Genomic DNA, 115,343 nt, shown 5'->3' on the forward strand with positions numbered 1-115,343 from the left:
TGGCCTGGACGCTGCCGACGGCGCTGTTTTTCGCGACGATCCTGCTGCTGCTGATCGGCATGGCTGTGTGGGAGTATGTTTCGCCCGGCGGCCATCCGCGCCTCGGCATCCTGCGCTTCGAAACGACGCGTGGCGACCGGCTGTTCATTTCGCTGCTCGGCGCCGCCTTCATCCATCTCGCCTGGCTGGGTCTGGGAGGCCCAAGCCTGTGGTGGGCTCTTGCTCTTTCCGTGATCTACGCCATCGGCGTCTTCCGTCTGGTCTGACGCGGAAATTCAAACCGTTACCGCCCCGTTGCCCATCCGGTCATGCGGAGCAGTAAGGCAAATCGATACAGATGGCCGGAAATCCGGCTGGCTGACAATGCACTCGCAACCTGTAGGGAGGAATATATGCGACGGCATCTCTTGACGACAACGGCAGTTGCCTTGCTGGCGCTCGCCGGCACGGCGCATGCCGGCATGAACGAAGCCAAGGCATTCCTGGACAAGGAGATCGGCGATCTCTCGACGCTCTCGCGCGCCGACCAGGAAAAGGAAATGCAGTGGTTCATCGATGCGGCCAAGCCTTTCCAGGGCATGGAAATCAAGGTCGTGTCGGAAACCCTGACGACACACCAGTATGAATCGCAGGTTCTGGCCCCGGCCTTCACCGCCATAACAGGCATCAAGGTCACCCACGACGTCATCCAGGAAGGCGACGTCGTCGAAAAGATCCAGACGCAGATGCAGACCGGCCAGAACCTCTATGACGGCTGGGTGAACGATTCCGACCTGATCGGCACGCATTGGCGCTACAAGCAGGTTCGCAACCTGACCGACTGGATGGCTGGCGAGGGCAAGGACGTCACCAATCCGGGCATCGATATCGCCGATTTCATCGGCACCAGCTTTACGACTGCTCCCGACAAGAAGCTTTATCAGCTCCCCGACCAGCAGTTCGCCAACCTCTACTGGTTCCGTTACGACTGGTTCAACGACCCGAAGAACAAGGCCGATTTCAAGGCCAAGTATGGCTATGAGCTCGGCGTACCGGTCAACTGGTCGGCCTATGAGGATATCGCCCAGTTCTTCACCGGTCGCGATGTCGACGGCAAGAAGGTCTTCGGCCATATGGACTATGGCAAGAAGGACCCGTCGCTCGGCTGGCGCTTCACCGACGCCTGGCTCTCCATGGCCGGCAACGGCGACAAGGGCCTGCCGAACGGTCTGCCGGTTGACGAATGGGGCATCAAGGTCGATGCCAATTCCCGTCCTGTCGGCTCCTGCGTTGCCCGCGGCGGCGATACCAACGGACCGGCCGCCGTCTACTCGATCCAGAAATATCTCGATTGGCTGAAGGCATACGCTCCGGCGGAAGCCCAAGGCATGACCTTCTCGGAATCCGGCCCGGTTCCAGCACAGGGCAATATCGCCCAGCAGATCTTCTGGTACACGGCCTTCACCGCCGACATGGTCAAGCCCGGCCTGCCGGTCATGAATTCGGATGGCACGCCGAAGTGGCGCATGGCGCCGTCGCCGCATGGCGTCTACTGGAAGGACGGCATGAAGCTCGGCTATCAGGACGTCGGCTCCTGGACGCTGATGAAGTCGACCCCGGTCGACCGCGCCAAGGCCGCATGGCTCTATGCGCAGTTCGTCACCTCGAAGACGGTGGACGTGAAGAAGAGCCATGTCGGCCTCACCTTTATCCGCGAATCCACCATCCGCGATAAGAGCTTCACCAAGCGCGCGCCGGAGCTCGGCGGCCTGATCGAGTTCTACCGCTCGCCGGCCCGCGTGCAATGGTCACCGACCGGCACGAACGTTCCTGACTATCCGAAGCTCGCACAGCTCTGGTGGCAGGCGATCGGCGATGCCGCTTCCGGCGCCAAGGATGCGCAAGGAGCCATGGATGCACTTTGCGCCGATCAGGAACGTGTCATGCAGCGCCTGGAACGCGCAGGCGTTCAGGGCGACATCGGACCGAAGCTCGCCGAAGAGCACGATCTTGCCTACTGGAACGCCGATGCCGTCAAGAACGGCCATCTCGCTCCGCAGCTGAAGATCGCCAACGAAAAGGAAAAGCCGATCACCGTCAATTATGACGAACTGGTCAAGAGCTGGGCCGACGCGAAGAAATAAGCAACCGCACTTGGAGATGCGGCGGTGCCGGGGTCTGAAAGGATCCCGGCATTTTATCGTTTCAGAGCTCCAGCATGACCTTTGTCAAAAACGCCGCCGCATGGAGGCGCTTGGCACAGGCAGGGACCGCAAATCAAAATCAACTGAACCCGATCCGCCAGCTGTCATATACTTGACACATTCCGTCTACGCGCAAACTATCCTTACCCGGGTCAAGACTTTGATGCCTGTTTAAAATCGTTAATGCGACGAGTTGATTTCCGGAATTTCATAAAGGAGAACGGAGTGGAAAATAGATATCTAGGGCGCCTGACATTCGTGATCGGCCTCGCGTCTGCCTTGCCGGCTTTGGCCGCCGATCTGCCGGCCGCCATGCCCGACGACAATCTCAATGCCGTTCTTTGGGATCAGACGTCGGTGGAGGCGCAGGCCAACGCGCTTGGTGCCTATGCGCTCGGCCGTATCAGGCTCGACGAAGCGCTGGCCGACAAGAACTGGACCGCAGCTCCGGTCGAGCAAACAGGTAATTTCCAGGACTTTCCGCCCGCCATCATCCTCGATGTCGATGATACCGTGCTCAATACGTCGCCTTATCAGGCGCGTAATGTCACGGCGGGTACGAGCTTCAAGCCGGAAACCTGGACGCAGTATGTGAATGCCCAACAGGACAAGCCGATTCCCGGCGCGGTGGAATTCACCCAATATGCAGCATCAAAAGGCGTAAAGGTCTTCTACGTCACCAACCGCACCGCCGATGAGGAAGGTCCGACCGTTGAAGAAATGAAGCGCTTCGGTTTTCCGATGGGCGACAATGTCGACACTTTCCTGAGCGCCAAGGAGCAGCCGGACTGGGGTTCTGCCAAGGGCACGCGCCGCGCCTTCATCGCCAAGAACTATCGCATTCTCCTGATGTTCGGCGACAATTTCGGCGACTTCACTGACGACTACAAGGGTACGGTCGAAGAGCGCCAGAAGGTCTTCGAGGCCAATGCCGCGCATTTCGGCCACGACTGGATAGCCATCGCCAATCCGACCTATGGCTCGTTCGAAAGCGCACCCTATAAGGGGGATTACAAGCTTGCGCCGGAAGAACAGCGCAGGATGAAGCAGGATGCACTGAAGCCCTGGGATGGGAAGTAAACATTGGCAGTGGAGGTTGAGGAGGGTCCGCACCCCCCTCTGTCACTTCGTGACATCTCCCCCACAAGGAGGGAGATTGGTCGCGCGGAATTCTAACCTGCCTCAAGCTAATATCACGCCCGCTGAAATCGAAATGAACTGCTTGGATAAAAGCGGCGGCAAACTCCAAACAATCTCCCCCCCTTGTGGGGGAGATGTCGCGATAGCGACAGAGGGGGGTACAGCCTCTCCCGTTACAGGAAAGCCTCCGATGAGCTTCAATCAACCCTTCCGCTTCAATTTCGCCGCACCTTCTTCCACCAGCCGCTTCGCCGCCTCGGCGACCGTGATCTTACCGAAGGCGAGCTGGTCGGCGACGGGGCGGGCGACGTTCGCGTCGAATTCCTGGGAGCCGAGCGGCGCCGGCACGGGATAGGTGCCGACCTGATCCTTCAACAGCTCGATATAGTGCACCGTCTGCTGCTCCACCGGATTGAGCGTCGGCAGGATGGCGGCGCGTACGGCGGGCGACATCGGCACGCCGCGTTCGACGCCGAGGATCTTGCCAGCATCGACATCATTGACGAAGAAATTGATGAACTTGGCGGCCGCTTCGCCATTCTTGCTGGTGGCACCGACGCTCCAGATCAGCGCCGGACGGTAATAATGGCCGGAGGGACCATCTTTCTTCTCGCGTGGCAGCATGGTGACGGCGAGCTTGCTCTTGACAACAAGCTGATAGCCGACGAGCTGGTTGGAATAAGCCATGCCGATGGCCGATTTGCCGAGCGCCAGGCAATTGCTCTCGATAACGTTCTGGTCGAGCGTCTGGACATCGGCGGAGACCGTACCGCCGCGTTTGCGCAGCTCTTCCCAGTAGCTGTACCATTCCTTGGCATCGTCGACACCGAAGCCGAGCCCGCCCTCTTCCGTAAAGAGGCTCTTGCCGCGCTGGCGCAGCCAGACATCGAGCACATAATTATAGCGTGCGCCATAAGGACCGCCCCAATAGCCGCGCTTGCCGGCAGCCTTGGTCATTTCCACGGCGAGATCGGCATATTCGGCCCATGTCGTCGTCGGACCGGGCGGCGTGAGCCCCGTCTTCTTGAACATGTCCTCGTCATAGAACATTGCGAAGGAATTCAGCCCGAGACCGACACCATAAAGCTTGTTGTCGACCGTGGTCAGCTTCAGCACGTCCTTGCCGAAACTGTCGACATTCAGTGTCGAGGGCACGAATTGGTCGAGCGGCATGCAGGCGCCGCGCTTGGAATAGTCGGAGATCGTGCTTGGCTCGAGCTGGAAGACATCGGCGATGTTCTGGCTGGCCATGCCGGTGGCAAGCTTCGCCCAATAGCCGTCGCCGCTGATGCTCTCGCCGATGACGGACAGATCGGGGTTCTTGCTGTGAAACAGTTCGGCAACAGCGACCGTGCGCTTGCCGCGATCGGGCGAACCCCACCACATCGCCCGGAGCTGCGTCGCGTCGGCAAAGACGGGCATTGCGCTTCCCCCAAGGGCAAGGCCAGCTGCGGTTCCGGCAGCTCCGATCATGAAAGAACGACGATTCATGCGCATGAGATTCCTCCTTCTCTTGCGTTGTCATCCGCGGCGATCTCCCCGACGCCTTCAGCGGACAAGTCAACGCGACGATATGCAACTTCATTGCACTGTGCAATAAAAAATCTTTCTATTGCAAATTTGCATAAGTTTGCATAGCGTTTGCGACATGAACGATATTCGCTCCAAACGCATCAGGCAGGCCGACATCGCCACTGCCGCCGGCGTCTCCGTCTCGACGGTGTCGCGGGTCCTCACCAATGAACCCGGCATCAGCGAGACGATCCGCCAGCACATCTTCAAGGTGGCAAGCGATCTCGGCTACCCGCTGAAGACCGCAGCCGAGACGGCGGCCGGCGGCCTTGCATTGATCGCCAGCGACAGCGTCACCGGCGGCTTGAGCGTCTTCTATGAGGGTATTCTGGAGGGCCTGAGGGCGGGCGCTGCCGAGCGCGGCATGCGCTTCGACATCCGTCTCATTCGGGAGGCAAGGACGGAACCGGAACTGGTGAAGGAATATCTGCAGACCGCCGGTGCCGAGGGCCTCTTTCTCGTCGGCATCGACCCCTCGGAAGAGCTCTGCCGGTGGCTCGAGACCAGCGGCACGCCGACCGTGCTCGTCAACGGCACCGACCCGAAGCTGCGCTTCGACGGCGTTTCACCCTCGAATTTCTTCGGCGCCTACAACGCCACCCGGCGCCTCCTCGATGCCGGCCACCGCCGCATCCTGCATCTGACCGGCTCGCATCGCCAGACGATCCGCGAGCGCATCCGCGGCTTCGAGGCGGCGATCGCTTCGGTGGAAGGCGCTGAAGGCCGCATCGTGCCGATGAATTTTCGCGGCAGCTCCAGCCAGGAAGCCCATGACAAAACCGCCGAGATCCTTGCCGCAGGCGAAGGCTATACCGCCGCCTTCTGTATGAACGATTTCATCGCCGTCGGCGTGCTGGACGCCGTCACCGAAGCCGGCCTGCGGGTGCCGGAGGATTTCGCCATTGTGGGCTTCGACGATCTTCCCTGTGCCCTGATGACCAATCCGCGGCTGGCAACCATGCGCGTCGATCGCGCAGCCCTCGGCCGGGAAGCCATCGGCCTAATGATCGCACGCTTCCGCGACCGCGATGCGCCGGCCCGCCACATCTGCCACGGCGTCCCGCCGATCGCCGGCGGCACGCTGCCACCCGAAACCTGAAACTCAATCCCGCCGCGGAAACGATCGAGAAGGCCGAACCGATGATCTATGACCCCGCCAGCGCCAATCCGCTTGCCGGCAACCCGCTGAAGACCCTTACGGACATGCGCCGCGCGCTGACCGACCTGTTCGATCCGTTGCTGCCTTATTTTTCCGAGGGCAATGCCCGCGTCCGCATCGATGGCGCAGGCGCCCATTTCGACCGGGCAGCCGCCGATCTCGAAGGTTTCGCCCGCCCTCTCTGGGGGTTGGCGCCGCTCGGCGCCGGTAGTGGCGACTTCAGCCACTGGGGCCGCTACGCTGAAGGCCTCGCCAATGGCGTCGACCCGAAGCATCCGGAATATTGGGGCACGGTCAACGGCCGCGACCAGCGCATGGTCGAACTGGCCGCCCTCGGCTTCGCGCTGGCGCTCGTGCCGGAGAAGATTTGGGAGCCGCTCGACCAACGTGCTCGTGACAATTTGATCGCCTACCTTAAGCACGCCCGCACCTTCGACTACGCCGACAACAATTGGAAGTTCTTCCGCATCTTCGTCGATATCGCGCTCGACCGGCTCGGCGCCACCTTCGACCGCAGCCTGACGGAAAGCTACCTGAACGAGCTCGACGGTTTCTACATCGGTGACGGCTGGTATCGCGACGGCAATGTCCGCCGTATCGATCATTACATTCCCTTCGCCATGCACTTTTACGGGCTGATCTATTCTAAGCTCGTCAATGACGACCGCTCCGAGCGCTACCGCGAGCGCGCCATCCTGTTCGCGAGGGATTTCCGCCATTGGTTCGCGCCCGATGGTGCTACGATCCCCTTCGGCCGCAGCCTGACCTATCGCTTCGCATGTGCCGGCTTCTGGTCGGCGCTCGCTTTTGCTGATGTCGAGGCGCTGCCTTGGGGCGAAATCAAGGGCCTGTGCCTCCGGCACCTGCGTTGGTGGTCCGACAAGCCGATCGCCCATCGCGACGGCACCCTGCCGATCGGCTTTGCCTATCCCAACCTGCTGATGTCGGAGAATTACAATTCCGCCGGCTCACCCTATTGGGCCTTCAAGGCCTTCCTGCCGCTGGCACTTCCCGAAACGCATCCGTTCTGGACTGCGGAAGAAAAGCCACCAGAGAGTGAGCCGGCTATCATCCCACAAAGACACCCCGGCATGGTCCTGATGCGCGGCAAGAATAATGTCGTTGCACTCTCCTCCGGACAGGAAAACCAGCAGATGCGCTTCGGCGCCGAGAAATACTCGAAATTCGCCTATTCCGCCCGCTACGGCTTTAGCGTCGAAAGCGATGAGCGCATCTTTGCCGGCGGCGCCTTCGACAGCATGCTCGCCTTCAGCGACGATGGCCTGCACTACCGCGTGCGCGAAACCAATGAAGAGGCGAAGCTCGCCGACGATACGCTTTACGCCAAGTGGTCGCCCTATCTGGATGTGACGGTGGAGACCTGGCTTATCCCCGCAACGCCCTGGCACATCCGCCTGCACAGGATCACTACGCCGCGGCCGCTACAGACGGCAGAAGGCGGCTTTGCCAGTGCCCGGCGCGACTTCGAAGCCGACACGCTTTCCTCCGCAACCGGTGCCGCTTATGCCGTCGGCGAAGAGGATTTCAGCGGCATTCTCGACCTCGGCTCGACGATCACACGTGAAGGCATCGCGCAGAAAGCGCCCCCAAACACCAACCTCATCGTTTCCAAAACGCTGGTGCCGCAATTGCGGGGCACGATTCCTGCTGGCGAGACCATTCTCGTCTCAGCCGTACTTGCGGAGAAAGACCCAGCTGCCGTCGATCACGCCTGGAGCAGGCCGCCAGCCAAACCCGATATCGACGCACTGCGCGCCCTCATCAGAGACAAGGGCGTTACGGTCAGCGCCATTGAGGCGCCGGGCCGCCTGCCATGACGCCATCCCTCTCCGGCCGCCCCGCGATATCATTCGCCATGCTACCGTCGCGCACACAGCACGTCCTGCCCGAGGCGCTCATTCAGCGCCTCGATTCTATCGGCCGCGTACTCGATGCCGCACCGATGCAAAGCTTCGACGATTCGCGTGCGGCCAAGCTGCTCGCGGAAACCGAAATTCTGATCACCGGCTGGGGGGCGCCGACGATCGATGGTGCCGCGCTCGCACAGGCGCCGCATCTCAAGCTGGTGGTTCATGCCGCAGGCACGGTGAAAGGACTAGTGGGCGACAGCCTATTCGATCGCGGTATCCTGGTGAGCCACGCGGCACAGGCCAATGCCCTGCCGGTTGCCGAATTCACGCTTGCCGCCATCATCTTCGCCGGCAAGAAGGTCTTCCGCTTTCGCGATTTCTACGTCGCCGACCGCAACCGCAACCGGACGGTACCAATGCAGGCCGACGCCATCGGCAATTACGGCCGCACCATCGGCATCATCGGCGCCTCGCGGATCGGCCGGCGGGTGATCGAACTTCTGGCGCCCTTCAACTACCGCGTCCTGCTCTATGACCCGATGGTCAATGCGGCCGAAGCGACGCGCCTCGGTGTTGAAAAAGCCGAGCTGGATGCACTGATGGCATCGGCCGACATCGTCTCGCTGCATGCACCCTCGCTGCCCGCCACACGCCATATGATTAATGCGCAACGCCTATCGCTGATGAAGAAGGGCGCAACGTTCATCAATACGGCGCGCGGCGCACTGGTCGATGAAGCGGCCCTGATCGCCGTGCTGAAAACTGGCCATATCGACGCGATCATCGACGTCACCGATCCGGAAATTCCAGAAGCCGCCTCGGCGTTTTACGAGCTGCCGAACGTCTTCCTGACGCCGCATATTGCCGGTGCCGTCGGGCTGGAGCGGACCCGCCTCGGTGAGATGGCGGTGGATGAAGCCATCCGCTTTATCGAGGGCAAGCCGCTCCTCTATGAAATCCGCCGCGAGGATATGGCGCTGATGGCATGATGCGGCGCAGCAAATCCATGAAAACACCCTGAAATCGCCCCATTTCGGCACAGGCAAACAACCCGTTTTTAATCATTCCGCGCTAGCAATCTCATGGGCGTCGGTCCGCCAAAAGCTCTGCCTCGAACTTTTGGAAAGGATCATGCGCCGGTAGGTTGTTGCTGCATATCTCGTGCTTTTGAAAGACGCACGGCGCAGCAATGAAGAGGTTCTAGTAATGCGTACCCGCGTTCTTTCCATTCTGGCCGTAATGCTGCTCGGCGTGCTGGCGGGCTGCGCCACCGCACCCCGCCATACCCGCAACATCTGCGCGATCTTCGATCAGCGCGATGGCTGGTTCAACAATTGGCAGCGCGCTGCCGAACGCACGGAACGCAAATACGGCGTGCCGGTGCCGATCCTGATGGCGACGATCTATACCGAATCCGGCTTCCGGCCGCGCGCCCGCCCGCCGCGGCGCTATTTGCTCGGCTTCATTCCCTGGAAACGCCCGACGACGGCTTACGGCTATTCGCAGGCGCTCGACGGTACTTGGGACAAATACAAGCGCGAAACCGGCAATTGGACGGCAAGCCGCACCAATTTCGCCGACGCCATCGACTTCGTCGGCTGGTATCACTACCAGACGCACCTGCAGACCGGCATTGCCCTGAACGATTCCTACGATCTCTATCTCGCCTATTATTCCGGCGCCAAGGGTTATCTGCAGGGAGCGTGGCGCGGCAATGGAACCGCTCTTGCCGGCGCCAAGCGCTTCAACGGCATGACGCGGATCTACGCGCAGCAGCTGCCGAGCTGCAGCTGATCTCGAAACCCGAAAGCTCAATACCGCGGCCCTAAGGCCGCGGCTCCAGCAAATTCAACCCGCCATCTTCGCCCCAGATATCGGCAACCGACACCTGCTGGCCGGTCTGGCTGCTCTGTAGCGCGGCAATGCCACAGAGGACCGACATCGCCCCTGCCCGCGAACCTGCTCGCTGCTTGAGTTCGTCATTCGGGCCGGAGCGCAGCAGCATGTTACGCAGCCGGTCGTCGCCGCCATAGTGCCCGCCGGAGGAGTGCGGCACCCATATGCGCTCGACATCGCCGAAATTCTTCATCACGACGATCTCGTCGGCCGGCGGCGTTGTCCAGTTCTGCTTCTCGTATTGGCGCAGCTCGATGCGGCCCTTGTGTCCGTTGAAGGCGATGTGATGACCTTCGATCGGCATATAGGTATTCAGGGAATAGGAGACGTTGACACCACTGCGATAGCGGATGGAGGCGACCATCGTATCGGGGATGTCAATATCCTCGCGGAAGACGCAGGCGTCGCGCACATACCCATCGACGGATGAGGGGTCTTCATAGAGGCTCTCGAGCAGCGGCGTTGCGCTGATGTCGAGATAATAGTCGCACTCGCCCTTGTAACGACAGGTGCGACAGCGCTCGCCGCGGAACGGGCCTTTGCGGCCGTAATGCTTGAGATCGGCAAAGGCGGCGACCGTTTCCGGATCGGAATCCAGATACCAATTCAGAAGGTCGAAATGATGCGTCGCCTTATGAACGAAAAGGCTGCCGGAATTTTCGACATAAGCATGCCAGCGGCGGAAGTAATCGGCGCCATGGCTGGTGTCGAGATACCAATGGAAGTCGACCGAGGTGACATCGCCGATGATGCCTGAATTGATCAGCTCCTTGATCTTTGCAGCGGTCGGCGCGAAGCGGTAATTGAAGGAAATATCAAGCCGTTTGCCGGTACGCGCCTCGGCATTGAGAATGCGCTTGATCTTGTCGACGGTCGTCGTCATCGGCTTCTCGCTGATGACATCGGCGCCAGCCTCCATCGCCTTGACGATCAGATCGTCATGGGTGGAATCGCGGGTGCAGACGATGACAAGATCCGGCTTTTCCGTCCGCAGCAATTCGTCGAAGTCGGTATAGATGGGCACCGATGCGCCGATATACTCCAGAGCCCGCTTTGCCCGCATGGCATTGAGATCGCAGACCGCCACGAGCTCGACCTCGTTGCTCCAACGCTCGACCAGATCCTTGCCCCACATAGTCGTGCCGCGATGACCCGTCCCGACCAGAACATAGCGTTTCTTCGATGACTGCATCTGCTCCTCCACAATCTGCAAACAGCGATAATGAGGCCTCGGCGGCCTGAATTCATTTCGGCGGCGTGCCCCTCACCCCAACCCTCTCCCCGCTAGCGGGGAGAGGGTTGGGGTGAGGGGCCAAGCGCGACAAGGCGTCGGACGCAAAATCCTATGTCAACGACCTTTCCATCGCCGCCCAATCCGGCTCGACCGACGAGCCAAGGCCGACGGCACCGATGACGGAGCCGATCGCAAGCTGCCCCGCTTCGATCCGCAACCGCGTGCGGCCATTGCTGATGCGGTAGAGATCGGAATGCACGTCGGCGAAAGCGGCCTGCTCCGCCTCCGGCGCGCCGGCCATGCCGTCGACATAATGATGACCGTTGCGCTCGATATGCGTCATGCCGATGAGCGATGCGAGCGCCAGATCCTGCTGCACGGCAAGGCCTCCTTGCGTCGTCAGATCCTCGGCCGACATGAAATAGGGAATGCCGTCCTCGGCACTCCATTTGGCGACGCGCGCGCGGTTCAATAGCGAGCGATAGAAGCCTTTGCAGGATTTCGAGGAGATGCCGGTATAGCCAAGCCCCCTCGCCGTGACGAAGGCATCGATATCGGCATCGGATTCGTCGATCTCCACCGGCTTGAAGGCAGCAAGCGCCTTCACCGGCTTCTCGAAGGCATGGGCGCGGGCGATCGGCTGCTCAACGAATAGGATCGAAGAGGCAAATCTTGCCAGCCTCGGCTCTTCCTTCACCCGGGAAAGCAGATCGGCAACAGCCTCTGCAGAGGCAAATTGCTCGTTGCCGTCGAGCGTCACAGAATAGTTCGGCACCTTGGCATCGATGACGGCAGCGACGCGGCAAAGGCGGTCGATATCCGCGTCGGGAACGCCCGACACCTTCACTTTGAAGAACGTCAGCCCATAGGCGTCGATCGCCTCTTCGAAACTTTCCGGCAGGCCGTCGTTCAGCCGCTCGCTTGCCGGGATATCGGCGCGCACGATCGCATCCACCAGACCGACAGTGTGGCGCGCGGCAAGGCTTGCCGAAGGCTCCAATGTCGAGAGGAAACCGGAGAGATCGAAGCCCGAGAGATCACGTGCTGTGGAGGTATCGATGCCGGGGCGGTTCGCCTTGATCGCTTCCGCGACGGTCAATCCCTCCAGCCGGCAGAGCGCATCGAGAATAGCCCGGTTGGCAAGTGCCAGGCCGAATGATGCGACAAGCCCGTTCAGCTTCTCCGCCGCCGCTTGGGCATGATGTGAGGCCTCGACGGCGGCATGCAGGCCGAAAGCCGTTCCCGCACCAGCACCTCTTAAGGAATTAAGCGCCAGGACCAGCGAACGCCGCAGCTGGTTTTCATTGTCGGCATTGGAAAGATCGGGCGATTTATCGAACCATTTCGGCACCATCAACTCGGCGGCCATACCCTCGGCCGAGCGCCCTTGCACATCCACGATTCGCACGCGCAGAAAGATCTGCCGCGCCTCGCGCAAGGTTGCTGCACCGAAACGGAAAGGAAGCCGCAGCTTGACCGGCCGCTCGAATGTCTCGGCCTCGACAAGCCTGATGGTCAATGGTTCGGTCATGATGCTGGTCGGCTCCTGTGATGGTCAGGCAAGTCTATTTGCATAGGGCACCAATATGCGTGGCCCCTCACCCAGCCCTCTCCCCGCCTGCGGGGAGAAGGAGTTTTCAAGCCCATGACCAGCACGAAACCAGTAACGGCCAGCTGGTTTGCTCTGTCGCCCCCTCTCTCCGCCTCAACGGGGAGAGGGCTGGGGTGAGGGGCTATTCAGTTCATTGCAGAAGCGGTTCTTCAAATCTCCGGCCACGCCGCATTGTAACGACAGGCACACGCTATCTCCTCCATGCCCGATTCCCTCCAGAACCAGGAAAGCAAATGCTTAGTCGCCCAAGCAATGTAACCATATGGTTACAAGATCGCGCGTTACCTCCGGCGTTGTCAATCACCTTTTGAAAATTTCTCGAACCGCCGCACTGCCGAACACTACGCGCGGATCGAAGCGAGCGTGACGGCAACGATATGCTCACCCCACTCATTTAGCGCATCCGGTGCCATCAGCTTCCGCGCGAAAATCGTCGACAAGGTGTGCCGGTTCGACAGATAGAAAAAGCCGAGTGCCGCGATCGTGAGATAGACTGATATGGGATCGACCGCCGGCCGGAAAATGCCAAGCGCCTCCCCACGGCGCAGCACGTCTGCAAGTTCGTCGATCAGATGCGAATGCATGGCCGAGACTTTGTCGGAGCGCTGCAGATAATGCGCATGATGCAGGTTTTCGGTGGCAAGCAGGCTCAGAAACTCAGGATGCGCTAGAAAATGCCGCCAGGTGAACAAGGCCAGCTCCCGCATCCCCTCTTCCGGATGACGATGCGCCAGATCCAGCTGCTTTTCTGCATTACGGATCGTCGCATATGTCGCCTCCAGCACGGCGAGATAGAGCCCCTCCTTGTCGCCGAAATAATGATAGAGCATCCGCTTGTTCGTTTGTGCCCGCGCTGCAATCGCATCCACCCTGGCGCCGCCGAAGCCATGCGCGGCAAATTCCTCCGTCGCCGCGTCCAGGATCGTGGCATGGGTGCGCTGCGGATTGCGAGACGCTTTTCTCGACCGCTTGCCCAAGGTCTTGCCGGCATCCGCTTGCGCTTTATTTTCAGGCTCTTGTCTCGCCCTGACCGCCATGGACGATCTCCTTCCGAACGGTAGCATTAGCGACGGATGCTGCCGGTTCCGGCATGCATCGTTTTGATTGCCGCACGATTGGCGCTTGACAGCGGTCGCGTTTCTATCCAACTTGTAACCAAATAGTTATATCATGCAAAGCAGTTCGTAAATCATCGGTTCACTGGGGAGGAGACCAGGATGACGTTGACGATCGATCGCCGGCAGTTGCTAGCCGGCATGGCAGCCACGCTTGCATTCAGCGGTATGGGACTTTCACGCGCCAATGCGGCAACCGCGATGCGCCTTCTTTGGTGGGGATCGAAGGAGCGTAGCGACCGGACATTTGCGGCGGTAAAGGCCTATCAGGCCAAGAACCCGGATATCACCATCGCCGGCGAATCCTTCGGTTGGGACAGCTATTGGACGCGCTTGGCCACCCAGACCGGCGGCGGCAACGCGCCCGACCTCATCCAGATGGATTATCGTTACATCTTCGAATATGCCCGCCGCGGCGCGCTGCTCGACATGACGCCCTATCTCGGCAAGAGCTTGGCGATCGAGGATTTCGGCCCGGCCAACATCGATTCCGGCAAGGTCGACAACAAGATCTACGGTGTCAGCCTCGGCGTGAACTCCTTCATGGTCGTCGTCAACACGGCCGCCTGGACCGAGGCCGGCGTCGAACCGCCACATGACGCCATGACATGGGAGCAGATCGGCGATGCCTGCGCCAAGGTCACGGCTGCCAAGAAGCGTCGCGGTTTCTACGGCACGGCCGACGCAAGCGGCGGGGAGCCGGCGCTCGAATGCTGGCTGCGCCAGCGCGGCAAGGCGCTGTATACGACGGACGGCAAGCTCGCCTTCGAAGCGAAGGACGCGACCGAATGGTTCGATCTGTGGGGTCACATGCGCAAGATTGGCGCCTGTGTTCCGGCCGACGTGCAGGCGCTCGATCAGCAGACGCTCGAAACCGATATGCTTGTCACCAAAAAAGCAGCGATGAGCTTCGCCCATTCCAACCAGTTCGTTGCCATTCAAGGTCTGAACAAGGAAAAGCTCGATATCGTCTCCTATCCGGCCAATGCCGACAGCAAGCCCGGCCAGTATCTGAAGCCGTCGATGCTGATGTCGGTTTCGGCGACGTCAGCAAACAAGGATGCCGCCGTCGCCTTCGTCAATTATCTGGTCGAAGACCCAGAAGGCACGAAGGCACTCGGAGTCGAGCGCGGCGTTCCGCCTTCAAAAAAGATCCGCGACCTCCTGACGCCGGATCTGGATCCCGTCAGCAAGCAGGTGGTCGACTATATCGGCCGGCTGACGCCGCACGTCGGAGCGCTGCCGCCATCCCCACCGAACGGCGCCGGCGAGAATGCATTCCTGTTGAAGAAGATCGCCGAGGAGGTGGCCTTCGGCAAAACCAGCGCACAGGACGCTGGAACGAAGTTCACCGAACAGGCAGCAGCAAACATTACGCGAGGCTGATACCGTGGGTACAAACAGCAAGAGCGTTGCCGGCGGCTTGGCCGTCGGCGCGCGCGCGCCGTTGCGCGTGGAGACCTCCTACAAGGCGCCGAGCGCATTCGCGCGCAACGCACCCGGCTATCTCTTTCTTCTGCCGTGGTTCATCGGCTTCTTCGGACTAACCCTCGGACCGGCGATCGCCTCGCTCTATCTATCCTTTACCGACTACAATCTGCTGCAGTCTCCCAATCTCGTCGGCATAGACAACTATGTGCGGATCGCGACGGCGGACGACAAATTCCTGTCGTCGATGAAGGTGACGCTGTTTTATGTCGTCTGCTCCGTGCCGCTGAAGCTCGCCTTCGCGCTGCTGGTGGCGCTGCTGCTCAACCGCGGCATCAAGGGCCTGCCGGTCTATCGCGCCATCTTCTATCTGCCGTCACTGCTCGGCTCCAGCGTCGCCATCGCCGTGCTGTGGCGGCAGATCTTCGATGCTGACGGTATCGTCAATACCCTGCTCTGGTACGCCTTCGGCATCAACGGGCCGAGCTGGATCTCCAATCCCGATTACTCGCTCTATACGCTCGTCATTCTCGCCATCTGGCAGTTCGGTTCGCCGATGATCATCTTCCTCGCAGGCCTGCGCCAGATCCCGACCGATCTTTATGAAGCCGCCAGCCTCGACGGCGCCTCCAAGGCACGGATTTTCTTCAAGATCACCCTGCCGCTTCTGACGCCCGTGATCTTCTTCAACGCCGTCGTCCAGACGATTGATGCCTTCAAAGCCTTCACGCCGGCCTACGTCATTTCCTCCGGCACCGGCGGGCCGATCGATTCGACGCTGTTCTACACGCTCTATCTCTACCAGGAAGCCTTCGGCTATTTCCGCATGGGCTATGCCGCCGCACTCGCCTGGATCCTGGTGATCATCATCGCGATCTTCACCGCCTTCTCCTTCCTCTCCGCTCGTTATTGGGTCCACTACGATGACTGACGCGAAGCTCACCCATTTTGCCGAGGACATGAAGCCGCCGCGCGAGCGCCCGTGGTTCCTCTCCGTCCTCATCCATGTCGCTCTCATCGCCGCGTCGATCGTGATGCTCTATCCGCTGCTGTGGATGCTGTCCGGCTCGATCAAGGACCAGAACGAGATCTTCGGCACGGCCTCGCTGATCCCCTCGCAATTCGATTTCAGCTCCTATGCCCGCGGCTGGTTCGGCGGCCAGGTCACCTTCGGCAAATTCGTCTGGAATTCGGCCGTCATCGCCGTGCTTTCGGTCATCGGCAACGTCATTTCCTGCTCGCTGGCGGCTTACGCCTTCGCGCGGCTGAACTTCTGGGGCAAGAATTTCTGGTTCGCGCTGATGCTGGGCACGCTGATGCTGCCCTATCACGTCACGCTGATCCCGCAATATATCCTCTTCCTCAAGCTCGGCTGGGTGAAGACCATGCTGCCGCTCGTCGTACCGAAATTCCTGGCCGTCGATGCCTTCTTCATCTTCCTGATGGTGCAGTTCTTCCGCGGCATTCCACGCGAGCTGGACGAGGCCGCCATGATGGACGGCTGCAGCCCATGGCGCATCTACTGGCGGATCATGCTGCCGCTGTCGCTTCCCGTTCTGGCGACGGCCGCCATCTTCTCCTTCATCTGGACCTGGGATGATTTCTTCGGGCCGCTGATCTACCTCTCGGACATCAACACCTACACGGTACAGCTCGGCCTGCGCTCCTTCGTCGACTCCACCGGAAGTTCCGACTGGAGCAGCCTGTTTGCCATGTCGAGCCTGTCGCTGATCCCGGTCTTCCTGATCTTCCTCTTCTTTCAGAGGCTGCTGATCGACGGCATCGCGACCGCCGGCCTCAAACGCTGATTATGAACCCCGCAGTCCCGAATACCCAAGGTTTGGGACTGCGAACCAACAAAACCACGAAAGGAAATGTCGCATGAGCGCGCTGCGCTTCGCCGCCATCGGCCTTAATCACGATCATATCTACGGCCAGGTCAACGTCATGCTGCGGGCCGGCGCCGAACTCGTCGCCTTCCATGCGGTGGAGAACGATCTCGCCGCCACCTTTGCCGAACGCTTCCCGCAAGCGAAACGCATCGCTGACAAGCGCGAAATCCTGGAGGACCACTCCATCGCGCTGATCGTTAGCGCCGCGATTTCCAGTGAGCGCGCCGATCTCGCTATCGAGGCCATGCGCCACGGCAAGGACGTGATGCTCGACAAGCCCGGCATGGTGACGCTGGATCAGCTCGCTGAAGTGCGAAAAGTGCAGGCCGAGACCAAGCGCATCGTCTCCATCCTCTATTCCGAACATTTCGAGACGGCATCGACGGTCAAGGCCGGCGAATTGGTCAAGGCGGGCGCCATCGGCAAGGTCATCCACACGACCGGCCTCGGCCCCCATCGGCTCCGCAAACCCACCCGGCCGGACTGGTTCTTCGACCGTAAGCGCTATGGCGGCATCATCGCCGACATCGCCTCGCATCAGTGCGAGCAGTTTCTGTTCTTCGCGGACTCGCTGGAAGCCGAGGTGCTGTCGGCGACGGTGTCCAACCGCGCCAATCCGGAAACGCCGGGCCTGCAGGATTATGGCGATTTCCATGTGAGGACGCCTGACGTCACGGGCTATGTCCGCGTCGACTGGTTCACGCCGGATGGTCTGTCGACATGGGGCGACGGCCGCCTCTTCATCGTCGGCACGGAAGGGACAATCGAGCTGCGCAAATATATCGACGTCGCCGGCCGGCCCGGCACCGATCACCTCTTCCTCACCGATCGCAAGGGCATGCAGCATATCGACTGCAGCGGAGTGGAGCTGCCCTATGGCCGCCAGCTTGTAGCCGACATCAGAGACCGTACCGAGACGGCTATGGGCCAGGAACATTGCTTCAAGGCCATGGAGCTGGCGCTGAAGGCGCAGGCGCTTGCCGAGGCTACATCGCTCAAGAACGCTTAGAGGTAACTGCGTCATGTCCGACATCAAGAAAGTCGCGATCATCGGCCTCGGCATCGGCCGCTCCCACATCGTCGAAGGTTATCTGCCGCATCCGGATCGCTTCGAAGTCGCCGTCCTCTGCGATCTCAACGAGGAACGCCTGAACGCCGTCGGCGACGAATTCGGCATCGCGAGACGCCTCAAGGACTTCTCGGAAGTCCTCAACATGCCCGCTATCGACATCATCGACATCTGCACCCCGCCCGGTTCGCATTTCCAGCTCATCATGCAGGCGCTTGCCGCCGGCAAACACGTGGTCTGCGAAAAGCCGCTTGTGGGATCGCTCGCCGATGTCGATGCGGTCATCGCGGCCGAAAAGACCGCCAAGGGCCGGCTGATGCCGATATTCCAGTATCGCTATGGCGACGGCATCCAGAAGGCCAAGCGCATCATCGCTTCGGGTATTGCCGGCAAGCCCTATGTCGCCACGTCGGAGACGCATTGGGTGCGCGGCGCCGATTATTATGCGGTTCCCTGGCGCGGCAAGTGGGATACCGAACTCGGCGGCGTGCTGATGACGCACTCTATCCATCTGCACGACATGCTGACCTATCTGATGGGGCCGATCGCGGGCCTCTTCGGCCGCGTCGCCACCCGCGTCAACGATATTGAGGTGGAGGACTGCGCCAGCGCCAGCCTGTTGATGGAAAACGGCGCGCTCGCCACCATCAGCGCAACGCTCGGCTCGCAGGAGCAGATCAGCCGCCTGCGCCTCGCCTTCGAAAACGTCCTGATCGAAAGCAATCACGAGCCCTACAGCCCCGGCCAGGACCCCTGGAAGATCGTCCCCGCCAATGACGAGATCGGCGCGAAGATCGATGCGCTGCTCGCCGACTGGTCGCCTATTCCCAACCGTTTCAACACGCAGATGAGGCTGTTCCACGACGCGCTAGTGTCCGGCGGACCGCTGCCGGTGACGACGGCCGATGCCCGCCAGGCACTGGAACTGGTCACGGCATTCTATGAATCGTCGGAAACGCGCACCGAAGTCCGCTTCCCCGTCGGGCCGGAAGCCAAGAAATACAAGAGTTGGAGGCCGTCATGAACGTTGCCCCGCGAGCCATCAGGACTAACAAGGAGGGAGCGCCTATGGCGACAAGCGTATCGCTGCAGAAGGTTATCAAGCGCTACGGCGAGCTTCAGGTGGTTCACGGGATCGACCTGGAGATCGAGCCGGGGGAGTTCACCGTTTTCGTCGGGCCCTCCGGCTGCGGCAAGTCCACGCTCCTGCGCATGATCGCCGGCCTCGAGCCGATTTCCGGCGGTGGCCTCTATCTCGACGGCAGCCGCATGAACGATGTCCCCGCCTCCAAGCGCGGCATCGCCATGGTCTTCCAGTCCTATGCGCTCTATCCGCATATGACCGTTTACAAGAATCTCGCCTTCGGCCTGGAAACGGCCGGCATGAAGAAGCAGGACATCCAGCCGCGCGTCGAAAAGGCGGCCGAGATCCTGCAGATCAAGCAGCTGCTGCAGCGCAAGCCGAAGCAGCTTTCCGGCGGCCAGCGCCAGCGCGTCGCGATTGGCCGCGCCATCGTGCGCGAGCCCAACATCTTCCTCTTCGACGAGCCGCTTTCGAACCTCGACGCGGAACTGCGCGTGCAGATGCGCGTCGAGATCGCCCGCCTGCACCAGCGCCTCGGCAACACTATGATTTACGTCACCCACGACCAGACCGAAGCCATGACCATGGCCGACAAGATCGTGGTGCTGAACGGCGGCAAGATCGAGCAGGTCGGCGCGCCGCTCGACCTCTACAACAAGCCGAAGAACAAGTTCGTCGCCGGCTTTATCGGCTCGCCAAAGATGAATTTTCTCGATGCGAAAATCGTCGCCTCCGACGACGGCTCCGCCGTCATCGATCTCGCCGGCCAGACGGTGCGCCTGCCGCGCCGGCTAGGCAGCCTCCAGCCGGGACAGCCGGTAACCCTCGGCGCCCGCCCGGAGCACCTGAATGTCGGCGATCGCGGCCTGGCGCTCGGCAATGCCCGCGTCGATCTCGTCGAACATCTCGGCGGCCAGACGATCCTCTACGTCACGCTACATGGCGGCCAGGCGCTGACGGTCGCGCTGGAAGATCAGCAAGCCATCCGCGCCGGCGAGACGGTTAGCATTCATATCGATCCCGAGCGCTGCCACCTGTTCGGGCCAGATGGGATGACGTTGTAGGAGAGCTGGTGTGAAGAGTTATCTCGCCCCTGGCGGGCGAGATAACTCCTCGTGCCGCCATCAACTACACCTCGACGATCCGCCGGCTGCCGATGGCGCGGATCTGACCGGATGGAATGACATCAGCCGGAACGCCCTCCCGCCGGTACAGGCGAATCCGCCGGCTGCCCGGCGCAAGATGGAACCAGTCGTCCTCGGCCCGATAGGCTTCTAGATCGATCTGCACCGATTGTGCCAGCCGGTCGCTGATCAGCTCCAAATACCAATCCTCACCTTCCTGAAGAACCGATGCAGTGATCTCGGCATCGTGAAAAGCTTTCGTTCTGCCAAGCGGGAAGTAGAAGGCCTCAGCGATCACCGCGCCGGTTACCGAGTTCGTCAGCCGAGCCACTACGACATCATGTGATGGCGGACCGAAACGGAAAGCATAGGTCGTGTCAAAGAAGGCGCCAAACAGATCAGTGCAGGCTATCTTTTGCTTGGCGCGGGCTTCGAGCACCAGATCGCGGCCGCCACCGACGACGATCTGACGCCCGTCACGCAGGCAGGAGACTTCGACGGTGAGGTCAAGCGCTGCATCGCTCTCATTCATGACGTGTACGTCGAGACCGTTCGTACCTTCATCCATCAGAAGCACCTGTACTGGCCGGAAGGCACGGCGCAGCCCATACCAGACCGGCTTCGGCTCTCCGGTCGAATCGATCACGCCCCAGCCGGCGCCGGGAAGCAGATCCTGCAGCGTCCAGACAAGCGCGCCATTGCAGCCGGAACCTCGGCGGCGCCACTCCGCATAGGTCTCCTCGGCCACTTCACCGGTCACCGCCCGCGAGAGGTTGAGATAGAGATCCGGGTCTTCCCGCCGCAATCGGTTGGGCTCGAAACCGTAAAGCTCCTGAAGATAATGATCACGCACATCCTCGAAATCCCAGGATGCGCCGCGATCGCGCGGTACCCGCTCTTTCCATAGCGGACTATGGACTGCCGGAACCGGCAGATGCTGCCCCAGAGTACGGGCTTGCGGCACATGCGCGAAAGCCAGGCTCTCTGCGGCGAAGCGGACGTCGGCGCGGCGCGCATCGGCAAGCGGCCGCATATACGCCCCGACGCCATAATAATGCGTGACGCCGGCATTTGGCGAAAACGGCATCGGCCCGCCCGAGGGCGAGTTGACGACATAGGGCACATCCGGCCGCAACGATTGCACCAGTGGCGGGATGATCTCCTCGACAACAGGGCTTTTCCAGAACTGTTCGGGCAGGCCCATCATGGCTGCCTGCTGATGGATCTCGCTGCCGCCGCAAAGGATGGCCAGCGAAGGCGACAGCCGAGTGCCGCTCAGGAACTGCGAAGCCTCCGCCTCGACATGGGCGTTGAACGCCTTGTCATTCTTCGGATAGTCGAAATTGGCGAACATGAAATCCTGCCAGACCAGCAGGCCAAGTCCGTCGCACAGGCGGAAGAATTCCGGCGTTTCATATGCCATGGTGCCGCCGATACGGATCATGTTCATGCCGGCTTCAGCCGCCAGCCGTAGCCAGGGTTCATAATCGTCGCGGCCATCAGGCAGGCGTACGATATCGGCAGTGGTCCAGACCGCGCCGCGGCAGAAAATCCGCTCGCCATTCACGACAAGAGCGAAATCCTGGCCATCGGCGCCGCGATCGACCGACAGCCGACGGAAACCGGTCTTTCCGAGCGCATGCTCCACGCCATCGACGACGAGCGAGATATCATGGAGCTGCGGCACGCCATGCGTATGCGGCCACCAGGGCACCACATCGGGAATTTTGAGGATTGCGGTATAACGGCCGGCGCTATCCTTTTCGAAGGCCTGCTCCGTCTCTCCGCAGCGCAAAAGCAGCTCCTCAACCGTGCCCTCGATCGAGAGCGAGGCATAGAGCCTACCCTCGCCATTCTCAAGCAGGTCCGGCCGCAAGGAGAGATCACGAATGACAGGCGCGCTCGGCCGCAGCAGCGAGATCGGCCGCCACGGACCGACGGCCTGAACATCCGGACACCAGCCTGGCATATGGCCGAGCAATGTCGTGCGCACCATGCGCAGGCCCTGGGGCGTGATCATCTGCGGCCGCCAGCGGGCGCGTGGCCCGGGCTCGGAAAGCTTCGGCTCCAGCGCACGGAAGCAGAGCGCCAGCTCGTCACCGCCAAGCAGGGTGACGTCAAGGTCATGGGCCTCGAACATGCTTTCGGACACAAGGATTTGCTGGCCGTTGAGGAAGACTTCGCAAAGCGTCGCCAGCCCCTCCAGTCGCAGGACCGCCTCGCCCGCCTCCACATCCACCAGACGGCAGATGTACCAGGCATCGCGATCATGAAGCGGCTGCGGCCTTGTCCGGTCGAAACGCCCGGCCTTTTCCAGCGCCTCCGCCACGGTGCCCGGCACGGGCGCGGGAATGAAACCTGAGGTCAGCGGCACATCGGACGGTAAGAGGCAGGTGCCTGCCTCCGTCAGTACCAGATTCCAACCTTCGCTCAGCCGCATTCCGCCGCCGAGATCCGCCAAGCGCCCGCCCATGACATCTTCGGGGGATTACCCCCGCCCCAATATGTTCAGAAATAACCCAGCCGTATCGCGGATCAAACGGAAGCCCGTCAAAGCTTCCGTTCAAGTTCGCTCATCATGGAATCCCACGCATCGGCGGCGGGATCAAGCGCCGTGCGCAGCGGCTCGAATTTCTTGCGCGTGATGGCGCGGGCAAGCTGGAACTGCACCGATTTTGCCGTCTCGGAAATTTTCCGCGCTTCGCCAGCCGCGTTACCCAAATCAGCCGCGAGCCAATCGAAATGGCTGCCGGCCAGTTCGAAATTGGCGCCGAGCTGACGCAGCGTGTTGAAGGCATATTTATGGAAGAAGCCGAAAGGCCGTTCGGCGATCGCCTCCACCTGCGCCGGGAAGACCTCGGCGAAGGCGCGGATCGGATTGGCCTTGGGGCGACGGCGGAAATGGAAGGACAGAAGCTGCCGCGCCGTCTCGCGGATTCCAGCGTCAGCGGGTACCTTCTCCGGAAATTTCGCAAATTCCGTATAGGGCAGGAAGGGCAGGTCCTCGTCCGTCAGATGCAGCTGGAACAGTCCGTCGAAATCCTCGCCCGACAGCTGGAAGAAGCCGCCATTGTGGAAATAATCGAGCGTGCGGCCTTCCATATCGAGCCGGTTGATCGCGACCGTCGTCTTGCCGTGTTCGCGGCGATAGCCGACGCCTTGCGTGTCCGGCATGAAGAAGGAATCCATCTCCACCAGGCAGAGCCGGCCGCGGCCGATCTGCTCGGCGACATGGTTCTCAACCTTGTCGTAAATCGCAAGCTCGGTGCAGCGCACGCCATAGAGCGCTTCCAGATCCTCGAGCGGCACCTTGAAGAAGGTGAACTGATCGCCCTCGAAATCCTGTGTCACCGTGAAGCCGAGCATGGCTTCGGGCGGCAGCTTCAGGCTCGAAAGCACCTCGATCCAGAGATCGATGTAGCAGTTGGTCTCAGGCCACATGCGCTCACTGTCGTGCAGCGCATGTGGCTTGTAGGCGGCGGGGTCCAGTCCCTGAAACACGGAAGCCATGGGTGCGATCAGCCCCACAGTGCCTTGCGCACGCTCTCGGGCCATTCCTTGGTGTCGAGACCATGGGTGTGGAACAGCGCCAGCGCGATGCGCTCCAGGCCGAAGCCCACGCAGGCCGTGTGCACGACGCGGCCATCGGCAAAGTTCAGGCCCCATTTCGTGCCGAAGGCATCCTGATGGTAGTTGAAGCTCATGCAGGCGGTCGGCTTGGCGGTCGAGGTGATTGGGATCAGCAGCTCGAACTTCAGGTTCTGGTCGCGCTGGTTGTTGGCGAGCATCTTGCCGGCCCGGCCGAAGAACGGGTCGTTGGCGACATCGATGGTGACGTCGAGGCCGACGGCCTTCATCATCTCGACACCGCGATCCATCCAGCTCTGGCGGAAATCCGTCACGTGCTTTTCGCTGCCCATGCAGACATATTCGCGCATGCGGAAGAGCTGCTGGCGGGCCGGGTCCTTGGAAGGCTCATGGCGGAAGCAATAGGATTGCAGATCGTAAAGCGCGCCGTCTTCCGGAATGGCGCCGCGCTTGGCAACCGTCGGATAGAGCGGATAGCAGGCGGCGGGCGTCAGCACGATATCGGTGGCCTGCTGGTCTTTCGTCCAGTCGTCGCCGACTTCCATGCATTTGAGCAGGCTCATGTGATCGAGCTCGTTGCCGCAGAAGCTGTGCACGGTGCCGGCTAGCTGTGGGAAGCTCTTCATATAGCCGCTCGTCTCAAAGAAGGCGCGGTTCATGCCGGGCGGAAAGCGGATTGCTTCGGCGCCATCGGCGCCGCCGAATTTGTCGATCAGGCGCTCGAAAGCGGAAATAACGTCTTCGAACTGGCCGCTGCGCCCGTAGAGGCCATCAACGCCGGTGTCGATCAGCAGGCCGGATTCGAAAAGACGGTCGAGAAACGATGTTTGCATATCCATGACGGTTACCCCAACAGGCTGGTATCTTGTTTGTGGACGAGCAGCATGGTCGACGTATTGCCGAGAATGCGGTCATTCGAAATCATCAATTGCGCCGAGTGCGCGTCGCGCAGGTGGCGGCCGAGGCTGTAGGGCGTACCGTTCTTGTAGCCCATGATGCCGCAGATCAGCATCGCATGATTGATGATCGGCAGGATCATCTCCGAGGATGCGATCTTGACGTTGTTCATCGCCACGGCGAAAGCCATCGACGACAGGCGGTCCGCATCGAGCTTCGCCTCCTCATAGGCCTTCAGCCCGGCAACCACATTGGATTTCACCATCTGCAACATGCTGGAGGCTTCGGCGAGACGCAGCGCACCGGGCGGCGGTGCGCCGGGAGACTTGCGGGCAGCGGCACGAACGAAAGCTTGTGCGCGCGAAACCGCATCGGCGGCAATGCCATACCACACACCGCTCCAGAGCAGGTGCGAGCTTGCCAGCATCGATTGCGCGGCGATCTCGGCAAATGGCTTCGGCAGGATCTGCTTGGCCGGCGCCACGCCCTTGAACAGGAAGCCGTCGGAGCAAGTGCCGCGCATGCCGAGCGTGTTCCACTCGATCGTGCGCTTGATCTCGTATTGATCCCTAAGGAAGCAGGTCAGCACCTGATCGGAAGACGCCGCCTCGGCATGGCTGCGCGAGGTGATCAGAATGGCGTCGGCATGGGCGCCATAGGAGATGACGGTCGCATCTTTTTCGAGATAGCAAGTATCGCCTTCGACCTTGATGGCGCAGATGCTGTTGCGCAGGTTGCCGCCGATCCCGCCCTCGGTTGTCGCCGAGGCGAGCAGCAGCTGTTCCCTGGCGATGCGGCGCATGAAATCGCAGTGCCAGTCGCTGTCGGCGCCGTGCTCGACCAGGCTCGATAGCTTGATCTGGTGCATGGCGAAGACCATGGCGCTTGCAGCGCAAGCCTGACCGAGGATCGAGCAGAGCTCGGCGATTTCGGTCACCGACGCGCCTTCACCGCCAAGATCGGCGGGGATCTGAATGGAGAGCAGCTTCTCGGCGCGCATCGCGTCGACGGCTTCGCGTGGGAACCGGCCTTCGGCATCGACGGCATCGGCGTGCTGGCTGGCGATCGCTGCGACGCGGGCGGCGCGCACCGCCGCTCCTTCGCCCGACCCAACCTCGAGTAAAGCGACCGCCGCAGTCATTATGCGACCTTTCTACTATCGAGGATCATGCCGACAGTTCTTTCGATCGCGGCAATGCTGGCGAAGGACTTGCGGTTCAGCAGGTTGTCGGGAAACTCGATGTCGAAGGCTTCCTCGATGCCGAGCATCAACTGGACGGAAGCGAAAGAAGACAGGCCGGTCGCATAAAGATCGGCATCGTCTTCGATTTGATCAATAGCAACGGGAAGCGCGCCGAACTTGGCCAGCAAATCGCGAATCGTCTTGTTCATAGTCTAGTCCCTTCTGGCAATGGTAAGCATAACCGCAGTTACGCCGTCTTATCCTTCACCAAGAAGTAACAGGCAAAATAGAACATTCCGCTAAGCGACGTGGTAAACACAAACAACTTATACTTGGTAGAGAATTGCTATATTCAACACTTGTCTGATTAAAATTTACCTTCCGTAAGCCATATAAATGATGACTTCCGCAAAAATATTATATTTTTCTAATATTATGCCATGTCGATTTTTGGAAGAGCTAGGCATCAAAAAAGGTTAACGCACCAAAATTCGCCACTACGTTTTATTCGAAAATAACAATCACAATCAGAGCGTCAGTGCAATAAGATCATAAGTACGCACTTTAGCTTTGCGGCGGATAAATATGCTCGCCGCCGCGATAGTCTGAAATCGAGTAGCAACCTTCACCCAGCTCACGGACGGAGCTCTGGCCGATATCGGCCTTGCCATAGCCACCGGGGATATCGAGAATGTAAGTGGGCTGGCAAAGGCCGGAAATGCGGCCGCGCAGGCTTGCTACGATTGCCTGCCCTTCGGCGATACCAAGGCGGAAGTGGCTGGTTCCGGGCGCAAGGTCCGGATGATGCAGGTAATAGGGCTTCACCCGCGTCTCCACGAAAGCCTTCATCAGCGCGGCCAGCACCTCCGGATCGTCGTTGACGCCCTTCAGAAGGACCGACTGGCTGATAAGCACGATTCCGGCATCGACCAGCCGGGCGCAGGCGGCGCGCGCCTCCTCCGTCAGCTCGCGTGGATGGTTGGCATGCAGCGCCACATAGATGGTCTTGCCGCTCGCCTTCAAAGCCGCAATCAGCGCCGCATCGATCCTTGACGGGTCAACGACGGGGATGCGGGTATGGAAGCGGACGATCTTCACATGGTCGATCTCGGCAAGCTGCCCGAGAATCTCTTCCAGCCGGCGCGGCGAGAGAATGAGCGGATCGCCACCGGTCAGGATGACCTCCCAGATCTCCTTATGGTCGCGGATATAGGCAAAGGCACCGTCCAACGCATCCCCATCCAGCGTCCCAAGTCCCTGCGGCCCGACCATCTCGCGGCGGAAACAGAACCGGCAATAGACCGGGCAGACATGCACGGCTTTCAGCAAAACGCGATCCGGATAGCGGTGTACGATGCCTTCGACCGGGCTGTGCGCGTGATCGCCGATCGGATCGGCGCGTTCCTCCGAAGTGACGGTAAGTTCGGCGGCATCCGGCACGAACTGCCGGGCAATAGGATCGGCGGGGTTTGCGGGGTCGATCAGACGCGTAACGGTCGGCGTCAGGGCGACGGCATAGCGTTCCGCCACCGCTTCCAGCGCCGCTGCCTGATCGGCATCGATCAGCCCGGCGCGCTCAAGCTCTCCGATGGTCCGGATCGGGCGCACCACATTCATGCGTCATACTCCGCGACCGGTGCCCACAGCACCTGCTCGATCCGTGAGGCGCCGGTTGCCAGCATCACGAGCCGGTCGAAGCCTAGCGCGATGCCGCTCGCCTCGGGCATGGCGGCAAGCGCCTCCAGAAACTCCTCGTCCAACGGATAGGTCTCGCCATAGACACGCTGCTTTTCCGCCATTTCGATCTCGAAGCGACGACGCTGCTCTTCGGCATTGGTCAATTCGCCGAAAGCATTGGCCAGCTCGACGCCGCAGGCATAGAGCTCGAATCGCTCGGCAACGCGATGATCCCTGGCCGATGGCCGCGCAAGCGCCGCCTCAGAAACGGGATATTCGTCGAGAATGGTGGCGCGTCCGAAGCCCAGATTCGGCTCGATCTTCTCCACCAATACGCGGCTGAAAAGATCCTGCCACAGATCGTCGTCGGCAACGCGAATGCCCGCCTTGCGCACATCCGCCGCCAGGCGCTCGCGATCCGTCGATCCGTCGAGACCGATGGAGGCGAAGAGATCGATACCGGCATATCGTTCGAAGGCGGCCGCGACGCTGATTCGCTCGAGCGGGAGAAATGGATCGATCTCCGCGCCGCGGTAGCTGAGTTTCTTCGCCCCGACCGTCTCGGCCGCCAGCGCCAGCAGCGCGGCACAATCCGCCATCAGGATTTCGTAGCTCTCTCCTGCCCGATACCATTCCAGCATGGTGAATTCTGGATGGTGCAGCGGCCCACGCTCGCGATTGCGATAGACGTGGGCAAAGCAGGCGATACGCTCCTCGCCCGCCGCAAGCAGCTTCTTGCAGGCAAATTCGGGTGATGTGTGCAGATAAAGGGGCGATGCCTTGCCGTCGGTCGTCAGCGCCTCGGTCTCGAAAGCATGCAGATGAGCCTCGTTGCCGGGCGACACCTGCAGCGTCGCCGTATCCACCTCGATGAAGTCGTTACGCGCGAAGAAAGTCCGCAGCGCCGCCTGGATGGCATTGCGGCCGATCAGGAACGGCCGCCGGTCCGCATGGACATTGCGGGTCCACCAGGGGGACGCTTTGCTCGTCTTTGGCTTCATTCCTAGCTTTCTTCAGGGCACCGGCCGCCTTGGGGGTGGCTATTTCCGTTGATTTAGGGTAGTTGCGCCCCCAAGCAAACAAAAGCTGCGTCTCGGAGAGCATTTCGACAGTCCCTCTACGACGCAAAAGGCAGCGTTACAAGGAAGTCTTATGGTCAAGGTCATCGCCTCTTCGGTCCGCAAGGGCAACGTTCTCGACGTCGACGGCAAGCTCTACGTCGTTCTCACCGCACAGAACTTTCATCCGGGCAAGGGTACGCCGGTCACGCAGGTCGACATGCGCCGCATCGTCGACGGCGTGAAGGTGTCCGAGCGCTGGCGCACCACCGAGCAGGTCGAGCGCGCCTTCGTCGAAGACGTGAACTTCCAGTACCTCTATGAAGACGGCGAAGGCTTCCACTTCATGAACCCGGCCACCTACGACCAGGTCGTCGTCGATGCCGAAACCATGGGCGACCAGAAGGCCTACCTCCAGGAAGGCATGACCTGCATTCTGTCGATCCATGAAGGCGTTCCGCTGGCGCTCGAACTGCCGCGCCACGTCACGCTCGAGATCACCGAGACCGAGCCGGTCGTCAAGGGCCAGACGGCATCTTCGTCCTACAAGCCCGCCATGCTCTCGAACGGCGTGCGCACCATGGTTCCGCCGCACATCAACGCCGGCACCCGCGTCGTCATCGCAACGGAAGACAATTCCTACGTCGAGCGCGCCAAGGACTGAGCCTCGGCCACCTGCTTGCATGAAGAACGCCTCGTCCTGGTGACGGGGCGTTTTGCGTTTTGGGAAAATTGAAGCCGGAGGGGCAGCGACTGCGCGAAGACTTACCGTACCGCCCTGGTTGCGGTGGACCTGGTTACGGCGCACTGGCCTTTTTCTCATCCACCTGCGCCGCACCGGTAGTTTCGGAAGGCGTTTGCATATCGGTGCTGTGCTCATGCGGAGCCAGGGACTGCAGATGCAGGACGCGCGGCGACATGGCGTGCATGAAGGCGTCGGAGCGGCCGATATAGATAAGGGTTGCATCTTCCAGCTCAGCCAGCAGAGCAAAGGCCTTCGCCTGAACCTCGGCCTCCAGCCCTTCCAGGGCATCGTCGAAGACAACCCATTTCGGCTTTGCAAGCAGCAGATGCGCAAAACCGACGGCTTTCTGCTCTTCGGTATCGAGCAATCGATCCCAGCGAGCCTGCGTATCGAGACGGCTCTTCAGACGGCCAAGCCCTACCTTGTCGATGACGGCATCGACGGCGGCATCGTCATAGGCGTCCCGATCGTCCGGAAAACAGATTGCCTCCCTGAGGGTGCCGGTCGGCACATAGGGCGTGTGCGGCACGAACAGCATGTCGTCCATCGGCGGCAGGCTGACCGTGCCGGAACCGCTATACCATTGATGCGCCAGCACCTCGAACAGCAGCCTGCGATTCACGCCGTGATCGCCGTTGATCATCACATGCTCGCCGGCATTGATCGTGACCGTACCCTCCGCGATCCGGAAGCCGTTTTCCGTCGCCTCGTCGCTGGTCTTCGTCGAAATCTCCAGATCGGTCCAGACCATCGTGCCCGGCGCCGCCTTTTCGAAGACGAGGGTGTGCGGCATCGGCATTTTATCGTCCATTTCCGTCAGTGCCTTGCGGAAATCGGTCACGCGCATCAGCGTCGCACGCCATTCGGCAATCGGGCCGAAATTGGCGACATACCAGCGCAGCGCGGAATTGACCTGATTGAAGGCGCCGACGGCCACCATCAGCTGACCGAAGGTCAGGCCGCCGGAGAAATAGGCGGGCGCGGCAACGAGGATGGGAATGATCAGCACCAGCCAGCCATAGCCGGCCGAAACCCAGGTGAGATTGGTATTGGCGATGGCAAGCTGACGGATGACAGCAAGCACGGCCGATATGTCGAGATTGATCCGCCGGCGCTCGTTCTCCTCGCCTCCGGCGATGGTGATTGCCGGCATATGCTCATTGGCATGCATGAGCGCGAAGCGCAGCTCGGCTTCCTTCGAATAGCGGTCTGCATTCAATCTCACCAGACGCCGGCCAACAAATTGGCTGAGGAAAGAGGCGGATCCGGCATAGAGGATTGCCGCCCAGACCATGTAGCCGGGAATGGAGAAGCTCATGCCCCGGAGGTGAAAGACCATGCCGCTGGAGAGCTCCCAGAGCACGCCGATGAAGCTCAAAAGCAGGATCGTCGCCTGTACCAGTCCAATGGCAAGCCCCGTCGAGCTTTCGGCAAGATTGCGGGCGTCCTCATGCAACCGCTGGTCGGGATTGACGCCGATCAGGCCGGAGGAGGCAAGACGAAGCGCACGCTTGGCCTGCAGCCATTGATCGACCAGATCGCGCGCCAGCCCCTCACGCATGTAGAGCGCGGTCATCTGGTTGAGCCAGGCCTGAACGACATTGAGGACCAGCAGCGAGCCGGCGATGATGCCGAAGACGCCGAGTTGATGGAAGAAAGCGGAAATATCGCGCCTTGCCAGCGAATCGTAGAAGGGCGCATTCCAGCTGTTGAGCAGCACCTGGACATAAGCCGTGACCAGAATGATCACGAAAAGCGCGATGGTCAGGGAAATGATCTTGATGCGAACAGCCGAATTCCAGAAAGCGGAGAACATCATCCTCAGCCGAAAGAAAAGGCTCAAATCGTATCCGACCTGTTCATTTCCCTGGATATTCGGCTTGGCTTGCTTTTCAACTGCCATCAGCACTTCCCTGCGACGCGTCCCGTCAGTTAATCATGACCCGCCCTCATGTCCACCCTTGCAATAGATCGGTGGGATCACATTCCTATATACACGGTTTCGCGTCTTGAACCGAATAAGGTCAGCAATTAGCTTGCGCTCGAAAGATTGAGAAAGCCTTCCGATGCAATTCCAGGGAACCGCCGACTATATCGCCGACAAGGATCTGATGGTCGCAGTCAATGCCGCCATAAGGTTGGAGCGTCCGCTTCTCGTAAAGGGCGAACCCGGTACGGGCAAGACCGAACTTGCACGCCAGGTGGCGGCCGCGCTCGGTCTCGACCTGATCGAGTGGAATGTCAAATCGACGACGAAGGCCCAGCAGGGTCTCTACGAATATGACGCGGTTTCACGCCTGCGCGACAGCCAACTCGGCGACGTCAGAGTTCATGATGTCAGGAATTATATCCGCCAAGGCAAGCTCTGGCAGGCCTTCACCTCGCCGAAGAAGTGCGTGCTGCTGATCGACGAGATCGACAAGGCGGATATCGAATTTCCGAACGATCTCCTGCAGGAACTCGACCGCATGGAATTCCATGTCTACGAGACCGGGGAGACCATTCGGGCCGCGATCCGCCCGATCGTCATCATCACCTCGAACAACGAGAAGGAACTGCCGGACGCCTTCCTGCGCCGCTGTTTCTTTCACTATATCCGCTTTCCCGACATGGAGACGCTGAAGCGCATCGTCGAGGTGCATTATCCCGGCATCAAGCAGGCGCTCGTTCATGCGGCACTGACGCAATTCTTCGAAATCCGCGACGTGCCTGGCCTGAAGAAGAAGCCTTCGACCTCCGAAGCGCTCGACTGGATTCGCCTGCTTGTTACAGACGATATCGATCCCGAAACGCTACGCGCCGATGCGAAGAACGCGTTGCCGAAGCTGCATGGCGCACTGCTGAAGAACGAGCAGGATGTCCATCTCTTCGAACGGCTGGCCTTCATGGCGCGAGGGCAGGGAAGATAATGCAACCCGATGCCGTCAAGGTCTTAATCTATGCCGTTCGGGATGGGCATCTGCTTGTTTTCGGTGAGCCAGATTTTCCCGCCGTCCAGATCCAGGTTCCTGGCGGCACGGTCGAATCCGGTGAGGACATCGTAGCGGCCGCGGCGCGCGAATTCGAGGAGGAGACCGGTTTTGCGCCACACGAACTCTATTCGCTGGGCGTTCACGACTACCATTTCGAAAAGAACGGCCGCGATTACCATCACCAACGGCACTATTTCCGCTGCCATATCTCCGAACGAGCGCCTGCCACTTGGCTTCACTACGAAATGACGCCTTTCGACGGTGGCGACCCGATCGGCTTCCGCTTCTTCTGGCTACCGATCGAAGCTGCCAGGCATCGCCTGGGTTACGGCATGGAAGCCCTCCTTGAATATCTGTAGGCCACATCGCGCCTCCAAGCTCAACCCCAGACTTTCCCCGACGCTTGCCCCATTGACCCGCGGAGATGTCGGGTTTATGAAATTTCCCTCGTGGTGATTTGGCCGGCCGGCTTGCAGCCACGTTAAATAAGTCGCTAAAGGGCCGCGTGCGGACCGGTAGCGATTCTTATCGCGGCCGGTTTTTTTGTATTTGGCGAGTGAAACGATGCCCATCAAGATTCCCGATACGCTCCCCGCGTTTGAAACCCTCCAGAACGAGGGTGTGCGGGTGATGACCGAAACGGTGGCGTTCCGACAGGATATCCGCCCCCTTCAAATCGGGCTTCTGAACCTCATGCCGAACAAGATCAAGACCGAGATCCAGATGGCGCGCCTGGTCGGCGCATCGCCGCTGCAGGTGGAGTTTTCGCTGGTGCGCGTTGGCGGCCACAAGGCCAAGAACACCTCGCAGGAGCATCTGCTTGCTTTCTACGAGACGTGGGAAGAAGTGAAGCACCGCAAGTTCGACGGCTTCATCATAACCGGCGCACCGATCGAGCTGCTGGAATATGAGGACGTCACCTACTGGAACGAGATGCAGGAGATCTTAGACTGGACGACCACCAACGTCCATTCGACGATGAACGTCTGCTGGGGGGCGATGGCGGCGATCTACCATTTCCACAAGGTGCCGAAATATACGCTTACGGAGAAGGCTTTTGGCGTCTATCGCCACCAGAACCTGAAGCCCTCTTCGGTCTATCTCAACGGCTTCTCCGACGATTTCGCCATTCCGGTGTCCCGCTGGACCGAAGTGCGCCGGGCAGACATCGAAAAAGTGCCCGGCCTGGAAATACTGATGGACTCGAGCGAGATGGGCGTCTGTCTCGTGCACGAACAAGCCTGCAACCGGCTCTACATGTTCAATCACGTGGAGTATGATTCCACGTCGCTGGCGGATGAGTATTTCCGCGATGTGAATGCGGGCGTGCCGATCAAGATGCCGCACAACTACTTCCCGCATAACGACCCGGAAATTCCTCCGCAGAACCGGTGGCGCAGCCATGCGCATCTGTTCTTCGGCAACTGGATCAATGAGATCTACCAGACCACGCCGTATGATCTGGAGGAGATTGGCCAGGAAAGGACGTGAGGCTTGTTCATTCCCTTCTTCCTGAAGCTGAGGCAAGCGAAAGTTCCGGTGACGCTCCGGGAATTCCTGTCGCTGCTTGAGGGAATGGAAGAAGGGATTGCCGATTACGACGTGGAGGCCTTCTACTATTTGGCCCGCGCGACGCTGATTAAGGACGAACGCTTCATCGATCGCTTCGATCAGGTCTTCGCCGATTACTTTCGCGGCGTCGAGGCGATCGGCGGCAATGCCGATGGAGAAGCAATGGAGCGGACCGCCATTCCCGAGGAATGGCTGCGCAAACTTGCCGAGCGGCATCTGACCGAAGACGAAAGACGGCAGATCGGGGCGCTCGGCGGCTTCGACAAGCTGATGGAGACGCTGCGCGAACGGCTGGCCGAGCAGAAGGGCCGGCATCAGGGCGGCTCGAAATGGATCGGCACGGCAGGCACCTCGCCCTTCGGCGCCTACGGCTACAATCCGGAAGGCGTGCGCATCGGCCAGGAAACCTCGCGCCATCGCCGGGCGGTAAAAGTCTGGGATCGGCGCGACTTCAGGAATCTCGACGACGGCGTCGAGCTCGGCACTCGCAACATCAAGGTAGCGCTGAAGCGCCTGCGCCGCTGGGTTCGCGAGGGGGCAGCCGAGGAACTTGATCTTTCCGGCACGATCCGCTCCACCGCGGAGCATGGCTATCTCGATGTCCGGACACGGCCGGAACGCCGCAACGCGGTGAAGCTTCTGATGTTCTTCGATGTCGGCGGCTCGATGGATGACCATATCCGCGTCGTCGAGGAACTCTTCTCCGCCGCGCGATCCGAGTTCCGCCACATGGAGTATTTCTATTTCCACAATTGCCTCTACGAAGGCGTGTGGAAGGACAATCGCCGCCGGCGCGTCGATATCACCGCGACGACGGATCTCATCCGCACCTTCGGTCCAGACTACCGCGTCGTCTTCGTCGGCGACGCATCCATGAGCCCCTATGAGATCACTCAGCCAGGCGGCTCGGTGGAGCACTGGAACAAGGAGGCCGGCGAGACCTGGCTCGCGCGAATGACCGGTCATTTCCGCAAATGCGTCTGGATCAATCCCGTGCCGGAAAGCTATTGGGGCCATACGACCTCGATCTCGATGATCCGCCGGCTGATGAGCGACCGCATGTATCCCCTGACGCTCGGCGGGTTGGAGAAGGCGACAAGGGAATTGTCGCGCTAACATCAGGCTTCCTCCGCGCTTAGCCCTCACCCCGGCCCTCTCCCCGTTTTGACGGGGAGAGGGGCTCTACAAGGATCCTCTAGAACCAGAGGCAACTGTCTGCCTCTGTCGTCCCCTCTCCCCGCAAGCGGGGAGAGGGTTAGGGTGAGGGGCCGTTACAGAAACCGCCCGCTCTGTCATAGGCATTGCATACTTCGGGCGCAGCGTAGCGTCTCGAAAGAAAGCCGGACGGAGCCTTGATCCCCCTCTGCTTACCCCTAAATTTCGCCATCGAACTGGTTGCGGAACGGCGCGAATGGAGGCAGGGTCTGACCTCGCATACTCAAAAGCAATGGATGAGCTGATATGACGGAAAGCACTTTGCAGCGGGAACATTTTGGGACGACGGCCGATGGGGATACCGTTTATCGCGTCAAGATCGTCGGTGGCGGCCTGACGGCTCATATCATGTCATGGGGCGCGGTCATCCAGGACCTTCGCCTTGATGGCCACGAGCCCTCGCTCCTGCTCGGCTTCGACAATTTTGCCGATTATCCCCTCCATTCCTCCTATTTCGGCGCCACGCCCGGCCGCTGCGCCAACCGCATCGGCGCCGGTCGCTTCACGCTTGATGGTAAGCAGTATCAGCTGGAGCTCAATGAAAAGGGCGTCACCCACCTGCACGGCGGCAAGGACAATATCGCCAAGCGCAACTGGACCATCGTCGAGCATAGTACCGACCGCGTCGTCCTGAAGATCGTCGATCCCGATGGCCGCGCCGGCTATCCCGGCAATTGCACGATACAGGCGACCTATTGGGTCCATGGCAACGGCGAATTGTCGGTCACCTACGAATCCACAACCGACCAGCCGACGCTCGCCAATGTCTGCCAGCACGCCTATTTCAATCTCGACGGCCGCGACGATGCCCTCGGCCACGACATCATGATCGCCGCCGATCACTATACGCCAACGGACGACAAACAGGTGCCGACCGGTGAGATCCGCTCCGTCGAAGGCACCGCCTTCGATTTCCGCGAGATGGCGCCGATGAAGCGCTTCGAAGGAAGCGAGCAGGCGCTTTACGACCACAATTTCTGCCTCTCTACCGAGCGTACCGCCAAGCGGTCCGTGGTCCTTGCCCGCAGCGTCAATTCCGGCGTCTCGCTCGAGGTGCGCACCACCGAGCCCGGCGTGCAGTTTTATACCGGTTTCAAGCTGGACGTGCCGGTTCCCGGCCATGACGGCCGCAAGATCGGCCCGTTTGCCGGTTTCTGCCTGGAAACGCAGGTTTGGCCCGACGCCATCAACCACCAAGGCTTCCCCAATGCCGTGCTCCGCCCGGGCGAGGTATTGCGGCAGGAAACGGATTATATCTTCACCAAGAACTGAGTTGGGCATGGCCCGCTCATTTGAAAGTCGGCCGGGCGTCCAAAGCGCCCGGCCGATTCTTTTTTGCGATGCGACCAGATTCACCTTGTGAATTGGTTCTAAATAGGTTCTATATAAACACCATGGATAGAACCAGTTTGATCCTCGAATTGAACAATCGCGGTTTGAGCGACGAGACCGCGAGCGGACCGCTTTACAAGCGCCTGGCGCAGGCGCTGACCGGCCTCATCCAGGAAGGTTTGCTGAAGCCGGGCACGGCGTTGCCGGGCGAGCGAGACCTAGCCGGAGCGTTGGAAATTGGCCGCGTCACGGTGCGTACCGCCTATCGCGATCTCCTCGCCTCGGGCGTCATCGAATCCCGCCACGGCAGCGGCACCTTCGTCTCGCAGCATGTCGAGCGCATCGAGCAACCACTCTGGCGCCTCTCCTCCTTCTCCGCCGACATGCGCTCGCGCGGCCGCGAACCGGCGGCGCGCATCCTGTCACGCACCGTCAGCGCACCGGCGCCGGAGGAATCGTTCCTGCTCGGCCTCAGCCTTGATGAGCCCGTGTTGCGGCTCGACCGACTGCGCCTGGCGGATGGCCAGCCACTCGCTATCGAGCGCGCCGTCGTTCCCATCAAGTTTCTGGGCGAAGATGCCATATCCGAAGGATCGCTCTATGACGCCCTTGCTGCCAAGGGTTTCAAGCCGGTGCGTGCCCAGCAAAGGCTGACCGCTGTGACGCTCGACCCGACCTCCGCCTCGATCCTGACCGTGAAGGCCGGCGCGCCGGCGCTTCTGATCGAACGCGTCTCCCGCCTGGCCGACCAGCGCGTCGTTGAATATACCCGCTCGCATTATCGCGGCGATGCCTATGATTTTGTTGCTGAATTGAGAATTGGAGATGACCTATGAGCGAAACCCAATCCCTGATGCTGACGGAAGCCGGCCAATCGCCCGAGGTGGTTGCGACGCTGCTTGAAAAGGAAAAGCCAGCTTTCGCCGAGATCGCGAAGCTCTTCTCGACCGGTCGTCCATCGCTGATCACGACGGCCGCGCGTGGCTCTTCGGACCATGCCGCCACCTTCTTCAAGTATCTCTTCGAAATCTCCTGCGGCGTCCCCGTCGCTTCTGTCGGCCCGTCGATCGCCTCCGTCTATGGCGCACCACTGCATCTGAAGGGCGGCATCCACTTCACCGTCTCCCAGTCCGGCGGCAGCCCTGACATTATCGCCCTGCAAGCCGCTGCCAAGAAGGGTGGCGCCACCACGATCGCCGTGGTCAACGTCACCGACAGCCCGCTCGCCAAGGAAGCCGACGTCGTGCTCGGCCTCAATGCTGGCAAGGAACAGAGCGTCGCTGCGACAAAATCCTTCATCGCCTCGGTTGCCGCCCTTGCCGGCGTGACGGCAGCGATTTCGCAGGATAAGGCCCTGATCGACGGCCTTGCGAAACTGCCGGAAGCGCTTGCCGCCACCTCGGGCATCGACGGCAAGGCTGCCGAGGATGTGCTTTTCAATGCCTCCTCGCTCTATACCGGCGGGCGCGGCCCCGCCTTCGCTATCGCGCTGGAAGCAGCTCTAAAGGCCAAGGAAACAGCCAGCCTTCATGCCGAAGCCTTCTCGCTGGCCGAACTCATGCACGGCCCGATGCGCCTCGTGCAGCCGGGCTTCCCGATCGTCGCCTTCTCGCCCGACGATGCTGCCTTTGCCAACAATGCTCAGGCGCTCGAACGCCTGCAGAAGCTCGGCGCCACAGCCGTCTCCTTCTCGACCGCACCGCTTGCCGGCATAAACCTGCGCATGCCGACGACGGGCAACGGCCTGCTCGATCCGCTCGTGTCGCTGCTGTGCTACTATCGTCTCATCGAGTCGGTGACGCGTCGCAAGGGTTTCGACCCGGACAAGCCGGCTAATCTCCTCAAGGTAACGGAGACCATGTGATGGACTACAAGGTCTTTACCGGCGCCCGCATCTTCGATGGCGATCGGTTTCACGAGGATAGCGCATTGGTGATCGGTAATGGCCGTATCCATGCCATTACCGGTGCCAATGATGTGCCCGACAATGCCGAAACGATCGCGTTGAACGGCGGTGTGCTTGCTCCCGGCTTCATCGACGCGCAGGTCAATGGTGGCGGCGGCCGCATGTTGAATGACGAGCCCTCGGCCGACTCCATGTTTATGATCGCCGCAGGACACCGCCCCTACGGTACGACATCGCTACTGCCGACGCTGATCACCGATGTCGCGGCCGCGAGCGCGGCGGCGATCGAAGGCGCGATCGAGGCGGTGAAAGCCAATCGCGGCGTCGCCGGACTGCATCTGGAAGGCCCCCATCTGGCGCCGGCCCGCAAGGGCGCGCATCTTGCCGAGCTGATGCGCCCGGTCGAAGACAGCGACGTCCGGACCTTCATCCGCGCCCGTGAGGCGATCGGCACCTTGCTGGTGACGATTGCGGCCGAGCAGGTCACCGAGCGGCAGGTGCAGGCACTCGCCGAAGGCGGCGTCATCGTCAGCATCGGCCATAGCGATTGCACGGCGGAAGCCGCCGATGCGCGTTTCGATGCCGGTGCGCGCGGCGTTACCCATCTTTTCAACGCCATGAGCCAGATGGGCCATCGCGCACCCGGTCTCGTCGGTGCGGCGATCGATCACCCTGCCCCCTGGTGCGGCATCATCGCCGACGGCCATCATGTCGATCCGATAGCACTACGCGTCGCGCTGCGTGCAAAGCGCGGCGAAGGCCGGCTGTTCTTCGTCACGGATGCCATGTCGCTCGTCGGCACCGATCTTCCGAGCTTTACGCTGAACGGCCGCACGGTCTATCGCACCAAGGGCGGCTATTGCTCCAAGCTGACGCTCGATGACGGCACGCTGGCGGGCTCCGATGTCGATATGGCCTCCACCATCCGCTACGGCGTCAATATTCTCGAGCTGCCGCTGGCTGAGGCCCTGCGCATGGCGACGTCCTATCCCGCCCGCTTCCTGCGGCTTACCGACCGCGGCTATCTGACGCCGGGAACCCGCGCCGATCTCGTCCACATCAACGACGCCATCGAAGTCACCGAAACATGGATCTCCGGCCAGCCTTCGGCCTAAAATTTGAAAAGGAGGCTCGGCATGACCGCAGTCACGGACAGCTATTTCACCGCCCTCATCGGTCGGCTGGAAACCTTGCGTGAAACGCTGGCCGAGCCGATGTCGAGGGCTTCGGCCGCCATTTGCGCGGCCGCACGCGCCGATCGCCGCGTCTATGTCTTCGGCACCGGCCACTCGCACATGCTGGCCGAGGAGGTGCATTATCGCGCCGGCGGCCTCGCCTTCACCATTCCCGTGCTCGTGGGCTCTGCCATGCTGCATGAAGGCGCCGTTATCAGCTCGGTCTATGAGCGCACCGAAGGGCTTATCCGCCCGGTCTTCGAACGCTACGGCATGCAGCCGGGCGACGTGCTGGTCATCGCCTCCAATTCGGGCGTCAACGCCGCGCCGATCGAGGCCGCCGATTATGGCCGCGAAATCGGCGCGACGGTCATCGCCATCACATCGCTCGCCTATTCGGCCGCCATCGCCAATGGACGCCGGAGATTGGCCGATATCGCCGATATCGTGCTGGACAACGGCTTGCCGCCGGGCGATGCCATGATCGATCTGCCGGGCACGGAGCTGAAGGTCGGGCCGGCCTCGACAGCCGTCGGTACGACGGTCCTGAACGCCATCTTCGCCGATGTCGCTGCCGAACTCTGCAAGGATGGCAATCCGCCCGTCTACCTCAGCGCCAACATGCCGGGCGCCAAGGAAACCAACCAGCAGCTGGTCAAGAAATACCGGCCTCGCAACCCGCATCTCTAAAGCAATTCTAGGAAAAGTGCGCAGCGGTCTTCCGTCCGGGATTGCGTACAGCCAAAGAGATAGAACGGCTCAGAGATTCCGTGAAAAACTGAAACGCTCTCAGGTCCCACCCGAAAGCTCGCAGCAGCTTCCTGCCTGAAACTCATAAAAACAATGGGATAAGGCGGCTGAGCGTTTCCCGTGAAACGCCCAGCCGCTTGGTCAGGCATCATTGTGCCGCGGCATCGGTGGCCGAAGGCTCCTGCGCGGCTTCCGCCTGCTTGCGCCGCCGGCGCAGGACGACATAGAAAACCGGCGTCAGGAACAGGCCGAACAGCGTCACGCCGAGCATGCCCGAAAAGACGGCCGTACCGAGCGATTGCCGCATTTCCGCGCCGGGGCCTGTGGCAATCATCAGCGGCACGACGCCGAAGATAAAGGCGAAGGCCGTCATCAAGATCGGGCGCAGACGCAGGTGGCTGGCCTCGATGGCCGCCTCGACGGCGCTCTTTCCCTCAGCCTGCGCTTGTCGGGCAAACTCCACGATCAGGATCGCGTTCTTGGCCGCAAGGCCTATCAGCACGATAAGCCCGATCTGCGTGAGGATATTGTTGTCCATCCCCCTCAGATGCACGCCGATCAGCGCCGCCAGAACCGCCAGCGGCACGATGAGAATGATCGCAAGCGGAAGGATCCAGCTTTCATATTGCGCCGACAGCGCCAGGAAGACGAAGATGACCGACAGGGCGAAGATATAGATCGCGGTATTGCCGGTATGCTTTTCCTGATAGGCAAGCTCCGTCCATTCGAAGGTCGTGCCCGAAGGCAGGAGGTTCTTCGCCAGCCCCTCCATGATATCGAGGGCCGAGCCGGTAGAGACGCCCGGCCCCGGATTACCTTGAAGGGGGACCGAGACATACATGTTATAGCGCTGCACCAGCGTCGGCCCGGTCGTATCCCGGATATCGACCAGCGTGCCGAGCGGCACGAGCGCTCCGGTCGCCGAACGCACCTTCAGCGCCAGAATATCCTCACGGTCCATGCGATATTGCTGATCGGCCTGCGCGCGCACCTGATAAACGCGGCCGAAGGCATTGAAGTCGTTGACATAGGACGTGCCGAGATTGATCGACAGCGTCTCGAAGATATTCGGGATCGGCACGTTGAGCGCCCGCGCCTTGTCGCGGTCGATCGCCAGGAAATATTGCGGGCTGTTGGCGGAGAAGGTGGTGAAGACGCCGCTGACGCCCTTATTCTGCGCGGCAACGCCCATCATCTGATAGGCGAGCGGCAGGATGCGGCGCATGTCAGCATTTTCCCGGTCCATGATCTGCATCTTGAAGCCGCCGGAATTGCCGATGCCACGGATCGACGGCGGCGGAATGGCGATGATGAAAGCCTCCTCGATGCCCTGCAGGCTGCCGAAGAGCTGGCCGATGATCTTGGTGGCCGTGTCGCCGCTCTTCAACCGCTCCTCAAATGGCTTGAACGGCGTGAAGATGACACCCGAATTCGAGGCATTGGTGAAGGTCGCACCGTTGAAGCCGGCAAAGGCGACGGCATTGGCGATGCCGGGCGTCTTGTTGATGATATCGGTCGCCTTCTGGATGACGGCATTGGTGCGTGCCAGCGAGGCTCCATCAGGCAGCTGCACGACGACGATGGCATAGCCCTGGTCCATGGTGGGAACGAAGCCCTGCGGCACGATTCGACCCATATACCATGTGCCGGCCAACAGACCGGCAAAGACGAGAAGCGCGCAGGCGAGAGCCGCCCACGTCGTGACGAGGTGGCGGACGATCCAGGAATAGCCGCGGCTCATTCGCTCGAAACCCCGGTTGAACCCGTCACCCAGGGCACGGCCGAAGCGCGCGAAGATATTGTTGGATTTCTCGTGACTGTGCGGACGAAGGACGATCGCGGCGATCGCCGGCGAGAGCGTCAGCGAGTTCAGGCAGGAAATCGCCGTCGCGACCGAGATCGTCACCGCGAACTGCCGGTAGAATTGCCCGGAAATGCCGGGAATGAAGGCGGTCGGCACGAAGACCGCAATCAGCACCAGCGAGATTGCGAGCACGGCCGTACCGACCTCGTTCATCGTCACATGTGACGCCTCTTTCGGCGTCATGCCGAGTGCGAGGTTGCGCTCGACATTCTCCACCACCACGATCGCATCGTCGACGACGATACCGATGGCGAGCACCAGGCCGAACAGTGTCAGCATGTTCAGCGAGAAGCCGAAGGCGAGCAGGAAGGCGAAAGTGCCGATCAGCGAAACGGGGATTGCGATAATCGGAATGATCGCCGTTCGCCAGGATTGCAGGAAAACCAGCACAACGATGGCGACGAGAACCGCCGCTTCGAAGATCGTCTTGTAGACCTCGTGGATCGACTCGGCGATGAACTCCGTCGGGTTGTAGATGATGCGGTATTCCAGCCCCTGCGGAAAATCCTGCGACAAGTCCTCCATGGTCTTCTGGATATCGGCGGCAGCGGCGAGCGCATTGGTGCCGGGCCGGGCAAAGACGCCGAGCGCCACCGCCGGGCTGCCGTTCAGATAGCTGTTGGTGACATAATCCTGAGCGCCGAGCTCGATGCGCGCAACATCCTGCAACTGCACGAGACGACCGTTGCCGGTTGCCTTGACGATGACGTAGCGGAATTGCCGTGCGTCGGAAAAGCGCCCCTGGGTCGTGACGGTGTATTGGAAGGCGTTGGTGCCCGAAACCGGCGGCCCGCCGATCGCGCCGCCCGACACCTGCACGTTCTGATCGCGCAGCGCCTGCACGATATCGCCGGCGGTCATGCCGTAGGCCGCGAGCTTTTCCGGATCGAGCCAGATGCGCAGCGAATATTGCCGCTCGCCGAAGAGCTGCACGTCGCCAACACCGTCCAGACGGACGAGAATGTCGCGGATGCGCGTACGGGCATAGTTGGAAATGTAGAGCTGGTCGTAGCGATTGTTCGGCGAGAGGAGATGCACGACCATCATCAGGTCGGGCGAACTCTTGACCGTCGTAATGCCGATGCGGCGGACGTCGTCGGGCAGGCGCGGCTCGGCGATGGCGACGCGGTTCTGCACCAGCACCTGCGCCTTGTCGAGATCGGTGCCGAGCTTGAAGGTGACCGTCAGCGACATGGAGCCGTCGGCACTGGAATAGGAGGACATGTAGAGCATGTCCTCGACGCCGTTGACCTCCTGCTCGATCGGCGTCGCCACCGTATCGGCGATAGTCTGGGCGTCGGCGCCGGGATAGGAGGTGCGAATGACGATAGTGGGAGGCGCAACCTCGGGATATTGCGCTACCGGCAATTGGAAATAGGCGATGCCGCCGACGATCAGCAGCACGATGGAGAGGACCGATGCGAAAATCGGCCGATCGACGAAGAAGTGGGAAAACCTCATTGGCTGGTCCCCTGTGCATCGGCCTGGGCCGGCGGCTCGTCGTTCGTCGCCTGCTGCGGCAGCTCGATCAGCTGCGGTGTCACCTTGACGCCGGGCCGGATCCGCATCAGCCCGTTGACGACGATCGTCTCGTCGCCGGTCATGCCATCGCGGATGACGCGATAGCCATAGAGCTTCGGCCCGAGGCGCACGGGCTTCGGCGTGATATTGCCGGCGGTATCGGCGACATAGACGACGCGCTGATTCTGATCCGAGCCGATAGCTTCGTCGGGGATCAGGATCGCCTTGTAGCTGTTCGAGCCTTGCACCTGAACGCGTCCGAACAGGCCGGGCTGCAGGATGAAATCAGGGTTCGGGAAGCGGGCGCGGACACGGATCGTGCCCGTTTCGTTGTCGACGCGGTTTTCGGCGAAATCGAGCTTGCCTTTGAACGGCTTCTGGCGGGAATCGGCGATGGTCACGGTCACATCCAGCCCGCCGCCGCCCTGCTGAAGGGCACTGCCGTTCTTACGAGCCTCATCGGCATAGGAGAGCAGCCGGCGCTCGTCGACGTCGAAATAGAAATCAATGGGGTCGAGTGACACGATGGTCGTCAGCACGGTCTGATCGGCCTGCACGAGATTGCCGACGGAAATCAGCCGGCGGTCGATGCGGCCGCTGAGCGGTGCGGTGATCTTGGTGAAATCCATGTCGAGATTGGCGCGATCGACAGCGGCCTGCGCGCCACGCACATTCGCTTCGGCGGAAACGAGATCGCGGCGGCGGTCGTCGAGGGTCGACGCCGACTGGCTGCCCGTTGTCGACAGCGATTGCGCGCGCTTGAATTGTGCATCGGCGAGCGTCAGCGACGACTTCGCGACTTCCAGCGAGGCCGTCGCTTCGTTCAGCGCGGTCACGAATGGCCGCTGGTCGATGACGAAAAGCAGGTCGCCCTGCTTGACCATGGCGCCATCCTTGAAATGCACTTCCTGCAGATAGCCGCCGACCCGCGAGCGCACAGAAACTTCATCGACCGCCTGGAAGCGCCCAATGAACTCGTCGCTGTCGACAACATCTCGGACGATGGGCTTGGCAACCGTGACGGGCGGAGCCGGCGGCGCACCCTGCGCCAGCGCCTGGGCGCCCGAAAAAACGGCAAGAACACAGCTGAACAACACGGCACGCGGCAGCATCGGCATGAAGGCCCCCTCGAAAAACCGCATGCGGCATCAGGCGCCGTCATCACGGTAAGCGCTCACGAAATTTGTCTGCAACTTTCTACGAAGAACCTGTCGCCATCAGGCGCAATCCAATCAGGCCGCTTCGGACTTCCCCAACATGCGCCACGGGCCACGTCGGCCCGGGGGTATCAACCGGCCCGTCGTCCGGCAGCATGCGTTAATGTATAAACGGTTTATCGGATTCGACAACAGGGAATGAACCGGCTGCGACCGAGCGCAACCGATTGTTTTTTCTGCATAGTAAAGACGCGCATAGGATGAGCGGATAGGGCCTTAGCCCTCCAGCTCCTCGCGCAGCATTTCGAGCTCCAGCCATTCTTCTTCCATCCTGGTCAGGCTTTCGCGCAGCTTTTCCATCTCCGCGGCAAGACGGTTGAACGTTGCGGCATCCTTGGAAAAGAGGTTGGGATCGGCCATCTTCTTCTCGCGCGCGGCAATCTCGGCCTCAGCCTTGGCCATTTCCTTCGGCAGGTTTTCGAGCGCGAATTTCTGCTTGTAGGAAAGCTTGCCCTTGCCCTTCGAAGCCTCGGAAGCCGACGCCGAAGCTTCGGCCGATTTCGGCTTTTCGGCCGCCTTTTCAGCCCGCCTGCGTTCCTCGATCGCTCCCTTGCGCTGGGCAAGCATGTCGGAATAGCCGCCGGCATATTCGATCCAGCGACCATCGGGCTCTTCCGGATCGGCGGGCGCTATCGTCGAGGTCACGGTACGGTCGAGGAAGTCACGGTCGTGGCTGACGAGGATGACCGTACCGGCAAAGCCGGACACGATTTCCTGCAGCAGGTCGAGCGTCTCGATATCGAGATCGTTCGTCGGTTCGTCGAGGATCAGGAGATTGGTGGGCCGCGACAGGATGCGCGCCAGCATCAGCCGGGCGCGCTCGCCGCCGGAGAGGTTCTTGATCGGCGTGCGCGCCTGTTCGGGCTGGAAGAGGAATTCCTTCATATAGCCGGTCACATGCCGCTGCTCGCCATTGACGAGCAGGTTCTCGCCGCGGCCATCGGTCAGATAGTTGGCGAGCGTATCTTCCGGGTTCAGCTCCTCGCGCTTCTGGTCGAGCGTCGCGATCTCCAGATTGGTGCCGAGCTTCACCGTGCCGCTATCAGGCTCCAGCTGACCCGTCAGCATCTTCAGAAGCGTCGTCTTGCCCGCGCCGTTCGGGCCGACGAGACCGATGCAATCGCCGCGATGCACACGGATCGAAAAGGGCGCGACGATGACCCGCTCATTATAAGACTTGGTGATCTTGTCGGCCTCAATCACCAGCTTGCCGCTTTCCTGCGCATCGGAAGCAGCCGCCTGTACGGTGCCCAAAGCACCTCTATGGCCGCGGTAGCGCGAACGCATATCCTGAAGCTCGCCGAGGCGGCGCATGTTGCGCTTGCGCCGCGCCGTCACGCCGTAGCGCAGCCAGTGCTCCTCGCGCTCGATCTGTTTGCCGAGCTTGTGCTGCTCCAGCTCCTCGGCTTCCAGCACCTGATCGCGCCAGGCCTCGAAATGGGCAAATCCCTTATCCAGCCGGCGCGAGGTGCCGCGGTCCAGCCAAACGGTCGCGGTCGACACTTTTTCAAGGAAGCGACGGTCGTGCGAGATCAGCACGAGTGCGCTGCGGCTCTTCTGCAGTTCGCCTTCCAGCCACTCGATGGTCGGCAGGTCGAGATGGTTCGTCGGCTCGTCGAGCAGCAGGATATCCGGCTCCGGCGCCAGAACACGGGCAAGCGCTGCACGGCGTGCTTCCCCGCCGGAAAGATTCTTCGGATCCTCTTCGCCGGTCAGACCAAGATGAGAGAGCAGATAGGTGACGCGATAGGGATCATCACCAGGCCCGAGGCCGGCTTCGGCATAGGCGGCAACCGTCTTGTAACCGGCAAAATCCGGTGCCTGCTCGAGATAGCGCACGGTCGATGACGGATGACGGAAGACTTCGCCCGATTGCGCCTCGACAAGACCAGCGGCGATCTTCAGGAGCGTCGACTTGCCGGAACCATTGCGTCCGACAAGGCAGATCTTGTCACCCGGCTCCACCTGCAGGTCGGCACCGGCGAGCAATGGCGCACCGCCAAAGCTCAGGAAGATGTCGTCGAGTTTCAGAATGGGAGGGGCCAAGATCAGACTCCGGAAAGGTCATAAGGGCGGGCAAGAACGATGGCCCTGCCGCTGCCGAGCGAGAAGCGCACGTCGCCTTCCGCCACATTGGAAATGGTGCGCGACGCGCCGAAGGGCAAATGAAAATCGTGCAAGGGGTAACGGGCATTCTCGATGAAGAGACCTGTCAGGTCGCTGAATCCGAGGACCGAAAACAGCGAGCCAGCCGGCAGCGCCAGCGTGAGTTCACCCGGCGGAAGCGGCACCGCCTCCTCGTCACCGGAGGTCAGGAAGATATCGAAGCCCTTTTCGGCCAGATGCACGCCGTAAAGCAGGTGCTGGATCGCGTGATCCGACCGCTCGCCGCCCATGGCACCGGCAAGGATCAGCCTCGTGGCACCGCGATCGATCGCTTCCGAAACGGCGATCTCGCCATCAGTCGCTGCCTTCGCCGCCGGATAGGGTTGCCTTGGAACATTCGGAAAGGCCCCCTGCAGATCGGCAGGCGTGGAATCGAAATCGCCGACCCACAGCTCCGGCTCCGCCCCGAGCGCGAGCGCATGGCGCATGCCGCCATCGGCCGCGATGAAACGGCTGCCGGAAACCGCATCGCGCAATCGCTCCGTCAGGCGAAGCTCGCCGCCAAGCAGGATGGTGAAGGTGGTGGACTGGCTCATGAGGCAAGCCCATAGCGCAAAGTCGTATCCCTAGGGAAGAGCGCCATGCTCAAGAACAACCGCGACAACCGCTCAGTCGTCCGTTTCCTTGATGCGCGCCTGGAAAACCCGCTCGTAGCCGCTGACGTAGCGGTCGAACAGCAGCGAGAAATTCTCGATTTCCTCCGGCGTCCAATCGGCGAAGATGCTGCCGATGACGGAATATTTCTGCGCCTGGATCTCCGACAGCAATCGCTGCCCGAGCGCGGTCAACACCACCACGATGCGCCGCGCATCCGCCTGCGACGCCTTGCGTCGCAACACGCCGCGCGTCACCATGTCGGCAACGATGCGGCTCGCCCGCGACGGATCGATCCGCAGCATCTCGGCAATCGTGCCGACGGTGACTTCGCCCGTCTCTTCCGCCCGCCGCACGACATCGAGCACGTCGAGATGAGACAGCTCAAGTCCCGGCGCGACGCTCTGAATGGCAAGCCTGCCGATCATGCGGCGACCTGTCAGTAGGCGCATGCGCGTCATCGCATGGCCGATACGCAGGAGATTCTCGTCGTCGGTCAGGGCCTGGGCTTCAATTTCACGTGTATTCGTCGCAGATGTCATCTTTCCACCATATCAGAGGCGGTAAAGAAATAAAACATGCAAACAGCATTCACCTGTTGTTGACATTTATATGCTAATGGCACATATATCTCAACTGTGAAAACCGGGCGTCCCGCGCATTCGATCGACCGCGCAACGTTTCGGCCAAGTTCGGATTTCCTGCCCCATGGACATGCAGACAAGCTTCACGCCGCTCGTGGCGGATCATAAGCGGCGGCTTATTCTTTTCCTGTTTCTGATGACCGCCATGTTCATGGCAACTCTGGATAACCAGATCGTCTCGACGGCACTGCCGACGATCGTCGGCGAATTCGGGCATCTGGAGCGCTTCGGCTGGATCGGATCAGCCTATCTTCTTTCGCTCTCCGCCGTCATGCCCGTCTACGGCAAGCTCGGCGATCTCTTCGGCCGCAAATATGTGATGATGACGGCGATCGCGATCTTCACGATCGGCTCCGCCGTCTGCGGCCTGGCCGTCTCGATGGATACGCTGATCGCCGCCCGCGTCCTTCAAGGCTTCGGCGGCGGCGGCATCATGGTCTCGATCTTCGCTGTCAACGCCGATCTTTTCGAGCCGCGGGAACGCGCTCGCTACCAGAGTTACTCGAGCCTGGTGCTCATGGCTTCCGGCGCCATCGGCCCGGTTCTCGGCGGCACGATGAGCGATCTCTTCGGCTGGCGTTCGATCTTCCTCGTCAACGTCCCGATCGGCTTTATCGTGCTGGCCGGCCTTGCTACCATGCTTCCCTATCGCAAACCGGCCCGACGCCCGAAGATCGACTATGCCGGCGCAATCGTTCTTGCGCTGACGACGACGAGCATCGTGCTTGCCGCCGACGGCAGCGAACTCTTCGGATCTCTGCTGTCGCCGCAGTGCCTCGGTATCATCGCCTTCGGCGTGATCTGCGCTATCGCCTGGGTCTTCATCGAGCGTCGCGCACCGGAGCCCATCGTGCCGATGACGTTGTTCCGTAACCCGACATTCGGCCTTCTGCTGATCATTTCGATCACAAGCGGCGCCGTGGCCATCGGCATGGTCAACTATTTTGCGCTCTTCCTGCAGACGACGACGGGCCTTTCGCCATCGATGGCCGGGCTGCTGTTCATTCTCCTGACCGGCGGCATCGTCTGCGGCTCACTATCGGCCGGCCGGCTAATTGCCGCGAGAGGGCGCTACAAGCCCTTCGCCGTCGCGAGTGCTGCCTGCAGCGCCATCGCGTTCGGCTCACTTGCCTTCCTGCCTGCCGGTACGCCCATCGTCATCATCGGCGGCCTGATGCTGCTGCACGGCATCGGCATCGGCCTTGCGCAGCAGGTGCCCGTCATCGGCGTGCAGAATGCAGCGGCTTCCCGTGACGTCGGCGCGGCAACGGGTGCCGTCACGCTCTCGCGCATGGGCGGCGCCTCCATCGCCATCTCCATCTACGGCGCCATCATCGCCGCCAAACTCGGCAATGTTGGTATCTCCATATCAGGCGTATCCGATATCGAGCAGCTGACGCCGAAGATGATGGCGGCTTTGCCGGAAGCAACCCGCGAGGCGGTCGCCAATGCCTATGCGAGCGCCTTCAGCCCGCTGTTCGTGACCGCCGCCGGCATCTGCCTTCTCGGCCTTTTGACCGCGCTGATGCTGAAGAACGTGCAGCTTCCGGGGGCGACGAAGAAATTCGAAAGCCCGGCGGTCGCGGAGGCTGCCGAGTAAATCCTCCATGCTGCAATCGGCAAGGGCATCATTTCCCTTGTCATCCCTTCGTCACAAGGCTAAATCTGCCGACGCTCTAACGGGGTGCCTTATGTCCTTCGGACATTTCGGCTGAGAGGCTTTCACCGGCCAACCCGCGGAACCTGATCCGGCTAACACCGGCGGAGGGATTAGACGCGTGACGAAATCATAGCGCCCTTTTCCCCTTCAAGACGAAACCAAAAAGGAGGCGCTGTCATGCAACACCGTTCGCTATTGTCATTCTTCGCAGGCCTGGCCTTTGCCGCCGGAACGTCGTTTTTTGCTGCCCAGACGGCCGAAGCAGCCGACAAGACGCTGACCATCTACACCTATGAAAGCTTCACCGCCGACTGGGGGCCGGGCGCCAAGGTCAAGGCCGCTTTCGAGAAGACCTGCGGCTGCACGGTCAATTATGTCGCCGTCACCGATGGCGTGGCGCTTCTCTCGCGTCTGAAGCTGGAAGGGACGGGCACCAAGGCCGATGTCGTTCTCGGCCTCGATACCAATCTCATCGATGAAGCGAAGGATACCGGCCTCTTCGATGCCAGCGGCGTCGACACCTCGGCCCTCAAGGTTCCCGGCGGTTTCAAGGACGATGTTTTCGTGCCCTACGACTACGGCCATTTCGCCGTGATCTATGACAGCCAGACGGTCAAGAATCCCCCCAAGAGCATGAAGGATCTCGTCGAAGGCGATCCCAATCAGAAGATCGTCATCGAGGACCCGCGCACCTCGACGCCGGGTCTCGGTCTGCTGCTCTGGGTCAAGTCGATTTACGGCGACAAGGCCGCCGATGCCTGGACAAAGCTCAAGGGCCGCATCCTGACTGTCACCCCCGGCTGGTCGGAAGCCTATGACCTCTTCACAAAGGGCGAAGCGCCGATGGTGCTCTCCTATACGACGTCGCCTGCCTATCATATGATCGAGGACAAGACCGACCGCTATCAGGCAGCCGACTTCTCGGAAGGGCATTACATCCAGATCGAGGTCGCCGGCCTCATCAAGTCCTCGCCGAACAAGGAGCTTGCGCGCGACTTCCTCAAATTCATGATCTCCACGGGCTTCCAGGACATCATCCCGACAAGCAATTGGATGATGCCGGTTTCAGCCACTTCGGAGCCGCTGCCGGACGCCTTCAACAAGCTCGTGGTGCCCTCGAAGACCTTCCTGATGAGCCCCGCCGATGTCGACAAGAACCGCAAGGCCTGGATCGACGAATGGCTGGCCGCCACCAGCGGCAACTGATGCCTTGACGACACTCACGGCACCAGAGCGAAGACGCGCCATTTCCGGCGGGGCAGTCAGCCTCGCCGGCATCGTGCTCTTCGTCGGGATCGCCGTGCTCGTTCTGCTCGCCGCCGGCATCGACTCCGGCGGTACCAATCCCCTGGCAGATCCCTACTTGCTGCGCGTCCTGCGCTTCACTCTGCTGCAGGCGGTACTCTCGACGCTGCTTTCCGTTGTGCTCGCCATTCCGGTCGCGCGCGCATTGGCGCGCCAGCCGCGCTTTCCCGGCCGCCTTTGGCTCATCCGGTTGATGGCCGTGCCGATGGGCCTGCCCGTACTGATCGGCGCGCTCGGCCTGCTCGGCATATGGGGCCGGCAAGGTCTGCTCAATCAGGCCCTCGCAACTCTCGGCCTGTCGCATCCTATCAGCATCTACGGTCTTGCCGGCATCCTGCTTGCACATGTCTTCTTCAACATGCCGCTCGCCAGCAGGCTGATGCTTGCCGGGCTGGAACGTGTTCCTGCGGAATATTGGCTTGTGGCCGGCGGACTCGGCATGCGGTCCGCCTCGGTCTTCCGCTTCATCGAATGGCCCATCCTGCGTGGCCTCATTCCCGGCATCGCCGGGCTGATCTTCATGCTCTGCGCCACTAGCTTCACACTGGTCCTGATCCTCGGCGGCGGTCCGGCTGCGACAACGCTTGAAGTGGCGATCTACCAAGCGCTGCGCTTCGATTTCGATCCCGGCCGCGCCGTCATGCTGTCGCTTCTGCAAATCGTCGTCACTCTCGTCATCCTCGGCGCCATGACATTGTTTCGTGCCCCTGACGATCATGGCCTCACCAGCGGCCGCGCCCTGCGGCGCATCGATGGGCAGGCGCCTGCCCGTCGATGGATCGATGCCGCTGTGTTGTCGGCGGCCACGCTCTTTCTCGGCCTGCCGCTCGCCTCGGTCGTCGTTACCGGCGTTGAGGCGAACCTCTTCAGGCTCGCCGGCCAGCCGATCTTTCTGCAGGCGGCTGCCACCAGCCTGGCGATTGCGCTCGTCGCCGGACTCCTGGCCGTCCTGACATCCTTTGGGATCATCCGAGCCCGAACGGTGATATCGGCGGATCGCCGCAAGACCTTCGGCCTCCGCGGCCTGGCAATCGTGCTGAGCGGAAGTTCTTCCCTCATCCTGCTGGTCCCACCCATCGTGCTGGCGACCGGCTGGTTTCTGGCACTCCGGCCCTTGGGCGACCCGAGCCGCTTTGCGGCCATTCTGATCGTCGTCATCAACGCGCTGATGGCGCTGCCCTTCGTCATCCGTGTCATCGAGCCAGCCTATGCGGTCCATGTCCGTCGCACCGAACGTCTGGCGGCAAGCCTCGGCCTTCACGGCATTTCCCGCCTTCGCCTCATCGATTGGCCCGGCCTGCGCAAGCCGCTCTTCACGGCACTTTCCTTCGCCATGGCGCTGTCGCTGGGCGATCTTGGCGCGGTTGCCCTCTTCGGCTCGGACAGCCTGATGACCTTGCCCTGGCTGGTCTATAGCAAGCTCGGCAGCTACCGCACCAATGATGCCGATGGATATGCCTTGATCCTTGGCCTGGTATGTCTTCTCCTGACCATTGCCGGCACGGCCGGCCAGGGTGCACGCGATGACGAAAGCAGACGACATGGCTGACGGCCGCGACATGAAGGAACAGGGCATTGCCATGGCCGGTGTCGAGCTGCGCCTCGGCACCCATGATTTCCGCTTCGACTGTGATTTGCCACAGGGCAAGATCATCGCCGTCGCCGGCCCGTCGGGATCAGGAAAATCGACCTTCCTCAATTTGCTAGCCGGCTTCGAACCGCCGGATCGAGGCCGCGTTCTGCTTGCCGGACAGGACGTAACCGGCCTGCATCCCGCTGAACGGCCCGTGTCGCTCGTCTTCCAGGACAACAACCTCTTTGCTCATCTCGACCTCTTCACCAATATCGGTCTCGGCATCAGCCCGTCATTGAAGCTTTCGAAGGAGGACGGGGAAAGGGTTTCGCAAGCCCTGGCGCGCGTCGGCTTGCCCGGCTTCGAGACGCGCAAGCCGGGGACACTCTCCGGCGGCGAACGCCAGCGCGCCGCCTTCGCGCGGGCGCTCGTGCGCGACAAGCCGATCCTTTTGCTCGACGAACCCTTCGCCGCCCTCGATCCCGGCCTGCGCTCCGGCATGGTCGAACTCCTGAAAACCCTGCATCGCGAAACCGGCAATACGGTGCTGATCGTCTCGCATGATCCGGCCGAAGTGCGGCGCCTTGCCGACCACGCCGTCTTCATCGATGGCGGCGCCATCAAGCTCGCCGCTCCCATCGGGACCTTCCTGGAGACGGACGGCATTCCGGCACTGACCACATTTCTGCAACATTGATTGCGTCGCAGCATCTTGCCGCCGGTTTTGCCTTAATTTCGTCGCGGCAAGCGGCTGAAAGTCCTGGGGAATGCTTGCTAAAATACAACGCCGCCACATTTAAACGGAGTCTCGCTATGCAACCGGTGCCAAAATCGGCTACAGCAAGGGGTGGAGACTGTCCGGGTAAATGCGGATCGATGGGGGCGGAAGTAACCTTTGTCGGCGCACGACGATGATCGGCCCGGTAAGGATCAACCGGATTTGGCGCCGAGCCGGCATGACAGCGAAATGAGTAGGATGCAGGTCCTGAAGCAGAGCAAGCGAGCACAACGAAGGATCGATGCGACCGTCGCAGCCCGTTTGCGCCGCTTTGTCCCCGTCCTTACGGCCGCGGCGATGTTGAACGGCTGCCAGACGGTGCTGGATCAATCCTACCAGCCGAGCGTTTCTCCCTCCGCCAATCCGCAGATCGTCTCCGAAGTCCAGAAGAACGACCCGCGCGCGCAGATGGGCGCTCGCGAGCATCCGCGCATCCTCGCAAGCTATGGCGGCGAATATAAGGACGCCAAGACCGAGCGGCTCGTCGCCCGCATCGCCGGCGCCTTGACCAGCGTGTCGGAAAATCCGCAGCAGTCCTACCGCATCACCATTCTCAACTCTCCCTCGATCAACGCCTTCGCGCTGCCGGGCGGCTATCTCTATGTCACGCGCGGCCTGTTGGCGCTCGCCAACGACGCTTCAGAAGTCGCTGCCGTGCTGGCGCATGAAATGGCGCACGTCACCGCCAACCACGGCATCGAAAGGCAGAAGCGCGAGGAGGCCGAAGTCATCGCTAGCCGCGTCGTTTCGGAAGTCCTGTCGAGCGATCTGGCCGGCAAGCAGGCGCTTGCCCGCGGCAAGCTGCGCCTTGCCGCCTTCTCGCGCCAGCAGGAGCTGCAGGCCGACGAGATCGGCATCCGCACGCTCGGCCAAGCCGGCTATGATCCTTATGCCGCCGCTCGGTTCCTGAACGCGATGGAAGACTACAGCCGCTTCATGTCGGCCAATTCCGACGTCGACCAGAGCCTGGACTTCCTTTCGAGCCACCCGAGCACGCCGCAGCGGATCGATCTTGCCAAGGCGCATGCCCGCGAATTCGGCGAGGAAGGCAAGGTCGGCGACATCGGCCGCGATTATTACCTGAACGGCATCGATGGGCTGCTCTATGGCGACAGCCCCGAGGAAGGCTATGTGCGCGGCCAGACCTTCCTGCATGGCGGCCTCGGCATCCGCTTCGACGTGCCGCCCGACTTCCGCATCGACAACAAGGTTGAAGCCGTCATGGCGACTGGCCCGGGCGATATCGCCATCCGTTTCGATGGCGTTGCCGATACCCAAAACCAGAATCTGACGAACTATATTTCCAGCGGCTGGGTCACGGGCCTCGATCCCAATTCGATTCAGTCGATCACCGTTAATGGCATGCCGGCCGCGACAGCGCGCGCCTCCGCCGATCGCTGGGATTTCGATGTCACGGTGATCCGCGATCGCACGCAAATCTTCCGTTTCCTGACGGCAGTGCCGAAAGGAAATATCGCCCAGCTCGATCAGACCGCAAATGTCCTGCGCGCGAGCTTCCGGCATATGACGCCGGAGGAGGCGGCCTCGCTGAAGCCGCTGCGCGTGCGTGTCGTCACCGTCAAGCCTGGCGACACCATCACCACGCTCGCTGCCCGCATGATGGGCACCGATCGCAAGCTCGACCTGTTCAAACTGATCAATGCCCTACCAACCGGGGCGACGATTGCGCCGGGCGATAGGGTCAAAATTATCTCGGAATAGATCGCTCCCAGCCGGGAGAAGATCTGCCTCAGGCGTAGCTTGCCATGCGCGGGTCCGCATCGACAAGCGCATTGCGGAGCTTGTCCAGGGCGCGGCTTTCGATCTGCCGCACGCGCTCCTTGGAAATACCGAGATCGGCCCCGAGTTCTTCCAGCGTTGCGCCATCTTCGACAAGACGACGCGCCCGGATGATCTTCATCTCGCGCTCGTTGAGATGCTTCAGAGCCGATGCCAGCCAGATGCGACGGCGTTCGCCATCGATCATGTCGGAGACCTGCTCGTCGGGAAGCGGTTCGTCGCTGATGAGAAAATCAATGCGTTCGGCGCTTTCGGAATCGCCGGCGATCGAAGGCGCCTGCAGCGAGGTGTCGCTACTGGAAAGGCGCGCATCCATCGTCTGCACGTCGGCGAGGCTGACGCCAAGCGTGACGGCGATTTCCTCGTGGATGGACTGGACGGTAACGCTGGAATTGCTGCGGGCAAGCTTGGCGCGCAAACGGCGCAGATTGAAGAACAGTGCCTTCTGGGCGGAACTCGTGCCGCCGCGTACGATCGACCAATTGCGCAGGATATAGTCCTGGATCGAAGCGCGGATCCACCAGCTTGCATAGGTAGAGAACCGAACCTCCCGTTCCGGTTCGAAGCGGGCTGCCGCTTCCAGCAAGCCGACATAGCCCTCCTGCACCAAATCGCTCATCGGCAATCCGAAATTACGAAATTTCCCCGCCATGGAAATGACGAGGCGCATATGGGCGGTTGCGATCTGATTGCGGGCACCACGATCCTCGTGATCCTTCCAGCGAATAGCGAGATCGTGTTCTTCGTCGCGATCGAGATAGGGAGCAGCCATCGCAACTTTGATCATGCGCCGATCTGCAGACATATTCGTCATATGCATCTCCTAGGTTCGGCCTCAAATCGTCTCTATGCCGCGGTCGACGAAAAGGGCAGCAAGCATCGCTTCCGAACATCGCTGTTCGGATGGAAATCAATGAATGAAATTGCGAATTGGAAACCGATATCCGGCTGGCCGGATTATCGATGACTAGTCTAGTTCGATCTCATCGAACGGGTCTGACGATTGAAGCATCTTCAGATCGCCGGGGAGCTTCGAGTGAAAACGCATAGGCCGGTCCTCGTGAATGTCTACAATACGGCCTGTATGGAACCCCCTCTCCACAGGAGAGTACCCACACCGACCGCCAACACGAGGCTTAAACGCGGCAGAACGGAAAAGGTTCCAAAGAAAAAAACCCGGCACGAAGGCCGGGTTTTTGAAGCAATGGTGGCGTCTTGGCCTTATGCGGCTTCGTCCTGCGAGTCGTCGTCGTCGACGACCTTGCCGCGCTTCGGGCCCTTGTTCAGATTGGTCTCGACAAGGCGAACGGCTTCGGTTTCCGACATCTTGTTGACGGCGGCGATTTCGCGCGCCATGCGATCAAGAGCAGCTTCGTAAAGCTGGCGCTCCGAATAAGATTGCTCCGGCTGGTTCTCGGCACGATAGAGATCGCGAACGACCTCCGCAATCGAGATCAGATCGCCGGAATTGATCTTGGCATCGTATTCCTGCGCGCGGCGCGACCACATGGTGCGCTTTACGCGGGCCTTGCCCTGCACGACCTTCAATGCACGCTCGACGAAATCCGTCTCGGAAAGCTTGCGCATGCCGATGCTCATGGCCTTGGCCACCGGCACCTTCAGGCGCATCTTGTCTTTCTCGAAGTCGATTACGAACAGCTCGAGCTTCATGCCTGCGACTTCTTGTTCTTCGATCGCAGTGATCGTACCGACGCCATGGGCCGGATAAACGATCGCTTCACCAGTCTTGAAGCCGTGGCGTGCTGCTGAAGGTTTTTTCTGCTGGGTCGTCATTCTTTTCAAAAACTCCCTGTTACGCGCCCCGTTAGGGCCGGGGTGCCGGGTCAGTCAGGCCCGGATGAGACGGACGTACCGTCGGGTCACTTCATCCTGGTCCAGCCAGACTTATGCAAACAGAAACCCATCCATCGCGATCCGGGACCCGACAACACAATACGTTGATATGTCAAGGAAACCGCGTACGGATTGGTGATTTGCTTTCGTGATGGTTTTGGGCATGCGAAATGCCGCGGTGGATCAGTGTGAGGAACCTATCACAAAAATCTGAGGAAATCAATAATTTGCTGCACGCGCGCCAAAATGGCCACGTTGACCGACCAGCGGCCCAACGGCAATGATTCGCTTTCTGCGATATCGACTACACCTTTATCGACGGCCTGTCACGACCTTCGATCAGTCGCCCGCGCCGGGGTTGGCCGAGAAATATTTCTCGAATTTACCCGGCTCGCCGTCCATTTCCTTGGCTTCCGGCATCGGGTCGCGCTTGACGGTGATGTTCGGCCAGATGGCGGCGTATTCCGCATTGACCTTCAGCCACTTGTCGAGACCCGGCTCCGTATCGGGCTTGATCGCCTCGGCAGGACATTCCGGCTCGCAGACACCGCAATCGATGCATTCGTCGGGATGGATGACGAGAAAGTTCTCGCCTTCGTAGAAGCAGTCGACGGGGCAGACTTCCACGCAGTCGGTATATTTGCAGCGGATGCAATTGTCGGTCACGACATATGTCATGAAGCACTCCAGGAATGTCTCTAGTTCCCGCGGATGCGCAACCTGGAACGTCGCACCTCTCCGCGGAGCCGAACGGGCACACGAATGCGTCACGCACAAACGCGCCGTCCGGCGGGTTACCGGCAGGTTGATCGTGAGGTATCCACTTTGCCAGCCAATTTCAAGGATAAACAATCTTGAAAACCGCCTGCGACAGGCAGAGTTTTCTAATCGTCGTCGGCGGTGAGGCGGTCGATTGCGCGCCGATCTCGTTTCGTGGGTCTGCCGCTGCCCGGTGCGCGCAACGCCTGCTCGAACGGGGTGAGACGTTTTGTCTCATCCGGCGGCGGCGTCAGATCTTCGTAAAGCAGCCTGGCTTCCTCGAATGGCCCCCTGCGTTCGCCGGACGCCCGCACGATCAACACAATATCGCGACGCTCCAGCGAGAGCTCGATCCGATCGCCTGCCTTGACGCCGAAGCTCGATTGGGCGATCCGCTCACCATTCACCCTGACACTGCCGTTTTGCACATAGAGCTGGGCCAGCGAACGGGATTTCACCATGCGGGCAAAGAACAGCCATTTGTCGATGCGCTGGCGCGAACCGGAAAATGGCTGTTTCTCGTCCGTCATGGCCTATTTCTTCATCTGCTCCTTGAGGGCAGCGAGCTTGGCGAAAGGAGAATCCGGATCGATCGGCTTTTCCTTGCGCGGCGGCTTGGCTTCGAAGCGCAGCGGCTGCGATGCGCCGCGATTGTTACGATCATTCCGGTCGCCACGTTCCTGACGATCGCCCCGTTCGCCACGGTTGCCCTGATGCTGCGGACGGCCGCCTTCGCGGTTGCCGCGCGGACCCTTGTCGCCGCCACGAGCTTCGCGATTGTCGCGTCCGTCGCGACGATCACGACCGCCTTCGCGATTGCCTTCACCGGCGGCTTGCTCGCCGCCGCCACGGCGATTGCCCTGGTGACCACGGCCCTCGCCCTGCTGGCCGCGACGATCGCCATGGCCCCGGCCACCCTGGCGCTGCTGATGGTCGTTGCGACCACCCAGACGCCAAAGCAGAACCGGCTTGGGCTCGGCTGCTTCCGCGGCAACGGCACCAGCTTCGGTAGCCTCGGCAGCCTCAGTAGCTACGGCAACCGGTTCAGCCGAGACATCCGCAGCCGGAGCTGCTTCCTGGGTAACAGCTTCCGTTTCCTTAGCCGGCTCTTCGGTCGCAGCGTCGGCATCATCATGATCGGCCTTCTCGGCTGCGGCTTCTTCAGCTGGTGCGGCGGGCGTTGCAGCCGCATCTTGCTGAGCGAGGAAGGCCGCAGCCTCCTCCGCCCTCACCGAATCGGCGCGATAACCGAGACCCTTGAGAATTTCCTCCATGTCCTCAAGCGTCGCGCCGAGAATGGAGAGCATCGCGGTCGTCGTCGTGAAGCGACGGCCGTCATAGGCGCCGTCGGGGCGCGAAGCCTGGCCAGGCTTCCACTGCAGGAGCGGACGAATGAGGTCCGCCAAGCGCTCCAGAATGTCGATACGCACCGCGCGCTTGCCGAGGAACCGGAAGCCTGCAAGCTTGTAGAATGTGCGCTCATATCCAGGATCGGTAACGACCGAGGTACGGCCGGCAGCTAGAACCGGAATCAGATCGCCATAGCCGGGCTTGTCCAGGCCGTCATTCTTCAGTGCCCAGAGCAGCGTAATGAGCTCGGCCGGAGCGGGTTTCAGAAGGGCGGGCACGAAAATATGGTAGGCGCCGAAGCGAACGCCGTAACGGCGCATCGAGGCACGCCCGTCCTGATCCAGCGACTTCACTTCTTCCGTAACGTCGCGGCGGAACAGAACGCCGAGATTCTCCACCAGCTGGAAGGCCAGTCCCTTGGCAAGGCCCTGCAGATCTTCGGCGCGCTGGAGATCGTCCAGCGGCTTCAGGACGGTGCTGATGTGGTGATTCACGAAGCGTTCAATACGAGCAGCGACATGATCGCGCGCATTGCCGGTCAGCTGCTCGTCGGCGAGCAGGATGACGCGCGGACGCATGACATGATCGCTGCCTGACAGGCGCGCGACGGGATCGCCGAGCCAGCGCACGAGGCCATCGGCACTGATCGCGAGATCGCCGTTGCCGGCCGCATGCAGACGTGCGGCACGTGCCTCGAATTCCAGCGCCAGCGCCTTTTGCGAGGCCGTCTGGACAGCCTTGGCATCAGGCCCTTCGGTCCCTGCGATAGGCGTGAACCGGAATCCGGTCAACTGTCCCACATGATGTCCCTCAACGAAGACATCTCCATTCACACTGATTTCAGCTTCCAGCATCGCATTCTCTCTCAGGCGCTTCATGAGCACAGATGTCCTGCGATCAACAAAGCGTTTCGTCAACCTCTCATGTAACGCGTCGGACAATCGATCTTCGATTTCCCGCGTCTTTTCTTGCCAGTGTGTCGGATCGGCAAGCCAGCCGGGCCGGTTCGACACATAGGTCCAAGTCCTTATCTGCGCGATTCGCGCCGAAAGCGTGTCGATCTCGCCGTCCGTCCGATCGGCGCGATGCACCTGTTCGGCCAGAAAATCCTCTTTCACCGTGCCATAGCGCACGAGATCGGAAAAGAGGGCGGCAATGAGATCGGCGTGCTGGGCAGGCGTGATGCGCCGATAGTCGGGAAGCGCACAGGCCTCCCACAATTTCTCAACCCGAGCCGGGTTGCTGGCAAGATCGACTATCTCCAGATCGCGTGACAGATATTCCAACGCCTGCTGGTCTACCGCAGGCAGCGCCCGCGTCAAGCCCTGCACGCGAGGCGCGTCTTCCAAACTTGCACGCAACGCCGCGATCGAAGCGAAATCCAGATCCTTGCTGCGCCATTGCAGCACCTTGACCATATCGAATTCGTGTCCCTCGATCCGGCGCACCAGCTCGTCATCGAACGGGTCCACCTGCCCCGTCACCCCGAAAGTGCCGTCCTTGAGGTGACGGCCGGCACGACCTGCGATCTGGCCAAGCTCGGCCGGATTGAGGTTGCGGAACTGATAGCCGTCGAACTTGCGGTCCTGGGCGAAGGCGACATGATCGACATCGAGGTTGAGCCCCATGCCGATCGCATCTGTCGCAACCAGATATTCGACATCACCTTCCTGATAGAGGGCCACCTGCGCATTGCGGGTACGTGGACTGAGCGCCCCGAGAACGACGGCCGCGCCACCGCGCTGGCGGCGGATAAGCTCGGCGATCGCATAGACCTCGTCGGCGGAAAAGGCGACGATCGCCGTGCGCTGCGGCAGGCGCGTGATCTTCTTCTGCCCGGCGTAGAAGAGATGCGACAGCCTGGGCCGTTCGAGAACGGTAATTCCTGGCAGAAGCTGTTCGAGAATCGGCCGCATGGTGCCGGCACCAAGCAGCAGGGTTTCATCGCGGCCGCGCAGATGCAGGATACGGTCGGTGAAGATATGCCCGCGCTCTAGGTCACCGGCAAGCTGCACCTCGTCAATGGCGACGAAGGAAGCGCGCGTCTCGCGCGGCATGGCCTCGACGGTGCAGACCGAATAGCGCGCATTGGGTGGCGATATTTTTTCCTCGCCGGTCACGAGCGCGACATTGTGTGCCCCGACCTTTTCGACGACGCGCGTATAGACCTCGCGGGCAAGCAGCCGCAGCGGCAGGCCGATCACGCCGCTGCCGTGTGCCACCATGCGCTCGATAGCATAATGGGTTTTGCCGGTATTGGTTGGTCCGAGCACCGCGGTTACGCCGCGTCCGCTCAGGATCATGGGCTGCGAAGTCTGAGTCATAGGTCCGTGCATGGGCGAGAAACTACCGTCTTCCGATCAGCATGTTCCTCCTGGAGGAAACGAACAGATGACGACCATATGTGACAAAGGCAAGACCCGAATGAAAAAACAGATACGACAACAACCGATTTCATATTTGATCGCCTCAACCATAAGCTACATTTCGGCTGCATCCCATGCGAGTCCCGGCGATTCCGGAACAGCTTGAGAACGAATCGGAGACGAATCGCTGACTCCACTGAGTTCCTTATTTGTTCACGACTACATATGGATTTCAATGAAAAGATTCACACCAAATGCTGAATCTTGTTTACGTAACTTTTCCAGCGCAAAAGGAGTCAAGCGGAGAATGCTCAGCCAGCGAAATTTCCGATCGCATTATGGTTAATGGTCTGTAAATAATGAAGTTTCGCGTGAATCAAGGGATCGCGTTAACATCCGGGCCAAAGCCGGAACGAATCGGAGACGAATCGCGGATTCCAGGCGGTTCCGTTTCTGTTCTCCACAATATTTAGTGCTTCCCTGGCACGGACATACCGGACTCTGAATGGTTGAGACCCGAATTCCGGCCGAATCTGCGATTGTGATTAACCTTTTAACGAGCGCAGCTATAACGAATCAGCAAATACACGCAATAGCTGCAGCCATTAACACATCGATCAAAGCCGGAACGAATCGGTGACGAATCGCGGATAGAGGCAGGTATCGTATTCGTTCACGGCTACATATTGTATTTCGTCGGAACAGCATCGCGAAATAGCACTGCCATGAATAGACGAGCCTCCCACAAACCTGCAGCAAATTAACCAATCGGCCGGCGAAAGCACCATCTATGCGGTTCACCTGGGCTCCACTTCGCCCTTCCGGCACCTTGATGGCGTACCTGGAGGAGGCTCGCGGTTAGCCCAAGTCCAAATAGAGAACGAATCGCCGACGAATCACAGACATCGGGCCTTTCCCGTTTCGTTCACCGCAAGCCATTGTATTTTAATCATATTTTAACCATACAGACGGATCTCCCATCGCTCCGGCGACGGCGATATGACGTTGCCGCACTAACGTTTCCCTAAGCGCCCGGGCCCCCGCCTACTCGCATTTTTATTTCTTAGCCGGAACAATTATCGAGCACGCAAGTTTATCTGCACAGAATTGCGGAACTCAGCCTATTCCTGGATACGGATTTGAGCTGAAGCGCTGGAAGGATAACGTCGGATCGGAAGCGATATTGGCGGGACATTCAAGCGATCGACATGGAGGAGACACATCATGCTTGGTACGGTATTGCTTGTGATACTGATTCTGCTGCTGATCGGCGCACTACCCAGCTGGGGTTACAGCCGGGCGTGGGGGTATGGCCCATCGGGTGGTCTCGGGCTTGTTCTCGTTATTGTCCTTATTCTGTTATTGATGGGACGGATTTGATCCGCGGTTTGTTGTTCAAACCTCGCAACACTAGGGAGCTACACCATGAAGAAGATCATCCTCGCGATCGCCGTCCTCGGCGCATTGGCATCGTGCACGTCTACGGAAAAAGGCACGGCCATCGGAGCCGGTACCGGCGCGCTGATTGGCGGCGTAGCCACGCATAGCTGGGGTGGCGCCGCTGTCGGCGCAGTCGCTGGCGGTGTGGTCGGCAACCTCATCGGACGCTCGGAAGATCGTCGCGGATATTGCATCTACCGCGATCGGTATGGTCACCGTTACGAAGCTCGCTGCCGCTAAAGCCAGCATCGGCTGACCGATCACCCTTGATGGCCGGCCGGTCAGACCCGCTCTGGAACAAACTCACGGAACAACCGTTCCCTCAGGAAAATCGTCTTCCCGCGACATGAACCGCGGGAAGGTAGCAGTGTTTTGAGAAAGGAACCGCATCATGGCCGCAATCATCGCAAGCATTGCAGCACTGGTGCTCATCGGCACGACTTTCTACGCCCTCGCCAGCGCGGCAAGAGCACGCGGCAAGGAAAAGCAGCAGGTCGCACTTGAAGCCGTCGTTCTAGAATTCAAGCCACGGCAGCGACAGCAAGCAAATTCAAACCGGGGATGATTGCACGCCGGGACTGGGAACTCTTAATCCGCCCCTAGAGCCAGATGATTTTAGGTCGAGTCGGCCTAAAATCTGAATCCACTCTGGAATCTGAGAAGTAGGCGTGATGTCGTCCGAAAATCCCCTGATACTTTTCGGCATCTGGCTCCAAAACGGCCTGAAGCGGCTCAGCCTCCCGCAAGAGTTCCAAGCCGCTCCAATCTCATTGCCTTTACGCAGCTTCGCGCGGGAAAGCCCTGCGCTTCTTCTGGAATTGCTTATACGAAGAGCTGGCCGCCATTGGCAGATATGGTCGATCCCGTGATGAAACCGGCATCGTCGCTGGCGAGGAAAACCGCGATACGGGCGATTTCCTCAGGCTCGCCGAGGCGCCCAACGGGGATCTGCGGGATGATGCGCTCGTTCAGCACTTTCTCCGGCACCGCCAGCACCATCTCAGTACCGATATAGCCAGGGCAAATCGCGTTCACGGTAATGTTCTTGGCGGCCCCTTCTTGGGCAAGCGCCTTGGTGAAGCCGAGATCCCCTGCCTTGGCGGCGGAATAGTTCGCCTGGCCCATCTGCCCCTTCTGGCCGTTGATCGAAGAGATATTGATGACGCGGCCGAAGCTGCGGTCGCGCATGCCCTGCCAGACCTGATGCGTCATGTTGAAGAGGCCGGTGAGATTGGTGTTGATGACCTCATGCCACTGCTGCGGCGTCATCTTATGGAACATGGCGTCACGGGTGATGCCGGCATTGTTGACCAGGATGTCGACATGGCCCAGATCGTGCTCGACCTTGGCAATTCCCTTGCCGCACGCCTCATAGTCGGTGACATCCCATTTGTGGACCGAGATACCCGTCACATCGTGGAAAGCCCGGGCCTTCTCGTCATTGCCGGCATAGGTTGCCGCCACCTTGTAACCCGCATTGTGCAGCGCCATCGAAATGGCGGCTCCGATGCCGCGCGTACCGCCGGTTACCAATGCCACTCTGCTCATGTGCCACTCCCCTTTTTGTTGCGGAGGCGGGACGCCCGAAGCTCGGGTAGCCCGCTCCGCTTTCACCACTTCTTCTGGAAATACCCTTCAAGACGCCTCAGAGCATGGTGCCGAAAATGTCCCGCGGTTTTCGGACGACATCTTGCTCTACTTTTTTGATTTTAAAGCGCTTCGAAGCACATGGCGACGCCCATGCCGCCGCCGATGCACAGCGTGGCAAGCCCCTTGCGGGCGCCGCGGCGCTTCATTTCGAACAGCAGCGTATTGAGGACGCGTGCGCCCGAGGCGCCGATCGGGTGGCCGATGGCGATCGCGCCGCCATTGACGTTGACAATCGACGTATCCCAGCCGAGGTCCTTGTTGACGGCGCAGGCCTGGGCGGCAAACGCCTCGTTGGCCTCGACAAGATCAAGGTCGTTGACCGACCAACCGGCCTTCTCCAACGCCTTGCGGGAGGCCGGGATCGGCCCGGTCCCCATAATCTGCGGGTCGACACCGGCTGTCGCCCAGGAGACGATGCGGGCCAGCGGCTGGATACCGCGGCGCGAGGCTTCCGCCTCGGTCATCAGCACGGCCGCTGCGGCGCCGTCGTTGAGACCGGAAGCATTGCCTGCGGTGACGGAACCCTCTTTGTCGAAGGCCGGGCGCAGCTTCGCCATGGCCTCCATCGTCGCGCCATGGCGGATATACTCATCGGCATCGACCGTGACGTCGCCCTTGCGCGTCTGGATCGTGAAAGGGACGATCTCGTCCTTGAAGCGGCCGGCCTTCTGCGCAGCTTCGGCCTTGTTCTGCGAGGCAACGGCGAACTGATCCTGCTCATCGCGGGAAAGCTGCCATTGGCGGGCGATATTTTCCGCCGTAATGCCCATGTGATAGCCGTAGAAGGCGTCCGTCAGGCCATCCTTGATCATGGTATCGATCATTTTCATGTCGCCCATCTTGGTGCCGGAGCGCAGGTTCGCGGCATGCGGCGCCATCGACATGGATTCCTGGCCGCCAGCGACGATAATCTTCGCGTCACCCGTTGCAATCTGCTGCAGGCCGAGCGCCACGGCACGCAGGCCGGAACCGCAAAGCTGGTTCACGCCCCATGCGGTCGCTTCCTGCGGAATGCCGGCTTTCATCGCGGCCTGACGGGCCGGGTTTTGTCCTTCGCCAGCCTGAAGTACCTGGCCGAGGATCACTTCGTCGACTTCCTTGGCATCGACACCGGCGCGCTCCAGCGCACCCTTGATCGCGGCCGCGCCAAGTTCATGCGCCGGAACGGTCGCGAAAGCACCGTTGAACGAACCGACAGCGGTGCGGGCAGCGCTGGCGACGACGATGGATGAACTGCTCATGGAAGCCTCCTCACAGAATGGACACGTATATGAGGCGAAACTGTCAAAGCTTTGCTTCTGAGTCAAACAGCAAGAATTTTCATCGTGCGGATTTCACGAAGCTGTCACCGCGTTCAAAAAATCCAATCAAAGGAAAGGCCTTGCCGCATCGCACAAACCGATTGTCACCAAGCTTCTTTTGCGTCTACACTCCGGAGTGGAGGAATATTCCATACAATCAGACGGGGCCAGGAGACTGATAATGGCAAAAAATGAGGGCCAGATCGTAATCAAGAAATATGCCAATCGCCGCCTATACAATACCGGCACCAGCACCTATGTGACGCTGGACGACCTGGCGGAGATGGTGAAGAAGGGCGAGGAATTCATCGTCCAGGACGCCAAGAGCGGTGAAGATATTACGCATTCGGTCCTGACACAGATCATTTTTGAACAGGAATCGAAGACCGGCAACACGCTACTGCCGATTTCCTTCCTCCGGCAGCTGATCGGCTATTACGGCGACCAGATGCAGATGGTGGTGCCGAGCTTCCTCGAGCACTCGATGCGCGCGTTTACCGAGCAGCAGACGCAGATGCGCGAGCAGATCAATCGCGCATTCGGCGAAACGCCGCTCGGCAAGAACCTGCAATTGCCCATGCAGATGGTCGAGGAACAGGTCCGCCGCAACACCGAAATGTTCCAGCAGGCCATGCAGATGTTCTCGCCCTTCATGAAGCCGCCGGCCAAGGAAAGCCGCAAGGCCGAAGCCAAGGACATCGACGAATTGAAGGAACAGCTCCGCGCCATGCAGAACAAGCTGGATAGCCTTTGATGCATGGCAACGCGCTCGTGAATTCTTGGAGAGTTTTACCCCCTGCGTCACTGACGTGACATCTCCCCCACAAGTGGGGAGATTGGTAACTTGCTGAATCCTCGCGCCTCAAGCGGATATCGAATCCGCGGAACTGCAGTTATCGGTTTGGTGAGAGCGGGCAGCATGCTCCCGATAATCTCCCCCTTTTGGGGGAGATGTCCCGAAAGGGACAAAGGGGATATCAGAGCCGCACCATACCGCGAGGCGGCGTTTTTCCCCCCGTATAATCCACTTCAGCACCCCCCGATCAAAACCAAAAAGGCCGGCGAACCGCCAGCCTTTTCATCCATGCCATTAAGGCAGCGCTAGATTATGCGCTTTCCTTCGGCGTCAGAACCTGACGGCCGCGATACATGCCGGTCTTCAGGTCGATGTGGTGCGGACGACGCAGTTCGCCGGAGTTCTTGTCTTCGACGTAGGTCGGAGCCTTCAGGGCGTCAGCAGAGCGGCGCATACCGCGCTTGGACGGGCTCGTTTTTCTCTTCGGTACAGCCATTCTCGTTACTCCATGTACGGACGAAACATGTCCACGGCCAGCAAGGCGGCCGAAACAGACATGCATCAATTTCGGAAATTGGGCGGGCTTATACATGGCTTGCCGGGCTTTGACCAGTCCCAAATAGCATTTTTTGCCGGCCGCGCCAGATTCGCGGATATTCGAGGCCGAATCAGTCCTCATCCTCCGGCACGGTCCATGTTTCCTGCAATGCCGCTTCCTCCCATTTTTGCCAGGCAGGCAGCGCCTTCATAACAGCCATATAGTCCCGCGTATCCGCCGCAACCGCAATGTCGTACCGCTCCAAGCGGCTAACAACAGGGGCAAACATGGCATCCGCGCCGGAAAAGCTCCCGAACAGGAAAGGCCCACCTGAAACGGCTCTCGCCTCGCGCCAGATTGTTTCGATGCGCTCCACATCCGTCGTCACCGCATCTGGCAGCTCGCGGCGCGCGATCGGACGGCGCATGTTCATCGGGCAACTGTTACGCAGGGCACTGAAGCCCGAAATCATCTCCATGCTATAGGATCGCGCCAACGCACGCGCCTGGCGATCCCTCGGCAGAAGTCCGGCATCCGGGAAAAGCTCGGCCGCATATTCAATGATGGCGAAGGATTCCCATACCTTGAAACCACCGTGAACCAGCATCGGCACCTTGCCCGTCGGCGACACCTCACGAATGCGCGGATTTCCACCTGGAAAATCGAAAGGTATCAGCACCTCTTCAAAAGGAATGCCGCACCCTTCAAGAGCAAGCCACGGTCGAAACGACCAGGACGAATAGTTCTTGTTGCCGATATAGAGAGTGAGCTTGTCCACGATCATTGTTTCCTTTTCAGCGCCGGAATCCGAAGGGAAAGAATTATTTGAAATGATTCAAACCCGCCCTTACGTCACGGCCAAGGATGCCAGATGACGACAAGCCGATCGAACGACAAGTTCTGATATCAGTCATAAAGGCATTTGATATATGCGTCGGCATTGCGTGCGCGGCGCTGGATGAGCGAGGCGAGTTGGCTGAGGCCTCGTCCCGGCTTGCTTGCCACCCGATCGATCGGATTGGGAAGCGAGACGGCAAGAAGCGCCGCCTGACGTGCCGTAAGCTTGGAGGCCGGGACCTTGAAATGATAGCGTGCCGCCGCCTCGATGCCGTAAATGCCCGGTCCCCATTCGGCAACATTCAGATAGATTTCCATCATCCGGCGTTTCGACCACACGGCCGAGGCGGAGACCGCCAAAGGCAATTCCAGCGTCTTGCGCACGAAGGAGCGGCCGTTCCACAAAAACAGGTTCTTCACCGTCTGCATCGGGATCGTGCTGCCGCCGCGGGTGGATTTGCCGCTCAGCGTCTCCTCGACGAGAACCCGCATCTCCCCCCAATCGACGCCGCCGTGAAAGCAGAACTGACCGTCTTCCGAGACCATGACGGATTTCACCAGCACCGGCGCGATTTTCTCCAGCGGGACCCAGCGGCGGTCATATCCCTGAAAGGTGACGGCATCACCTATCATCAGGGTTGAGACAGGATGGATGAACGGCAGCAGGTAGAAGACGATGAAGACATAGGGGAGCAGCAAAAAGCCGATCAGGACGAGGACGATGCGCTGCCAGAACGGACGGTCCCTGAAGCGTGCCAACAGGGAGGAGCGTCGCGGCACCTCGGCTTCCTCCTCCTCACTGTCCGTCGATATGTCCAAATGCCTGACGTCCACGATCGCTCCATCCCGGCACGCCTTGATGTATCCGGGAAACGCTCTGATGCTGCATTCGTCATACCGTCTACGCAAAGCGATGACCAGAGTGCGACGCAATTCCCCCCCTGGCTGTTGACAATTCTCGTTGCCAGCAACCGCCTCTCATGCCAAACAGCGGCCATGGACAGCACCGATACCTCATTCGAACAACGCCTCAAGGTCAATGCCGGTAGGACCGAAGCACTGCTGACCCGGCTGCTGGCCGACACCAGCCTCCATGACGAGATCACCCGCCCCGACAGGCTGCTGAGCGCGATGCGCCACGGCGTACTGAACGGCGGCAAGCGGCTGCGGCCCTTCCTGGTCATGGAATCGGCGGCCCTTCTCGGCGGCGATGCCGAGGCGGCACTGAGGGTCGGTGCCGCACTCGAATGCGTGCACTGCTATTCCCTCGTCCATGACGACCTGCCCGCGATGGACGACGATGATCTGCGACGCGGCCAGCCGACGGTGCATATCGCCTTCGATTACGCGACCGCAATCCTGGCGGGCGACAGCCTGCTGACCTACGCTTTCGACATCATCGCCGCCCCCGAGACGGAGCTGCCGGCGGATCGGAAAATGGCGCTCGTGCTGGCGCTGTCGCGCGCAGCTGGCATCGGCGGCATGGCCGGCGGCCAGGCGCTTGATCTCGCGGCCGAGAAGGAAGCGCCCGACGAAAAGGGTATCACCACGCTGCAGGCGATGAAGACGGGCGCGCTGATCCGCTTTGCCTGCGAGGCCGGCGCCATCATCGCTGGTGCTTCGGCCGAAGACCGCAAGCGCCTGCGGATCTTCGGTGAAAAGATCGGCCTTGCCTTCCAGCTCGCAGACGATCTTCTCGACCTCACCGCCGATGCCGTCACCATGGGCAAGGCAACCGGCAAGGATGCCGCCCGTGGCAAGGGCACGCTGGTCGCTCTGCACGGGCAGGAATGGGCCGAAACGACGCTCGCGAGGCTGGTGAAGGAAGCGGCTGACCTGCTGTCTGGCTATGGCGACAAGGCAGGCATCCTGACGGAAACCGCCCGCTTCATCGCGAACCGCAAGAGCTGATTCCGAAATACCGTCAATTGTGTTGCATGAGGGTGAGCCAGCCGCTCGGCAGCGGCTAACGGCCCATGGCCACGTTCAGCCATGGCCATTCATTCAGCCTTGAAATGTCACCATCACAAGAATCCATAACTGCGCCGGGTGATTTCGGCCGCAATCTATGACACAGTCCCGTTCCGTATTAGCCTTTAGACGCTGAATTCTCCGCGACGGCCGACATCCCCGGGAAATCTTCCATGCACGAAACCCTTGCCTATCTTCCGCAGATCCTGCCGGCCTATATCGCCTACATCATTGCCGTCGTTAGCCCTGGCCCCGCCATCATGGCCATCATCGGCACCTCGATGACCCATGGCCGCAAAGCCGGCATGACGATTTCGCTCGGGATTTTCGGGGGATCAATGACCTGGGCGATTGCCGCAGCGGCAGGCCTTGCGACGCTACTGCAAACCTATGCGATGGCGCTGGAAGTTCTGAAGATCTTCGGTGGCATCTATCTGCTCTATCTCGCTTACAAGGCATTCCGTGCCGTACGCGCCCATGGCGAGCTGCAAACAGCCAAGATGGAACAGAAGGCGCCTAGCTTCAAATCGCTGATCCTGCGTGGCTACGGCATCCACGTGACCAATCCCAAGGCGATCTTCGCATGGCTCGCCATCATCGCGCTCGGCATGCCGCAGGGCGCGCCCGCTTCCGTAGCGGTGCTGATCATCGTCGTCTGCGGCACGACGGGTTTTCTGGCGTTTATGGGCTATGCGATCCTATTTTCGACATCGCATGCGCTCAAAGTATATCGCAATGCCCGCCGCTGGATCGAGGGCGCCATGGCCGGCTTCTATTGCTTTGCCGGCATCAAGCTGCTGACGAGCAATATCTAATCAGCCTCGGCTTTAAGCGGCGGATCACTCCGCCGCGACGTTCTTCCGACCGAATCGCTTTTCGATATAGTCGGTCACCAGTGCCTCGAAGTCCGAGGCGATGTTCGGGCCGCGCAGGGTCATGGCCTTTTGACCATCGATGAACACCGGCGCGGCCGGCGTCTCGCCGGTTCCGGGCAGCGAAATGCCGATGTCGGCATGCTTGCTTTCGCCCGGACCGTTGACGATGCAGCCCATGACAGCGACGTTCAGAGCTTCCACGCCCGGATATTTCTCGCGCCAGACCGGCATGTTCTTGCGGATATCGTTCTGGATGTTCTGCGCCAGTTCCTGGAAGACCGTCGACGTCGTTCGGCCGCAGCCGGGACATGCCGCAACCACGGGGATGAACTGACGGAAGCCCATGACCTGCAGCAGTTCCTGCGCCACCTGCACTTCACGGGTACGGTCGCCATTCGGTTCCGGCGTCAGCGAAACGCGGATCGTGTCGCCGATGCCATGCTGCAGCACATAGCCCATGGCGGCGGACGAGGCGACGATGCCCTTCGAGCCCATGCCGGCCTCGGTGAGCCCGAGATGCAGCGCATGGTCGGAACGCTCCGACAGCATGGAGTAGACGGCGATGAGATCCTGTACCTGACTGACCTTGGCCGAGAGGATGATGCGGTTGCGCGGGAGGCCGATATCTTCCGCGAGACTCGCCGAAATCAGCGCAGACTGTACGATGGTCTCGCGCGTCACTTGCCGGGCCGAGAGCGGCGAACCTTCCGCCGCATTCTTGTCCATCAGCGCGGTCAGAAGATCCTGATCGAGCGAGCCCCAATTGACGCCGATGCGCACCGGCTTGTCGTAGCGGATCGCCATCTCGATGATTTCGGCGAACTGCTTGTCCTTCTTGTCCTTGAAGCCGACATTGCCGGGATTGATGCGATATTTCGCCAGCGCCTCGGCGCAAGCCGGATGATCGGCGAGCAGCTTGTGGCCGATATAATGGAAATCGCCGATCAGCGGCACGTCCATGCCGAGGCGCAGCAGCCGCTCGCGGATCTTCGGCACGGCGGCAGCGCTTTCATCGCGATCGACGGTGATGCGCACGAGTTCCGAGCCGGCTTTGTAGAGGGCGGCGACCTGGGCGACGGTCGAATCGATATCTGCCGTGTCGGTATTGGTCATGGACTGCACGACGACGGGGGCACCGCCGCCAACGATCACGCCGCCGACATCGACGGCAACGGAGGAACGGCGCGGTTTCGGATCGAAATCGGTGGCGGACGACATGGAAAGCTCTCGCAGGCCTCGAAAATGGGTGTCTTTCAGGTGGATCACGCAGCGGTCGTTGTCAACCGCCACGACAATCTCTTTTGATCGGACTGACCTCAACCGTTACCGGGCAAAAGCGACGAAATTAGTGCTTGGCGTCCCCGATGCCGTCGGCGTAGCGCGCCAGCGATGACAATGCCAGCACCACAAGCAGCAGCACCGGTAGCGCCATCAGGACTGGCGAGAAGCCGACATGCTCGGCGGCAAAGCCTATCGCCGACGGCGCAACCAGCATACCGGAATAGCCGAGCGTCGTGACGACCGAAATGGCGATGCCCGGCTGCAGGCCCGGAATATTGCCGGCAGCCGAAAAGGCGATCGGCACCATGTTGGAAATGCCGATGCCGCAGAGCGCAAAGCCGAGAATGGCGATTTCCGCGTTCGACGCCAGCGCCGCCGCCAGCATGCCAACGATGGCGAAGACCGTGCAGACCCGCAGCGTCCTGACGGCCCCTAGCCAATCGCGGACGAAATCGCCGGCAAAACGCATGGTCGCCATGGTGGCGGAGAAAGCGGCGTAGCCGAAGCCGGAGAGCGCCACTGAGGCGCCCTTTTCCTGGCTGAGATAGAGCGCGCTCCAATCCAGAACCGCGCCTTCCGGTACCATGCAGAAGAGCGCGACGATGCCGAGCAGCCAGGGCAGCGGGATCATCGGCAGCTTTGCCTTCGGCTTGGCCTCATCATGATGCGGTTGATCGCCAAGCACCATAGGCCAGGCAATGGCGAGGAAAAGCACGGCGATCGCAGTCGAGGCTTCGGCATGGCCGAGAATGCCCCAGCGCGAAATCAGCAGCCCGCCGATCGCCGCGCCCAAAAGGCCGCCCAGGCTCCAGAAGGCATGGCAGGAGGACATGATCGCCCGGCGCATGGATTTTTCGACCGAGACGGCATTGGCATTCATGGCCACATCCATGGCGCCGATGAAACCGCCGAAGAGAAAAAGCGCGATCGCCGCCGTCCAGACATTCGGCGCCAGCGTCAGCGCCAGGATCATCGGCAGCAGCAGCACAGCAAAGGCCTGCACGACGACGCGCGAGCCGCGCACGGCGATCTGCGCGCCGGCGAGCGGCATCATGACGAGGGAGCCGACGCCGAAGATGAGGATCATCAGGCCGAGCTCGAATTTCGTCAGTTGCAGCCGCTCGGCGAATTCGGGAATTTTCGGTGCCCAGCATCCGACCATGAAGCCGTTCATGAGAAACATCAGCGACACCGCAGCACGTGATTTGGTGAAAAACGGGCTCCTACGCTCCTTCAAGCCCTCCATTCTCGTCCCGTTGTCCATGAAAATTCCTCCAAATTTGCGCCGCAGTCTATTTAAATCGATTAAAATCTCAACGATCGAAAAAGTCGAAGCGGTCACATTTCATCTCCGTCTGTTAAAGCGGAGGCAAAGACACCACAACCCGAATAAATCATTCACATGTGCACGCCATCGGCAAAATGTTCTATTGACGCCGAAAAAGTAGGCTCCTATCGGTTGAGACCTGAAAGATTCTTCGGTCGGCCCAAGCCGGGTCATCCTCTGGTGCATCCCCGTGAAAAACTCCATCGGCTATGGCATCCTGCTTACGGTGTTTGCCTACATGCTGTTCACCGCCCACGATTCGGCGGTGAAGCTGCTCGTCGCCTCCATTCCCGTCTGGCAGGTCCTGTTCATCCGAAGCTGCACCATTCTTGCCGGCTGCTTCGTCTTCGAAGGGCCTTCGCTCGTCCATAAGGTGGCGCGCTCGCCGATCATCAAGCCGATGATCGTGCGCAGCATCATCATCCTGATCGCCTGGATTTCCTATTACTCGGCGGCGTCCTATCTGCAGCTCGCCGAGGTAACGACGCTCTACTACGCCGCTCCGATCGTCGGCACGATTCTGGCAACCATCGTGCTGCGCGAAAAGGTCACCTTCGCCCGCTGGATGGCGGTCGGCGTCGGCTTTTGCGGCGTGGTGATCGCCTCCAATCCCGTGGGGCTGTCGATTTCCTGGCCGGTCTATCTGGCGCTGCAGGCCGCCGTCCTCTGGGCATGCGGCATGGTGCTCCTACGCAAGACGGCGCTGCACGAGAAGAGCCATATCCAGATGGCCGTCTCCAACATCATGTTCATCATCCTGACCGCCGGCATGGCGATCATCCACTGGCACACGCCGACGCCGCTCCAGATCGTCCTGCTCGCCTTGACCGGCATCATCGCCGGCGCCGGTCAGCTCGCCCTCTTCGAAGGCATGCGCCAGGCACCCGTCTCGGTGCTGGCACCGTTCGAATACACCTCCCTCGTCTGGGCCTTCCTGCTCGGCTACCTCATCTGGGGCGACATCCCCGGCGCCAACACCTTCATCGGCGCTATCCTAATCCTCAGCGCCGGCTTCATCATCATTATCAGCGAACGAATGAAGCGTCGAACGGCCGCGGCTTGATGGTCGCCGACCCGCAGCGAGACGCTGGGTTTTACCCCACCGGAGCGACAGTCGGCTCGATGGGTTTCGGCCGCCGCATCAGAAGAGCCTGCATCGGCCGCTCGAAGAACTTAAGAAGCACCACCGAGATCCCGATCGTGCAAAGCGTGACCAGCGCCAAAATTCCCGTCACAACGGCCAGGGAGAGGTGCTTGCCCAGCAATTTAACCGGCAGCTGAAACGTGTAGGGATGAACGAGATAGAGCGAGTAGGACGCATCTCCCAGCAGAACCAGAATGGCCCAAAGTTTCCCGGACGGCAGCCGCATGAGCAGGAAGCCCGAGACGAAGAGGACCGCAAAGAGACTTGAGGCAAAGAGACTGGGGCCGGCGAGTGTCACGATGAAGAAGTAAGCCCCGCATGCCAGGAGAACGAGCACAAAGGCGGCGACATTCGATCCGCTCCTGATGGCGCTGTAAGCCGAATATGCCTTGTGAAGCATCATGCCGAGAACGAATTCGATCAATATCGGATTTGTATAGAAACGCCATTCGATAGATCCCGCGGGCCAAATCGCATGCAGCGCGATCAGGAAGAAGATGGCTGCGGAGGCGAACCAGCTTGCCCTGGCGCCAAAGATCAGGCAGGCGCCGTAGATCAGGTAGAAAAACACCTCGTAACAAAGCGTCCAGCCCAGGAAAAGGATCGGTTGTACGGCGCCCCCGCTTTTCTGATAGGGGATGAAAAGTAGAGATTTGATGACCGTGTCGACGGTCACCACAGTCGAATTGAGCAGGTTGGGCTTCACGAGCGCGATCAAGACGATCACCAGCGTCAGCAACCAATAAAGCGGAACTATTCTTGCAACGCGCTTGCGTGCGAAATAGACAATTCCGCGTCCCGGATCGGAGGAATAACTGATGATGAAGCCGCTCAGAACGAAGAAAATGTCGACGCCGGCCGCACCCATGTCGAAATAATTGCGATCGACATGGTACTCGAGCACAAGGGTGCGTCCGAAATGAAAGAGAACAACGGAGAAGGCGGCCACAAACCGAAGAAACTGGAGAGAGTCCAATTGTTTCGAGTTTGACCGCGGAATGGAAAGCACCTGCTCGTCAACCATGACGGCCTCGATCCGCTTTGATTGCTTGTTCCAACACATCCGCCATCGCCGCCTGGGTGCTGCGGCTTGGATGCCAGTTGCATCCAAAATCCTTCGGTTTGACGCGTAAATTCAGATATCGAAGGCGGTTTTCGCCTTTCGCGACGCTCGTCTGGACGACGGCCTTGATTGCTTTCTCGGCAGCATCGAAATCCTTCTGCGGCATCATCGGCCCGAGCGCGGCATAGAAATACGCTTTTGGAAACTGATATCTGAGCTTGGAGAGAAGCTTGGCATATTCCCCGCCGAAATCGTCGGGATTCTTGCCGTCCGAAAAATCGTTCGTCCCCAAATTGATGACGACCGTGGAAACGCGCTCGTCAGGAAGACCGGGCGCACCGCTTCTCAACAGCGTCCCATTGTCGATGACGTCAAGCATGGTTTTCGTGCCCTTGCGAGCACGCGAAAGGCCGATTCCCGAAACCGCGAGCGTCGTAAGCTCCATCCCAAGGCTACGCGCGGCGAGAGCGGCATATGTCAGATATTGATTTTCAGTTCCGGGAGTGAATTTGCATCCGGGACCGACACCCTCGACACCGTAGCCTGCAGTGATGGAGTCTCCTATTGCCACCATCTCTTCGGTCGATGCCTCCGCTGGAAGGAACGACCCGTCGGTTTCGGCCGAAACGAATGTGGTATCGCCAATCCATCCTTCGGTGCGGCGGGTCGCGCGAACGCTATGGACGCCTTGCTGCAAGCCATCGGCAAGCTGATATCGGTGTTGCCCCGTCTGCAGATCAAGGCGCTGGGGAACACCGTCCAATTCGATCTCCAGGCTGTTTTGCCCGGTATCAAAGAGGGTAGCCGAGAGCGAAGTGCCTTCGAAACGCAGCGCAAAACCGCTGCCGGGCCAGCCAAAAGCCGCATCGTTGGCCGCAACGCGGCCGACCCATTTCGACGGCCGCTCGGTCATTTCCGCCGCAAAGGTCGGCATGAATGTTGACACGCTCAGAAGAATTGACGCAGCCACGACGTGAAGCTCACGAACCGGCCAAGGCCGCCAGCGCGCAATGATGGACAATTCGTCACCTCTTCGGGCTGTGTCAGATCAATTCCTGCACTGCAATTCCTAATAGAAACGCATTTTGATCGCCGCCCGCGTCTCCCGGCAAACCGACTGGAGACATTGATAGCGCGCATGCCCTGCATGAATCATGCCGCACCAAAGACACAACCAGATGCTGCAATAGGCAACATTGAGAAAGATGGAGCAACATTGGGAAAGGTAGGGCGACATCGAGAATTGTCACTATGCTGCACTGCCACATTGGTCAGCAATTATCGATCGAGATGGAAGCCTCGCCTCGCTCGATGGCTCGATCCGCGTTCTTTGAGAAAAATATTCGCAATTGCCCATTTATCTCGCAGTTTTTTACGCTTTCGCGATGCAATTTTTCTGCGATGTATGCGACATTGAATGAAACCGCTCCAGAAACGGAAGAGAACGATGAACTGGTTGAAGACTGTTGCCGCCGCCGCCCTCGTGCAGGCTGCGTTCCTGCTCCCCGCCCATGCCGGCGAAAACCTCAAGGCGATCCAGTCGGCCGGCGTATTCAAGGTCGGCACGGAAGGCACCTATGCGCCCTTCACCTTTCATGACGAGAGCGGCAAGCTGACCGGCTTCGATGTCGAGATCGCCGAGGCGATTGCCGCCAAGCTCGGCGTCAAGGTGCAGTTCCTGGAAGGCAAGTGGGATGGCCTGATCGCCGGTCTCGATGCCAACCGCTACGACGCCGTCATCAACGAAGTCGGCGTCACCGAAGCGCGCAAGAAGAAGTATGACTTCTCCGAGCCCTATATCGCTTCCAAGGCCGTGCTGATCGTCAAGGACAGCAATACCGATATCAAGGATTTCGCCGATCTCAAGGGTAAGAAAGCCGCACAGTCGCTGACCAGCAACTTCGGCAAGCTCGCAACCGAATCCGGCGCCGAACTCGTCGGTACCGACGGTTTCGACCAGTCGATCCAGCTCGTGCTGACCGGCCGCGCCGACGCCACGATCAACGACAGCCTTTCCTTCCTCGATTTCAAGAAGCACAAGCCCGACGCGCCGGTGAAGATCGTCGCCCAGCAGGCCAATGCCGATTTCTCCGCCGTCATCATCCGCAAGGGCGAGCCGGAGCTGCTTGCTGCGATCAACAAGGCGCTGGCCGATATCAAGGCTGACGGCACCTATGACAAGATCTCCAAAAAATACTTCGGACAGGACGTTTCGAAGTAAGGGGAATAGGCAGAAACGCCAAATTGTGAAAAAGATGCGTCCGGGGTCACCTCCGGACGCATTCTGTTATCGAAAGGCTTCTCCTTGGAGCATTGGCTGCAACTGATGTGGGAGTCACTGGGCACGCTGCTTTGGGCGGGGCTCGTCTTCACCATCCCGCTCACCTTGATAACCTTCGTGCTTGGCCTTCTGCTCGGCTTGCTCACCGCCGTCGTCAGGCTGTTTGCCCCGGCGCCGTTCGTCGCCATCGCCCGCTTCTATGTCTGGGTGATCCGCGGCACGCCGCTTCTGGTGCAGCTCTTCGTCATTTTCTACGGCCTGCCGAGCCTCGGCATCCTGCTCGACGCTTTTCCGGCAGCCATCATCGGCTTTACGCTGAGCGTCGGGGCCTATACGTCCGAGATCATCCGCGCCGTCATTTCCTCTGTGCCAAAGGGCCAGTGGGAAGCCGCCTATTCGATCGGCATGAACTGGCGCCAAGCCATGAGCCGCACCATCCTCCCCCAGGCAGCCCGCGTCGCCGTGCCGCCGCTGTCGAACACCTTCATTTCGCTGGTCAAGGATACATCGCTTGCCGCAGCCATCACCGTGCCGGAGCTGTTTCAGGCCGCGCAGCGCATCGTCGCAACGACCTATGAGCCGCTGATCCTCTATATCGAGGCCGCCATCATCTATCTCGTGCTCAGCACCTTTCTTTCGACGCTGCAGGGCTACCTCGAACGCCGCTTCGCCCGCTCTGGCGGCACGCTGGAGGCACAGGCATGATCGAGCTTTCGCATATCGAAAAGCGCTTCGGCGACATTGTCATCCTCAAGGATATCAGCCTGTTGATCCCCGAGGGAACGGTGACGGCGCTTGTGGGACCTTCGGGCGGCGGCAAAAGCACGCTGCTTCGCTGCATCAACCTTTTGGAAATCCCGACCGCCGGAACGATCCGCATCGGCGAGGAGACGGCTACCTTCCAGCCGGGTAAGAAGCCGTCCTGGCAGGATATCCAGAAGATCCGCCGCCAGACGGGCATGGTCTTCCAGAATTTCCAGCTCTTTCCGCATCAGACCGCAATCCAGAACGTCATGGAGGGCCTGACGACCGTGCTGCGCTGGCCTCAGGACAAGGCCCGCGCCCGCGCCGTCGAGCTTCTGACCAAGGTCGGCATGGCACACAAGATCGATGCCTGGCCCTCGACGCTCTCGGGCGGCCAGCAGCAGCGTGTCGCCATCGCCCGGGCGCTCGCCCCCTCGCCGCGCGTGCTGCTCTGCGACGAACCGACCTCGGCGCTCGATCCGGAACTGGCGGCCGAAGTGGTCGACGTGCTGGGCAAGCTCGCCAACGAAGGCACGACCATGGTCATGGCGACGCACGACCTGCGCCTCGCCTCGAAGATCGCCAACAACGTCGTGTTCCTGGAAGCAGGCAACATCGTCGAGACAGGCTCTTCTCGCAACATCTTCTCCAATCCGGCACAGGAGCGGACGAAGCAATTCATCTCGACACTGAATTCCGGGCTCAGCTACGATATTTGAGCCGCATCTGAGCCGCATCTGAGCCGCCGGCTGAGGTTAAAACGGGGCTCGTCGCTATTGGACAAAGCCGCGCATTGACGCTTGGCCGCTTTGCGGCTAGCTCTAATGCCATGAACACGGCACTCGTTCTCGTAGTGGTAGGAAGGCGCATGGGCAGGATGGTGTAACCATCCGGCGAAAGCACCCATGCGCGGTAAGCAGGCTCCTGACGGGGCCTTTTTTTATTGCCTGAAATCCGGGCCGCACCCCGTCAGATTCCCCTCGACTTCCCATTCACACGACGGACAAGGCCATGACGCGCACCGAAAGCCGCATCGATCATCCATCCAAGCAACCAACCGACGACACGGCGACCGAAAGAGCCGCCGCACCGCCGCGGCTGATAACCCTCATCCTGCTCTCGGCACTTGCCGTGCTGCCTGTTAACATGATCCTGCCGTCGCTGCCGAAGATCGCAGCGGCACTCCATGCCGATTTCGCTCTCGTGAATCTATCGGTTGCCGGCTTTTCGATTGTCACCGCGGCCCTTGAGGCGGTCGGGGGCGCGATATCCGACCGGTTCGGCCGTCGGCCTGTCGTCTTGACGGCGCTCTCGATCTTCATCATCGCTTCGATTGGCTGCGTTCTCGCGCCGAATATCGACATCTTCCTGCTATGCCGCATGATGCAGGCCTGTATCGGACCGTGTTATTCGGTCGCCCTCGTCATCATCAAGGAAACATCAGACGAGCGCCAGGCTGCCAGCAAGTTCGGCTATCTCGCCATGGGATGGGCATTGGCGCCCATGGTCGGCCCCTTGTTCGGCGGATCTTTGGACGAGCTTTTCGGCTGGCGGGCAAGCTTCATCGTCCTTGCGATCTTCGGCATTGCCGCCCTCTTTCTGTCCCTGCATGAACTGAAGGGATCGAAAGCGCCGGCGTCAGCCGCGCGCAGAAACTATCTTGCCTCCTATGCCCTGCTTTTGCGTTCGGCTCGGTTCTGGGCCTATACGCTCTGCATGGCGTGCTCGATGGGCGTGCTCTACATTTTTCTCGGCGGAGCGCCGCTGACGATAGGCGATGCGCTCGGCGGTTCGAGCGCCAAGCTTGGCTTCTACATGGGCCTCGTTCCGGCCGGCTTCATTCTCGGCAGCTATGTGGCTGGCCGCCATGGCGCAAGAATCCCGCTCGGCACGATCCTCGTCATCGCGCGGTTACTGACCTGCATTGGTCTGTCAATCGGGCTTGCCTTGTCGCTATCGGGCATGGTTGAGGTTCTGGCACTCTTCGGCCCCTGCATCTTCATCGGCATCGGCAACGGCCTCACCATGCCGGCCGCCAATAGCGGCGCCATGTCGGTCAGGTCGGATATGGTCGGCACAGCCGCAGGCCTCGCCGCTGCCATGCGGATTGCTGGCGGCGCGCTCATCGGCTCGATCGGCGGTCTGTTCATTGCACGATCGCCAACGATACATGCGCTCTTCGCCCTGATGCTGGCATCCGCGGTACTCGCGCTAGTGGCTGCAGTCTGGGCTGCCTTGATCGAAAAACGGAGGTAGCTGGCGCCGATCAGATGCGCTTGCTCATATGGACAAGGAAACCATCTTTCAGCGGCTCCTCGCGGTCGATCGCATAACCGTGTCGGAGATAGAGCTGCACATTCTCGACAAAACGCTTGTTGGTGTAAAGCCGCATGTCACTCACGCCGAGCTCGGCCGCAACCTGCTCGGCATGAACTAGCAGTTTCCTGCCGATGCCCTTTCCCTGATGTCGCGGCGAGACGGCGACGCTCTCGATCAACAGGTGATCCTCTCTCGGCACCATCTCGATCAACGCCAAAAGCTCACCATTGGCCTCCAAGAGATCGATACGATGCTTGCGCACGGCCTCGGCATAATCTGCCGTCATCGGCAGTGGTTCTCGGCCGATGAGAGGCACCCACTTACAATAGGCCTCGCGTGTCAGCGCCCGAATTGCATCGACATCGGCATCTGTCGCCGCCCGCAAGGAAAATGCTCTCGTCATGCCTCCGCCTCCTCGACCTGGCTACCATGATCCGACACGAAAGCTATGGAATTCTTCGTCGCGTTCGCACATGGAGAGCCGATCTCGGATACCCGCGACCAAAGCTCCCGTCTGCAATAGGCGGCCAGATTCGGCCGCCTTCATATCTCAGCGAAGCTTGGATTATGCGCCGTAGACGACGAGCAGATCCTTGGCGTCGATCTGGTCGCCGGCGCGCACCAGCACCTCGGAGATCGTGCCATCCTTTTCGGCGTGCAGCGCCGTCTCCATCTTCATGGCCTCGATGGAAACAAGCACGTCGCCGGCCTTGATCGCCTGGCCGGGCGAGACGAAGACCGTGGAGATGACGCCCGGCATCGGCGCGCCGACATGGGCGGCATTGCCGGTTTCCGCCTTGCGGCGCACGGCACTGCCGGAAGCCCCATGGGCGCGATCCGGCACCTTGATGCGGCGCGGCTGGCCATTGAGCTCGAAGAATACCGTCACCATGCCTTTCTCGTCGGTCGCCGTCATCGCCTGGTTAACGATGACGAGCGTCTTGCCCTTCTCGATCTCGGCAAAGAGCTCATCACCTTCCTTGAGACCATAGAAGTAGGCCGGCGTCGGCAGCACCGAGACCGGGCCGTAGGTGTCGGCGGCCAGCGCGTAATCGGTGAAGACCTTCGGATACATCAGGTAGGAGGCGAATTCGAAATCGTCGACCTTGCGCTCCAGCTTGGTCTCGATGACCTTCCGCTCCGCATCGAGATCGGCCTCGGCAAGCAGGGAACCGGGGCGGACGGTATAGGGTTTGTCGCCCTTCAGCGCCTTCTTCTGCAGCGCTTGCGGCCATCCGGACGGCGGCTGGCCGAGATCGCCCTTCAGCATGGAGACGACCGAATCCGGGAAGGCGATATCCTTGGCCGGGTTTTCAACATCGGTGACCGTCAGGTCCTGGCTGACCATCATCAGCGCCATGTCGCCGACCACCTTGGACGACGGCGTTACCTTGACAATATCGCCGAACATCTGGTTCGCATCGGCATAGGCCTGCGCCACCTGGTGCCAGCGGGTCTCAAGCCCGAGCGAGCGGGCCTGCTCCTTGAGGTTGGTGAATTGGCCGCCGGGCATTTCGTGCAGATAGACTTCCGAGGCCGGTCCCTTGAGATCGCTTTCGAAGGCGGCGTACTGATGACGCACGGCTTCCCAGTAGAAGGAGATGCGGCGGATCCATTCGGGGTCGAGGCCCGGATCACGCTCGGAGCCCTTGAGGGCTTCGACGATCGAGCCGAGGCAAGGCTGCGAGGTATTGCCCGACAGCGCATCCATCGCGGCATCCACGGCATCGACGCCGGCATCGACGGCGGCAAGCACGGTCGCAGCGGCAATGCCCGAGGTATCATGCGTATGGAAGTGGATCGGCAGACCGGTCGCCTCGCGCAGCGCCTTGAACAGCACCTTGGCCGCGGCCGGCTTCAGCAAGCCCGCCATATCCTTCAGCGCGATGATATGAGCGCCGGCCTTTTCCAGCTCGACGGCGAGATCGGTATAATATTTCAGGTCGTACTTCGGCCGCGCCGAATTGAGGATGTCGCCCGTGTAGCAGATCGCCGCTTCGCAGAGCTTGTTCTCCTCGGCAACCGCATCCATCGACACGCGCATGTTCTCGACCCAGTTCAAGCAGTCGAAGACGCGGAAGAGATCGACGCCGCCCTTGGCCGCCTGACGGACGAAGTATTTCACGACATTGTCGGGATAATTGGTATAGCCGACGCCGTTGGCGCCGCGCAGCAGCATTTGCAGCAGCAGGTTCGGTGCGCCCTCGCGGATCAGCGCCAGACGCTCCCATGGATCTTCCGTCAGGAAGCGCATGGAGACGTCGAAGGTGGCGCCGCCCCAGCATTCCAATGACAGAAGCTGCGGCAGGGCGCGCGCATAGGTGCCGGCGATGCTGGCGATGTCATAGGTGCGCATGCGGGTCGCAAGCAGCGACTGATGGCCGTCGCGCATCGTCGTGTCTGTCATCAGCACGCGCTTCTCGTTGCGCATCCACTCGGCGAATTTCTGCGGGCCGAGCTTGTCGAGCAACTGCTTGGTGCCGTCGGGGATATTGCTGTCTATATAGGGCAACACTGGCTGCGCCACCTTGGGCGAAGGTACTGGACGGCCGCGCGTTTCCGGATGGCCGTTGACCGTGACATCGGCGAGATAGGTCAGAAGCTTCGTGGCACGGTCCTGGCGCTTGACCTGCTGGAACAGTTCCGGCGTCGAATCGATGAAGCGCGTCGTGTAGCTGTTGTCGCGGAATTTCTCGTGCGTGATGATCGCTTCGAGGAAGGTGAGATTCGTCGCGACACCGCGGATGCGGAATTCGCGCAGCGCACGGTACATGCGGGCGATCGCCTCTTGCGGGTTCGGCGCCCAGGCCGTCACCTTCACCAGCAGCGGGTCATAATAACGGGTGATGATCGCGCCGGTATAGGAGGTGCCGCCGTCGAGACGGATGCCGAAGCCGGAAGCAGAACGATAGGCGGTGATGCGGCCATAATCCGGAATGAAATTGTGCTCCGGATCTTCCGTCGTCACGCGGCACTGCAGCGCATGGCCGTTGAGTCGAATGTCTTCCTGCTTCGGAACGCCCGATTCCGGCGTGCCGATGGCAAAGCCGTCGAGAATATGAATCTGCGCCTTGACGATATCGATGCCGGTGACGACTTCGGTCACCGTATGCTCGACCTGAATGCGTGGATTGACTTCGATGAAGTAGAATTTGCCGGTATCGGCATCCATTAGATATTCGACGGTGCCGGCACCGACATAATTCGTCGCCTTGGCGATCTTCAGCGAATAGGCGGCCAGTTCCTGACGCTGCGCATCGGAAAGATAGGGGGCCGGTGCACGCTCGACGACCTTCTGGTTGCGGCGCTGAACCGAACAGTCACGCTCGAACAGATGCACGACATTGCCATGCGTGTCGCCGAGAATCTGGCTTTCGACATGGCGGGCACGCTCGACGAGCTTTTCGAGATAGACCTCGTCCTTGCCGAAGGCGGCCTTCGCCTCGCGCTTGGCTTCCGTCACTTCCTTGGCAAGGTCGGCCTCGGAGCGGATGACGCGCATGCCGCGGCCGCCGCCGCCCCAGGAGGCCTTGAGCATGACCGGATAGCCGATCTCGGCCGCCATCTTGGCGACTTCCTTCATATCGTCAGGCAAGGGATCGGTTGCCGGCACGACAGGCACGCCGACCGAGATCGCAAGATTGCGGGCGGCCACCTTGTTGCCGAGCTGGCGCATCGTATCGGCGCGCGGGCCGATGAAGATGATGCCGGCGGCATCGCATGCATCGACGAATTCCGGGCTTTCCGACAGCAGGCCGTAACCTGGATGGATGGCATCGGCGCCGGAAAGCTTGGCAACGCGGATGATCTCGTCGATCGACAGATAGCTCTCGATCGGCCCGAGATCGCGGGCAAGATGCGGACCGCGGCCGACCTGATAGCTCTCGTCGGCCTTGAAGCGATGCAGCGCGAGTTTGTCTTCCTCGGCCCAGATGGCCACCGTTTTTATGCCAAGCTCGTTGGCGGCGCGGAATACGCGGATGGCGATTTCGGAACGGTTGGCAACCAGGATCTTGGATATGGGCAATGCTGTCTCCTCACGGCATCGAAACGGGCAATGCTGCACCCGCGAAGAGAATTCTTAACTTCTTGTCACAGGAAGTTCAATTTCTCCTGCGACATCCGATATCAAAATAGTTGCCGTTACGGAATAAGTCCGTTTCTGAAAGCGATGGCAACAATGTGCTGCCGATTTCTGGCCTTCAGCTTGTCCTGGATACTGTTCATGTACCAGTCGACGGTATGATTGGAGATCGTCAGCAGCCGGCTGATCTCGATCGACGTCATGCCGTCGGCCAGATGGTTGAGCACCTCCATCTCGCGTTTGGTCAGTTTCAGATCGGCTTTCTCCTGTTCCTCGAGCAATTGCGCTTCGTCGCGCAGCTCTAGCAGCCGCCAGAAGGCCTTTCTGGCCACGGCATCGAAGAGCGAAAGCTCGGTCGGGGAAAGATCCACCGCCTCACCGCCGATCGTCATGCTGCCGAGCAGACCGCTTCGTCCGTGAATCGGAAAAATATAGCCGTCGATAAGCCCGTTGGCACGAGCATCCGCCATCATCTGCTCCATCCGGCGCCGGAGCGGGTCCGATTTGTGCGCAGCCACGGCATCCCTCCAGCGGAAGGGGCGCTGTGCCCTGGTGGCATAGCGCGCCACCGGATCGACGAGCATGTATCTCTTGCGGACATAGGTCAGCGGCCATTGATCGGGCCAGCGGCCTGCCAGCATGAAGTTGGCGATATCGACATTCGGCCTCGTCTGCCGCAGCAGACCGTAGAAATCGAATTTGTAGGAACGGAGCACAAGCTCAAGCTCGGCCACGACATCCTTTGTACGCTCGCATTCTTCGATAACCACAAGCAATTCTATTAGCGAATGGATATTCACATTTACCCCTCGGCCTCGCAGCCTGAATTATTGGCGGACGAGCATTGCCACCTTGCTCGCCTGGCCCCATAGCGCGCTTAATCGGCGGCAACATACTCAGGCCGGCGCGAAATTGAACGCCTTTGGCGATTTTTTTACCATTCAACCGTGAATGGCCGCGCTCGGCGTGACTTAATAGTAACGGATGATGTCGCGGCAGGGTCGTCCCCAAATTGTCACATTTCTGCGGCGGCCGATAGCACCTCGCTGCGACAGCACGCGTCAGGCGGGAAATTCCCTTGAAAAAACAGCTTCAGATTCCGTTAATCGCCGGTTCAGGTACCGATCTGTAGTGTCGCAGCATTCCGAGTTTTGCTGATGCAAAGAGGGTGCCTGACGTGTCACTGTTCAAAGTCTATGCAAGAGCCCTGAAGTATCTTGGCGCGTATCGCTACCGCGTTTGGATGGTGGTGGTCGCAAACATCGCGCTTGCGATGACCACCATCTATGAACCGGTCCTGTTCGGCCGTATCTTCGACGCCATTGCCAAGAAAGAAGCCGTCACGCCGACGATGATGCTGTGGGCGGGCTTCGCCGTCTTCAGTGCTGTCGCCTTCATCGTTGTGTCCCGCGAGGCCGACCGCCTTGCGCATGGCCGCCGCGCCTCCCTGCTCACCGAAGCATTCGGCCGCATCATCTCGATGCCGCTGTCCTGGCATAGCCAGCGCGGCACCGCAAGCGCGCTGAACACGCTGCTTCGCGCCTGCGAAGCGCTGTTCGGCCTGTGGCTGGAATTCATGCGCAACCACCTCACGACCGCCGTCGCGCTCGTCATCATGATCCCGACCGCCATGGCCATGGACCTGCGACTGTCCGCGGTCCTCGTCCTGCTCGGCGTCTTCTACTGGATCATCGGCCGTCTGGTCATGAACCGCACAAAGGATGGCCAGAGCTCGGTCGAGAGCCATTACAACACCGTCTTCTCTCATGTGAGCGACTCGATCAGCAACGTTTCGGTGCTGCACAGCTATAACCGCATCGAAGCCGAAACCAAGGCACTGAAGTCCTTCACCGAGCGCCTGCTGCAGGCTCAGTATCCGGTGCTCGACTGGTGGGCTCTTGCCGGCGCGCTGAATCGCACGGCCTCGACTGTCGCCATGATGGCGATCTTGATGATCGGCACCATTCTGGTCCAGGACGGCAGCCTGAGCCTTGGCGCGCTCATCACCTTCATCGCCTTTGCCAACGTGCTGATCGGCCGCCTGGAGCAGCTGCGCAACTTCGCCAACCAGATTTTCGAAGCTCGCGCCAAGCTTGAAGACTTCTACACGCTGGAAGATTCGGTTCGCGACCGCGAAGAGCCGGCCGGCCTTGCCGAAATCAAGGACGTCAAGGGCGAAGTGGAGTTCCGCGACGTATCCTTCGGCTTCGCCAACTCGTCGCAGGGCCTGCACGACATCTCCTTCAAGGTGAAGGCTGGCCAGACCGTCGCCATCGTCGGCCCGACGGGCGCCGGCAAGACGACGCTCGTCAACCTGCTGCAGCGTGTCTTCGATCCGCAGAAGGGCCAGATCCTCGTCGACGGTCACGACATCACCAAGGTGACCCGCAAGTCGCTGCGCCGCTTCATCGCCACCGTCTTCCAGGATGCCGGCCTGCTGAACCGCTCGATCAGCGACAACATCCGCCTCGGCCGTGAAGGTGCGACGCAGGAGGAAATGATCCGCGCAGCCCAGGCCGCCGCCGCCAACGACTTCATCGAAACCCGCGAAGGCGGCTACGATACCCGCGTCGGCGAGCGTGGCAACAAGCTCTCGGGTGGCGAACGCCAGCGTATCGCGATCGCCCGCGCCATCCTCAAGGATGCGCCGATCCTGGTGCTCGACGAAGCGACCAGTGCGCTCGACGTCGAAACCGAAAACCGGGTCAAGACGGCGATCGACAACTTGCGCCAGAACCGCACGACCTTCATCATCGCGCATCGCCTGTCGACGGTCCGCGAGGCGGATATGGTCCTCTTCCTGGACAACGGCCGCATCATCGAGAATGGCAGCTTCAACGAGCTCAGCCAGAGCAACGGCCGCTTCGCCGCCTTGCTGCGCGCCAGCGGTATCCTGACGGACGAGGAAGTCCGCAAGGCACACACAACGGAAAGCGAAGCCGCCTGATCTTCGCAAGGGGCCCAAGATCAAAGCCGGGAGAGCGATGCTCTCCCGGCTTTTTTGCTGTTGAGGCTGTGGGCGAACGATATTTGTGAAACAAGCGCCAACCGGAGTTCTGCTCTGGTTATAATGTTTTCGCGAAGAAATTATAATTGATGCAATCGTTGACGCCGGCAAAATGAGTTATAATCTTTCTACGGAAACATTATAACTATGTCGTCGCAAAATCGCGTTCAAGGAAATGATTACCAGCTGACGACCGCGCGGACGCAACGCTTCAGAGGAATATATCGATGAAAGAAATCGATATTGTATACCGAACAATGTTCGCGGAACTCGCACAGCGCGCACTCGATGGCCAGTTCCATGCGGACTTCCCTCTGGAGGGGCGTTTCGTCACGGTTCCCGTCAAGGGCCGCGACTACTGGTATTTCGATCTCCCTACACCAAACGGCGACAAGCGACGCTATGTCGGCCCGCACAGCGACGAAGAAATCACGGCGCGGGTGAACGCCCACAAGCAGATCAAGGACAACATCAAGGAACGCCGGCGCATGGTCAGCTCCTTGCGTCGCGCTGGTCTTCCCGGTCCAGACCCATTCGCTGGAGACATCACGAAGGCCCTTGCGGACGCCGGATTGTTCCGACTGCGGGCCGTCCTGATCGGATCTGTGGCATTCGGTACCTATGCGGGCCTTCTTGGTGTTCGGCTGCCCTCGTCGGCAATGCAGACAAGTGATGCCGATTTCGCGCAGGATTTTGCAATCTCGGCAGAAGTTGGGGATAGTCTGCCACCCGTGCTGGAAGTCCTCCAGTCGGTTGATCCCAGCTTCCGAGCGATCCCGCACCAATCGGATCAGGCAAAGGTCGTCGCTTTCGTGAACGCAAAGGGCTATCGAGTAGAGTTTCTCACGAGCAACCGGGGATCTGACGAGTATTCCGGCAAACCATCGCCCATGCCCGCCCTCGGAGGCGCGTCGGCGGAAAGCCTACGATTCTTGGACTACCTGATCTACGAACCTGTCCGCACCGTGCTTCTTCATCGTGAAGGTGTAAGCGTGTTAGTTCCGGTTCCCGAGCGGTTTGCCGTCCACAAACTCATCGTAGCATCGAGACGGCTCACAGACGCGTTGGGACGCACCAAGGCAGACAAGGATCGATCTCAGGCCTCCCTGCTTTTCGAGGCCCTCGTGGAGACACGCCAAGGCGACGTCTTAGCCGATGCCTACGAAGAGGCGTGCGCGAGAGGGCCATCGTGGCAGGAAGCGATCGCCAGCAGCCTTACAAGGTTGCCTGATAGCGGAAGAAGGGCCCTTGCGAAGGCTCTCGGGGTACAGGTTGAAGATCTGGGCGATCATGTCCCGTTCTGATTTAGACGCGCTTGGGAGCTAGCTGCGCATAACACTAAGGTAAATTTTGACGGTAGGGCCTGCTTTTCTCGGCAATCGCACGAAGATCGATGCACCGAACAGCACAGGCACGCAGCGCGGCAGCAACCTTCAGTGAGGCTTTCCGAAATGCGCAGGCATTGCAGTCGGTGCGGCAGGCTTCTTCGCCGCGCGCTGGCCGGCAAGCTGAAGCCGCTTGTGCTCGAGATGATAGGCATAGAGGAACTGGGCAGCGATGCCGAAGACGACATAGATGGCGCCGACGACGGGGCTCTTGTTGGTCACGTAGAGAAGGACCTGACCAGCCATGGCGAGGATGGTGCCGGCAACGAAGATGTTCAGCGAATGCCGCCCGAGGATCGTCAGCGGGTGATTGGCCGAGCGGCGCAGGAACGCCGAAATGGCGGGGATGCTGACGATCAGATAGGCAAGCGCCAGAACATGCAGCAGCCGCGGCAGCGACAGGAAAGTCTTGTCGAAGCCGGTGACGACGGTCGGCAGACCGAGCATGGCGAGGTAGTCGCCGAGTATCCACAGCTTGTCGGTCACCCAGATGAAAGACACGAGCACATAGGCGCAGGCCAGCCCGATCAGAACCGGATGGGCAGGGATGTGCCCGCCGCGCTTGACATGCATGCTGGCGACGAAGCCGATGACGAAAAGCAGCTGCCAGGATAGCGGATTGAGGAACCAGAAGCCCTCAAGCAATGTCGTATGCGGCGCGATGTAATAGATGCCGGACACCAGCCAGACGCCAACCGAAATTGCGAGCAGAAGTAGGGGGCTTCTTGCTTCCAGCAGCATGATCAGCGGCAGCATCAGGAACAAGGCACCGTACATGGGTAGAATGTTGTTGTAGCCGATCTGGTGCCCGAGCGTCAGCAGCGCGGGAATGCCGCGCGCCGGGTCCATCAGCAGGGCAAGGATATTCACTTCGCAGAGCAAGCCCTTCTGGTGGAAAAGCCACGCGCCAGAAATGAAGAGCACCAGCGTCACGAAGGTCGTGATCATATGCGCGGTATAAAGCGTGAAGGCACGTTTGATCGCCTTCCATGCCATGTTCAGCCGATTGCCCGGAAGAAATCTCGTTCCATAGGCAAGGCCGACCGATATGCCGGAGATCAGCACAAAGGCTTCGGCACCATCGGAGAAGCCGAAATTCTTCGAAGTGAAATCCTCGAAGATCTGCCCCGGCACATGGTTGATGAAAATCATGATCAGAGCCAGGGCTCTGAGAACATCCAGTCGGGTATCCCTCTGGGAGACCGGCTTCGGCAAACTCACTCGTTGTGCCGACACCGAGCTCATATTCGCCCTCGAATTCATAAAACTCTCCTGTTCCGACACTCAAATGCAATCGGGGCCAAAGAGTTCCCCCTTTGGCCCCGATCGTCGAAGCGAAACAGTGCAGAAACGCTACTGTCCGACCGGATAGCCCTCTTCGGGATGGGCGACCGCCCTGTCATTGATAGTGACCGAGTATCCCGCCACATCGGGCGCTTTTGAGACGGAAATACGGTAATTTCCGCCCGGCAGCTCGATATCCGCCGTAAAGCCATCCCAGTTCGAGGGCAATGCCGGTTTGACGAAAAGTCGTCCGTTTTTCACGCGGATACCGAGAATGCCTTCGACAGCGAATGCCTTCGACAGCGACGCGATACAGCCAGCCGGCGGAGCCCGTGTACCAGGTCCAGCCGCCACGGCCCGTCAATTGTCCTTCGCCGTAGATATCAGCAGCAACCACATAGGGCTCTACACGATAGGTATCGGCCTGATCACGATCGCGTGCATGGTTGATCGGGTTCAGCATATCGAAGCAATGCCAGGCATCGTCACCGCGATCCATCTCGGCCAGCGCCATGACGACCCAGGTGGCCGCATGGGTATACTGGCCGCCATTCTCGCCCACACCAGGCGGATAGGACTTGATGTAACCCGGATCACGCGCCGACTTGGCAAAGCGCGGCGTGAACAGCCGGATGATGCGGTTTTCGTCATCCACCAGCTGGTCGAGCACGGCATTCATCGCCTTCTCGCCGCGCCATATTTTGAGATAAAGTTTACTGTTCCACACGGCACATTCCATCGGCCGAGCAAATTTTCCTTGCCCGGCGAAACTCTGCCGATGAAACGAGATCGGAAGCTGCACAAGGAGAAAAACGACCAGTCGTGATGGACCGGACCCGCAAACTTCCCGATTTTCAAGAGATGGGCCGCATCGGCCCCACATCAGCGGCGGAACAAAGCCGCCACCGGCCAAACGTCGCCTTAGACGACAAGCCCACAAACAATGGCCGCGACAAACAGGAATGCAGCCGAAAACAGTACGACATGAATCACTGTTTGAATCTTCTGCCGCGTCTTGGCGGCGCGCTTGGAACCATCGAACTGATTCACATGCGCATTCGAAATACCCAAATTCGCCATGTGTTGCCTCCGTTCGTTTCTTATATGTCTCTCAGGCCAAGCCCGGGACGGATATTCATACATTTCCTATCAATTAGGTAGAGATGAATTTCCGTCCAGAACGCGAGCCGAGAAAAATTAAACCATCTGAAGTCGAGGACCCGAAAGATCGGCAATGCCAATTCAGCAAAGAATGCGGCGGGCCCAAATCAAGCTGCGCTCGATGGCGCTGGTATCGGCCGTCTGCTCTTCGGCAGGTCCGGCCTGGCGGCGGCAGTTTTCGTCAGCAAGAGTAGCGGACCGTGCACCTTCCCGTTTCGCCGGAACCGGCGGATGAAGATAGCCCATGGTCATGCCACCCATGAAAAACATGTCTGCCTCCACTTAACGTCTGACCCCTTGTCGGGATCACGAAAGTTAACTGCCATTAACGAGATCATGACAGAATTGCGGCAGGTGTCAATAGTCTATACGATTGGTCGTGTTTACGCGCCCAGTTCGTTAACGCGCCGCTGAGGCACAAGCCGCCCGCTCAGGCGCGGACGAACCCCTTGCTGGCGACCATGAGATTGCGCGTGTAATCTTCCTTCACATCGCCGACAGCCAGTTCCTTCGCGGTCAGCCTCTCGACGACTGCGCCGTTGCGCATGACGGCCAGACGCTCGCACATATGGGTGATGACGCCGAGATCGTGGCTGACCATAACGAAGGTCAGATGGCGATCCCTGCGAACCTGCTCAAGTAGGTTGAGCACTTCGGCCTGCACCGAGGCATCGAGCGCCGAAGTCGGCTCGTCGAGCAACAGGATCGACGGCTCCACGATCAGCGCGCGCGCAATGGCGACGCGCTGGCGCTGGCCGCCGGAGAGCTGGTGCGGATAGCGGAAGCGGAAGCCCTTTCCGAGGCCGACTTCATCCAGCGCCCTGGCGATCCGGGTCTCCGTGTCGCCGATCCCATGAATCGACAAAGGCTCAAGCAGCAACCGGTCGATCGTCTGGCGCGGATGCAGGGAACCGTAGGGATCCTGAAACACCATCTGTACCTGGCGATAGAAGGTCTTGCTGCGCCTGGCGCCCTTGAGCTGTTCACCGCCGACGTGGATCGTGCCGTCGGTGACGGGCGCAAGGCCCGCAACGGCGCGCAGCAGCGTCGATTTGCCGGAGCCAGACTCGCCGACCAGACCGAAGGATTCGCCCTTGTTCACGTCGATGCCGACGGCGTCGAGCGCATAATAGCCATCATAGACCACACTGAGGCCATCAACTGCGAGTGCTGTCGTCATGCCGCCCACTCCGGCTTGCGGTCGAGCACCGGCAGCGGATGCCTGTTTTCGCCAATGACCGGCATGCAGTTCAGCAGGCCGCGCGTATAGGGATGCTGGGCATTGTTCAATTCGGAAGCTTTGAGTTCTTCCACTATCTTACCCGCATACATAACGATCACGCGGTCGCAGAAGGACGACACCAGCCGCAGGTCGTGCGAGACGAAAATCAGCCCCATGCCACGCTCGGAGACGAGCTTGTCCATGATCTTGAGGACATCGAGCTGAACGGTGACGTCGAGCGCCGAAGTCGGCTCGTCGGCAATCAGGAGCTCCGGCCCGGCGATCAGCATCATAGCGATCATGACGCGCTGGCCCATGCCGCCCGAAACCTCGTGCGGATGCAGGTCGTAGACACGGGCGGGATCGCGAATCTGTACCGCTTCCAGCATGGCAAGGGCGCGATCACGAGCCTCGGCCTTGCTCACCTTCTCATGGGTGCGCAGCGTCTCGGTGATCTGCTTACCGATGGTCATGACGGGATCGAGCGAATATTTCGGATCCTGCAGCACCATGGCGATGCGCTTGCCGCGCAATGAGCGCCGCTCTTTGGCCGAGATCGATAGCAAGTCGATACCGCTGAAATCGAGCTTGTCGGCTGTGACGATGCCGTGCGGCGGCGTCAGTCCCATGATGGCGCGGCCGGTCTGCGATTTGCCGGAACCGCTCTCGCCGACGATGCCAAGCCGCTCGCGACCCAGCGTGAAAGAGACGCCGCGCACGGCGTCGATGACGCCGGTACGGGTCGGATAGCGAACCTTAAGGTTTTCCACGGTCAGAAGTGCCGTCATTGCCCGCTCTCCTTCGGATCGAGCGCATCGCGCAGGCCGTCGCCGAGCAGGTTGAAGCCGAGGCTGACGATGAGGATCGCGATGCCGGGCATGGCCGCCACCCACCATTGATCGAGATAGTATTTGAAGCCGCTCGCGATCATGACGCCCCATTCCGGCAGCGGCGGCTGCGCGCCGAGCCCCAGGAAGCCGAGACCGGCGGCCGTCAGGATCACGCCGGCCATGTCGAGCGTCACACGGACGATCACCGAGGAGATGCAGAGCGGCATGACATGGCGGAAGATGATGCGCAGCGGCGAGGCACCCATGAGCTGCACGGCGGCGATATAGTCCGAACGCCGCACCGTCATTGTTTCAGCGCGCGCCAGCCGCGCATAGGGCGGCCAGGAGGTGATAGCAATCGCGATGACGGCATTTTCGATGCCTGCGCCGAGGGCGCCGGCGAAGGCAAGGGCCAGCACAAGCTTCGGAAAGGCAAGGAAGATATCGGTGATGCGCATCAGGATCACATCGACCCAGCCGCCCAGATAGCCTGACACCATGCCGATGATCAGCCCGATCGGCGCCGAGATGATCGCGACCAGAATGACGATGTAGAGTGTCCAGCGCGAACCGTAGATGAGGCGCGAAAGGATATCGCGGCCGAGATCGTCGGTGCCGAGAAGATAGCCCGGCGTGCCAGGTGGTTTCAGATAGGCATTCGTCAAGTCGCCGATGACGGGCGAATGCGGAGCGATGACATCGGCGAGCGCCGCCACGAGCACGAGCGCGATGATGATCGCGAGCCCGATGACGGCCAGGCGATTGGCGGAAAACTGCCGCCAGGTGACGTAGGCACGTCCCAATCTCGCCTGCCGGCGCGACTGCGGCCGGTCGGAGAGCAGCCAGTCCCTCAAGCTGGGTTGAGTGGTCTCGACAGTCATTTACGTCGGGTCCTTGGGTCGAGCGTCCGATACAGAAGATCGGAAATCAGATTGATGCCGATGAACACCGTGCCGACGACGATGGTGCCGCCGAGAACGGCATTCATGTCGGCATTGCGCAGCGAACTGGTGATATAGAAGCCGATGCCCGGCCAGGAGAAGACGATCTCGGTCAGCACGGATCCCTCGAGCAGCCCGGCATAGGAAAGCGCGATCACCGTGATCAGCGGCACGGCGGCACTGCGCAGGGCATGCCCCCAGATCACCCGCGTCTCGGAAAGGCCCTTGGCGCGGGCCGCAACGATATATTCCTGGCCTAGTTCGTTCAGCATGAAGCTGCGGGTCATGCGGCTGATATAGGCAAGCGAGAAATAGCCGAGCAGCGACGCCGGAAGGATGATGTGGCGGAACACGTCCCAGAAGACGTCCCATTGCCCCTGCATAGCGCTGTCTAGCAGGAAGAACCCGGTGACCGGCGTGAAAGTATATTCATAGGCGATGTCGATGCGGCCGGGATAGGCGACCCAGTTCAGCTTCGCATAGAAGATGACGAGCGAAACCATGGCCAGCCAGAAGACCGGCACGGAATAGCCGACGAGGCCAATCACGCGGACGATCTGGTCTATGATGCTGTTGCGGCGCACCGCGGCGAGCACACCGAATGGAACCCCGAAGATGGCGCCAATGATCGTGCCGACCGTCGCGAGCTCCATTGTCGCTGGGAAGACGCGCCTGATGTCATCCATGACCGGATTCGTCGTCAGAACCGACGTGCCGAAATCGCCGCTTAGAGCGCTGACGAGATAATAATAGAACTGCAGATAAAGCGGCTCGTCGAGATGCATCTCGCGCCGCAGACGTTCCAATATCTGCTGCGGCGCGTGATCGCCGGCGATCGCCAGCGCCGGATCGATCGGGATGACGCGCCCGATGAAGAAGGTGACGGCCAGAAGGCCGAGATAGGTGGTGACGGCGACGACGAGAAATCGCAGCAGCCCCATGAAAAAGGGAGCGGCACGGCCCTTTTTGGGCCGCACCTGCATTTTCCGTTCGACAGTGCTCAAAGACCTAGTCCTGCCGGATCATCACTTGGAGATCGGCCAGACGAAGTTGTTGTCGAAGCTCGGACCAAGCTTGAAGTCCTTCACGTCCTTGCGATAGCCGGCGACTTCCGTCTGCTGATAGAGGATGATGAAGGGGCTTGCTTCCAGGAATTTCTTCTGGATGTCCTGATACATTGCGCCGCGCTTGCTAGCATCGCCCTCGAAGAGCGCCGCCTTGGCCTGCTTCTCCAGTTCGGGAGCGGTCCAGGTGTTGCGCCACACGAGCGTCTTGTTGCTGCTGGTATCGGAATTGTCGTCGTTGGTGGTGAAGGTATCGGCATTGGAATGGGGATCCCAATAGTCCGGGCCCCAGTTGCCGAAGTAGATATCGTGATTACGGGCACGATATTTCGTCAGCTTCTGCTTGCCGTCGCCCGGGATGATTTCCACCTTGATGCCGGCCTGGCCGAGCGTCTGCTGGATGGCGGTCGCGATACCCGTATCCGGCTCGATGCTGCGCACGTCCATGGTGATCGAGAAGCCATTGGGCAGGCCTGCCTTGGCCAGCAATTCCTTGGCCTTGGCGACGTCGAGCTTGAACGGATTCTCATCCAGCGAGCCGAGCATGCCCTTCGGTTCGAACGTCTGGTGGATCTCGCCGATGCCCTTGATCAGCGTCTTGCCGATGGCATCGTAATCGACCAGATATTTGAACGCCTGCTGCACTTCTGGCTTGGCCAGATTGGCGTTCTTCTGGTTGAGGCTCATGTAGTAGATGGTGCCCTTCGGCGCACTGGTCGAAGCAAGCTGCGGGTTCTTCTCGACGGCCTCGAGATCGGTCGGCGACAGGTTGCGGGCGATATCGATATCGCCGTTCTCCAGCGCCAGGCGCTGTGCCGAGCTTTCCTTCATGAAGCGATAGATGACGCGGTTCAGCTTCGTCTTTTCGCCATAATAGTTGTCGTTGCGCTCCAGCACGACGGCCTCGTTGGCGCGCCATTCACGCAGCTTAAACGGGCCGGAACCGGCAAAGCCGGTCTTCAGCCAGCTGTTGCCGAAGTCGTTGTCGTACTTATAGTCGGCGGTCGGTGTTGCCGGCTTCACATGCTGCAGGACCAGTTTCTTGTCGACCACTTCGGCGACGGTCGCCGTCAGGCAGTTCAACACGAAGCTCGGCGCATAGGGCTTGTCGACGGTGAAGGTGAAGGTGTTCGCATCGGTTGCCTTAGCCTTCTCCGTTACGTTGTCGCCGGTCAGGCCGAATTGGGTAAGAATGAAGGCCGGGCTCTTGTTGAGCTTGACGACGCGCTCGAAGGACCATGCAACGTCTTCGGCGGTGATCGGATTGCCGGACGCAAACTTCAGGCCGGGCTTCAGCTTGAACGTATAGGTCAGGTGATCGTCGGAGACCGACCAGCTCTCTGCAAGGTCACCCTTGATCTTGGACGTATCGTTAATGTCGAGACGGACGAGCAGGCTATAGGTGTTGCCGGTGATTTCGGCAGCCGACAGCTCATAGGCTTCGGCCGGATCCATGCTGAGAATATCGTCGAAAGCAAAACCCTCGACCAGCGTGTCCTTGGGCGTGGCGGCATATGCATTCGGCGCCGCCATCAGCAGAAGCGAGAGAGCCGCGCCGGCAGACAGTGCGCGCAAACCGCGGTTCATCTTGGTCATCATCATTGTTTTCATTCCCCTCTTAACAAACTTTACGCAATATCGGCACGCACTTCACCGGCTACCTTCCTTCCAGGCGGACGCCAGGACCCGAAGCCAGTTCTCCCTGCACAGCTTTACAAGATCGGCCTCACCATAACCAGCGTTGCGAAGGGCTTCAATCAGCTTCTGGTTGCCTGCCGCATCAGCAATTTCAGCCGGAATCGTCGCACCGTCGAAGTCCGATCCGAGGCCGACGCAATCGATGCCGAGACGCCCGACGAGATGATCGACATGCCGAACCATCGCCTCGATTGGCGTGTCGGCATCCGAGCGCGCGTCGTCGCGCAGCATCGCGGTCGCATAGTTGAGGCCGACGATGCCGCGGCTCTCCTTGATGGCGTCGAGCTGCTTGTCGGTGAGGTTGCGCGCGACCGGCGTCAGCGCATGCGCATTGGAGTGGCTTGCAACCAGCGGCTGGTCCGACGTCTTCGCCACATCCCAGAAACCCTTTTCGGTTATATGGGCGAGATCGACGAGAATGCCGAGCTGGTTGCAGGCGCGCACCAGCGCGAAACCAGCCTCGGTGAGGCCAGGTCCTGTATCCGGCGAACTCGGATAGGCGAAAGGCACGCCATGGGCAAAGACATTGTTGCGGCTCCAGACGGGGCCGAGCGAGCGCAGACCGGCGGCATAGAAGGTTTCGAGCGCGACGAGATTGGCATCGATCGCCTCGCAGCCTTCCATGTGCATAACAGCAGCGAAAATGCCTTTCTCCATGCAGTCGCGAATGTCGGCCGTGGACCGGCAGAGCTTCCAGGCGCCGGCGCGGTCGAGTCTCAGCGCGATCGCGGCCATGTCCAGCGCGATGTCGAGAGAGGGCGCGCGCTCCAGCGGAGCCGCCAAAGGCGTGGCATAATGGCCATTGCTATCAGGATCGGCGAAAACGAGATCGCCCGAGGGAATATAGATGGCGCACAGCCCCCCGGCCAAACCGCCGGCCTTGGCCCGCGGAGCATCGATGTGACCGCTCGACGTCCCGTCCCGGAATTCGGCGATCGGGTCGGCGCCGTCGCGCGCGTGATGCCAGAGCCTCAGGAGAACGTCGTTATGACCATCGAATACGGCTTGCATTGTCTATCCCGGATGAAGCGCTCGAGTGAGCGAATGGAAAGCGGCCAGAATAGAAAAGCTGACAGGATTCGCCATACCCAAATGAAAAAAATTTGCATTTGCATGGAATGGCATCGTCAAATGGAAAAGGCGGGGTAAAAACCCCGCCTTGAGAGCATGTTAGAACGCTGACGATGTGTCGGGCATTTCAGCGCTTGGCCCGCTTCTTCTGGCGGTAGACGTCGATGGCAACAGCCGCGACGATGATGAACCCCTTGGCGATTTCCTGGTAATAGGCATCGACATTGAGGAAGGTGAAGCCGGAGATCATGACACCGAGGATGACCGTGCCGATCACCGTGCCGGCGATGCGACCGACGCCGCCGGTCAGCGACGTGCCGCCAATGACCGCAGCCGCGATCGCATCCAGCTCGTAGTTCACACCCATGCCGGCCTGCGCCGTCTGCACGCGGGCGGCCGTGATGATGCCGGCAAGGCCGGCCAGAAGCCCGGCAATCGCATAGACCTTGACCAGATGCGCCTCGACATTGATGCCCGATACGCGCGCCGCCTGCACATTGGCGCCGATCGCATAGGTGAACTTGCCATAGCGCGTGTAGCGCAGCACGACATGGAAGAGGACCGCGATGATGAGGAAGACGACGACCGGCCAAATTCCCGACCCGATGAAATTGAACTGGTCGGTCAGGCCTGAGATCGGCTGGCCCTTGGTATAAAGCTTCGACAGGCCGCGGGCCGAAACCATCATGCCGAGCGTCGCGATGAAGGGCGGGATCTTCGTTTTCGTGATCAGCTGACCGTTGATGTAGCCGGCAAGCAGGCCGATCAGCAAGCCAATGCCGATCGGCACGAAGAATGGCATGTCGGTCAGTGCGGGATAGACGGCCCTTGCCCATGTCGACGACTGGGCAAAGCTTGCAGCGACCATGGCCGTCAAGCCGACGACGGAGCCGGACGAGAGGTCGATACCGCCTGTGATGATGACCTGCGTCACGCCGACCGAGATGATGCCGATGACCGAGACCTGCAGGATCATGATCTTCAGGCGCTGCAGGTTCATCAGGAAGCTCTGGCCGACGAAGATCCAGCCGAGGACCTCGCAGAGGAGCGCGATGCCGATCAGCACCAGGAAGATGCCGAGTTCGGGCGGCACGCGGCGACGTCTTGGCCGTGTGACCGCCGGGGCGGTCGCCTCTGCAACTTTGCTAACCATGGTTCAATCCTCCCTTGCGATGATTGGCGGCGTCACTGCGCGGCCAGCTCCATCACCTTCACTTGAGTTGCGTCCGCACGATCCAGGAATCCCGTGACCCGTCCTTCATGCATGACCATAATGCGGTCGCTCATGCCAAGCACCTCGGGCATTTCCGACGAGATCATGATGACGGCGACGCCGTTGCGCGCCATCTCGGTAACGAGACGATGGATCTCGGCCTTGGCGCCGACATCGATGCCGCGCGTCGGCTCGTCCAGGATCAGAATGCGCGGATTGGTGAGCATCCACCGGCCGATCAGGGCCTTCTGCTGATTGCCGCCGGACAGATTTTCGATGCGTTCGTCGAGGTTCGGCGTCTTGACGCGCAGCTTGCGTGCCATCTCCTCGCAGGCCTCTTCGATCGCGCCCTCCTGCACGAAGCCGCCTCGCACGAACTTGTCGTGCAGCACGGCCACCTGCATGTTCTCGAGCACGCTCAAGATGAGAAGACAGCCGGTATCCTTGCGGTCCTCCGTCAGGAAGGCCATCCCGTGGCGGATTGCCGCCGCCGGCGAGGAAATCTCGGCCTTCTTGCCAAAAAGCTCGATCGTGCCGGAGGTAGCAGGCGTCACGCCGAAGATGGTCTCGGCCACATTCGACCGACCCGATCCGACAAGCCCGGCCACGCCGAGGATCTCGCCGGCCCTCACATCGAAGGACACATTGGAGAAGACGCCGTCGAGGCTCAAATCCTTGACCGACAGCACGGTCTCGCCGATCGGCACTTCCTCCTTCGGGAACATCTGCGTGATCTCGCGGCCGACCATCATGCGGATGATGTCGTCGCGCGTCACATCGGTGGAGGCATGCGTGCCGATATATTTGCCGTCGCGGAACACCGAAAACTCGTCGGCGATCTCGAACAGCTCGTTCATCTTGTGGGTGATGTAGACGATGCCGATGCCCTGGGCGCGCAGGTCGCGGATAATCTGGAATAGATGCGCCACCTCGCGCTCGGTGAGCGCCGAGGTCGGCTCATCCATGATCAGCACGTCGGAATTATAGGAGACCGCCTTGGCGATTTCGACCATCTGGCGGCTTGCGACAGAAAGCTCGCGCACCTGGATTTCAGGATCGATGGAAATGTTGAGGCGCTGGAAGAGCTCCTCGGTCTTGCGGCTCATCTCCGCATGGTCGACGAGGCCAAAACGGTTCTTCGGCTCGCGGCGGATCCATATATTCTCCGAAACCGTCATGAATGGCATCAGGTTCAATTCCTGATGAATCATGGCGATACCGTTTTCCAGTGCGTCGAGCGGTGACTTCAGCCGGATTTCGACGCCCTTGAGGCGTACCTCGCCCTGATCGGGGATATAGATACCGGCAAGGATCTTCATCAGCGTCGACTTGCCCGCGCCGTTTTCGCCCATCAGCGCATGCACCGTTCCACGCTTCAGGCGGAAGGAAACGTCATCGAGGGCGAGCACGCCGGGGAATTCCTTGCGGATGCCTTCGGCGCTCAACAGATAGGCGGCATTGGGAACAACGCCGCTGGCGCGCACCGCCGCCATGGTGGATGGGCTCACAACCATTTTTCCCTCCCGGGCAGATCGGATTTCAAAGGATACGGGCTTTTTAAGCCCGTATCCGTCGATCACTCTCGTCCTCAGTTCTTCTTGACGAAGTCCTTGACGTTAGCCGGCGTGACGAGCTGGAAGGGGATATAGACCTTCTTCTCGACCTTATCGCCCTTGGCAAGCTTGAGTGCGGCATCGACTGCACCCTTGCCCTGGCCGGCGGCATCCTGGAACACGGTGACCTTCAGGTCGCCAGCCTGCATGGCGGCAAGCGCGTCCTGCGTGGCGTCGACGCCCGCAACGACGATCTTGTCCAGCGACTTGCCGGAAGCTTTTAGTGCCTGGATAGCGCCGATCGCCATTTCATCATTGTTGGAGATGACGGCATCGAATTCGATGCCGCTGGAGAGCCAGTTGGTCATCAGGTCGGCACCCTGGGTGCGCTGCCAGTTGGCGGTCTGCTCCTGAACGATCTTAATGCCCTTGCACTCGTCGGTCGCCACGACATCATGGACGTCCTTGGTGCGCATGCGGGCAGCCTGGTTGGAAAGCTCGCCCATCATGATGACGGCCTTACCCTTCCCGCCCAGCAGCCGGCAGACTTCCTTGGCTTCCAGCGTACCGGATTCCTGCTCGTTCGAGGCGACGAAAGCCTGTTTGTCCGGAAGGCTGTCGACGTTTGCCGGCTCGCGGTTGACGTAGACGAGCGGGATCTTTGCGTCGGCGGCGAGCTTGGAAATCGCAGCCGTCGCGTCGGTATCGACCGGGTTCACGATGATGGCATCGACCTTACTGGCGATGAAGTTTTGGATCTGGCTCTGCTGCTTGGCGATGTCGTTCTGGGCGTCTTCGACCTGCAGGGTCACGCCCTTGTCCTTGGCGTAGTCCTGCATGCCGTTGCGCAGAACGGTCAGGAAGTTGTCGTCGAAGAGCGCCATCGAAACGCCGATGGTTTGGGCGTGGGCAGCGGTCGACAGCAGAAGAGCCATCGCGGAGCCAAGGATAAATTTCTTCATGTTTTCCTCCCAGATAAGGTGCCCGGCCACACCCCTCCTAAATGCCGGAGCCCCCAGTTTCGACTGCGGGGCCTCTAGTCAATTCAGCCGCCACTCCCATGGCGACCACATCGAAAAACGGAACAAACAAACCGTAAAATTCTCTATCCGGAATATTCATTCCATTTTTCAAGGGAAAGGTCAACAGCAAATTCTAGTCCCCGAAACGGGACCTCACGACGACGCGTTTTCTCGTGTCCGCTGGTGCAAGAATAGGCGGTCTAACCCTACATATAAGCGCCGATACCGTAGAACGATTATTCCATCGAGATGGAAACGGAATAGAATGTCGGCAAACCCACCAGCCGCGCCGCGGCCCGCAATGGAGAAAACGCATGCCCTCGATGTACAGTTTCTCAGTCCCCATCTTTCAACGCGGCCTGCAAAACCTTTCGGCCTATCTCGACAAGATCGAAGCCTATGCGACGGAGAAAGGCATTGCGGCGGAGGAACTCGTTTCCGCGCGCCTGATCGACGACATGCTGCCGCTCTCCGGCCAGTACCAGCGCGCCTCGGATACGGCGAAGCTCACCATTTCCCGTCTCGCCGGGATCGATGCGCCGCGTTTCGAAGATAACGAGACGACCGTCGCGGACTTGCGGGAGCGTCTGAAGAAGACGCAGGATTTTTTGGCGACGATCACGCCGGCCACCATGGAAGGCAGCGAAACGCGGGAAGTGACGATCACGCCGGGAGGCAACAAGATCACCTTCAAGGGCGAAGATTACCTGGCGAAATTCGCGCTGCCGAACTTCTTCTTCCACGTCACCACTGCGCACGACATCCTGCGCAGCCGCGGCCTGGCGGTGGGCAAGATGAATTATCTCGGCGCACTCGGCTAAGATGATTCAGGGCCGGAGCGAGACCGGCCCTTTTTCCGTCAGTTCCGTATAGGCGAGCGTCTGGTCGAGATGCTCCGCGCGAAGGGAAAGCAGCTTTTCGGCATAGGTAAGCCTGATCGCCATATAGGCGCCGTCTTCGGCGACATTGGACAGCTCGGCCGGATCCTTCGCCAAATCGAAGAGCAGCGGCGGCAGCCCGGCGCAATGGACATATTTGAAGCGCTCGTCGCGAACGACCGCCAGATTGCAGGCATTGGACCGCAAGCCGAAATGCTGCTCGGGGACACCCTCGGCAATATCGCGGAAATCGAACTCCCAGAAAGCCGCGTCGCGCCAGTTTTCCGGCTCGGAACCGGAAAGGAACGGCAGCAGGCTTTCGCCATCGACATGATTTGCCGGGGCGATGCCAAGCCGGTCGCACAGGCTCGGGAAAATATCCGCAGCACTGGTGAAATGCTCCACCTGCCGGCCGTGCGTGGCAAGCTGGCCGGGATTGCGAATAACGAGCGGCACATGATAGCTGCCGTCGAAGAAACTGCCCTTGCCGAGCATCCAGTGGTCGCCCATCATCTCGGCATGATCTGATGTGAAGACGATGATGGTATCGTCCCAGGCGCCTGCATCCTTCAATGCCTGCCAGATCCGGCCGAGCTGCGCGTCGACCTCGGCAATCATGCCGTAATAGATCGCGCGGATCGCCGCAAAGTCTTGTGACGTCCAGTCGCTAATGGAGCCTTTGCCGCCATAGATGAAGCCGCTCTTGCCGATCAGTGGTAGGCCAAAGGCGAGCAGCGGATGCGCTGCCATTTCCGTCTCGCGATCGGCGGCGCGCGCAAAGGTCGGGCCGTCGGCGGGCGAAAACATACGGTTATAAGGCTCCGGCACCGAGAAAGGCGGATGCGGCCTTAGGAAGGAAACATGCGCGAACCAGGGCTGATCCTGTTCGCCGAGCCAGCGGATGAATTCGCCCGCCAGAAAGGCCGTCTGCGTCTCCTCCTTGGAATAGGCGGGTGCGTTGCTGGAAATCTCGCCGGGTTCGGCGCCGACGGGAATATGGATATCCCGGCTGACGGCATCGGCATGGCCGCGCGACCGCAGCCAGGAAAGCCATTGTTTCTCGTGCTCGGGCAAAAGCTGCCGCGGCGTGAAGCCGGGCAGTACTCCCTCATAGGTCGTCAGATGCGGATCGTGGGGATCGCGGCGGCGCGGATCGGGCGCCGTGTCGGTATAGCCGAACAGCGTCGGGTCATAGCCGGCCCGCCGCGCCGCGAGCGCGACATTGTCGAAACGGCCATCCAGCGGCGAACCATTGCGGCAAACACGATGGTTCATCTGGTAAAGACCGGTATAGAGCGTCGCGCGCGCCGGCGAACAGGGGGCCGTTCCGGCATAGTGCCGCCGGAAGAGCACGCCTTCCCGCGCGAGCGCATCGACATTCGGCGTCTTCACGCATTGATGCCCGACGGCGGAGAGGCAATCTCCCCGCCACTGGTCGGCTGAAATCAGCAGGACATTCGGGCGTTTGCCCTCAACACCAGCGACAGAACGCCGTTTAGTGCTGGTTGGATTTGGCATGCCAATTCCAGGCGGATTGGATGATCTCGGTCAGGTCATATTGCGGCGACCAGCCAAGAATATCGCGAGCCTTGTCGTTATTCGCGACAAGCGTCGTCGAATCGCCCTCGCGGCGGCCGACATACTCGACCGGAAACGGCCGGTTCGACACGGTCTCGATCGTTCCGAGCAATTCCTTCACCGTCGTTCCCGTGCCGGTGCCGAGGTTGAGCGCGACGGAATCGCCGCCATCAAGCAAATATTGCACGGCTCGCACATGAGCGTCGGCGAGGTCTAACACATGGATGTAATCGCGCACGCAGGTGCCGTCGCGCGTGTCATAGTCGCTGCCGAAGACCTTGAAGCCCTGACGGCGACCAAGGGCGGCATCGATGGCGAGCGGGATCGCATGGGTTTCCGGCGTATGCCATTCGCCGATGCGCCCCTCGAAATCGGCGCCGGCAGCATTGAAATAGCGCAGAACCACGGAGCGCAGCCCCTTGTATTGGTCATAATCCGTCAGCGCCTGCTCGACGATATATTTCGTGCGGCCATAAGGATTGATCGGCACCTGCTGGTGGCTCTCGTCCAGCGGCACGCTCTGCGGCAGACCGTATGTTGCGCAGGTCGAGGAGAAGACGAAAGCCTTCACACCGGCCGCCTGCGCTGCGGACAGCAGCGTCAGCGTGCCGATGACATTGTTTTCGTAGAAGGCGACGGGATCCTTGACCGATTCGCCGACCTCGATCAGTGCGGCGAAATGCAGGATAGCGGCAGGCTTGTGCTTGGCCAGCACCTCGTCGAGGCGCGCCCGATCGCGGATATCGCCTTCCTCGGCCGGACCCCATTTGACGAATTCGCGATGCCCATTGGAGAAATTGTCGTAGACGACGGGTTTGAACCCCTTATTCGCCAGATCCAGACAAGTGTGCGAACCGATATATCCGGCTCCGCCGACCACAAGCACCGTTTCTCCTGCCATGACCATCCCTTCTTAACTCACAAGGATTTGCCGCCTCGAACGCGGCGGACCGGTTCGATCCGACGCGTACACTTAGAGAGCTGTAGCCGACTTGCAAGGCGGGAGAAAGGAGCAAGATTGGTAGTCTCAAGAATGGACGCAGGCGAAAAAGCTAAGCCGGCTTCACCTCCGCCTTGCCGCTATGCATGAGAATTCCCGCAAGCGCCAGAACCGGCGGCAGCAGGAAACAAGCCATGCCGACGATCAGGAAAAGCGCCGCCGCCAGCGCGCAGCCGAAGGCAAAGCCGCCGACGGCCGCTCCCATGCGGCGAAGCCGCGCCTGCATCGCCGCCTTTTCTTCTGGCTTGGCACCATGGAGCAGATCGGCGATGTCGATCATGATCTGCGTCGTCGTGCCCGTCATCATGGTCGTCGGTGGTGTCGAGCCGAGGTGAATGCGATGCGCCGTCGTCTGGATAGCCATGGCGGCGACAAGGGTCATGCCCGTCAGAAGCGGCTGCCAGCCGTCTCCATCGCCAAACGGACCGAAGCGCAAAGCGAGGATCGCCGCGAACGCTAATAGCAGCAATTTCAGCGAGAGGATGATCTGCAGCGTCGGCAGATTGCGCCGCGAGAGATCGCCGCCAAGGAGACGGGCGAGAATGACGACGACGCAGAAAACCGGCAACGCCAGAAGCTTGGCCAGCGCGCCCGACGTTCCAAGCGCCAGGGAAGCACCGAGCGTGACGAAATTGCCCGTGACATGCGCCGTGAACAGGCCATGCAGGGCAAGAAACCCCGCGGTATCGACATAGCCGCCATTGATGCTCAGAAGGGTGGGCAGGCTCGGCTTCATTGCTTTCTCGCTCGCTTCGATCGTCTCCGACCTTATCGCGCCGAATGACCTCCGATGTCGAGACGTTTGCGCGCTGGAGAAGCGAAACATCGCCGTGCGGCGCCGGTCGGTCCGGATATAAGCCTATCGTTCCCTCTAAAATCTCCGGATGCTCTCAGCGATCAACGCCACGGGCATGGTTGATCGTTCGAAGTTGGCGCTCGGCGATAATCTCTTCTGCCCTATCTGTAGCGACGACACGTTGGACCATGCGCAATTGGCCCAGGATGGCCTTGAAGTCCGTCTGCTGAGACTTTGAGACCATGTTGGCAGCATCAGCTTCATTGCGCAAAATGACACCGGGTCCGAAGCGAGCATCAAGTGCCTTGCTAACGAGAGAAAATTCCTGACGGACATCTGCCGACAACGACCGGACCAATCGTGCCAGTTCGCGCGGCTTCTTCTCCGTCTCGGACGAAATGTGTCGCAGCGCTGTCTGAGCGGTTCTCGTCAACGCCGGAATAGGTATTGCCATCCGTTCCCGCTCTATCATGACCGCCGCTATTTCGTCCTCAAAAGCGCTCAAGTAAAATCGCCCCAGAGAGCGTACATTAGCACCAACTGCTTCAACCGCCCGCAGAGCTTCCCTACGCTCGCGGCCACCAGCGAGCAGCCTATCCAACGTTCTGCCGCTACCGCGCAAAGGGCCATAGGCAGTTGGCTCTGTGGCGACGGCACGTGCAATACGCTCAGGGTCGATCTGCTTATGCACCAGATCTTCGATCATCGCCACAGCGGCTGCGGGATCGCGCCAGATCACGGACCCAGTCGCGGTGAGTGCTGCTCTCGCCTGTTTGTAATGCTCAGTCTCGATTACGCGTGTTCGGGCCTCCTCGTCGAGGCTTACATTGAATTTCGTGACCGCCGGCAACATCGCAGGAGATGCGAGTTGGGCGAGACGCGCCTCTTCTGCAAACGATGGGCTAAGGGAGTTCACTGCGGGTAATAGATCGGAAGCATCCGCCCCCGGAACGGGCAAGGCGTCTCTGTCGTGTGTTGAGTGAATAAAAGCATTCCCCCCTGAAGTTGCGACTGGCACCTCCAGGGGCACGTTCGCCCGTCGCCAGAGCCGCGCCACATGATCACTTTTTGCCGTGAGCCAATTGGATAGGCGCTCCACCTGTAACTCGACGGCGTAACCATACTCCGCGATAGTGTCGATGCCGCGCCGCCGTGCGAAATCGAAAGCTACGGATTGATAAGACGGCTCGTTTTCGAAATCGAGCGTCGTAGTCTTTTCGCCGGGGCGCGACAGCCGTTCAATCAATTGCGCAAAGAGCGTCGGCGGGCGGTGTTCGGCGTCAATTTGCTCCATCCGAGCCTCGGCCTTATCAATTGAATATGCCGTCCAAATATTGCGGCCGACAATGCGATCCTCGAAATGCCTCGCCCCCGTTTCCTCATCAACAACGGGCATTTTAACGGTAACTTTTTCAGTCCCCTCCTTGCGCATGGTCACTATATCCCCGACCCCGACGCCGGCCGTCTCAAGCGCCTTGGGCAGATTGACGCCCCAAAGGCGATGCGTGGTTCCATCGGTCGTTCTGACGTCGACATAAGGAGAAGGACCAGAGTCGTCCCGCTTGCGAAACTTCGCAAGTCCGATTTCAACAACCTCGCCGGTGATGCCAGTGGCATGCTCGACGCGTGTCGTCTTGGCCCGTTCGAACTTTGGCTGAAAATCTTCCCTTGCCGCATAAAGATCGACACGCTCGCGATGACGCGTCATGGCAACATATGTCAGGTGTCGGTCCATCATGCCTGTTGCCAGCACGAAAGCGCGGTTGAAGGTCGATCCTTGAGTCTTGTGAATCGTTGCGGCATAGCCATGGTCGACGTTGCGATAAGTCTCCTCGGAGAACATGACATCCCGACCACTGTCCAACCGAACCAAAAGCAATGGTACCCCGCCTCGACCCGCTGTCGATATGACCGTTCCAAACATGCCGTTCTTGACGTGCTGAACAGTTAAGTGAGGGGCTTTGGGTTCGACGAACCGTGCATTTTCGAGGAAGATGATCCGGTCTCCCTCGCTAAACTCACGTATGCCGCGCTCTGTACGAAACGACCTACCCTCCCCAAGCGCATCCTGTTGCAACAGGATCGCACGGATCGCGTCGTTGAGGCGTCTCACATCGCTGTTGGTGTGGGCCAGAACCATCAACTCGTCGCCACGCAACTTACGACCTTCGACCTGCGCCTTGGCAATGACCTCAAGGCGAGCGCTGGCCCAGTCGGAGACGATGCGTTGAACCGCATCATTGCGCGTGTCACTTTCAAGGAGATGGCCATGGGCGCTATAGGCCTTCAAGGCTTCCTCAACATTTCCACGGGCAAACAGACGGGACGCCTCTCGCGCCCATTCGTGCCGCTGGCGGCGAACGCCGACCAATTCGGCAAAGCCGATCCGCTCGATGATGGCACGGAAGGAAGCCCCCGCCTGGATCGGCTGAAGTTGCATTGCGTCGCCAACAAGAACTGCTTTCGCGCCCGCATCCTCGACGCGTTTGAGAAGACGCGCCATCTGTTGCGACGATACCATGCCAGCTTCGTCTAGAACCAACACGTCGCCCTTCTGCAGCAGGTCATAGTCGTTTTTCCAGGCAAGCTCCCAAGCGGCAATTGTACGCGAACGGATCCCGGAACTGCTATTCAATGCCTCCACCGCCTTACCGGCGAGCGCCGCTCCGAGGACGCGCCTGCCGTCTCGCTCCCAGGCAATACGTGCCACGCTCAGCAATGTCGATTTGCCAGCGCCCGCAATACCGACGACTGCGGCAATGCCGCTATCAGCTGTGACATGCCGAACCGCATCGAGCTGCTCAGGGTCAAGGCGAATGGCCTTGTCGGGCGCCGCCTCAATCTCAACAATCGCAGCATCAACTTGGGAAGGTGATACCGCAAAGCCACCGATGTTCGAGAGATTGAATGCCGACCGCGCCATGTGGAATTCGGTTCTGATCGTCGCGCGCGTCGTGAAGACTGCCGGCAGCTCGACCGCACCAGTTTCCGCACTCACCTTCTGCGGCCGCAGCATTACCAATTCCTCAGACGCCATCAGTTTCGCGCGGATATTGGCAAAGACGATTGGATCATCAACATGGCGGTGCAGGGCGCGGGCAATCTCGGTTTCATCGAAGGTCGAGCGCTCATTGCTGAGTTGCCTAAGCAGTAGCCCGGGGTCGGCAGTGAGGCGTTCCGCCGTCTCGTAACGCTGTGCCAATGCCGCCGGCGCGAAATAGACATTGGCACCTTTGCGTAGAAGCGCCGTACGGGCAGGACCGATATGGCGCCGCCCCATTCCCCGCAATCCCTGCTCCTCGTAGGAGCGGCCGTCTATGCGGATATCGTGACCGGCAAGTGCCAGATGGCGCGTTAGCGTTTGAGCCCAGGCAAGCTTCCACTCCTCCATCGTTTCCTTGTTGCCTGCCCACGGACGGTAAATGATTGTTCCTTTCGGCCTATCTGGGCTTTTGAGGCGCAGAGGCTCGCCGGTGTCGTCGACGATAGCGATCTGCTTCGGCCCAAACCCTTCCGCGGTCAGCGGACGCAGTGTGGTCATAACGTGGACGTGCGGATTTCCCTTCTTATCGTGATAGACCCAGTCTGCAACCATTCCGCACGACAGGAGGTTCTCGCGAACGAAATCGCGCACCAGCGCAATATTCTCCGTCCTGCTGAGCTCGTTTGGAAGGGCAAGGATGATCTCGCGCGCAAGCCGTGCATCGCACCGGGTCTCGAAACGATCGACAACATTCCAGAGCGCTTCACTGGCGCCGGCAACCGATCGTCCGTCGATCAAAACTCGCAACCATGCCGGCGTATCATCAGGAAGAGCGAGTTCCTCGTATATGAGTTCGGCCGCGCCTGCGGAGTAGCGGAACTTGGTCCCCACCTGCTCATCCGTCATCTTGGTACGATGCCGATAGGCAGCAGCCGAGACAACGCTCTGTCCCGCTCCGCGGCTGATCATTTTCGCTCTCAAAAACATAATAGCCAAATTTGACTCTTCCTTTTCCAGCACATCGGTACCGCATAGATATCGAGAGACCTGGCGAAAAGGCCCATAATAGGCCGGTTTTCTAGGATGAATTCCACTTTCCTATATTATTTCAGTCCATTTGACTACTGCATTTAATGCAGTATAAAAGATTCCATTAGATTTGATCCCGATGAAAGAAAGGACAGGGCATGCGTGCAAGAAGCACGGCTTCCGAGATGGACACGCAGATCGAGCTGCTCAGGGAGAAGCGCAAGAGGATGGTCGCCAAGGCCAATGAACGTTTCGCTAGCGCGGCACGGAGGGCAGGTCTCGCGGAACTGGACATTTCCGACGCCGAGCTCAATGAGGTTCTCGCCGAAATCACAGCGCGATTTCGCGACGGTGAAAAAAGGAAAACGGGCGCATCCACTTAAGAGGCTAGATCAGCGGATTATGCTTCTCGAACGCAGGCAGCAGCGTGACATGATAAAAGATCGCAAGCGCGAAACGCGCGAAAAGATGATCTTCGGCGGATTGATCATCAAGGCTGGCTTGCGAAAGGCCGATCGTGCGTTCCTGCTCGGCGCCTTGATCGAGGCGAGCCGGATCCCGCCTGATACCGCGCAATACCGCCATCTACACAAGATTGGTATGGAAGCGTTCCGCGCCGATGCACGCATGACGAATTCGGAAAGCAAGGACCTAGCATGACGATAAAGTGAGGTGGCGCGCGCAAATCTTACTCCGCGCGTTCGGCCTCGAGAGCGGCAATCTCGTCGGAGATTTCCGCGATGCGTTGACGGAGCTCCGCCTCGGTACCGTCGTCCACCTCGCCTTCGCCAAAACAATAGCGGGCAATGTGCAGCTCAAGCTTGGCTTCAAGCTGCTCGCGCTGTGTGCGCAGATGTTTGAGATAGCTGTTTCGCATTGCGAATACGCTTTCAAAGAAATGAAGTCACTCCCAATAAATAGGTTCGAAATCAGAAAGTTTCGATAGACGTCCCATCACCCACCTGAAACTCTTGTCACGAAATGCCGCAATGCCGCCGTTTCACACTTGTTTCAAAGTGACCGACCGGTCATCACATTCATGCGACTGCGGCTGAAATGATCCCGAGGGCAAATATTAGGCGCTGACATCAGCTTCAAATTCGGGCTAATTCAGGCGGAGTGTTCGAGGTATGTTGTGTTGAACGAAAAAATTGCCGTCATTGGCCTCGGTTATGTTGGCCTACCTGTCGCGATTGCGCTTGCCGAAAAATTCCATGATGTGGTCGGCTTCGACATCAAAGCCTCTCGCGTCACTGCGCTGCAGGCGGGCAAGGACGATACCCGGGAGATTTCTTCTGAACGGCTGCGGTCGAGCGGACTGCACATCAGCAGCGAGATCGAGGATCTCAAGGATCGCGATATCTTCATCGTTGCCGTGCCGACGCCGATCGATCGGAACCGCCAGCCCGACCTGCGGCCCATGATTTCCGCCTCGCGCACCGTCGGCAAAGTCCTGCGCAAGGGTTCGATCGTTGTCTATGAATCGACCGTCTATCCCGGCGTTACCGAAGAGGTCTGCGGCCCGGTGCTGGCGGAAGTTTCCGGGCTGCGCCAGGGCGAGGATTTCCATGTCGGCTATTCGCCGGAACGAATCAACCCTGGCGACAAGGAACACACCTTTGAGCGCATCGTGAAGGTCGTCGCCGGCGATGATGCGGAAACCTTGGAAAAGATCGCCGCCATCTATGGTGCCGTGGTCGAGGCGGGCATTCATCGCGCCCCGAGTATTAAGGTGGCCGAGGCCGCCAAGGTGATCGAAAACACCCAGCGCGACGTCAACATCGCACTGATGAACGAGCTTTCGATCATTTTCGAGAAAATGGATATCCGCACCGCCGATGTTTTAAAGGCGGCACGGACGAAATGGAACTTCCTGCCCTTTACTCCCGGCCTGGTCGGCGGCCACTGCATCGGCGTCGACCCCTATTATCTGACTGCCAAGGCAGAAGAGCTCGGCTATCATCCCGAAGTCATCCTCTCCGGCCGCCGCATCAATGACGGAATGGGCGCCTTCATTGCCCAGAAGCTCATCAAGATGCTGGTTGCGGCGAAAAAGCCGATCAATGGCGCGCGCATCGGCATATTCGGTCTGACCTTCAAGGAAAATGTGCCTGACCTGCGCAACAGCCGCGTTCCCGACATTATAAGCGAACTGCATCAGTTCGGCCTGGAGCCGCTGGTGCACGATCCGATGGCGAGCCATGCGGAAGCCGAGGAGGAATACGGCATTCGCCTGATGGAGCTGAAGGATTTCGGCAAGCTTGATGCCGTCGTGCTTGCCGTTCCCCATAAATCCTATCTGGCGGAAGGTGCAGCCACTATCCTCGATCTCTTGAGCGAGAACGGCGTCGTCGTCGACGTGAAGGCAGCTCTCGATCGGAGTAATCCTCTGCTGGAAGGTCACTCAGTCTGGAGTCTGTAAGGCTGAAACGCTAGCTCAGCGCGCCTTTATCCCCGCCGGCGACCGTTGCCGCCAACCCTTCTTCGACGGAGTAAGGCGGCGACCAGCCGGTGAGCGCCCGCGTCTCGCCAATATCGACCTGAAGCGAGCTAAGCAATCGCCGCGCGGCGGCTCGACGTCCCAGAATTGCGGCAAGTCCCTCAAGCAGCGCAGGCGGCAGCGGTAGTATCCAAGCCTTGCGCCCTGCAGCCAGAGATAGTTTGGAGATCAGCTGGCCAATCGAAAGATCTTCGCCATCGCTGACCAGGAATACACGATTACTGACGGCAGAGTGGCTGGCGCAGAGCAGCATGAAATCGACGAGATTGCCGATATAAACGAGCGACCTGCGGTTTCGAACCGCCCCAAACGGCCAGGGAAACGGCCGCGCAGCCCACCTCATCAAGCTTGCGAAATTCGCCTTAACGCCGGGACCATAGACGAGCGGCGGCCGGATGATGACGACCTCCATGCCCGTTTCCGCTGATATCGCGAGCAAGGCCTCCTCCGCCTCCAGTTTCGAGCGGCCGTAGGCATCTTCCGGATTCGGTATATCGGAAGCCTTGAAAGGCTCCCCCTCCGCCGTCTCCTCGCCATTGACCTTGATCGAGCTCAGGAAGACGAAGCGTTTTACGCTCGCGGCCGCGGCTTGTCGCGCCAGGTTGACGGTCGCATCGACATTGACGGCTCGGAACGCAGCCAAGGGATCGGCGGCGCTCTCGTTCATGACATGGACGCGGGCCGCCAGATGCATGACGACATCGACGCCGGCAAGCGCATCGGTCCAATCCGTATCGCGATCCATCGTCCCGATGGCGACGAAGCCTGGGCGGGAGTTGCGGCTGACCGGCCGATACTCCATTCGCCGGCGGGAAAGCTCCGTGCACAGAGCTTGTCCGACAAAACCCGTCGCACCCGTCACCAGGATCATCCGCCAGCTGCCTCCACTTTTCCGCACCATGATTAATTGGGACATGCTTTGCACGGGATGTCTGCTTAGAACAAGGGCGGGGAATCTTGCCGGGACTGGTTGTGCTTGAAATCGCGATATGAGATGGACGGAACACTGACGACCTTGATCACCCTCAGAACAGAGGGTGATGCAACGACAAGAGACGATGTTTTATACGATCGCCAAGCGCCTTTTCGATTTTCTCGCCGCTCTAGCCGCGACCATCGTTTTTTTCATCCCGATCCTGATCGTCGCACTTGCAGTGCGTCTGACCTCACCTGGTCCGATCCTCTATTGGTCGGATCGGGTCGGCCGGAAAAATAAGATCTTCCGCATGCCGAAATTTCGAAGCATGCGTACGGATACGCCGGCGGTTGCGACCCATCTGTTGAAGGACCCCAAGATCTATCTGACGCCGATCGGCTCCTTCCTGCGCAAGTCGAGCCTCGACGAGTTGCCGCAGCTTTGGTGCATCCTGAGAGGCGAGATGAGCATCGTCGGCCCGCGCCCGGCGCTATTCAACCAGCACGATCTCGTCGCACTGCGCACGGAACGTGGCGTCGACGCTTTGCTACCGGGCTTGACCGGTTGGGCGCAGGTCAACGGCCGCGACGAGCTGCCGATCCCCGAGAAGGTGGCGCTGGACGAGGACTATCTGCACCGACGCTCCTTTCTTTTCGATCTG

General features: G+C 60.2%; 98 protein-coding genes, 1 pseudogene and 2 riboswitches (2 of these 101 cut by a window edge). Of the genes and pseudogenes, 46 read left to right on the forward strand and 53 right to left on the reverse strand.

The window, feature by feature from the left end; translation table 11 throughout:
- The 3 genes from JJQ51_RS09145 to JJQ51_RS09155 all read left to right on the forward strand — a co-directional run.
- A protein-coding gene (locus JJQ51_RS09145) for a DUF2160 domain-containing protein (protein WP_113331541.1) crosses the window boundary here: on the forward strand, positions 1 to 266 show its 3' portion. It extends 22 nt beyond the left edge of the window; 266 of the gene's 288 nt are visible here — the last part of the coding sequence; its start codon lies beyond the left edge, outside the window; its stop codon occupies positions 264 to 266.
- A 126-nt stretch (positions 267 to 392) separates the two neighbouring features.
- Positions 393 to 2,123, forward strand: a complete 1,731-nt coding sequence (locus tag JJQ51_RS09150; RefSeq protein WP_113331538.1) for an ABC transporter substrate-binding protein — start codon at positions 393 to 395, stop codon at positions 2,121 to 2,123.
- 285 nt (positions 2,124 to 2,408) lie between these two features.
- Positions 2,409 to 3,263 carry a 5'-nucleotidase, lipoprotein e(P4) family gene (locus JJQ51_RS09155; protein ID WP_113421209.1) on the forward strand — a complete coding sequence of 285 codons (855 nt, stop codon included), beginning with the start codon at positions 2,409 to 2,411 and terminating at the stop codon, positions 3,261 to 3,263.
- A 261-nt stretch (positions 3,264 to 3,524) separates the two neighbouring features.
- Here the strand turns inward: JJQ51_RS09155 and JJQ51_RS09160 are convergent, their stop codons facing one another.
- Positions 3,525 to 4,820 (reverse strand): ABC transporter substrate-binding protein, encoded by a 1,296-nt coding sequence (locus JJQ51_RS09160; RefSeq protein WP_269244604.1) that lies wholly within the window; start codon positions 4,818 to 4,820, stop codon positions 3,525 to 3,527.
- Between the two features lie 151 nt (positions 4,821 to 4,971).
- On the opposite strand from JJQ51_RS09160, the gene JJQ51_RS09165 reads away from it, so the two are divergent.
- The 4 genes from JJQ51_RS09165 to JJQ51_RS09180 all read left to right on the forward strand — a co-directional run bounded on the left by JJQ51_RS09165 (position 4,972) and on the right by JJQ51_RS09180 (position 9,719).
- A complete protein-coding gene (locus tag JJQ51_RS09165; protein ID WP_269244605.1) occupies positions 4,972 to 5,994 on the forward strand; it encodes a LacI family DNA-binding transcriptional regulator in 1,023 nt (340 codons plus the stop codon).
- Between the two features lie 41 nt (positions 5,995 to 6,035).
- On the forward strand, positions 6,036 to 7,892 hold the full coding sequence (locus tag JJQ51_RS09170) for a DUF2264 domain-containing protein (RefSeq protein WP_152094427.1): 1,857 nt from the start codon (positions 6,036 to 6,038) through the stop codon (positions 7,890 to 7,892).
- Positions 7,889 to 8,914 carry a hydroxyacid dehydrogenase gene (locus JJQ51_RS09175; RefSeq protein ID WP_152094428.1) on the forward strand — a complete coding sequence of 342 codons (1,026 nt, stop codon included), beginning with the start codon at positions 7,889 to 7,891 and terminating at the stop codon, positions 8,912 to 8,914. Before JJQ51_RS09170 ends, JJQ51_RS09175 begins: the two co-directional genes overlap by 4 nt.
- 217 nt (positions 8,915 to 9,131) lie before the next feature.
- On the forward strand, positions 9,132 to 9,719 hold the full coding sequence (locus tag JJQ51_RS09180) for a transglycosylase SLT domain-containing protein (RefSeq protein WP_113331524.1): 588 nt from the start codon (positions 9,132 to 9,134) through the stop codon (positions 9,717 to 9,719).
- 31 nt (positions 9,720 to 9,750) lie between these two features.
- On the opposite strand, the gene JJQ51_RS09185 is transcribed toward JJQ51_RS09180, so the two are convergent.
- From JJQ51_RS09185 to JJQ51_RS09195, 3 genes are all read right to left on the reverse strand, one after another.
- Positions 9,751 to 11,013 carry a Gfo/Idh/MocA family protein gene (locus JJQ51_RS09185; RefSeq protein WP_113331522.1) on the reverse strand — a complete coding sequence of 421 codons (1,263 nt, stop codon included), beginning with the start codon at positions 11,011 to 11,013 and terminating at the stop codon, positions 9,751 to 9,753.
- A gap of 151 nt (positions 11,014 to 11,164) precedes the next feature.
- Entirely contained in the window at positions 11,165 to 12,586 is a 1,422-nt protein-coding gene (locus JJQ51_RS09190; protein ID WP_152094429.1) for a mandelate racemase, read from the reverse strand.
- Between the two features lie 422 nt (positions 12,587 to 13,008).
- Complete coding sequence (locus JJQ51_RS09195) at positions 13,009 to 13,704, reverse strand: TetR/AcrR family transcriptional regulator (protein WP_113352696.1); 696 nt, start codon at positions 13,702 to 13,704, stop codon at positions 13,009 to 13,011.
- Positions 13,705 to 13,884: 180 nt separating this feature from the next.
- Between JJQ51_RS09195 and JJQ51_RS09200 the strand changes: the two genes are divergently transcribed.
- The 6 genes from JJQ51_RS09200 to JJQ51_RS09225 all read left to right on the forward strand — a co-directional run bounded on the left by JJQ51_RS09200 (position 13,885) and on the right by JJQ51_RS09225 (position 20,319).
- The gene (locus tag JJQ51_RS09200; protein ID WP_113389801.1) at positions 13,885 to 15,168 is read left to right on the forward strand and encodes an ABC transporter substrate-binding protein; all 1,284 of its coding nucleotides are present in this window, start codon (positions 13,885 to 13,887) and stop codon (positions 15,166 to 15,168) included.
- Between the two features lie 37 nt (positions 15,169 to 15,205).
- On the forward strand, positions 15,206 to 16,141 hold the full coding sequence (locus JJQ51_RS09205; RefSeq protein ID WP_371864875.1) for a carbohydrate ABC transporter permease: 936 nt from the start codon (positions 15,206 to 15,208) through the stop codon (positions 16,139 to 16,141).
- A gap of 28 nt (positions 16,142 to 16,169) precedes the next feature.
- Entirely contained in the window at positions 16,170 to 17,018 is an 849-nt protein-coding gene (locus JJQ51_RS09210; RefSeq protein ID WP_173002562.1) for a carbohydrate ABC transporter permease, read from the forward strand.
- A gap of 73 nt (positions 17,019 to 17,091) precedes the next feature.
- Positions 17,092 to 18,111 (forward strand): Gfo/Idh/MocA family protein, encoded by a 1,020-nt coding sequence (locus JJQ51_RS09215; RefSeq protein WP_269244606.1) that lies wholly within the window; start codon positions 17,092 to 17,094, stop codon positions 18,109 to 18,111.
- A 13-nt stretch (positions 18,112 to 18,124) separates the two neighbouring features.
- The gene (locus tag JJQ51_RS09220; RefSeq protein WP_152094431.1) at positions 18,125 to 19,195 is read left to right on the forward strand and encodes a Gfo/Idh/MocA family protein; all 1,071 of its coding nucleotides are present in this window, start codon (positions 18,125 to 18,127) and stop codon (positions 19,193 to 19,195) included.
- A 44-nt stretch (positions 19,196 to 19,239) separates the two neighbouring features.
- Positions 19,240 to 20,319, forward strand: a complete 1,080-nt coding sequence (locus tag JJQ51_RS09225) for an ABC transporter ATP-binding protein (protein ID WP_113421266.1) — start codon at positions 19,240 to 19,242, stop codon at positions 20,317 to 20,319.
- Between the two features lie 64 nt (positions 20,320 to 20,383).
- On the opposite strand, the gene JJQ51_RS09230 is transcribed toward JJQ51_RS09225, so the two are convergent.
- The 7 genes from JJQ51_RS09230 to epmA form a co-directional block, all read right to left on the reverse strand.
- The gene (locus JJQ51_RS09230) at positions 20,384 to 22,852 is read right to left on the reverse strand and encodes a glycoside hydrolase family 2 protein (RefSeq protein ID WP_152094432.1); all 2,469 of its coding nucleotides are present in this window, start codon (positions 22,850 to 22,852) and stop codon (positions 20,384 to 20,386) included.
- A 77-nt stretch (positions 22,853 to 22,929) separates the two neighbouring features.
- On the reverse strand, positions 22,930 to 23,889 hold the full coding sequence (locus JJQ51_RS09235; protein ID WP_145635486.1) for a DUF1839 family protein: 960 nt from the start codon (positions 23,887 to 23,889) through the stop codon (positions 22,930 to 22,932).
- A gap of 8 nt (positions 23,890 to 23,897) precedes the next feature.
- Positions 23,898 to 24,806 (reverse strand): amino acid--[acyl-carrier-protein] ligase, encoded by a 909-nt coding sequence (locus JJQ51_RS09240; RefSeq protein ID WP_113352703.1) that lies wholly within the window; start codon positions 24,804 to 24,806, stop codon positions 23,898 to 23,900.
- A 5-nt stretch (positions 24,807 to 24,811) separates the two neighbouring features.
- Positions 24,812 to 26,005 carry an acyl-CoA dehydrogenase family protein gene (locus JJQ51_RS09245; protein WP_269244607.1) on the reverse strand — a complete coding sequence of 398 codons (1,194 nt, stop codon included), beginning with the start codon at positions 26,003 to 26,005 and terminating at the stop codon, positions 24,812 to 24,814.
- Positions 26,005 to 26,256 carry an acyl carrier protein gene (locus JJQ51_RS09250; RefSeq protein WP_075853503.1) on the reverse strand — a complete coding sequence of 84 codons (252 nt, stop codon included), beginning with the start codon at positions 26,254 to 26,256 and terminating at the stop codon, positions 26,005 to 26,007. Before JJQ51_RS09250 ends, JJQ51_RS09245 begins: the two co-directional genes overlap by 1 nt.
- A gap of 355 nt (positions 26,257 to 26,611) precedes the next feature.
- The gene (locus tag JJQ51_RS09255) at positions 26,612 to 27,664 is read right to left on the reverse strand and encodes a lysine-2,3-aminomutase-like protein (protein ID WP_113421220.1); all 1,053 of its coding nucleotides are present in this window, start codon (positions 27,662 to 27,664) and stop codon (positions 26,612 to 26,614) included.
- Positions 27,661 to 28,725: an EF-P lysine aminoacylase EpmA gene (gene epmA, locus JJQ51_RS09260; protein ID WP_113421221.1), complete on the reverse strand. Its 1,065-nt coding sequence runs from the start codon at positions 28,723 to 28,725 to the stop codon at positions 27,661 to 27,663. The genes JJQ51_RS09255 and epmA overlap by 4 nt, the downstream gene beginning before the upstream one ends.
- Before the next feature lie 151 nt (positions 28,726 to 28,876).
- On the opposite strand from epmA, the gene efp reads away from it, so the two are divergent.
- On the forward strand, positions 28,877 to 29,446 hold the full coding sequence (efp, locus tag JJQ51_RS09265; protein ID WP_069611558.1) for an elongation factor P: 570 nt from the start codon (positions 28,877 to 28,879) through the stop codon (positions 29,444 to 29,446).
- A gap of 133 nt (positions 29,447 to 29,579) precedes the next feature.
- On the opposite strand, the gene JJQ51_RS09270 is transcribed toward efp, so the two are convergent.
- Complete coding sequence (locus JJQ51_RS09270) at positions 29,580 to 31,430, reverse strand: ABC transporter ATP-binding protein/permease (protein WP_113352707.1); 1,851 nt, start codon at positions 31,428 to 31,430, stop codon at positions 29,580 to 29,582.
- Between the two features lie 163 nt (positions 31,431 to 31,593).
- Here JJQ51_RS09270 and JJQ51_RS09275 point away from each other — a divergent pair, with 163 nt between their 5' ends.
- The 9 genes from JJQ51_RS09275 to JJQ51_RS09315 all read left to right on the forward strand — a co-directional run bounded on the left by JJQ51_RS09275 (position 31,594) and on the right by JJQ51_RS09315 (position 40,389).
- Positions 31,594 to 32,436, forward strand: a complete 843-nt coding sequence (locus JJQ51_RS09275) for an AAA family ATPase (protein WP_113389793.1) — start codon at positions 31,594 to 31,596, stop codon at positions 32,434 to 32,436.
- The gene (locus JJQ51_RS09280; protein WP_113389792.1) at positions 32,436 to 32,858 is read left to right on the forward strand and encodes an NUDIX domain-containing protein; all 423 of its coding nucleotides are present in this window, start codon (positions 32,436 to 32,438) and stop codon (positions 32,856 to 32,858) included. Before JJQ51_RS09275 ends, JJQ51_RS09280 begins: the two co-directional genes overlap by 1 nt.
- Before the next feature lie 80 nt (positions 32,859 to 32,938).
- Positions 32,939 to 33,016: riboswitch (SAM riboswitch) on the forward strand.
- Positions 33,017 to 33,063: 47 nt separating this feature from the next.
- Positions 33,064 to 33,990 (forward strand): homoserine O-acetyltransferase MetA, encoded by a 927-nt coding sequence (gene metA, locus JJQ51_RS09285; RefSeq protein WP_113331489.1) that lies wholly within the window; start codon positions 33,064 to 33,066, stop codon positions 33,988 to 33,990.
- 3 nt (positions 33,991 to 33,993) lie between these two features.
- Positions 33,994 to 35,187: a vWA domain-containing protein gene (locus JJQ51_RS09290; RefSeq protein ID WP_113389791.1), complete on the forward strand. Its 1,194-nt coding sequence runs from the start codon at positions 33,994 to 33,996 to the stop codon at positions 35,185 to 35,187.
- Between the two features lie 345 nt (positions 35,188 to 35,532).
- Positions 35,533 to 36,558 carry an aldose epimerase family protein gene (locus JJQ51_RS09295; protein ID WP_269244608.1) on the forward strand — a complete coding sequence of 342 codons (1,026 nt, stop codon included), beginning with the start codon at positions 35,533 to 35,535 and terminating at the stop codon, positions 36,556 to 36,558.
- Between the two features lie 122 nt (positions 36,559 to 36,680).
- Entirely contained in the window at positions 36,681 to 37,454 is a 774-nt protein-coding gene (locus tag JJQ51_RS09300) for a GntR family transcriptional regulator (RefSeq protein WP_112724171.1), read from the forward strand.
- Positions 37,451 to 38,482: an SIS domain-containing protein gene (locus JJQ51_RS09305; RefSeq protein ID WP_113389789.1), complete on the forward strand. Its 1,032-nt coding sequence runs from the start codon at positions 37,451 to 37,453 to the stop codon at positions 38,480 to 38,482. Before JJQ51_RS09300 ends, JJQ51_RS09305 begins: the two co-directional genes overlap by 4 nt.
- Positions 38,482 to 39,639, forward strand: coding sequence for an N-acetylglucosamine-6-phosphate deacetylase (nagA, locus tag JJQ51_RS09310; RefSeq protein WP_113389788.1), 1,158 nt, complete (start codon positions 38,482 to 38,484; stop codon positions 39,637 to 39,639). Before JJQ51_RS09305 ends, nagA begins: the two co-directional genes overlap by 1 nt.
- A gap of 21 nt (positions 39,640 to 39,660) precedes the next feature.
- Positions 39,661 to 40,389, forward strand: a complete 729-nt coding sequence (locus JJQ51_RS09315; protein WP_113331474.1) for an SIS domain-containing protein — start codon at positions 39,661 to 39,663, stop codon at positions 40,387 to 40,389.
- A gap of 208 nt (positions 40,390 to 40,597) precedes the next feature.
- Here JJQ51_RS09315 and JJQ51_RS09320 read toward each other — a convergent pair whose 3' ends face one another.
- From JJQ51_RS09320 to JJQ51_RS09340, 5 genes are all read right to left on the reverse strand, one after another.
- On the reverse strand, positions 40,598 to 43,774 hold the full coding sequence (locus JJQ51_RS09320) for an efflux RND transporter permease subunit (protein ID WP_113389787.1): 3,177 nt from the start codon (positions 43,772 to 43,774) through the stop codon (positions 40,598 to 40,600).
- On the reverse strand, positions 43,771 to 44,952 hold the full coding sequence (locus JJQ51_RS09325; protein WP_113389816.1) for an efflux RND transporter periplasmic adaptor subunit: 1,182 nt from the start codon (positions 44,950 to 44,952) through the stop codon (positions 43,771 to 43,773). Before JJQ51_RS09325 ends, JJQ51_RS09320 begins: the two co-directional genes overlap by 4 nt.
- Before the next feature lie 315 nt (positions 44,953 to 45,267).
- Positions 45,268 to 47,097 (reverse strand): ABC-F family ATP-binding cassette domain-containing protein, encoded by a 1,830-nt coding sequence (locus JJQ51_RS09330; RefSeq protein WP_269244609.1) that lies wholly within the window; start codon positions 47,095 to 47,097, stop codon positions 45,268 to 45,270.
- 2 nt (positions 47,098 to 47,099) lie between these two features.
- Positions 47,100 to 47,753: a thiamine diphosphokinase gene (locus tag JJQ51_RS09335; RefSeq protein WP_113352716.1), complete on the reverse strand. Its 654-nt coding sequence runs from the start codon at positions 47,751 to 47,753 to the stop codon at positions 47,100 to 47,102.
- A gap of 72 nt (positions 47,754 to 47,825) precedes the next feature.
- Positions 47,826 to 48,353 carry a MarR family winged helix-turn-helix transcriptional regulator gene (locus JJQ51_RS09340; RefSeq protein ID WP_113331467.1) on the reverse strand — a complete coding sequence of 176 codons (528 nt, stop codon included), beginning with the start codon at positions 48,351 to 48,353 and terminating at the stop codon, positions 47,826 to 47,828.
- A 166-nt stretch (positions 48,354 to 48,519) separates the two neighbouring features.
- Here JJQ51_RS09340 and JJQ51_RS09345 point away from each other — a divergent pair, with 166 nt between their 5' ends.
- The 5 genes from JJQ51_RS09345 (at position 48,520) to JJQ51_RS09365 (ending at position 55,493) form a co-directional block, all read left to right on the forward strand.
- Entirely contained in the window at positions 48,520 to 50,055 is a 1,536-nt protein-coding gene (locus JJQ51_RS09345) for an MDR family MFS transporter (RefSeq protein WP_113389785.1), read from the forward strand.
- Between the two features lie 70 nt (positions 50,056 to 50,125).
- A riboswitch (TPP riboswitch) is annotated at positions 50,126 to 50,242 on the forward strand.
- A gap of 50 nt (positions 50,243 to 50,292) precedes the next feature.
- Positions 50,293 to 51,321, forward strand: a complete 1,029-nt coding sequence (thiB, locus tag JJQ51_RS09350; RefSeq protein WP_269244610.1) for a thiamine ABC transporter substrate binding subunit — start codon at positions 50,293 to 50,295, stop codon at positions 51,319 to 51,321.
- Between the two features lie 4 nt (positions 51,322 to 51,325).
- A complete protein-coding gene (thiP, locus tag JJQ51_RS09355; protein WP_269244611.1) occupies positions 51,326 to 52,969 on the forward strand; it encodes a thiamine/thiamine pyrophosphate ABC transporter permease ThiP in 1,644 nt (547 codons plus the stop codon).
- On the forward strand, positions 52,962 to 53,690 hold the full coding sequence (locus tag JJQ51_RS09360; RefSeq protein ID WP_113352720.1) for a thiamine ABC transporter ATP-binding protein: 729 nt from the start codon (positions 52,962 to 52,964) through the stop codon (positions 53,688 to 53,690). The genes thiP and JJQ51_RS09360 overlap by 8 nt, the downstream gene beginning before the upstream one ends.
- Positions 53,691 to 54,068: 378 nt before the next feature.
- Positions 54,069 to 55,493 (forward strand): M48 family metalloprotease, encoded by a 1,425-nt coding sequence (locus JJQ51_RS09365; RefSeq protein WP_246661196.1) that lies wholly within the window; start codon positions 54,069 to 54,071, stop codon positions 55,491 to 55,493.
- 28 nt (positions 55,494 to 55,521) lie between these two features.
- On the opposite strand, the gene JJQ51_RS09370 is transcribed toward JJQ51_RS09365, so the two are convergent.
- From JJQ51_RS09370 to JJQ51_RS09390, 5 genes are all read right to left on the reverse strand, one after another.
- Complete coding sequence (locus JJQ51_RS09370; RefSeq protein WP_113352721.1) at positions 55,522 to 56,385, reverse strand: RNA polymerase factor sigma-32; 864 nt, start codon at positions 56,383 to 56,385, stop codon at positions 55,522 to 55,524.
- A gap of 407 nt (positions 56,386 to 56,792) precedes the next feature.
- Positions 56,793 to 57,365, reverse strand: coding sequence for a CarD family transcriptional regulator (locus JJQ51_RS09375; RefSeq protein WP_069611538.1), 573 nt, complete (start codon positions 57,363 to 57,365; stop codon positions 56,793 to 56,795).
- A 399-nt stretch (positions 57,366 to 57,764) separates the two neighbouring features.
- Complete coding sequence (gene fdxA, locus JJQ51_RS09380) at positions 57,765 to 58,103, reverse strand: ferredoxin FdxA (RefSeq protein ID WP_269244612.1); 339 nt, start codon at positions 58,101 to 58,103, stop codon at positions 57,765 to 57,767.
- A 206-nt stretch (positions 58,104 to 58,309) separates the two neighbouring features.
- Positions 58,310 to 58,714 (reverse strand): RNA-binding S4 domain-containing protein, encoded by a 405-nt coding sequence (locus JJQ51_RS09385; RefSeq protein ID WP_113389779.1) that lies wholly within the window; start codon positions 58,712 to 58,714, stop codon positions 58,310 to 58,312.
- A gap of 3 nt (positions 58,715 to 58,717) precedes the next feature.
- Positions 58,718 to 61,858 carry a helicase-related protein gene (locus tag JJQ51_RS09390; RefSeq protein ID WP_269244613.1) on the reverse strand — a complete coding sequence of 1,047 codons (3,141 nt, stop codon included), beginning with the start codon at positions 61,856 to 61,858 and terminating at the stop codon, positions 58,718 to 58,720.
- A 1,266-nt stretch (positions 61,859 to 63,124) separates the two neighbouring features.
- On the opposite strand from JJQ51_RS09390, the gene JJQ51_RS09395 reads away from it, so the two are divergent.
- The 3 genes from JJQ51_RS09395 (at position 63,125) to JJQ51_RS09405 (ending at position 63,905) form a co-directional block, all read left to right on the forward strand.
- A complete protein-coding gene (locus tag JJQ51_RS09395; protein ID WP_075853478.1) occupies positions 63,125 to 63,280 on the forward strand; it encodes a DUF3309 family protein in 156 nt (51 codons plus the stop codon).
- A 45-nt stretch (positions 63,281 to 63,325) separates the two neighbouring features.
- Positions 63,326 to 63,580, forward strand: coding sequence for a YMGG-like glycine zipper-containing protein (locus tag JJQ51_RS09400; RefSeq protein WP_113389778.1), 255 nt, complete (start codon positions 63,326 to 63,328; stop codon positions 63,578 to 63,580).
- Positions 63,581 to 63,731: 151 nt separating this feature from the next.
- Positions 63,732 to 63,905: a hypothetical protein gene (locus tag JJQ51_RS09405; RefSeq protein ID WP_176727992.1), complete on the forward strand. Its 174-nt coding sequence runs from the start codon at positions 63,732 to 63,734 to the stop codon at positions 63,903 to 63,905.
- 257 nt (positions 63,906 to 64,162) lie between these two features.
- Here the strand turns inward: JJQ51_RS09405 and JJQ51_RS09410 are convergent, their stop codons facing one another.
- Together JJQ51_RS09410 and JJQ51_RS09415 are read right to left on the reverse strand one after the other, a co-directional pair.
- Entirely contained in the window at positions 64,163 to 64,888 is a 726-nt protein-coding gene (locus tag JJQ51_RS09410; protein ID WP_069611533.1) for a beta-ketoacyl-ACP reductase, read from the reverse strand.
- Between the two features lie 161 nt (positions 64,889 to 65,049).
- Entirely contained in the window at positions 65,050 to 66,231 is a 1,182-nt protein-coding gene (locus JJQ51_RS09415) for an acetyl-CoA C-acetyltransferase (RefSeq protein ID WP_112724156.1), read from the reverse strand.
- 241 nt (positions 66,232 to 66,472) lie between these two features.
- Between JJQ51_RS09415 and phaR the strand changes: the two genes are divergently transcribed.
- Complete coding sequence (gene phaR, locus JJQ51_RS09420; protein WP_069611531.1) at positions 66,473 to 67,045, forward strand: polyhydroxyalkanoate synthesis repressor PhaR; 573 nt, start codon at positions 66,473 to 66,475, stop codon at positions 67,043 to 67,045.
- Between the two features lie 352 nt (positions 67,046 to 67,397).
- Here phaR and rpmF read toward each other — a convergent pair whose 3' ends face one another.
- The 3 genes from rpmF to mtgA form a co-directional block, all read right to left on the reverse strand.
- The gene (gene rpmF / locus JJQ51_RS09425; protein ID WP_003543812.1) at positions 67,398 to 67,583 is read right to left on the reverse strand and encodes a 50S ribosomal protein L32; all 186 of its coding nucleotides are present in this window, start codon (positions 67,581 to 67,583) and stop codon (positions 67,398 to 67,400) included.
- 172 nt (positions 67,584 to 67,755) lie between these two features.
- Positions 67,756 to 68,403 (reverse strand): glutathione S-transferase family protein, encoded by a 648-nt coding sequence (locus tag JJQ51_RS09430; RefSeq protein WP_113352896.1) that lies wholly within the window; start codon positions 68,401 to 68,403, stop codon positions 67,756 to 67,758.
- A gap of 128 nt (positions 68,404 to 68,531) precedes the next feature.
- On the reverse strand, positions 68,532 to 69,281 hold the full coding sequence (gene mtgA, locus JJQ51_RS09435; protein ID WP_162748824.1) for a monofunctional biosynthetic peptidoglycan transglycosylase: 750 nt from the start codon (positions 69,279 to 69,281) through the stop codon (positions 68,532 to 68,534).
- 177 nt (positions 69,282 to 69,458) lie between these two features.
- Between mtgA and JJQ51_RS09440 the strand changes: the two genes are divergently transcribed.
- Both JJQ51_RS09440 and JJQ51_RS09445 read left to right on the forward strand, forming a co-directional pair.
- The gene (locus tag JJQ51_RS09440; RefSeq protein ID WP_113352727.1) at positions 69,459 to 70,373 is read left to right on the forward strand and encodes a polyprenyl synthetase family protein; all 915 of its coding nucleotides are present in this window, start codon (positions 69,459 to 69,461) and stop codon (positions 70,371 to 70,373) included.
- A gap of 233 nt (positions 70,374 to 70,606) precedes the next feature.
- Positions 70,607 to 71,248, forward strand: a complete 642-nt coding sequence (locus JJQ51_RS09445) for a LysE family translocator (RefSeq protein WP_113352728.1) — start codon at positions 70,607 to 70,609, stop codon at positions 71,246 to 71,248.
- A gap of 24 nt (positions 71,249 to 71,272) precedes the next feature.
- On the opposite strand, the gene ispG is transcribed toward JJQ51_RS09445, so the two are convergent.
- Positions 71,273 to 72,526: a flavodoxin-dependent (E)-4-hydroxy-3-methylbut-2-enyl-diphosphate synthase gene (gene ispG, locus JJQ51_RS09450; RefSeq protein ID WP_113331449.1), complete on the reverse strand. Its 1,254-nt coding sequence runs from the start codon at positions 72,524 to 72,526 to the stop codon at positions 71,273 to 71,275.
- 127 nt (positions 72,527 to 72,653) lie between these two features.
- A complete protein-coding gene (locus JJQ51_RS09455; RefSeq protein WP_113501592.1) occupies positions 72,654 to 73,853 on the reverse strand; it encodes an MFS transporter in 1,200 nt (399 codons plus the stop codon).
- 253 nt (positions 73,854 to 74,106) lie between these two features.
- On the opposite strand from JJQ51_RS09455, the gene JJQ51_RS09460 reads away from it, so the two are divergent.
- Positions 74,107 to 74,979, forward strand: coding sequence for a DMT family transporter (locus JJQ51_RS09460; RefSeq protein ID WP_113331445.1), 873 nt, complete (start codon positions 74,107 to 74,109; stop codon positions 74,977 to 74,979).
- 31 nt (positions 74,980 to 75,010) lie between these two features.
- Here the strand turns inward: JJQ51_RS09460 and JJQ51_RS09465 are convergent, their stop codons facing one another.
- Positions 75,011 to 76,084 carry an acyltransferase family protein gene (locus JJQ51_RS09465; protein WP_269244614.1) on the reverse strand — a complete coding sequence of 358 codons (1,074 nt, stop codon included), beginning with the start codon at positions 76,082 to 76,084 and terminating at the stop codon, positions 75,011 to 75,013.
- A complete protein-coding gene (locus JJQ51_RS09470) occupies positions 76,077 to 77,144 on the reverse strand; it encodes an SGNH/GDSL hydrolase family protein (protein WP_113395670.1) in 1,068 nt (355 codons plus the stop codon). The genes JJQ51_RS09465 and JJQ51_RS09470 overlap by 8 nt, the downstream gene beginning before the upstream one ends.
- A 426-nt stretch (positions 77,145 to 77,570) precedes the next feature.
- Between JJQ51_RS09470 and JJQ51_RS09475 the strand changes: the two genes are divergently transcribed.
- From JJQ51_RS09475 to JJQ51_RS09490, 4 genes are all read left to right on the forward strand, one after another.
- Entirely contained in the window at positions 77,571 to 78,344 is a 774-nt protein-coding gene (locus tag JJQ51_RS09475; RefSeq protein WP_113389774.1) for an amino acid ABC transporter substrate-binding protein, read from the forward strand.
- An 84-nt stretch (positions 78,345 to 78,428) separates the two neighbouring features.
- On the forward strand, positions 78,429 to 79,109 hold the full coding sequence (locus JJQ51_RS09480) for an amino acid ABC transporter permease (protein WP_015341657.1): 681 nt from the start codon (positions 78,429 to 78,431) through the stop codon (positions 79,107 to 79,109).
- Positions 79,106 to 79,867, forward strand: coding sequence for an amino acid ABC transporter ATP-binding protein (locus JJQ51_RS09485; protein WP_113389773.1), 762 nt, complete (start codon positions 79,106 to 79,108; stop codon positions 79,865 to 79,867). Before JJQ51_RS09480 ends, JJQ51_RS09485 begins: the two co-directional genes overlap by 4 nt.
- A 292-nt stretch (positions 79,868 to 80,159) precedes the next feature.
- Entirely contained in the window at positions 80,160 to 81,404 is a 1,245-nt protein-coding gene (locus JJQ51_RS09490) for a multidrug effflux MFS transporter (protein WP_145321897.1), read from the forward strand.
- Between the two features lie 10 nt (positions 81,405 to 81,414).
- On the opposite strand, the gene JJQ51_RS09495 is transcribed toward JJQ51_RS09490, so the two are convergent.
- The 3 genes from JJQ51_RS09495 to JJQ51_RS09505 all read right to left on the reverse strand — a co-directional run bounded on the left by JJQ51_RS09495 (position 81,415) and on the right by JJQ51_RS09505 (position 86,351).
- Positions 81,415 to 81,870 (reverse strand): GNAT family N-acetyltransferase, encoded by a 456-nt coding sequence (locus JJQ51_RS09495; protein ID WP_113331432.1) that lies wholly within the window; start codon positions 81,868 to 81,870, stop codon positions 81,415 to 81,417.
- Between the two features lie 162 nt (positions 81,871 to 82,032).
- Positions 82,033 to 85,494: a pyruvate carboxylase gene (pyc, locus tag JJQ51_RS09500; protein ID WP_113501596.1), complete on the reverse strand. Its 3,462-nt coding sequence runs from the start codon at positions 85,492 to 85,494 to the stop codon at positions 82,033 to 82,035.
- A gap of 116 nt (positions 85,495 to 85,610) precedes the next feature.
- The gene (locus JJQ51_RS09505) at positions 85,611 to 86,351 is read right to left on the reverse strand and encodes a helix-turn-helix transcriptional regulator (RefSeq protein ID WP_113389770.1); all 741 of its coding nucleotides are present in this window, start codon (positions 86,349 to 86,351) and stop codon (positions 85,611 to 85,613) included.
- Between the two features lie 377 nt (positions 86,352 to 86,728).
- On the opposite strand from JJQ51_RS09505, the gene JJQ51_RS09510 reads away from it, so the two are divergent.
- Positions 86,729 to 88,498, forward strand: coding sequence for a glucan ABC transporter ATP-binding protein/ permease (locus tag JJQ51_RS09510; protein WP_113352737.1), 1,770 nt, complete (start codon positions 86,729 to 86,731; stop codon positions 88,496 to 88,498).
- Between the two features lie 287 nt (positions 88,499 to 88,785).
- Positions 88,786 to 89,862 carry a nucleotidyltransferase family protein gene (locus tag JJQ51_RS09515; protein WP_113389768.1) on the forward strand — a complete coding sequence of 359 codons (1,077 nt, stop codon included), beginning with the start codon at positions 88,786 to 88,788 and terminating at the stop codon, positions 89,860 to 89,862.
- A 129-nt stretch (positions 89,863 to 89,991) separates the two neighbouring features.
- Here the strand turns inward: JJQ51_RS09515 and JJQ51_RS09520 are convergent, their stop codons facing one another.
- From JJQ51_RS09520 to JJQ51_RS09580, 13 genes and pseudogenes are all read right to left on the reverse strand, one after another.
- Entirely contained in the window at positions 89,992 to 91,188 is a 1,197-nt protein-coding gene (locus JJQ51_RS09520) for an OpgC family protein (protein ID WP_233790107.1), read from the reverse strand.
- Between the two features lie 108 nt (positions 91,189 to 91,296).
- Positions 91,297 to 91,921: pseudogene (locus tag JJQ51_RS09525) on the reverse strand (GH36-type glycosyl hydrolase domain-containing protein); the annotation flags it as partial.
- Between the two features lie 227 nt (positions 91,922 to 92,148).
- Positions 92,149 to 92,307 (reverse strand): hypothetical protein, encoded by a 159-nt coding sequence (locus JJQ51_RS09530; RefSeq protein ID WP_173004597.1) that lies wholly within the window; start codon positions 92,305 to 92,307, stop codon positions 92,149 to 92,151.
- 162 nt (positions 92,308 to 92,469) lie between these two features.
- Entirely contained in the window at positions 92,470 to 92,658 is a 189-nt protein-coding gene (locus tag JJQ51_RS09535; RefSeq protein ID WP_113352740.1) for a hypothetical protein, read from the reverse strand.
- 160 nt (positions 92,659 to 92,818) lie between these two features.
- On the reverse strand, positions 92,819 to 93,568 hold the full coding sequence (locus JJQ51_RS09540; protein WP_113396412.1) for an ABC transporter ATP-binding protein: 750 nt from the start codon (positions 93,566 to 93,568) through the stop codon (positions 92,819 to 92,821).
- Positions 93,565 to 94,398, reverse strand: a complete 834-nt coding sequence (locus tag JJQ51_RS09545; RefSeq protein WP_145321891.1) for an ABC transporter ATP-binding protein — start codon at positions 94,396 to 94,398, stop codon at positions 93,565 to 93,567. Before JJQ51_RS09545 ends, JJQ51_RS09540 begins: the two co-directional genes overlap by 4 nt.
- Positions 94,395 to 95,321, reverse strand: coding sequence for an ABC transporter permease (locus JJQ51_RS09550; RefSeq protein ID WP_069611510.1), 927 nt, complete (start codon positions 95,319 to 95,321; stop codon positions 94,395 to 94,397). The genes JJQ51_RS09545 and JJQ51_RS09550 overlap by 4 nt, the downstream gene beginning before the upstream one ends.
- Complete coding sequence (locus tag JJQ51_RS09555) at positions 95,318 to 96,385, reverse strand: ABC transporter permease (protein WP_113352743.1); 1,068 nt, start codon at positions 96,383 to 96,385, stop codon at positions 95,318 to 95,320. Before JJQ51_RS09555 ends, JJQ51_RS09550 begins: the two co-directional genes overlap by 4 nt.
- 21 nt (positions 96,386 to 96,406) lie before the next feature.
- The gene (locus tag JJQ51_RS09560) at positions 96,407 to 98,047 is read right to left on the reverse strand and encodes an ABC transporter substrate-binding protein (RefSeq protein ID WP_113352744.1); all 1,641 of its coding nucleotides are present in this window, start codon (positions 98,045 to 98,047) and stop codon (positions 96,407 to 96,409) included.
- A gap of 48 nt (positions 98,048 to 98,095) precedes the next feature.
- A complete protein-coding gene (locus JJQ51_RS09565) occupies positions 98,096 to 99,154 on the reverse strand; it encodes a dipeptidase (protein WP_113352745.1) in 1,059 nt (352 codons plus the stop codon).
- Positions 99,155 to 99,341: 187 nt separating this feature from the next.
- Positions 99,342 to 100,367, reverse strand: a complete 1,026-nt coding sequence (locus tag JJQ51_RS09570; protein ID WP_113331408.1) for an ABC transporter permease — start codon at positions 100,365 to 100,367, stop codon at positions 99,342 to 99,344.
- A 32-nt stretch (positions 100,368 to 100,399) separates the two neighbouring features.
- Entirely contained in the window at positions 100,400 to 101,941 is a 1,542-nt protein-coding gene (locus JJQ51_RS09575; RefSeq protein WP_113352746.1) for a sugar ABC transporter ATP-binding protein, read from the reverse strand.
- Positions 101,942 to 102,015: 74 nt separating this feature from the next.
- The gene (locus JJQ51_RS09580) at positions 102,016 to 102,942 is read right to left on the reverse strand and encodes a sugar ABC transporter substrate-binding protein (RefSeq protein ID WP_113396414.1); all 927 of its coding nucleotides are present in this window, start codon (positions 102,940 to 102,942) and stop codon (positions 102,016 to 102,018) included.
- 374 nt (positions 102,943 to 103,316) lie between these two features.
- On the opposite strand from JJQ51_RS09580, the gene JJQ51_RS09585 reads away from it, so the two are divergent.
- Positions 103,317 to 103,823: a DUF1993 domain-containing protein gene (locus JJQ51_RS09585; RefSeq protein WP_113396415.1), complete on the forward strand. Its 507-nt coding sequence runs from the start codon at positions 103,317 to 103,319 to the stop codon at positions 103,821 to 103,823.
- A 6-nt stretch (positions 103,824 to 103,829) separates the two neighbouring features.
- Here the strand turns inward: JJQ51_RS09585 and JJQ51_RS09590 are convergent, their stop codons facing one another.
- The 4 genes from JJQ51_RS09590 to traA form a co-directional block, all read right to left on the reverse strand.
- Positions 103,830 to 105,398, reverse strand: coding sequence for an alkaline phosphatase family protein (locus JJQ51_RS09590; protein WP_269244615.1), 1,569 nt, complete (start codon positions 105,396 to 105,398; stop codon positions 103,830 to 103,832).
- Entirely contained in the window at positions 105,376 to 106,359 is a 984-nt protein-coding gene (gene galE, locus JJQ51_RS09595) for a UDP-glucose 4-epimerase GalE (RefSeq protein ID WP_269244616.1), read from the reverse strand. Before galE ends, JJQ51_RS09590 begins: the two co-directional genes overlap by 23 nt.
- A gap of 151 nt (positions 106,360 to 106,510) precedes the next feature.
- Positions 106,511 to 107,194, reverse strand: coding sequence for a YoaK family protein (locus JJQ51_RS09600; RefSeq protein WP_113331396.1), 684 nt, complete (start codon positions 107,192 to 107,194; stop codon positions 106,511 to 106,513).
- A 154-nt stretch (positions 107,195 to 107,348) separates the two neighbouring features.
- Positions 107,349 to 111,233 carry a Ti-type conjugative transfer relaxase TraA gene (gene traA / locus JJQ51_RS09605; RefSeq protein WP_269244681.1) on the reverse strand — a complete coding sequence of 1,295 codons (3,885 nt, stop codon included), beginning with the start codon at positions 111,231 to 111,233 and terminating at the stop codon, positions 107,349 to 107,351.
- Positions 111,234 to 111,424: 191 nt separating this feature from the next.
- Between traA and JJQ51_RS09610 the strand changes: the two genes are divergently transcribed.
- Positions 111,425 to 111,649 carry a TraC family protein gene (locus JJQ51_RS09610; RefSeq protein ID WP_113352751.1) on the forward strand — a complete coding sequence of 75 codons (225 nt, stop codon included), beginning with the start codon at positions 111,425 to 111,427 and terminating at the stop codon, positions 111,647 to 111,649.
- Positions 111,618 to 111,926 (forward strand): conjugal transfer protein TraD, encoded by a 309-nt coding sequence (locus JJQ51_RS09615; RefSeq protein WP_308936556.1) that lies wholly within the window; start codon positions 111,618 to 111,620, stop codon positions 111,924 to 111,926. Before JJQ51_RS09610 ends, JJQ51_RS09615 begins: the two co-directional genes overlap by 32 nt.
- A gap of 28 nt (positions 111,927 to 111,954) precedes the next feature.
- Here the strand turns inward: JJQ51_RS09615 and JJQ51_RS09620 are convergent, their stop codons facing one another.
- Complete coding sequence (locus JJQ51_RS09620) at positions 111,955 to 112,143, reverse strand: hypothetical protein (protein WP_113352752.1); 189 nt, start codon at positions 112,141 to 112,143, stop codon at positions 111,955 to 111,957.
- A 258-nt stretch (positions 112,144 to 112,401) separates the two neighbouring features.
- On the opposite strand from JJQ51_RS09620, the gene JJQ51_RS09625 reads away from it, so the two are divergent.
- Positions 112,402 to 113,688 carry a nucleotide sugar dehydrogenase gene (locus JJQ51_RS09625; protein WP_113352753.1) on the forward strand — a complete coding sequence of 429 codons (1,287 nt, stop codon included), beginning with the start codon at positions 112,402 to 112,404 and terminating at the stop codon, positions 113,686 to 113,688.
- Positions 113,689 to 113,698: 10 nt separating this feature from the next.
- Here JJQ51_RS09625 and JJQ51_RS09630 read toward each other — a convergent pair whose 3' ends face one another.
- Positions 113,699 to 114,637: a UDP-glucose 4-epimerase family protein gene (locus JJQ51_RS09630; protein WP_145321881.1), complete on the reverse strand. Its 939-nt coding sequence runs from the start codon at positions 114,635 to 114,637 to the stop codon at positions 113,699 to 113,701.
- Between the two features lie 187 nt (positions 114,638 to 114,824).
- Here JJQ51_RS09630 and JJQ51_RS09635 point away from each other — a divergent pair, with 187 nt between their 5' ends.
- Positions 114,825 to 115,343 carry the 5' portion of a sugar transferase gene (locus JJQ51_RS09635; RefSeq protein WP_113352755.1) on the forward strand. 57 nt of this gene lie beyond the right edge of the window, so 519 of the gene's 576 nt are visible here — the first part of the coding sequence; its start codon is at positions 114,825 to 114,827; its stop codon lies off the right edge, out of view.

This window comes from Rhizobium sp. AG207R (assembly GCF_027109195.1).
Classification (GTDB): domain Bacteria; phylum Pseudomonadota; class Alphaproteobacteria; order Rhizobiales; family Rhizobiaceae; genus Rhizobium; species Rhizobium dioscoreae.

Excerpts from the sequence above, each read along its gene's own strand:
- JJQ51_RS09535 (WP_113352740.1), bottom strand. The coding sequence starts at position 92,658 with ATGTTTTTCATGGGTGGCATGACCATGGGCTATCTTCATCCGCCGGTT.
- JJQ51_RS09580 (WP_113396414.1), bottom strand. The coding sequence starts at position 102,942 with ATGAAGAAATTTATCCTTGGCTCCGCGATGGCTCTTCTGCTGTCGACC.
- JJQ51_RS09270 (WP_113352707.1), bottom strand. The coding sequence starts at position 31,430 with ATGGCAGTTGAAAAGCAAGCCAAGCCGAATATCCAGGGAAATGAACAG.
- JJQ51_RS09185 (WP_113331522.1), bottom strand. The coding sequence starts at position 11,013 with ATGCAGTCATCGAAGAAACGCTATGTTCTGGTCGGGACGGGTCATCGC.
- JJQ51_RS09475 (WP_113389774.1), top strand. The coding sequence starts at position 77,571 with ATGAACTGGTTGAAGACTGTTGCCGCCGCCGCCCTCGTGCAGGCTGCG.
- JJQ51_RS09590 (WP_269244615.1), bottom strand. The coding sequence starts at position 105,398 with ATGCCAAATCCAACCAGCACTAAACGGCGTTCTGTCGCTGGTGTTGAG.
- JJQ51_RS09150 (WP_113331538.1), top strand. The coding sequence starts at position 393 with ATGCGACGGCATCTCTTGACGACAACGGCAGTTGCCTTGCTGGCGCTC.
- JJQ51_RS09560 (WP_113352744.1), bottom strand. The coding sequence starts at position 98,047 with ATGATGATGACCAAGATGAACCGCGGTTTGCGCGCACTGTCTGCCGGC.
- JJQ51_RS09365 (WP_246661196.1), top strand. The coding sequence starts at position 54,069 with ATGTTGAACGGCTGCCAGACGGTGCTGGATCAATCCTACCAGCCGAGC.
- JJQ51_RS09565 (WP_113352745.1), bottom strand. The coding sequence starts at position 99,154 with ATGCAAGCCGTATTCGATGGTCATAACGACGTTCTCCTGAGGCTCTGG.
- fdxA (WP_269244612.1), bottom strand. The coding sequence starts at position 58,103 with ATGACATATGTCGTGACCGACAATTGCATCCGCTGCAAATATACCGAC.
- JJQ51_RS09215 (WP_269244606.1), top strand. The coding sequence starts at position 17,092 with ATGAGCGCGCTGCGCTTCGCCGCCATCGGCCTTAATCACGATCATATC.
- JJQ51_RS09610 (WP_113352751.1), top strand. The coding sequence starts at position 111,425 with ATGCGTGCAAGAAGCACGGCTTCCGAGATGGACACGCAGATCGAGCTG.
- JJQ51_RS09305 (WP_113389789.1), top strand. The coding sequence starts at position 37,451 with ATGAGCGAAACCCAATCCCTGATGCTGACGGAAGCCGGCCAATCGCCC.
- JJQ51_RS09295 (WP_269244608.1), top strand. The coding sequence starts at position 35,533 with ATGACGGAAAGCACTTTGCAGCGGGAACATTTTGGGACGACGGCCGAT.
- JJQ51_RS09190 (WP_152094429.1), bottom strand. The coding sequence starts at position 12,586 with ATGACCGAACCATTGACCATCAGGCTTGTCGAGGCCGAGACATTCGAG.
- JJQ51_RS09405 (WP_176727992.1), top strand. The coding sequence starts at position 63,732 with ATGGCCGCAATCATCGCAAGCATTGCAGCACTGGTGCTCATCGGCACG.
- JJQ51_RS09600 (WP_113331396.1), bottom strand. The coding sequence starts at position 107,194 with ATGAAGCCGAGCCTGCCCACCCTTCTGAGCATCAATGGCGGCTATGTC.
- JJQ51_RS09570 (WP_113331408.1), bottom strand. The coding sequence starts at position 100,367 with ATGGTTAGCAAAGTTGCAGAGGCGACCGCCCCGGCGGTCACACGGCCA.
- JJQ51_RS09440 (WP_113352727.1), top strand. The coding sequence starts at position 69,459 with ATGGACAGCACCGATACCTCATTCGAACAACGCCTCAAGGTCAATGCC.
- JJQ51_RS09180 (WP_113331524.1), top strand. The coding sequence starts at position 9,132 with ATGCGTACCCGCGTTCTTTCCATTCTGGCCGTAATGCTGCTCGGCGTG.
- JJQ51_RS09415 (WP_112724156.1), bottom strand. The coding sequence starts at position 66,231 with ATGAGCAGTTCATCCATCGTCGTCGCCAGCGCTGCCCGCACCGCTGTC.
- JJQ51_RS09345 (WP_113389785.1), top strand. The coding sequence starts at position 48,520 with ATGGACATGCAGACAAGCTTCACGCCGCTCGTGGCGGATCATAAGCGG.
- JJQ51_RS09520 (WP_233790107.1), bottom strand. The coding sequence starts at position 91,188 with ATGAGCTCGGTGTCGGCACAACGAGTGAGTTTGCCGAAGCCGGTCTCC.
- ispG (WP_113331449.1), bottom strand. The coding sequence starts at position 72,526 with ATGTCGTCCGCCACCGATTTCGATCCGAAACCGCGCCGTTCCTCCGTT.
- JJQ51_RS09375 (WP_069611538.1), bottom strand. The coding sequence starts at position 57,365 with ATGACGACCCAGCAGAAAAAACCTTCAGCAGCACGCCACGGCTTCAAG.
- JJQ51_RS09200 (WP_113389801.1), top strand. The coding sequence starts at position 13,885 with ATGACGTTGACGATCGATCGCCGGCAGTTGCTAGCCGGCATGGCAGCC.
- JJQ51_RS09300 (WP_112724171.1), top strand. The coding sequence starts at position 36,681 with ATGGATAGAACCAGTTTGATCCTCGAATTGAACAATCGCGGTTTGAGC.
- JJQ51_RS09325 (WP_113389816.1), bottom strand. The coding sequence starts at position 44,952 with ATGCCGATGCTGCCGCGTGCCGTGTTGTTCAGCTGTGTTCTTGCCGTT.
- metA (WP_113331489.1), top strand. The coding sequence starts at position 33,064 with ATGCCCATCAAGATTCCCGATACGCTCCCCGCGTTTGAAACCCTCCAG.
- JJQ51_RS09465 (WP_269244614.1), bottom strand. The coding sequence starts at position 76,084 with ATGGTTGACGAGCAGGTGCTTTCCATTCCGCGGTCAAACTCGAAACAA.
- JJQ51_RS09240 (WP_113352703.1), bottom strand. The coding sequence starts at position 24,806 with ATGGATATGCAAACATCGTTTCTCGACCGTCTTTTCGAATCCGGCCTG.
- JJQ51_RS09320 (WP_113389787.1), bottom strand. The coding sequence starts at position 43,774 with ATGAGGTTTTCCCACTTCTTCGTCGATCGGCCGATTTTCGCATCGGTC.
- JJQ51_RS09210 (WP_173002562.1), top strand. The coding sequence starts at position 16,170 with ATGAAGCCGCCGCGCGAGCGCCCGTGGTTCCTCTCCGTCCTCATCCAT.
- JJQ51_RS09370 (WP_113352721.1), bottom strand. The coding sequence starts at position 56,385 with ATGACGAATATGTCTGCAGATCGGCGCATGATCAAAGTTGCGATGGCT.
- JJQ51_RS09530 (WP_173004597.1), bottom strand. The coding sequence starts at position 92,307 with ATGGCGAATTTGGGTATTTCGAATGCGCATGTGAATCAGTTCGATGGT.
- JJQ51_RS09250 (WP_075853503.1), bottom strand. The coding sequence starts at position 26,256 with ATGAACAAGACGATTCGCGATTTGCTGGCCAAGTTCGGCGCGCTTCCC.
- JJQ51_RS09255 (WP_113421220.1), bottom strand. The coding sequence starts at position 27,664 with ATGAATGTGGTGCGCCCGATCCGGACCATCGGAGAGCTTGAGCGCGCC.
- efp (WP_069611558.1), top strand. The coding sequence starts at position 28,877 with ATGGTCAAGGTCATCGCCTCTTCGGTCCGCAAGGGCAACGTTCTCGAC.
- phaR (WP_069611531.1), top strand. The coding sequence starts at position 66,473 with ATGGCAAAAAATGAGGGCCAGATCGTAATCAAGAAATATGCCAATCGC.
- JJQ51_RS09385 (WP_113389779.1), bottom strand. The coding sequence starts at position 58,714 with ATGACGGACGAGAAACAGCCATTTTCCGGTTCGCGCCAGCGCATCGAC.
- JJQ51_RS09225 (WP_113421266.1), top strand. The coding sequence starts at position 19,240 with ATGGCGACAAGCGTATCGCTGCAGAAGGTTATCAAGCGCTACGGCGAG.
- JJQ51_RS09335 (WP_113352716.1), bottom strand. The coding sequence starts at position 47,753 with ATGAGCCAGTCCACCACCTTCACCATCCTGCTTGGCGGCGAGCTTCGC.
- JJQ51_RS09245 (WP_269244607.1), bottom strand. The coding sequence starts at position 26,005 with ATGACTGCGGCGGTCGCTTTACTCGAGGTTGGGTCGGGCGAAGGAGCG.
- JJQ51_RS09220 (WP_152094431.1), top strand. The coding sequence starts at position 18,125 with ATGTCCGACATCAAGAAAGTCGCGATCATCGGCCTCGGCATCGGCCGC.
- JJQ51_RS09515 (WP_113389768.1), top strand. The coding sequence starts at position 88,786 with ATGAAAGAAATCGATATTGTATACCGAACAATGTTCGCGGAACTCGCA.
- JJQ51_RS09165 (WP_269244605.1), top strand. The coding sequence starts at position 4,972 with ATGAACGATATTCGCTCCAAACGCATCAGGCAGGCCGACATCGCCACT.
- JJQ51_RS09195 (WP_113352696.1), bottom strand. The coding sequence starts at position 13,704 with ATGGCGGTCAGGGCGAGACAAGAGCCTGAAAATAAAGCGCAAGCGGAT.
- JJQ51_RS09490 (WP_145321897.1), top strand. The coding sequence starts at position 80,160 with ATGACGCGCACCGAAAGCCGCATCGATCATCCATCCAAGCAACCAACC.
- JJQ51_RS09280 (WP_113389792.1), top strand. The coding sequence starts at position 32,436 with ATGCAACCCGATGCCGTCAAGGTCTTAATCTATGCCGTTCGGGATGGG.
- JJQ51_RS09175 (WP_152094428.1), top strand. The coding sequence starts at position 7,889 with ATGACGCCATCCCTCTCCGGCCGCCCCGCGATATCATTCGCCATGCTA.
- JJQ51_RS09485 (WP_113389773.1), top strand. The coding sequence starts at position 79,106 with ATGATCGAGCTTTCGCATATCGAAAAGCGCTTCGGCGACATTGTCATC.
- JJQ51_RS09315 (WP_113331474.1), top strand. The coding sequence starts at position 39,661 with ATGACCGCAGTCACGGACAGCTATTTCACCGCCCTCATCGGTCGGCTG.
- JJQ51_RS09410 (WP_069611533.1), bottom strand. The coding sequence starts at position 64,888 with ATGAGCAGAGTGGCATTGGTAACCGGCGGTACGCGCGGCATCGGAGCC.
- JJQ51_RS09585 (WP_113396415.1), top strand. The coding sequence starts at position 103,317 with ATGCCCTCGATGTACAGTTTCTCAGTCCCCATCTTTCAACGCGGCCTG.
- JJQ51_RS09170 (WP_152094427.1), top strand. The coding sequence starts at position 6,036 with ATGATCTATGACCCCGCCAGCGCCAATCCGCTTGCCGGCAACCCGCTG.
- JJQ51_RS09160 (WP_269244604.1), bottom strand. The coding sequence starts at position 4,820 with ATGCGCATGAATCGTCGTTCTTTCATGATCGGAGCTGCCGGAACCGCA.
- JJQ51_RS09575 (WP_113352746.1), bottom strand. The coding sequence starts at position 101,941 with ATGGTTGTGAGCCCATCCACCATGGCGGCGGTGCGCGCCAGCGGCGTT.
- rpmF (WP_003543812.1), bottom strand. The coding sequence starts at position 67,583 with ATGGCTGTACCGAAGAGAAAAACGAGCCCGTCCAAGCGCGGTATGCGC.
- JJQ51_RS09230 (WP_152094432.1), bottom strand. The coding sequence starts at position 22,852 with ATGGGCGGGCGCTTGGCGGATCTCGGCGGCGGAATGCGGCTGAGCGAA.
- nagA (WP_113389788.1), top strand. The coding sequence starts at position 38,482 with ATGGACTACAAGGTCTTTACCGGCGCCCGCATCTTCGATGGCGATCGG.
- JJQ51_RS09400 (WP_113389778.1), top strand. The coding sequence starts at position 63,326 with ATGAAGAAGATCATCCTCGCGATCGCCGTCCTCGGCGCATTGGCATCG.
- JJQ51_RS09455 (WP_113501592.1), bottom strand. The coding sequence starts at position 73,853 with ATGGACAACGGGACGAGAATGGAGGGCTTGAAGGAGCGTAGGAGCCCG.
- JJQ51_RS09360 (WP_113352720.1), top strand. The coding sequence starts at position 52,962 with ATGGCTGACGGCCGCGACATGAAGGAACAGGGCATTGCCATGGCCGGT.
- JJQ51_RS09445 (WP_113352728.1), top strand. The coding sequence starts at position 70,607 with ATGCACGAAACCCTTGCCTATCTTCCGCAGATCCTGCCGGCCTATATC.
- JJQ51_RS09630 (WP_145321881.1), bottom strand. The coding sequence starts at position 114,637 with ATGATCCTGGTGACGGGTGCGACGGGTTTTGTCGGACAAGCTCTGTGC.
- galE (WP_269244616.1), bottom strand. The coding sequence starts at position 106,359 with ATGGCAGGAGAAACGGTGCTTGTGGTCGGCGGAGCCGGATATATCGGT.
- JJQ51_RS09540 (WP_113396412.1), bottom strand. The coding sequence starts at position 93,568 with ATGACGACAGCACTCGCAGTTGATGGCCTCAGTGTGGTCTATGATGGC.
- JJQ51_RS09390 (WP_269244613.1), bottom strand. The coding sequence starts at position 61,858 with ATGACTCAGACTTCGCAGCCCATGATCCTGAGCGGACGCGGCGTAACC.
- JJQ51_RS09235 (WP_145635486.1), bottom strand. The coding sequence starts at position 23,889 with ATGGCTTCCGTGTTTCAGGGACTGGACCCCGCCGCCTACAAGCCACAT.
- thiB (WP_269244610.1), top strand. The coding sequence starts at position 50,293 with ATGCAACACCGTTCGCTATTGTCATTCTTCGCAGGCCTGGCCTTTGCC.
- epmA (WP_113421221.1), bottom strand. The coding sequence starts at position 28,725 with ATGAAGCCAAAGACGAGCAAAGCGTCCCCCTGGTGGACCCGCAATGTC.
- JJQ51_RS09550 (WP_069611510.1), bottom strand. The coding sequence starts at position 95,321 with ATGACTGTCGAGACCACTCAACCCAGCTTGAGGGACTGGCTGCTCTCC.
- JJQ51_RS09545 (WP_145321891.1), bottom strand. The coding sequence starts at position 94,398 with ATGACGGCACTTCTGACCGTGGAAAACCTTAAGGTTCGCTATCCGACC.
- JJQ51_RS09340 (WP_113331467.1), bottom strand. The coding sequence starts at position 48,353 with ATGACATCTGCGACGAATACACGTGAAATTGAAGCCCAGGCCCTGACC.
- JJQ51_RS09275 (WP_113389793.1), top strand. The coding sequence starts at position 31,594 with ATGCAATTCCAGGGAACCGCCGACTATATCGCCGACAAGGATCTGATG.
- JJQ51_RS09395 (WP_075853478.1), top strand. The coding sequence starts at position 63,125 with ATGCTTGGTACGGTATTGCTTGTGATACTGATTCTGCTGCTGATCGGC.
- JJQ51_RS09495 (WP_113331432.1), bottom strand. The coding sequence starts at position 81,870 with ATGACGAGAGCATTTTCCTTGCGGGCGGCGACAGATGCCGATGTCGAT.
- JJQ51_RS09620 (WP_113352752.1), bottom strand. The coding sequence starts at position 112,143 with ATGCGAAACAGCTATCTCAAACATCTGCGCACACAGCGCGAGCAGCTT.